General features: G+C 65.1%; 82 protein-coding genes (1 of these 82 only partly in view). 52 read left to right on the top strand and 30 right to left on the bottom strand.

Annotated elements, in window-relative coordinates; genetic code table 11:
* From recJ to HYR72_25570, 4 genes are all read left to right on the top strand, one after another.
* Positions 1-409, top strand: partial view of a single-stranded-DNA-specific exonuclease RecJ gene (gene recJ, locus HYR72_25585; protein ID MBI1818368.1) — the final stretch only. 1,310 nt of this gene lie to the left of the window's left edge; 409 of the gene's 1,719 nt are visible here — the last part of the coding sequence; its start codon lies off the left edge, out of view; the stop codon is at positions 407-409.
* A 145-nt stretch (positions 410-554) separates the two neighbouring features.
* Positions 555-1,250, top strand: coding sequence for a hypothetical protein (locus tag HYR72_25580; GenBank protein ID MBI1818367.1), 696 nt, complete (start codon positions 555-557; stop codon positions 1,248-1,250).
* Positions 1,251-1,426: 176 nt separating this feature from the next.
* Entirely contained in the window at positions 1,427-2,425 is a 999-nt protein-coding gene (locus HYR72_25575; GenBank protein MBI1818366.1) for a proline iminopeptidase-family hydrolase, read from the top strand.
* Between the two features lie 437 nt (positions 2,426-2,862).
* The gene (locus HYR72_25570; GenBank protein ID MBI1818365.1) at positions 2,863-5,886 is read left to right on the top strand and encodes a hypothetical protein; all 3,024 of its coding nucleotides are present in this window, start codon (positions 2,863-2,865) and stop codon (positions 5,884-5,886) included.
* 33 nt (positions 5,887-5,919) lie between these two features.
* Here HYR72_25570 and HYR72_25565 read toward each other — a convergent pair whose 3' ends face one another.
* Positions 5,920-6,288: a YraN family protein gene (locus HYR72_25565; protein ID MBI1818364.1), complete on the bottom strand. Its 369-nt coding sequence runs from the start codon at positions 6,286-6,288 to the stop codon at positions 5,920-5,922.
* A gap of 114 nt (positions 6,289-6,402) precedes the next feature.
* The gene (locus HYR72_25560; protein ID MBI1818363.1) at positions 6,403-6,681 is read right to left on the bottom strand and encodes a hypothetical protein; all 279 of its coding nucleotides are present in this window, start codon (positions 6,679-6,681) and stop codon (positions 6,403-6,405) included.
* Positions 6,682-6,736: 55 nt separating this feature from the next.
* On the opposite strand from HYR72_25560, the gene HYR72_25555 reads away from it, so the two are divergent.
* The 4 genes from HYR72_25555 to HYR72_25540 all read left to right on the top strand — a co-directional run bounded on the left by HYR72_25555 (position 6,737) and on the right by HYR72_25540 (position 10,288).
* A complete protein-coding gene (locus tag HYR72_25555; GenBank protein MBI1818362.1) occupies positions 6,737-7,429 on the top strand; it encodes a YdcF family protein in 693 nt (230 codons plus the stop codon).
* Between the two features lie 46 nt (positions 7,430-7,475).
* A complete protein-coding gene (locus HYR72_25550) occupies positions 7,476-8,105 on the top strand; it encodes a hypothetical protein (protein MBI1818361.1) in 630 nt (209 codons plus the stop codon).
* Positions 8,106-8,432: 327 nt separating this feature from the next.
* Positions 8,433-10,034: a PAS domain S-box protein gene (locus tag HYR72_25545; protein MBI1818360.1), complete on the top strand. Its 1,602-nt coding sequence runs from the start codon at positions 8,433-8,435 to the stop codon at positions 10,032-10,034.
* Positions 10,031-10,288, top strand: coding sequence for a DUF4911 domain-containing protein (locus tag HYR72_25540; protein ID MBI1818359.1), 258 nt, complete (start codon positions 10,031-10,033; stop codon positions 10,286-10,288). Before HYR72_25545 ends, HYR72_25540 begins: the two co-directional genes overlap by 4 nt.
* 3 nt (positions 10,289-10,291) lie before the next feature.
* Here HYR72_25540 and murA read toward each other — a convergent pair whose 3' ends face one another.
* Positions 10,292-11,566, bottom strand: coding sequence for a UDP-N-acetylglucosamine 1-carboxyvinyltransferase (murA, locus tag HYR72_25535; GenBank protein ID MBI1818358.1), 1,275 nt, complete (start codon positions 11,564-11,566; stop codon positions 10,292-10,294).
* A 119-nt stretch (positions 11,567-11,685) separates the two neighbouring features.
* On the bottom strand, positions 11,686-12,003 hold the full coding sequence (locus HYR72_25530; GenBank protein MBI1818357.1) for a hypothetical protein: 318 nt from the start codon (positions 12,001-12,003) through the stop codon (positions 11,686-11,688).
* A gap of 74 nt (positions 12,004-12,077) precedes the next feature.
* Here HYR72_25530 and HYR72_25525 point away from each other — a divergent pair, with 74 nt between their 5' ends.
* From HYR72_25525 to HYR72_25485, 9 genes are all read left to right on the top strand, one after another.
* Complete coding sequence (locus HYR72_25525) at positions 12,078-12,266, top strand: hypothetical protein (GenBank protein ID MBI1818356.1); 189 nt, start codon at positions 12,078-12,080, stop codon at positions 12,264-12,266.
* A gap of 46 nt (positions 12,267-12,312) precedes the next feature.
* A complete protein-coding gene (locus tag HYR72_25520; GenBank protein ID MBI1818355.1) occupies positions 12,313-13,500 on the top strand; it encodes a M20/M25/M40 family metallo-hydrolase in 1,188 nt (395 codons plus the stop codon).
* 1,256 nt (positions 13,501-14,756) lie between these two features.
* Positions 14,757-23,027 carry a phosphorylase gene (locus HYR72_25515; protein ID MBI1818354.1) on the top strand — a complete coding sequence of 2,757 codons (8,271 nt, stop codon included), beginning with the start codon at positions 14,757-14,759 and terminating at the stop codon, positions 23,025-23,027.
* Positions 23,028-23,868: 841 nt separating this feature from the next.
* Positions 23,869-25,389: a hypothetical protein gene (locus tag HYR72_25510; protein MBI1818353.1), complete on the top strand. Its 1,521-nt coding sequence runs from the start codon at positions 23,869-23,871 to the stop codon at positions 25,387-25,389.
* A 145-nt stretch (positions 25,390-25,534) separates the two neighbouring features.
* Positions 25,535-27,148 carry a TlpA family protein disulfide reductase gene (locus HYR72_25505; GenBank protein ID MBI1818352.1) on the top strand — a complete coding sequence of 538 codons (1,614 nt, stop codon included), beginning with the start codon at positions 25,535-25,537 and terminating at the stop codon, positions 27,146-27,148.
* 3 nt (positions 27,149-27,151) lie between these two features.
* A complete protein-coding gene (locus HYR72_25500; GenBank protein MBI1818351.1) occupies positions 27,152-27,433 on the top strand; it encodes a hypothetical protein in 282 nt (93 codons plus the stop codon).
* A gap of 21 nt (positions 27,434-27,454) precedes the next feature.
* The gene (locus HYR72_25495; protein MBI1818350.1) at positions 27,455-27,688 is read left to right on the top strand and encodes a hypothetical protein; all 234 of its coding nucleotides are present in this window, start codon (positions 27,455-27,457) and stop codon (positions 27,686-27,688) included.
* A gap of 87 nt (positions 27,689-27,775) precedes the next feature.
* Complete coding sequence (locus HYR72_25490; protein ID MBI1818349.1) at positions 27,776-28,756, top strand: nitronate monooxygenase; 981 nt, start codon at positions 27,776-27,778, stop codon at positions 28,754-28,756.
* A gap of 12 nt (positions 28,757-28,768) precedes the next feature.
* Positions 28,769-29,698, top strand: coding sequence for a TIGR03619 family F420-dependent LLM class oxidoreductase (locus tag HYR72_25485; protein ID MBI1818348.1), 930 nt, complete (start codon positions 28,769-28,771; stop codon positions 29,696-29,698).
* Positions 29,699-29,719: 21 nt separating this feature from the next.
* On the opposite strand, the gene HYR72_25480 is transcribed toward HYR72_25485, so the two are convergent.
* Together HYR72_25480 and HYR72_25475 are read right to left on the bottom strand one after the other, a co-directional pair.
* The gene (locus HYR72_25480) at positions 29,720-32,248 is read right to left on the bottom strand and encodes a hypothetical protein (protein ID MBI1818347.1); all 2,529 of its coding nucleotides are present in this window, start codon (positions 32,246-32,248) and stop codon (positions 29,720-29,722) included.
* A gap of 164 nt (positions 32,249-32,412) precedes the next feature.
* A complete protein-coding gene (locus tag HYR72_25475; GenBank protein MBI1818346.1) occupies positions 32,413-33,495 on the bottom strand; it encodes an AI-2E family transporter in 1,083 nt (360 codons plus the stop codon).
* 121 nt (positions 33,496-33,616) lie between these two features.
* Here HYR72_25475 and HYR72_25470 point away from each other — a divergent pair, with 121 nt between their 5' ends.
* Complete coding sequence (locus HYR72_25470) at positions 33,617-34,396, top strand: SDR family oxidoreductase (GenBank protein MBI1818345.1); 780 nt, start codon at positions 33,617-33,619, stop codon at positions 34,394-34,396.
* On the opposite strand, the gene HYR72_25465 is transcribed toward HYR72_25470, so the two are convergent.
* Both HYR72_25465 and HYR72_25460 read right to left on the bottom strand, forming a co-directional pair.
* Positions 34,374-35,252, bottom strand: coding sequence for a VOC family protein (locus tag HYR72_25465; GenBank protein ID MBI1818344.1), 879 nt, complete (start codon positions 35,250-35,252; stop codon positions 34,374-34,376). The genes HYR72_25470 and HYR72_25465 overlap by 23 nt on opposite strands.
* Before the next feature lie 16 nt (positions 35,253-35,268).
* Positions 35,269-36,582, bottom strand: coding sequence for an alpha-glucosidase/alpha-galactosidase (locus HYR72_25460; GenBank protein ID MBI1818343.1), 1,314 nt, complete (start codon positions 36,580-36,582; stop codon positions 35,269-35,271).
* 147 nt (positions 36,583-36,729) lie between these two features.
* On the opposite strand from HYR72_25460, the gene HYR72_25455 reads away from it, so the two are divergent.
* The 3 genes from HYR72_25455 (at position 36,730) to HYR72_25445 (ending at position 43,120) form a co-directional block, all read left to right on the top strand.
* Entirely contained in the window at positions 36,730-40,287 is a 3,558-nt protein-coding gene (locus tag HYR72_25455) for an AAA family ATPase (GenBank protein MBI1818342.1), read from the top strand.
* A gap of 137 nt (positions 40,288-40,424) precedes the next feature.
* On the top strand, positions 40,425-41,855 hold the full coding sequence (locus HYR72_25450; protein ID MBI1818341.1) for an amidohydrolase family protein: 1,431 nt from the start codon (positions 40,425-40,427) through the stop codon (positions 41,853-41,855).
* Positions 41,856-41,956: 101 nt separating this feature from the next.
* On the top strand, positions 41,957-43,120 hold the full coding sequence (locus HYR72_25445) for an amidohydrolase family protein (protein ID MBI1818340.1): 1,164 nt from the start codon (positions 41,957-41,959) through the stop codon (positions 43,118-43,120).
* A gap of 8 nt (positions 43,121-43,128) precedes the next feature.
* On the opposite strand, the gene HYR72_25440 is transcribed toward HYR72_25445, so the two are convergent.
* The 5 genes from HYR72_25440 to HYR72_25420 all read right to left on the bottom strand — a co-directional run bounded on the left by HYR72_25440 (position 43,129) and on the right by HYR72_25420 (position 48,411).
* Complete coding sequence (locus HYR72_25440; protein MBI1818339.1) at positions 43,129-44,043, bottom strand: hypothetical protein; 915 nt, start codon at positions 44,041-44,043, stop codon at positions 43,129-43,131.
* A gap of 12 nt (positions 44,044-44,055) precedes the next feature.
* On the bottom strand, positions 44,056-45,231 hold the full coding sequence (locus HYR72_25435) for a D-alanyl-D-alanine carboxypeptidase (protein MBI1818338.1): 1,176 nt from the start codon (positions 45,229-45,231) through the stop codon (positions 44,056-44,058).
* Entirely contained in the window at positions 45,228-45,464 is a 237-nt protein-coding gene (locus tag HYR72_25430; protein MBI1818337.1) for a hypothetical protein, read from the bottom strand. Before HYR72_25430 ends, HYR72_25435 begins: the two co-directional genes overlap by 4 nt.
* A gap of 116 nt (positions 45,465-45,580) precedes the next feature.
* Entirely contained in the window at positions 45,581-45,811 is a 231-nt protein-coding gene (locus tag HYR72_25425) for a hypothetical protein (GenBank protein MBI1818336.1), read from the bottom strand.
* 62 nt (positions 45,812-45,873) lie between these two features.
* Entirely contained in the window at positions 45,874-48,411 is a 2,538-nt protein-coding gene (locus HYR72_25420; protein MBI1818335.1) for a DEAD/DEAH box helicase, read from the bottom strand.
* Positions 48,412-48,765: 354 nt separating this feature from the next.
* Between HYR72_25420 and HYR72_25415 the strand changes: the two genes are divergently transcribed.
* Positions 48,766-49,143, top strand: a complete 378-nt coding sequence (locus HYR72_25415) for a nitroreductase family deazaflavin-dependent oxidoreductase (GenBank protein MBI1818334.1) — start codon at positions 48,766-48,768, stop codon at positions 49,141-49,143.
* Between the two features lie 53 nt (positions 49,144-49,196).
* Here HYR72_25415 and HYR72_25410 read toward each other — a convergent pair whose 3' ends face one another.
* On the bottom strand, positions 49,197-51,905 hold the full coding sequence (locus HYR72_25410; GenBank protein MBI1818333.1) for a GNAT family N-acetyltransferase: 2,709 nt from the start codon (positions 51,903-51,905) through the stop codon (positions 49,197-49,199).
* Between the two features lie 42 nt (positions 51,906-51,947).
* Positions 51,948-53,585 carry a hypothetical protein gene (locus tag HYR72_25405; protein ID MBI1818332.1) on the bottom strand — a complete coding sequence of 546 codons (1,638 nt, stop codon included), beginning with the start codon at positions 53,583-53,585 and terminating at the stop codon, positions 51,948-51,950.
* 148 nt (positions 53,586-53,733) lie between these two features.
* On the opposite strand from HYR72_25405, the gene HYR72_25400 reads away from it, so the two are divergent.
* Positions 53,734-55,146: a metallophosphoesterase gene (locus HYR72_25400; protein MBI1818331.1), complete on the top strand. Its 1,413-nt coding sequence runs from the start codon at positions 53,734-53,736 to the stop codon at positions 55,144-55,146.
* 6 nt (positions 55,147-55,152) lie between these two features.
* Here the strand turns inward: HYR72_25400 and HYR72_25395 are convergent, their stop codons facing one another.
* Positions 55,153-55,641: a response regulator gene (locus tag HYR72_25395; GenBank protein ID MBI1818330.1), complete on the bottom strand. Its 489-nt coding sequence runs from the start codon at positions 55,639-55,641 to the stop codon at positions 55,153-55,155.
* Between the two features lie 51 nt (positions 55,642-55,692).
* Here HYR72_25395 and HYR72_25390 point away from each other — a divergent pair, with 51 nt between their 5' ends.
* The 5 genes from HYR72_25390 (at position 55,693) to HYR72_25370 (ending at position 61,434) form a co-directional block, all read left to right on the top strand.
* Positions 55,693-56,379 (top strand): HAD family phosphatase, encoded by a 687-nt coding sequence (locus HYR72_25390; GenBank protein MBI1818329.1) that lies wholly within the window; start codon positions 55,693-55,695, stop codon positions 56,377-56,379.
* A 157-nt stretch (positions 56,380-56,536) separates the two neighbouring features.
* Complete coding sequence (locus HYR72_25385) at positions 56,537-58,399, top strand: GAF domain-containing protein (GenBank protein MBI1818328.1); 1,863 nt, start codon at positions 56,537-56,539, stop codon at positions 58,397-58,399.
* Positions 58,396-59,517, top strand: a complete 1,122-nt coding sequence (locus HYR72_25380; protein ID MBI1818327.1) for an ABC transporter permease — start codon at positions 58,396-58,398, stop codon at positions 59,515-59,517. Before HYR72_25385 ends, HYR72_25380 begins: the two co-directional genes overlap by 4 nt.
* Before the next feature lie 214 nt (positions 59,518-59,731).
* On the top strand, positions 59,732-60,352 hold the full coding sequence (locus HYR72_25375) for a cyclic nucleotide-binding domain-containing protein (GenBank protein ID MBI1818326.1): 621 nt from the start codon (positions 59,732-59,734) through the stop codon (positions 60,350-60,352).
* 80 nt (positions 60,353-60,432) lie between these two features.
* Positions 60,433-61,434: a hypothetical protein gene (locus HYR72_25370; protein MBI1818325.1), complete on the top strand. Its 1,002-nt coding sequence runs from the start codon at positions 60,433-60,435 to the stop codon at positions 61,432-61,434.
* A gap of 90 nt (positions 61,435-61,524) precedes the next feature.
* On the opposite strand, the gene HYR72_25365 is transcribed toward HYR72_25370, so the two are convergent.
* On the bottom strand, positions 61,525-62,514 hold the full coding sequence (locus HYR72_25365) for an ABC transporter ATP-binding protein (protein ID MBI1818324.1): 990 nt from the start codon (positions 62,512-62,514) through the stop codon (positions 61,525-61,527).
* A 137-nt stretch (positions 62,515-62,651) separates the two neighbouring features.
* On the opposite strand from HYR72_25365, the gene HYR72_25360 reads away from it, so the two are divergent.
* Positions 62,652-65,378 carry an MMPL family transporter gene (locus tag HYR72_25360; GenBank protein MBI1818323.1) on the top strand — a complete coding sequence of 909 codons (2,727 nt, stop codon included), beginning with the start codon at positions 62,652-62,654 and terminating at the stop codon, positions 65,376-65,378.
* A 137-nt stretch (positions 65,379-65,515) separates the two neighbouring features.
* Positions 65,516-66,280: an outer membrane lipoprotein-sorting protein gene (locus HYR72_25355; GenBank protein MBI1818322.1), complete on the top strand. Its 765-nt coding sequence runs from the start codon at positions 65,516-65,518 to the stop codon at positions 66,278-66,280.
* 10 nt (positions 66,281-66,290) lie between these two features.
* Here the strand turns inward: HYR72_25355 and HYR72_25350 are convergent, their stop codons facing one another.
* A complete protein-coding gene (locus tag HYR72_25350) occupies positions 66,291-67,037 on the bottom strand; it encodes an SDR family oxidoreductase (protein MBI1818321.1) in 747 nt (248 codons plus the stop codon).
* A 58-nt stretch (positions 67,038-67,095) separates the two neighbouring features.
* Here HYR72_25350 and HYR72_25345 point away from each other — a divergent pair, with 58 nt between their 5' ends.
* Positions 67,096-68,346, top strand: coding sequence for an FAD-dependent monooxygenase (locus HYR72_25345; protein MBI1818320.1), 1,251 nt, complete (start codon positions 67,096-67,098; stop codon positions 68,344-68,346).
* A gap of 132 nt (positions 68,347-68,478) precedes the next feature.
* On the opposite strand, the gene HYR72_25340 is transcribed toward HYR72_25345, so the two are convergent.
* A complete protein-coding gene (locus HYR72_25340; GenBank protein ID MBI1818319.1) occupies positions 68,479-69,240 on the bottom strand; it encodes a GAF domain-containing protein in 762 nt (253 codons plus the stop codon).
* Between the two features lie 168 nt (positions 69,241-69,408).
* Between HYR72_25340 and HYR72_25335 the strand changes: the two genes are divergently transcribed.
* The 6 genes from HYR72_25335 (at position 69,409) to HYR72_25310 (ending at position 77,582) form a co-directional block, all read left to right on the top strand.
* Positions 69,409-70,596 carry a beta-lactamase family protein gene (locus HYR72_25335; GenBank protein MBI1818318.1) on the top strand — a complete coding sequence of 396 codons (1,188 nt, stop codon included), beginning with the start codon at positions 69,409-69,411 and terminating at the stop codon, positions 70,594-70,596.
* A gap of 167 nt (positions 70,597-70,763) precedes the next feature.
* On the top strand, positions 70,764-71,816 hold the full coding sequence (locus HYR72_25330) for an efflux RND transporter periplasmic adaptor subunit (GenBank protein ID MBI1818317.1): 1,053 nt from the start codon (positions 70,764-70,766) through the stop codon (positions 71,814-71,816).
* A 42-nt stretch (positions 71,817-71,858) separates the two neighbouring features.
* Complete coding sequence (locus HYR72_25325) at positions 71,859-72,608, top strand: ABC transporter ATP-binding protein (protein ID MBI1818316.1); 750 nt, start codon at positions 71,859-71,861, stop codon at positions 72,606-72,608.
* A gap of 11 nt (positions 72,609-72,619) precedes the next feature.
* On the top strand, positions 72,620-73,846 hold the full coding sequence (locus tag HYR72_25320) for an ABC transporter permease (protein MBI1818315.1): 1,227 nt from the start codon (positions 72,620-72,622) through the stop codon (positions 73,844-73,846).
* Positions 73,843-75,093 (top strand): ABC transporter permease, encoded by a 1,251-nt coding sequence (locus HYR72_25315; protein MBI1818314.1) that lies wholly within the window; start codon positions 73,843-73,845, stop codon positions 75,091-75,093. Before HYR72_25320 ends, HYR72_25315 begins: the two co-directional genes overlap by 4 nt.
* An 86-nt stretch (positions 75,094-75,179) precedes the next feature.
* The gene (locus HYR72_25310; protein ID MBI1818313.1) at positions 75,180-77,582 is read left to right on the top strand and encodes an anion permease; all 2,403 of its coding nucleotides are present in this window, start codon (positions 75,180-75,182) and stop codon (positions 77,580-77,582) included.
* Here the strand turns inward: HYR72_25310 and HYR72_25305 are convergent.
* The 11 genes from HYR72_25305 to tadA form a co-directional block, all read right to left on the bottom strand.
* The gene (locus HYR72_25305; GenBank protein ID MBI1818312.1) at positions 77,522-77,947 is read right to left on the bottom strand and encodes a response regulator; all 426 of its coding nucleotides are present in this window, start codon (positions 77,945-77,947) and stop codon (positions 77,522-77,524) included. The two genes, HYR72_25310 and HYR72_25305, sit on opposite strands and share 61 nt — an antisense overlap.
* Complete coding sequence (gene cheB / locus HYR72_25300) at positions 77,922-78,995, bottom strand: chemotaxis-specific protein-glutamate methyltransferase CheB (GenBank protein ID MBI1818311.1); 1,074 nt, start codon at positions 78,993-78,995, stop codon at positions 77,922-77,924. Before cheB ends, HYR72_25305 begins: the two co-directional genes overlap by 26 nt.
* 11 nt (positions 78,996-79,006) lie before the next feature.
* The gene (locus HYR72_25295; protein ID MBI1818310.1) at positions 79,007-79,558 is read right to left on the bottom strand and encodes a chemotaxis protein CheD; all 552 of its coding nucleotides are present in this window, start codon (positions 79,556-79,558) and stop codon (positions 79,007-79,009) included.
* Entirely contained in the window at positions 79,555-80,412 is an 858-nt protein-coding gene (locus HYR72_25290) for a protein-glutamate O-methyltransferase CheR (GenBank protein ID MBI1818309.1), read from the bottom strand. The genes HYR72_25295 and HYR72_25290 overlap by 4 nt, the downstream gene beginning before the upstream one ends.
* A 16-nt stretch (positions 80,413-80,428) precedes the next feature.
* Positions 80,429-80,923 carry a purine-binding chemotaxis protein CheW gene (locus HYR72_25285; protein MBI1818308.1) on the bottom strand — a complete coding sequence of 165 codons (495 nt, stop codon included), beginning with the start codon at positions 80,921-80,923 and terminating at the stop codon, positions 80,429-80,431.
* Positions 80,924-80,939: 16 nt separating this feature from the next.
* Positions 80,940-81,422: a hypothetical protein gene (locus HYR72_25280; protein MBI1818307.1), complete on the bottom strand. Its 483-nt coding sequence runs from the start codon at positions 81,420-81,422 to the stop codon at positions 80,940-80,942.
* Between the two features lie 41 nt (positions 81,423-81,463).
* Positions 81,464-83,224, bottom strand: coding sequence for a HAMP domain-containing protein (locus HYR72_25275; GenBank protein ID MBI1818306.1), 1,761 nt, complete (start codon positions 83,222-83,224; stop codon positions 81,464-81,466).
* Complete coding sequence (locus HYR72_25270; GenBank protein ID MBI1818305.1) at positions 83,200-84,933, bottom strand: chemotaxis protein CheA; 1,734 nt, start codon at positions 84,931-84,933, stop codon at positions 83,200-83,202. Before HYR72_25270 ends, HYR72_25275 begins: the two co-directional genes overlap by 25 nt.
* A gap of 265 nt (positions 84,934-85,198) precedes the next feature.
* Positions 85,199-85,534 (bottom strand): Hpt domain-containing protein, encoded by a 336-nt coding sequence (locus HYR72_25265; protein ID MBI1818304.1) that lies wholly within the window; start codon positions 85,532-85,534, stop codon positions 85,199-85,201.
* A 56-nt stretch (positions 85,535-85,590) separates the two neighbouring features.
* Positions 85,591-85,974 carry an Hpt domain-containing protein gene (locus HYR72_25260; protein MBI1818303.1) on the bottom strand — a complete coding sequence of 128 codons (384 nt, stop codon included), beginning with the start codon at positions 85,972-85,974 and terminating at the stop codon, positions 85,591-85,593.
* The gene (tadA, locus tag HYR72_25255) at positions 85,971-88,412 is read right to left on the bottom strand and encodes a Flp pilus assembly complex ATPase component TadA (protein ID MBI1818302.1); all 2,442 of its coding nucleotides are present in this window, start codon (positions 88,410-88,412) and stop codon (positions 85,971-85,973) included. Before tadA ends, HYR72_25260 begins: the two co-directional genes overlap by 4 nt.
* A gap of 276 nt (positions 88,413-88,688) precedes the next feature.
* Between tadA and mvaD the strand changes: the two genes are divergently transcribed.
* The 15 genes from mvaD to HYR72_25180 all read left to right on the top strand — a co-directional run bounded on the left by mvaD (position 88,689) and on the right by HYR72_25180 (position 115,013).
* Positions 88,689-89,675 carry a diphosphomevalonate decarboxylase gene (mvaD, locus tag HYR72_25250; GenBank protein ID MBI1818301.1) on the top strand — a complete coding sequence of 329 codons (987 nt, stop codon included), beginning with the start codon at positions 88,689-88,691 and terminating at the stop codon, positions 89,673-89,675.
* On the top strand, positions 89,672-90,685 hold the full coding sequence (locus HYR72_25245) for a hypothetical protein (protein MBI1818300.1): 1,014 nt from the start codon (positions 89,672-89,674) through the stop codon (positions 90,683-90,685). Before mvaD ends, HYR72_25245 begins: the two co-directional genes overlap by 4 nt.
* On the top strand, positions 90,672-91,757 hold the full coding sequence (locus HYR72_25240) for a type 2 isopentenyl-diphosphate Delta-isomerase (GenBank protein MBI1818299.1): 1,086 nt from the start codon (positions 90,672-90,674) through the stop codon (positions 91,755-91,757). Before HYR72_25245 ends, HYR72_25240 begins: the two co-directional genes overlap by 14 nt.
* Positions 91,754-93,082, top strand: a complete 1,329-nt coding sequence (locus tag HYR72_25235) for a hydroxymethylglutaryl-CoA reductase, degradative (GenBank protein MBI1818298.1) — start codon at positions 91,754-91,756, stop codon at positions 93,080-93,082. Before HYR72_25240 ends, HYR72_25235 begins: the two co-directional genes overlap by 4 nt.
* A gap of 14 nt (positions 93,083-93,096) precedes the next feature.
* Positions 93,097-94,116, top strand: coding sequence for a mevalonate kinase (gene mvk, locus HYR72_25230; protein MBI1818297.1), 1,020 nt, complete (start codon positions 93,097-93,099; stop codon positions 94,114-94,116).
* Positions 94,061-96,124: a squalene--hopene cyclase gene (gene shc / locus HYR72_25225; protein MBI1818296.1), complete on the top strand. Its 2,064-nt coding sequence runs from the start codon at positions 94,061-94,063 to the stop codon at positions 96,122-96,124. Before mvk ends, shc begins: the two co-directional genes overlap by 56 nt.
* A complete protein-coding gene (locus tag HYR72_25220; protein MBI1818295.1) occupies positions 96,121-97,368 on the top strand; it encodes a hydroxymethylglutaryl-CoA synthase in 1,248 nt (415 codons plus the stop codon). The genes shc and HYR72_25220 overlap by 4 nt, the downstream gene beginning before the upstream one ends.
* Before the next feature lie 98 nt (positions 97,369-97,466).
* Positions 97,467-98,336 carry a squalene synthase HpnC gene (gene hpnC / locus HYR72_25215; GenBank protein MBI1818294.1) on the top strand — a complete coding sequence of 290 codons (870 nt, stop codon included), beginning with the start codon at positions 97,467-97,469 and terminating at the stop codon, positions 98,334-98,336.
* On the top strand, positions 98,333-99,211 hold the full coding sequence (gene hpnD / locus HYR72_25210) for a presqualene diphosphate synthase HpnD (protein ID MBI1818293.1): 879 nt from the start codon (positions 98,333-98,335) through the stop codon (positions 99,209-99,211). Before hpnC ends, hpnD begins: the two co-directional genes overlap by 4 nt.
* The gene (locus tag HYR72_25205; protein ID MBI1818292.1) at positions 99,208-100,578 is read left to right on the top strand and encodes an FAD-dependent oxidoreductase; all 1,371 of its coding nucleotides are present in this window, start codon (positions 99,208-99,210) and stop codon (positions 100,576-100,578) included. Before hpnD ends, HYR72_25205 begins: the two co-directional genes overlap by 4 nt.
* A 31-nt stretch (positions 100,579-100,609) precedes the next feature.
* Positions 100,610-101,785 carry an acyl-CoA dehydrogenase gene (locus tag HYR72_25200; GenBank protein MBI1818291.1) on the top strand — a complete coding sequence of 392 codons (1,176 nt, stop codon included), beginning with the start codon at positions 100,610-100,612 and terminating at the stop codon, positions 101,783-101,785.
* Entirely contained in the window at positions 101,785-102,369 is a 585-nt protein-coding gene (locus HYR72_25195) for a hypothetical protein (protein MBI1818290.1), read from the top strand. Before HYR72_25200 ends, HYR72_25195 begins: the two co-directional genes overlap by 1 nt.
* 66 nt (positions 102,370-102,435) lie before the next feature.
* A complete protein-coding gene (locus HYR72_25190; GenBank protein MBI1818289.1) occupies positions 102,436-111,216 on the top strand; it encodes a nuclear transport factor 2 family protein in 8,781 nt (2,926 codons plus the stop codon).
* 180 nt (positions 111,217-111,396) lie between these two features.
* Positions 111,397-112,473 carry an aromatic ring-hydroxylating dioxygenase subunit alpha gene (locus HYR72_25185; protein MBI1818288.1) on the top strand — a complete coding sequence of 359 codons (1,077 nt, stop codon included), beginning with the start codon at positions 111,397-111,399 and terminating at the stop codon, positions 112,471-112,473.
* Between the two features lie 227 nt (positions 112,474-112,700).
* The gene (locus HYR72_25180) at positions 112,701-115,013 is read left to right on the top strand and encodes a molybdopterin-dependent oxidoreductase (GenBank protein ID MBI1818287.1); all 2,313 of its coding nucleotides are present in this window, start codon (positions 112,701-112,703) and stop codon (positions 115,011-115,013) included.
* The last annotated feature ends 330 nt before the right edge of the window (positions 115,014-115,343 follow it).

Genomic DNA, 115,343 nt, shown 5'->3' with positions numbered 1-115,343 from the left:
CTTCGCCGGGTTGTTCGAGGAGGCGGTGCGCGCGCGCACCCGCGCCGAGCAGTTCGTGCCGGAGACCACCGTCGATGCCGAACTCTCGTTTCGCGATATCGATCAGCCCTTGATGGACGATCTCGATCGACTCGAACCATTCGGCATGGGCAACCCCGAGCCGATCTTTTGCACGCGCGGCGCGACGGTGGCCTCGCGCAAGATCGTCGGCGAGAACCATTTGCGGCTCTACCTCAAACACGACGGCCGCGGCATTGGTGCGATCGGTTTCGGAATGGCCGACCGCGACGTGCCAGAAGGCGCGACCGTCGATCTTCTGTACTCACCGCAGCAAGACGAGTGGAACGGCGAGACGCGCTTGCAGTTGCGACTGCGCGATATACGGCTCGCGCGGGACTCGAACGGATAGGCAGGCAAGCCGAAGCGTCGGCGCGGTGCGTAGCGGGCGCACACTTGCGAATTCCCGGAGTCCGTTCCAGGATCGGCGGTAGCGCACTGTCCCTATGCGTATTCCACAACACCTTCTGCTCGGCGCAGCTATGGTGTGCGCCTCCATGACGACTGCCCACGCGTCCACAGAACCGAAGCTTGAGTGCCCGCCAATCAGCGACGCCGACGCCTCGAATACCTCGACGACTGCTGGGCGGGCCGTGTCGGTGAACGACATCCCAGTGGCCCACACCCCGCCGAGCGGCTACGGAGACAAGTTTCCCAAGCCGGTTCTTGCCACGTGCACCGAGCCGATCGTGAAGGGCGCGCCCGATCTGCGCGGGCTCTGGCGGACGCTGCGCGCCGAGTGGGCCGACGAGACTTCCTCCAAGCCTTCCTCTAGGCTTTTTTCGATCGTACGGTTTCTCTTCTGGAAGACGCTGGGCGTCGAGCGGGTTCGCAAGCCCGTGCCAGCGGGTCACCCTATCTACGCCTACGTGGAGCGCATCGAGCAGTGTGGCAACCGAATCGTTGACATCGGGGGCGGGACGATTGCCGACGCGCGGGCCGACGGCACCGAGGAGAACGGCATCCACGATGTGTCCGCATTCGACTTCAAGACCCCGATCAACGTGGCCGCCACGTATGAGAATGGTGTGTTCGTGTTGCGACCGCCACGCTTCCCCATTGAGATCACACGCAGACTCGATGCCGACGGCCACATGCTGTGGCATCGTCCGGACCTCGGCGACCTCATGGTGACGCTTGAACGTATCGGCGGCCCCTGCGACACCCCGCCCGGCACACAATGGGCACGCTGAACTTCCGTTCAGCACTTGTCGAAGACACGAACCGGAGTGTCGAAGAACCGTGAAGGCGGCGAATCGTGCCGCCTTGCGGCACGGTCGTCCGTTGACCGAGTGCTCCGGAGGCGATCGCCCTTGAGTTGAGTTCGCGCGTGCGCGATAAGCGCTCAAGTTCTGGAAAGGAAAACCCAATGTTCAGTGAGTGCTCGCGCCCGACGACGAGAGCGCTGCTAGTGATCCTGGTGGTGAGCCTTTCCACGCTCGCAAGCATCGCCTGGGCGGAGAATTCACAATTCCCGTTCGGATGCGCGGTGCGAGAGGGCTCCGTCACTGTCACGGGCGGCAAGGTCTGGTACGAAATTGTTGGTGACGGCGATGCGACGCCGCTGATCGTACTGCATGGCGGCCCAGGATTCACGCATGACTACCTGGAACCGATTGGCGTGTTGTGCCACGAAAGACCGGTGGTCTTCTACGACCAACTCGGCTCGGGAAAATCAGATCACCCGGATGACAAGTCGCTGTGGACGATCGACCGCTTCGTCGAGGAGCTCGCAGAACTTCGCAGTGCGCTCGGATTGAAGCGCGCGCATATTCTCGGGCAGTCGTGGGGCTCGATGCTGCTGACCGACTATGCACTCACGCAGCCCGATGGTGTCGTGAGTCTGATCTTCTCCAACCCATTGTGCTCGTTCCCCGAATGGTCGCGCGACGCGGCCACCTATCGCAAGGAACTTCCCGCCGCTACGCGCGCCACCCTGGACCGTCACGAAGCGGGCGGATACACCCAGTGCCCCGAATACCAGAGCGCCGTCCTCGAGTATTACAAGCGGCATGTGTGCAGGCTTGCGGTGTGGCCCGACGCCCTCGAACGCGCGTTCGCTGGAGCCAACGAAGCGGTCTACGTCACGATGCAGGGTCCCAACGAGTTCACCTGCACCGGAAACCTGAAAGACTGGGACCAGACCGCGCGCCTGAAGGAAATCAAATCTCCTGCCCTCTACATCGCGGGGCGCTTCGACGAGACCAGCCCGCGTGCGACCGCGTTGTGCCACAACGCGCTGCCGGGGTCAGAGATGGTGATCTTCGAGAAGAGTGCCCACACGCCGTTCTTCGAAGAGTCGGACAAATACCTCAAGGTGGTACGCGATTTCATTCATCGCGCGGAACAGCGTGCGGCGGCACCTTGAGCGGTGCTCGTCGCGGAGAGATAAATCGTAAGCGTGCGAGCAACGTGAGCAATCGCATCTCGCCCAGCAAGCCGCCGATCGCACAGGATGGCGTCGGAGCTACGGATCACGATCGAGACTCACCGGTCACGGCACGCAGGCGGACCCCTCACGTCAGCCTACGTCCGTTAACCATCGAGCAGTGGCACGACGCGCTTGCGGAACACTTCCAGTTGAGCGCACTCGTCGGCGAGCGCCCACAGAACGACGCGATGCGCGCCGGCATGCGCGTACGCCTTCCGGCGCGAGTAAGAGCTGAGCCGTCTGGGCCGTCGTTGTTTCGTACTGGAAAAACGACGCTGCTTGAGGATACAAGAGCCGCGGCTGTGTCTGTACGGGGTCGTGGTGGCGCATGGGTGCGGTCGCAGTCGGTTCGAGTCGATCTGCAGGAGGAAGGAATGATTCAACTGCGCGTGGCTCTGATTGCCCTGACGCTGGCTCTCGGCACTCCGTTGCTCGCACACGGCGCGTCGGCACCCTACCTGGTCAAGGACATCAATCCGCAACCGAGCGGGATCGGCGTGGCGGATACCGGGGCGGTCGGTGACACGGTATTCTTCGCCGGCAACGACGGTGTGCACGGCGTCGAGCTGTGGAAGAGCGACGGCACCGCGCAAGGCACGGTGCTCGTCAAAGACATCAACCCCAATGGCGAATCGAGGCCTAGTGGGTTCATCAACGTGAACGGCACCCTCTTCTTCAGCGCCACGGTGGACGCAACGCACGTGGGTTTGTGGAAGAGCGACGGCACGAGCAACGGTACGGTGCTAGTGAAGACGATCATTCCGAACAGCCTCACCAACGTCAACGGGGTGCTGTACTTCAGTGGCAGCGACGGCGTGAGCGGCAACGAGTTGTGGAAGAGCGACGGCACTGAAGCCGGAACCGTTCTAGTGAAAGATATCGTGCCCGGTGGGCTAGGTTCGTTCCCTTCGGGTCTCGTCAACGTCGGCGGAGCGCTCTTGTTCGTGGCGCGTGTCGGCACCGGCTTTGGTCTGTGGAAGAGCGACGGCACCGACGCCGGTACTGTACTTCTGCAGAGCTTCCCGCCGAACCTGCTTCGAGTGGGACCAAGCGGTCTGAGTGCGGCGGGCAACTTGCTCTTTTTTCAGACGTTGGGGGCGAACGGTTCGACCTTCGACTTGTGGGTGAGCGACGGCACCACCGGCGGTACCAACGCGATTGCGAATTTCCCTCTCTTCCCAATTGCCTACGGAGCGGGCGCTGTCGGTAGTACTTTCTTCTTCAGCGCGGCGGTTGACCAGACGACATCGGGCCTGTGGAAGAGTGACGGTACGACCACCGGCACGGTGGTGGTGAAGAGCTTCGCCCAAAGCCCATTCGCGTTTACGGACGTAAACGGCACGCTGTTCTTCGCGGCGTTTAGCGCGACGGGCTCCGATTTGTGGAAGAGCGACGGGACGGAAGCCGGGACCATCCCCCTCACTAATCACGGATCCATTCAATCTAGCGCTGCCGGCTCGTTCTCGAAATTGGGCAGCACGGTATTCTTTGTGAACAGCGACAGCACGCACGGGACCGAGCTGTGGAAGAGCGATGGGACCGTGAACGGAACCGTATTGGTGAAAGACATCTATCCCGGCGCGGCGAACTCCAACCCGTCCAATCTCATCGTTGCCAATGGTCGGCTGTTCTTTGCCGCGACCGATCCGCTGAGCGCCACGGAGCTGTGGACGAGCGACGGAACGGATGCCGGCACGCATCTGGTCAAGGATGTCTATCCCGGAACGGCCGACAGTATTCCGGACTCGCTCACGAACTTCGCGGGCAAACTTTTCTTCTCGGCTAGGAACGCCGGCGACGCCAGTCAACGTGTCCCCGAGTACGATCTATGGACGAGCGACGGCAGCGATGCCGGCACGATGCAAGTCAAGGACATCCAGCCGCCGAATACCTCACCACCTGCGGGATTGACGGTATTCAACGGAGCGCTGTTTTTTTCCGCGATCGAATTCACCCACGGCCGCGAGTTGTGGAAGAGCGACGGCACGGAAGCGGGTACGACGTTGGTGAAGGATATTCGTCCCGGAACGGTCGACTCTGCACCGATCAGCTTCACCATTGCCGGGGGTTGGCTGTTCTTCTACGCCAACGATCAGGTCCACGGTTACGAACTGTGGAAGACCGATGGCACGACCGACGGCACAGTCCTGGTGAAAGATATCCATCCGGGTTCCTCCGGCAGTAACGACAATCCGTCCTTTCCGCCCGTCATGGCCGCCGTCGGCAATCTCCTCTACTTCACAGCGGATGATGGCACCACCGGCATTGAGCTCTGGAGGAGCGACGGGACGGATGCGGGAACGATTCAAGTCAAGGACATTGCTCCGGGCTCTTTGGCGTCGATTCCGAAGAATTTTGTTCCGATCGGCACGACGCTCTTCTTCACCACCGTGGCCACCTTCAACGGCGGTTTCGGCAGAGACCTGTGGAAGAGCGACGGCACGCCTGCCGGCACCGTCTTGGTGAAAGACATTCACCCGGGTGGTAGCGGCGGCGGGGTTGCCGAGCTTGTCAATTTGAACGGCACGCTGCTCTTCACGGCGAACGACGGAATCAACGGCAGCGAGCTGTGGCGCAGCAATGGGACTGACGCCGGCACGACGATGGTGAAGGATATTGCTCCGGGCGCCACTGGATCGAATCCAACGGGTTTCACGAACGTCAACGGCACGCTCTTCTTCTCGGCCAACGACGGCACCACCGGGATCGAGCTGTGGAAGAGTGACGGGACCTCTACCGGCACGGTGCTGGTGAAGGATATCAATCCAGGGGCGGGTCACTCATTTCCGTCATCTCTGACCAATGTGAGTGGCACACTCTACTTTGACGCCAACGATGGCGTGCACGGCACACAACTGTGGCGCAGCGACGGCACCGACGCTGGCACTGTGCCTATCGCGGCGATCGCCGGGTACAACTTCAGGGTGTCCGCCAATCATCTCTTCTTCGTCGTGAACGACGGGATTCACGGTATCGAGCTGTGGGCCATCGATCTGAGCGTGCCGGATGCGCCGACGGCCACACCAACCCAGACTCCTACGCCGACGCGAACTCCCACAGGCATGGTGATCGCGACGCCGACAGTAACTACGACCGGCTTGGCCTCCTTCACCTCGTCGCCGACCGCGACCACAGCCGGTGCTGGGGCAACGCCGACCGCGACGCCCACGACCCCGGGCGCCTCACCGACGCCGACCACGACTGGTGGTCCGGCGTGCGTTGGCGATTGCGGTCATGACGGCGCGGTCACGGTTGAAGAACTGGTGCTGGGCGTCAACATCGCGCTCGGAACGGTGCCACTGGAGAACTGTCCCGAGTTCGACGGGGATCAGAGCGGCGACGTGACGGTCGATGAACTAGTGGTCGGCGTCAACAACGCGCTCGGCGAGTGCGCGTGACGTGCGATGCTGATGGATGACGCCTCGGACTGCTCACTCGGGTAGGTCGAAGGCATTCTGGATCAGCTCGCAGGTGACGCGATCTCCTTCCCACCAGACGCCGACCACATCGAAGCGTGCGTCACGATCGTGCAACGCGTGCTCGCTGAGATAGTATCTGGCGGCTCGCGCCAGTTGGCCTTGCTTGCGGCGGTCGACGGCGTCGAGTGGGCTTCCAAAACCTTCTTGCGTACGGGTCTTCACCTCGACGAAGACGACGGTAGTGCCGTCGAGGGCGACGATGTCAACTTCGCCGGCGGCGCAGCGGTAGTTGCGTTGCAAGATCCGATAGCGATGCCGGCGCAGGAACTTTTCCGCCGCGCGTTCGCCCTCGGCACCGAGTATCTGGCGGTCGTCGGGCATGCAGCGAACGATACGGCACAGCGAAGTCGCGGCGCAACCACCGCAGCGTTTCGCTCAGCGCGGCCGCTGTGCCATAGAAAACGTGATGGGCGATGGCGCGCGGTGCGTTCGAGACTATTTCGTCGGCGGTAGTGGCGGCATCGGTGCGAGTGGCACCGGCTTTTCGCCGGGCTCCGTCGCGAGGCTGCGTTCGCGCTGGCGCAGCCGCAGCACCTCGCGCCGCAGCGCGCGCATTTCTTCGTTGAGCTTCTTCTGTTCCTTGCGCACGCGGTCTTGCTCGCGCTCGAGTCGTTCGTGTTCGGTTTTGATGGTCGCCTTCTCGTCGGTGGTCGACGCAGCCGTCGCGATGCCGCAACCCGCCGCCAACACTAGTGCGAGCGCCAATCGAGTCATGTGGTCACCCCCATCACGAGGGGCGCAGTAGCAGGACACGGAGAGACCGGCAACCATGCAGGCAGCGGATCCAAGCAATGTGGGTCGCATTCATCGCCGGCGTTGGCGCGGCGGTGTCGTTGCGGGCGGGATGGTGTGGCTCGCGCTCGCGGTCGCCGCGTGGTGGATGCGGCAGCCGCTGCTGACCGCGGTCGGGGCGTATCTCGTCGTCGACGAGCCGCGTGATCGCGCCGAAGCCATCGTCGTGGTGTCAGGCTCGGTGCCCGACCGGATGCTCGAAGCCGTCGAGCTGTATCGCGGCGGCTTGGCGCCAGCCATCGTGCTGACGCGTGAAGACGAGGCGCCTGGTGTGGCGGCAGCACGCGCCCGTGGCGTCGAGGTCCCCGATCGTCACGATGTGAATGTTTCCGTGGCGACCCAGTTCGGCGTGCCGGCAAGCGCGATTGTCACCGCACCGGGCCATGCGACGAGCACGCGCAGCGAAGCAGAAATCGCCGTGGCGTTCCTGCGCCACGCCGGCATTCACCGCGTGCTGCTGGTGACGTCGAAGCTGCACGCGCGCCGAGCCGGAATGATTTTTCGCTCGGTGGCCGGCAACAGTGTGCAGTTCACCGTCTGTGCGTCGCCCTTCGACACCTACGATCCCGCCACCTGGTGGCATCACCGCGCCTTCGTCCGGCGAGTGATCTTCGAGTATCAGAAGCTGCTCCTGTGGAAGGTGTGGGAGCAATGGCGCGTCGCGCCGTGAACGGCGACGTTTGATTCGGTGTTGGACGCGAAGGGGAGGAATGGAAATGCGCGAGCGGAGAGTTGGACTAGCGACAATCGGGGCGATGCTGTTGGCGGGATGTTCTGCGTCACCGCCAGTGCCACAGATAGCGCCGATACCGGACCCCGCGTTTCAGTCGGCGGGCGCAGCGGCTGAGGAGCTGGGTGGAGATTTGGGCGAGACCGTTGTGAAGGCCACGGCGATCGTCGAACACGTCGATCCCAAGACGCGTCACGTGACCCTCAAGCGGCCGGACGGCTCGACGTTCACAACAGCGGTTGGTGACGACGTGCGGAATCTCGATCAGGTCAAAAGCGGCGACGAAGTCGCCGTTACCTACTACGAATCGATCGCGTACCAGGTCAAGCCGGCGGGCGGCGCGCAGCCAGGAGCCGCATTGGGCGTGGAGGTTGACCGAGCGCAACTCGGCGACAGACCCGCCGGCGCGATTGCGCGTGTCGCGACCGTCACCGGAACGATCAAGGAAATCAACGAGCGGCTGGGGATGATTGTGTTGCAGGGTCCGGCAGGGAAGCTGATGCCCGTGAAGGTCCGCAATCCCGAGCGACTGGTTCTGCTGAGCGTCGGTGATCTGGTCGAACTCACCTACACCGAAGCGGTGGCGATTGCGGTCGAGCCCCGTGCGCGGCCGTAGCGCGGAAATGGTTAGCCCCGTCATGCCGGCGAAAGCCGGAGGGTTGTGACTCCTGGATTCCGACTTTCGAGACCGTCGATGCTCTCGCGTACACGCCCTTCGAGACGCCGCCAGAATAAGGCGGCCTCTGCTCATGAACCGGTTCGTGGAGGGCGCCGCGTCGTCGGCGCCGCCATTGGCGAAGAAGCGGTCGCGACGACGCGCGACCTTCCAGTCACTCTCTCTCTCGCCGGTATGGCGATCGGGGATATCGTTCCTCCTTCGTGCGAAGCCGCCGCTGCCTTTGACAAGTGCCGACCGCTAGCGCTAGTCGGGCACCCATGAAAGGTGAATTCGATCGCACGCCCGGCGCGCAAATCTGAACTGTCTCTGACGCACTCGCCCGTCGATCCCGCGGCCGTCGGGGCGTGGTGGCGACTGCTCAACGAAACTGGCGACGTGTTTTACGTCCACGATCTCGACGGGCGGTTGCTGGCGGTCAATCCGGCCTTCTATCGTGCTACGGGGTACACGGAAGCCGATCTGCCACGACTGAATATCAGCGACCTGCTCACACCGGAAGATTTCGCCGCCAACGGGGCGCGCATCGCGTCGTTTCTTGCCGGCGGCGAGTTACAGTTCCCGGTGGAGATGGCGATTCGTCGCAAGGACGGATCGTTGAGCTATGCCGAGTTCGTGCCGGCGGTCATCGACGGCCAAGACGGCCTGCCGTTGATCGTCGGCGTTGCGCGCGACGTGAGCGCTCGCACGATGGCTGATGCCGAGCTGCGCGAAGCCGCCGCGTTTCAGGCCACCTTGGCGGAGGTATCGCTGGCGCTGCATGCGGCGCAGACGCTGGACGAGCTATGTCTCCTGATTTGCTCCCAGGGGCGCCGCTTGCTCGGCGTCAGCGCCGCACGCCTCTTTCTCGTGCGCGAGACCGGCCTGGTTCCGGTCGCCAGCGAAGGCGCCACGGCGTTCCTGTCGCAGGAGCACTATCCGCTCGATCGTGGCGGATCGCTGGTGATCACGCTGCGCACGGGCACGACGATGGCCGTCGACAGCAACGGGGAGCCGAACGTGCCACCGACGGTGTTGCTCCTGCCGCTCAACGGACGGCGAGGGCCGCTAGGTGTGCTGGCGCTGCACGAACCGCACACGCCCGGATGCCTCGATGATCGCCTGAGCCAACGAGCGGAAATTCTCGCCATGCAAGCGGCGGTCGCGGTGGAGAACGCGCAACTGATCGAGGAACTGCGGCGCGCCGATCGGCTCAAGAGTGATTTTCTCGCGTCGGTGTCGCACGACTTGCGCACGCCGCTGAATGTCATCATCGGCTATACCGATTTGCAGATCGAGGGCGTGCTCGGACCCGTCACTGCCGAGCAGCTCGACGCCTTGCGACGCATGCGCTCGACGTCGTTGAGCTTGGCCGCATTGATCAACGCGACGCTCGACCTCAACCGATTGGAGGCGGGCCGCTCGCTGATCGAGTCGGTGCCGGTGAGTCTCGATCAGTTGTGGGCTGAGCTGCTGCTCGAGTTTGAAGAGTATCCGGATTGGGGACAGGTACCACTGCGCTGGCAGGCCGACGCGGTGCCGGGGTTTTGCAGCGATCCGGAGAAGTTGAAGCTCATCGTGCGCAATCTCGTCAGCAACGCGCTCAAGTTCACTCGCGCGGGCACGATCACCATCACGATTGGCTACGATGCGGCCGCGCGGCGGCTGGAGTTAACAGTGGCCGACAGCGGGCCCGGCATCGCCGCCGAGGACCTCCCGCAGATCTTCGGCATGTTCCGCCAAGGCGCACACGCGCGCGGCGGCGTCGGACTCGGGCTCTACTTGGTGAAGCGCGTGGTCGAGTTGCTCGGTGGTGAGATCAACGTGACCAGCCGAATCGGCGTCGGCTCGACCTTTCGCGTGGCGTTGCCCGCAGATCCCGCACGATGACCACGACCGATGTCGTTCCCATCTTCTTGCGCGTGGCGCGCCGCGACATCGCGTTCATCAAGTTCGTGTTCGAGTCCTACGAAGACGTCGCGATCGTGCGCACGGTCGATCGCAAGACCGCGGTGATCGTCGTCCTCGCGGTGCCGGACGCCGTGGAGCACACCCGCGCGATCCTCGCGTCGCTCGACTGTGTGTGGCAAGAAGTCCCGCCCCCGACCGAGAGCGACGACTGGCTGTTCACCGGCAGCGAGTAGTCGCTACTCCCTTCGAATATCCGCGCCGATCGCCGCGAGCCGTTCATCGATCCGTTCGTAGCCGCGATCGATCTGCTGCGCATGGCGGATGACGCTGCGGCCCTCGGCACACAGTGCGGCAATCAGCAACGCCATGCCGGCGCGGATGTCGGGTGAGGCGAGATCTTGCCCGTAGAGCTTCGACGGTCCGATCACCACCGCGCGATGCGGATCGCACAGGACGATGCGCGCGCCCATCTGGATGAGGCGGTCGACGAAATACAGCCGGCTCTCGAACAGCTTCTCGTGAATCAAGATCGAGCCGCGTGCCTGCGTGGCGACCACTAACGCGATGGGAATCAGATCGGCCGGAAAGCCCGGCCACGGCGCATCGTCGATTTTTGGAATCGCGTGCCCGAAGTCGTCGAGCACTTCGAGCCGCTGCCCTTCCGGAACGACGATGTCATTGTCCTCGACGCTCCACTGGATACCGAGGCGGGCATACATGATGCGCGTCATCGCGTGATCGCTGGGACGGCAGTCGACGATCCGGAGTTGGCTTCCGCTCGCTGCGGCGAGGCCGATCAAGCTGCCGGTCTCGATGTAGTCCGGACCGAGCGTGAACTCGCCGCCGCGCAAACTGGTGACACCTTCGATGGTGAGCAGGTTGGTGCCGATACCAACGATACGGGCGCCGAGGCTGACGAGGAAGTTGCAGAGGTCCTGAACGTGCGGTTCCGAGGCCGCGTTACGGATCAGGGTAGTGCCCTCAGCCAGTACCGCAGCCAGGATGGTGTTCTCGGTGGCGGTGACGCTCATCTCATCGAGAAAGATCTCGGCTCCGCGCAAGCGTGTGGCCGCCAAGCGATAACCTTCGCGCGTGACTTCGACCGACGCGCCGAGCGCCTGCAGCGCCTGCAAGTGCGTATCGACGCGCCGCCGCCCGATTACGTCGCCGCCGGGGAACGGCAACGCCACGCGCCCAAAGCGCGCCAACAGCGGCCCGGCGAGCAGCAGCGACATGCGGATCTGGCGCGCGAGGCGCCGGTCCGGGCGGCTCGAACTCACAGCGGCGGTGCTGATCTGCCAGGCCTCACCCGCAGACTCGACGGTGGCGCCGAGCGCGCGCAGCATCTCAACGAACACGCGCACGTCTTCGATGTCGGGAATGTTGCCGAGTCGGATCGGTTGATCGGTGAGCAGCGTCGCGGCCAACACCGGCGCCGCGGCATTCTTGTTCCCTGCCACGCGGATGCGCCCACGCAATCGCCGTCCGCCGGTAATGATCAGCTTACTCATACCACCCTCGCCCGCGGTACTTCATCGCAGCGTCGCCAGCGGGTCAAGGGGAGTTTTAGACATGGACCGATTTGTGAAACGGTGCGCGTTCTCCCCTCAAGAACTCACAGTCGAAGACTCTATTGTGCCTCGTACTCCGTTGGGCTCTGTCCATAGCATGGGTTTTTTCGGCGGCGGTTGTCGGCATCGAAGAGGGATTCGTTGAACACGTTCTGGCCGGCGCACAGCTCGGCCAGGCAGCGCTGGCGTGAGCCGTACCAGTCGAGGCCGATCTGCCGATCGCAGTCGTCGGGCGTGCGCGGGCGATTGACATCGACTACTGCCGGTGGGGCGCTGCGGGTTATCGCGTCCACGTGCTGGAAGAGCGGCGCGACGAGGCGCACGGGCCAGGTCAGTAGCAATGTCAGCGGCACCCACAGGCCCACCAGCACGCGCATGGCGGCAGCATGCCGAGCAGGTGGACGCATTGCAATCGTTGCAAACGCGGTGCTGCGTGCTAGGAAGTCCGCCCATGCGTGAACTGCTACTGGCCGTCGCGATCGTCGCGGCGGCCGCGATTGTCGCCGCGAGCTTTCGCTACACGCCGATCCTCGCGGGCGAAAATGTCGAGGGCGTGCTCGATCGTTGGACCGGCGCGGTGACCTACCCGTGGCCCGACAGTTGTGAAGAGTCACGCGACGACGGCGCCGCGCGGTTGTGAGCCGGTTGTTTTCTCGCCGCGGAAAACTCCGTGAGCCGCGACGCTCATGACGATCAATCAACTACTCGATGGATTGGCGACGGCGCGCGAGAACGGCAGCGCCGGTCTGACAGAGGCGGCGAGCGCGCTCGAAAAGACCTTGCGCGCCGCCGGTGCTGAGGTCTCGTTGCAGGAGTTCGTCTGTCGACCCTATGCCGCGCGGCTGGCGGGGGTGGTGTGCTTCACATTGTCGGTCGTCTTCTGTGTGCTGATGTGGCGGCGGCGCTTCGTGTGGGCGCTGCTCGTCGCCGCGCTGTTGCCCGCGTATCTGGGATTGGACTACGAGTTGCGGCTGCCGCTGCTGAGCCGCATCGGCGCCGTGCGTGAGCACAGCATCATCGCCCGCTTTCCGGTCGCGCAGCCGCAGCGCACGGTGATCTTGACTGCCCACTACGATACTAAGACGGATCTGCTCGATGATTATCAACGCGCCCCGATCCAGTTTCTCATCGTGCCGATACTGGTGATCACCCTGGCGTTGCCGCTCACGGCGCTGTGGCGCCAGGCCAGCGGTCATGACGAGCGACACGTGCGGATGTGGGCGGCGTTGGTTCCGCTGTATTTCTTCGGCTTCCTCTTGATGATGTCCGGCGGCGCGATCGTGTCTGCGCGCAGTCCCGGCGCGCTTGACGATGCGGCCGCGGTGGCGACGCTGACGAAATTGGCCGAGCAGCTCGGCGGGCGCGAGCCGCCGCTCGAACACACGGAGATCGAGATCGTGCTGTTCGCCGGCGAGGAAGTCGGGTTGCAAGGGTCGGCGGCCTACGTGGCCGAGCGATTGATGCCGCCGCTGCCGCGTCCAACCTATGTCATCAATGGCGAGCGATGGGGATACGGGCGCGGGCTGAGCTACTTCGTCAGCGAGCGGTCGGCGTGGCGCCGCTATGATGCGTCCGGCACGTTGGTGCGCACTCTCGATCACGCGCTCCGCCAGCTCGTATCTGGCGCGGGCCTGGTACCGGACATTCAACCGGTGAGCACGGATGCGCGTAGTTTCCTCGCCGCCGGAATTCCGAGTGTCGCCCTCGGCAGTCAGCGCAATGGCGATGGGCAGATTCGCGGACTGCACTCGGCTGCCGACAACCGCGACCGCATTCAAGCCGGCACATTGGAGCAGACCGTCGCCTTCCTACAAGCTGCGCTGGCAGACATCGACGCGCACGGCGTCGAGGGCGAAGGCACGACCGAGCGCTGATCCGCAGAGTACGCGCGCAACGTGTGGAGACAGTACCGAAGGTTGCAACTCTGGGTGGCGGGGACTATGGTGCAGTTCCTACTGACTGTTCGGCGCGAGGATTACCCTCGCATTTGGGCCTCCGAGAGCCTTCCTCACCCCACACTCAGGCAGACGCGGCGATGGCACATCGGTGCTGTTGGCCGTGAGGCGCACGACACAACTGTGCACGAGCCCATCGGGAGTGCCGAGTCTCCCCACACCGCGCGGGCGCAAGCCCGCCCAGACAGGAGAGCTCCAACGAAAGGTGTTGCACACATCTCGTTCGAGGGCGGTGGGCTCTTCGTTCCCGTCAGGGCGCCTTGTCGATGATCTTACCGTTACATTTCGCTGGAGCTCGTTTTTTCTTCTTCAGGCTAGTGCGAGGCAGCGCACGATTGCAGCGGTCAATTGTTCGCAGTCTCAAGGGACTGTCGATGGCTCCCCCACGAGAGCCCGAAGAGCCGATCCGCAGCGAATTGTTCAGCATCGAGCGCCTGGAGCAACACGCCGAGAGTCTCGCTGCGGCTCAACGTGTAACGCCGCGGCCTGGGGTCGGTCGACCGCTGGCAAGCCGACTGCGGGACAATGGCCGAGTGCTGCTCGCAGCGTATCGCACCATCGGCGAAGCCATCCGTGAGGAACGCGCCATCACCCCCGCAGCCGAATGGCTGGTCGACAACTTTCACGTGGTCGAGGAACAGATTCGCGAGATCCGCGACGATCTTCCCAGCGGGTTCTATCGCCAGTTGCCCAAGCTGGCGGAAGGATCTCTCGCGGGCTATCCGCGCGTGTTTGGGATCGCCTGGGCCTTCGTCGCCCACACCGACAGCTTGTTCGATCCGCAGACGCTGAGCCGGTTCGTGCGCGCCTATCAGCGGGTGCAGCCGCTCACGATCGGTGAGCTCTGGGCAGTGGCGATCACGCTGCGCATCGTACTCGTCGAGAATCTGCGCCGCGCGGCCGAGCGCATCGTGAGCAGTCGCGCCGCGCGCCAAGAGGCCGACGCCTTGGCTGACCGCCTCCTCGGAGTTGGCAACCGCGCCCCCGAGCCGGCGGCAACGGCCCTGCGAGGCTTCGACCGGACGCGCCCGGCCTTCGCGGTCCAGCTCGTCCAGCGGCTGCGCGATCAGGATCCGGCAGTGACACCCGCTCTGCGCTGGCTGGACGACCGCCTCATCGCGCAGGGCACAACCGCCGATGAGATCGTTCGCGAGGAACACCAGCGGCAGGGTGCGATGAACATCACGGTGCGTAATGTCATCACCAGCATGCGCTTGATGTCCGCCGTTGATTGGGCGGAGTTCTTCGAGAACGTCAGCCTCGTCGATGCGGAGCTTCGCGCTGGCAGCGACTTTGCCGCCATGGATTTTCCGACGCGGGATCGCTACCGCCACGCGATCGAAGTGCTGGCGCGCGGCTCGGGACACTCGGAGCTCGAAGTCGCCGGGCGCGCGTTGCGCGCGGCCCAGTGCGCGGACGGCGCGCCCTTCGAGACGCCGCCAACAGAAGCGACTCTTCAGGGTGAACGGAAGAAGTCGGTCGAACCAAGGAACAATACCGCTCGGGCTGAGGAGGCCCCATCTTTCCAGGAGCCGTCTCGAGGCCCTGCTTGCGAATTGCCCGACCGTCGCCGTGAGCAAGATCCCGGCTACTACCTCATCGCCAAGGGACGGCGGGCCTTGGAGACGGAGCTCGGATTTCGCGTGCCGATGCGCCACTGGCTCACTCGCGTCTACGCGGCCGCGGGGATCTTCGGATATCTAGGAACGGTCGCGATCCTCAGCGCCATCATCCTCGCTCTGTCTCTGCTCGGTGTCGCGGAATGCGGGGTGGGCGGATCGGCGCTCGGCCTGCTCGCGCTGCTCGCCCTCGTCCCGGCGTCGGATGTGGCGATGGCGCTGGTGAATCGCCACGTCACGAATCAGTTCGGCCCCACGGCACTGCCGGCGTTGGAGCTACGCGACGGCGTGCCGTCGAACCTGCGCACGATGGTCGTCGTGCCCACGCTCTTGACCACGCCGACGGAGATCGAAGAGCAGATCGAGCGCCTCGAGGTTCGGTATCTGGCGAGTGCGGAGGCCGGCGACCTCTACTTTGCGCTGCTCTCTGACTGGACGGACGCCGCCAGCGAGAGTGTGCCGGACGACGACGCGCTGTTGGGTGCTGCCACGGAGGGCATCGCCCGCTTGAATCAACGCTACGGACCCGCACCGGATGGCGCGCGATTCCTCTTGCTCCATCGTGGGCGGCGCTGGAATGCGGGAGAAGGAAAGTGGATCGGGTGGGAACGCAAGCGCGGCAAGCTGCACGAGCTGAATCGATTGCTGCGCGGCGCTACCGACACGACCTTCCTTGCCATCGGCGACCGCGCACCCGCGGTCCCGGCCAGCGTACGCTACGTGATCACCCTTGACGGCGATACGCGACTCCCGCGGGGAGCGGCCCGCCAACTCGTTGGGAAGATGGCGCACCCACTCAATCGCCCGCAGCTCGATCCCCATAGCCGTCGCGTCGTCGACGGCTACGCGGTGCTGCAGCCGCGCGTCACGCCGTCGTTGCCAATTGGTCGTGAGGGGTCGGTCTTCCAGCGTGTGTTCTCAGGTCCCGGGGGCATCGACCCCTACGCGTTTGCGGTCTCCGACGTGTACCAGGACCTCTTCGGCGAAGGGTCGTTCACCGGAAAGGGAATCTATGATGTCGACATCTTCGAAGCCGCCCTCAAAGGGCGGGTGCCTGAGCGCACGCTTCTGAGTCACGATCTGTTCGAGGGCATTTTCGCGCGCGCTGGACTGGCTTCCGACATCGAGGTCGTCGAGGAGTTCCCGTCGCGCTACGACGTCGCCGCGGCGCGGCAGCATCGGTGGGCGCGCGGTGATTGGCAGTTGCTTCCCTGGATTCTCGGCCGTGGACGGGGCGCAACCAGCGACCCGGTCTGCGGGGCAATTCCCTTGATCGGGCGTTGGAAGATGATCGACAACCTCCGTCGCACGGTGTCGGCGCCGGTTACTTTTCTCGCGCTCGCGGCAGGGTGGATGTTGCCGCCTATTGCTGCCGCGGTCTGGACCGGGGTCGTCCTCGCGATGATCGCGCTGCCCGCGCTGCTACCGTTTGGTGCCGGCATCCTGCCGCGACGGTTCGGGATTTCGAAGCGTAGCCACTTGCTCGCAGTAGCTTCGGATCTCGCGCTCGGTTTGTCACAGATTGGGTTCTCGCTCACGCTGCTCGCGCATCAGGCGTGGTTGATGACCGACGCCATCGTGCGCACGCTCTTCCGTCTGTTCGTTTCGCACCGACGCATGCTCGAGTGGGTGACCGCCGCGCAGGCGAAGTTCAGCCTTCCCCTCAATGTCCCCGGTTTCTACCGTCGGATGGCTGGCGGCGTCGTGTTGGCTGCAGCGGGGGCCGCCGCCGTCGCGTACGCCGGGCACGGTGCGGCGTTGATCGCGGGTCCATTCTTGATTCTGTGGACGTTGTCACCGGTCGTGGCGCAGTGGGCGAGCCGTCCACCAAGCGTGGCGGGCTCCGAGCCCGTGTCGGCCGCGAACGCGCAGGTACTGCGGCTGATCGCCCGTCGTACATGGCGGTTCTTCGAGATCTTCGTCGCGGCGGATGATCACATGCTGCCTCCCGACAACTTTCAGGAAGATCCGAAGCCGGTGGTTGCCCATCGGACCTCCCCGACGAACCTCGGATTGTACCTCCTGTCGGTGGTTGCCGCGCGCGACTTCGGCTGGTTCGGTACGCTCGATGCCACGGAAAAATTGGAGGCGACGCTCGGAACGATGAATGAGCTCGAGCGCTTTCGCGGCCACTTCTACAACTGGTACGACACGCGTGACCTTCGTTCGCTCGAGCCGAAGTACGTCTCTTCCGTGGACAGCGGAAATCTCGCGGGACACCTGATCGCTCTCTCAAACGCCTGTCGGGAACTGGTCGGCCGGGCTGTGGTGGGTCCACAATGGTTCGCGGGGATCGCCGACGCGCTCGGGCTCACTCGTGAGGCCTTGGGCGCGCTCGCGGACGACCGCCGAACACAAACGGTGACGCGGAAGCAACTGGACGACGCGCTCAACGCTCTCGCGGTTTCGCTCGATGAGTCGCGGGCGGAGACCCCGGCGGATGTCGCAGGGCTGCTCGGTGAGATCGTTCTTCACGCCGACACCGTCACTGACATCGCGCGAGCGCTGAGCGAGGAACGTGGCGACGGCAGCAGCGCCGACGTGCTGGCCTGGGCGGAAGCAGTGCGTGCCTCCATCCAGAGCCACGACCGCGATCTGCGGGAGTTGATGCCCTGGGCGCGTCTGCTTGCGCCGGAGGGCGTCGATCCTGTCCCAGACAGCCCTGCGAGACGGCCCCAAAAAAATGGGGCCTCCTCAGGGCGAGCGGAACGGTCCTTTCAAACCGACAACACAACCGTTTGCCCTGAGGAGCCGCCGTCATTTTGGCGGCGTCTCGAAGGGCCGTCTCGCAACTTGGATGCGGCGCTCCGCCCGCTCTTCGACACTATCCCCACCTTGGCTGATCTGCCGGACCGCTGCGATGCGGTACTCGTGATCCTCTTCGGTCGGCGCGCAGACCTCGCCGCGCGTGGAGACACAAATGGCGACGCAGCGGCGCAAGGCCAGGCGCTGGAAGCGCTCATCGCGGCTGTCGAGCATTCCGGTCGCACGGCGCGCGCGTTGGAGCGGCGACTTACGGCGCTGGCCGCGCTTGCCCGCAAGATGTTCGAGGCTATGGAGTTCGGCTTTCTCTTCGATCCGTCACGGCAGCTCCTGTCGATCGGATACCAGGTCGCCGAAGGCCGCCTCGATTCCAATTGCTACGACTTGCTAGCGTCCGAGGCGCGTCTGGCCAGCTTCGTCGCGATCGCCAAGGGCGACGTGCCGGTGCGGCATTGGTTCCGGCTCGGGCGCGCCTTGACGCCGGTCGACCGCGGCTCGGCGTTGATCTCGTGGTCGGGGTCGATGTTTGAGTACCTGATGCCGTCGCTGGTGATGCGCGCGCCCGTAGGCAGCTTACTCGAGCAAACGAACGGCTTGGTCGTGCGCCGGCAGATGCACTACGGCGCCGAGCGCGGCGTCCCCTGGGGGGTTTCGGAATCGGCGTACAATGCGCGCGATCTCGAGTTCACGTATCAGTACTCGAATTTCGGCGTGCCCGGTTTGGGCCTCAAGCGCGGCCTCAGCGAGGATGTCGTCGTCGCCCCGTACGCGACGGCGCTGGCGGCGATGGTGGACGCGGACGCCGCGGCGCAGAATTTCTCGCGGCTGGCCGCAGTCGGCGGTCGCGGGCGGTACGGTTGGTACGAGGCGCTCGACTATACCCCGACGCGATTGCCCGAAGGCGAGTCGGTGGCAATCGTTCGCACCTACATGGCGCACCACCAAGCGATGACTCTGCTCGCGATCGCCAACGCACTCCACGGCGGCGCGATGCGCGCCCGTTTCCACGCCGACGCGATCGTCCAAGCCACCGAACTCTTGCTACAGGAGCGCACGCCACGCGATGTCGCCGTGGCGCGCCCGCGCGCCGAGGAGGTGATGGCCGCGCCGAGTGTGCGTGAGCTGATTCCGCCGATGGTGCGCCGCTTCCACTCGCCACACGATCGCGTGCCGCGCACGCACCTGCTCTCGAACGGCCGCTATGCCGTGATGCTCACCAGCGCGGGCTCGGGATACAGTCGCTGGCGCGATCTCGCGGTCACGCGCTGGTGCGAGGACGTCACCTGCGACTCCTGGGGCGCCTACGTCTTCCTGCGCGACAGTCTGAGCGGCGACGTGTGGTCGGCTGGATATCAACCGAGCGGCGTTGAGCCGGATAGTTACGAGGTGTCGTTCTGCGAGGATCGCGCGGAAATCAGCCGCCGCGATGGCACGATCACCACGACGCTGGAGGTGGCGGTCTCACCGGAGGCCGACGCGGAGGTGCGTCGGGTGTCGCTGTCGAATCTCGGCAGCCGCGTGCGGGAGATCGAGCTGACCTCGTACGCCGAGGTCGTGTTGGCGTCTCCCGCCGCCGACGCGGCGCACCCGGCCTTCTCCAAGCTGTTCGTGCAAACGGAGTTCGTCGCCGATGTCGGCGCCGACGGCGGAACTCTCTTGGCCACGCGGCGGCCGCGGTCGCCCGGCGACCAGCAGGTGTGGGCCGCGCACCTCGCTGTCGTGGAAGGCGAGAGCGTAGGCGCGCGGCAGTTCGAAACCGACCGGGCGCGCTTTCTGGGTCGCGGCCGCGCCATCCGCACGCCGATCTCCGTGGTCGACGGCCGGCCGTTGTCCAACACGGTGGGCACCGTGCTCGATCCGATCTTCAGTCTGCGGTGCTGCGTGCGGCTGCCGCCGGGGGCTACTGTGCGCGTCGCGTTCTGGACGCTGATCGCGCCGTCGCGCAGCGAGGCGCTCGACTTGGCTGACAAGCACCACGACTCCGCTGCCTTTGAGCGCGCCGTCACGCTGGCCTGGACCCAGGCGCAAGTGCAGCTCCATCATCTCGGCATCGGTCCCGACGAGGCCCACCTCTTCCAGCGTCTCGCCAACCACGTGCTCTATTCCGACCCGACGCTGCGGCCATCGTCCGAAGTCTTGAAGCGCAACGAGCGGGCGCAGTCCGCGCTCTGGCCGCATGGCATTTCGGGCGACTTGCCAGTCGTCCTGGTGCGCATCGATGAGGTCGAAGATCTCGAAATCGTCCGGCAGCTTCTCCGCGCCCATGAGTACTGGCGGATGAAGCGACTGGAAGTCGACGTGGTGATCCTCAACGAGCGTCCTTCGTCATATACCGCGGATCTCCAGGGAGCGCTGGAGGCGATACTGCGTGCGAGCCAGTCTCGCGGGCACCCCGAGGCAGAGGACGTTCGCGGGAAGGTGTTCGTCTTGCGAACCGATCTGATTTCGGTCGAGGTGCGGAGCCTGCTGCAGAGCGTGGCTCGAGCCGTCCTCCTCAGCCGCCGCGGCAGCCTCACCGAACAGGTCAAGCGCCTGTACGAGACCGAGCTTGCGGTACCGCGACCGCAGCGGCGGATATCTCCCCTCTTTGGCTGGGGGGAGCCACGCGCAAGAGCGGCGAGCGAACGGCTTGAGACCACCGCGCCACAACTGGATATCGAGTTTTTCAATGGCCTCGGCGGCTTCGCCGACAGCGCGCGGGAATATGTGACGATCCTCGGCGAGGGACAGTGGACGCCTGCGCCCTGGATCAACGTGATCGCCAACCCATCGTTCGGCTTCCAGACGTCAGTCGACGGTGGCGGCTACACGTGGTCGATCAACAGTCGCGAGCATCAGCTCACGCCGTGGTCGAACGACCCCATCGGCGATCAGCCGGGCGAGGCGATCTACCTCCGCGACGACGATAGTGGCGCCCTCTGGTCTCCGACCGCGCTGCCCATTCGCGAGGAGGTCTCGCCGTACGTCTGCCGACACGGCCAGGGCTACAGCCGCTTCGAACACACTTCGGACGGCGTCTCACTCGAGTTGCTGCAGTACGTCCCGCTCGACGATCCCGTCAAGATCTCACGGCTGAGCGTCCGGAATGGCTCGGGCCGGTCGCGGCGTCTATCAGTCACTGCGTATGTCGAGTGGGTGCTCGGGACATCCCGTGGTGCCTCGGCGCCATGCGTCGTGACTGAGATCGATTCGGAGACCGGAGCCATGCTCGCACGCAACGCTTGGAGTAACGAGTTCGGTGGTCGCGTCGCATTCGCCGACCTGCGGGGACGGCAACTCACATGGACGGGTGACCGGACAGAGTTCCTCGGCCGCAACGGCACACTCGATCAGCCGTCGGCGCTCACCGACGGAGGATCGCTCTCCAATCGAGTCGGCGCTGGTCTCGACCCCTGCGGCGCTCTGCAAACCAAGCTGGAGATCAAGCCGAACGATTCGGCCGAGATCGTATTCTTTCTCGGCGAGGCGGCGACAAAGGCGGACGCGCTCGCGTTGATCACGCGCTACCGCACCGCCGATCTCGATGCGGTCTTCGAGGCGGTGATCCGGCAGTGGGATGACGTCCTCGGCGCGGTGCAGGTGCGCACGCCCGACCGCTCCATGGACATCCTGCTGAACCGCTGGTTGCTCTACCAGGCGCTCGCGTGCCGGGTGTGGGCGCGTTCGGCGTTCTACCAGGCGAGCGGTGCGTACGGATTCCGCGATCAGCTCCAAGATGTGATGGCGCTGTCACTGTCGCAGCCCCAGCAGACGCGCGCGCATCTGCTGCGCGCCGCGGCGCGGCAGTTCGTCGAAGGGGACATGCAGCATTGGTGGCTGCCATCGTCGGGCCAGGGAGTTCGGACGCGGATGTCCGACGACGGGGTCTGGTTACCGCATGCCGTCGCCGACTACGTCGAGGTCACGGGCGATCTGGCGGTGCTTGATGAGCCGGTGCCGTTTCTCGACGGGCCGGGTCTTCGCGACGGCGAGCCCGACGCGTACTTTCAGCCGATGGTTGCTGAGGAGCGCGCTACGCTGTTCGAGCACTGCGCGCGCGCGCTCGACCGAAGTCTATCGTTCGGTGTGCACGGCTTGCCGCTGATGGGCACGGGCGACTGGAACGATGGCATGAACCGGGTCGGCGCGGGCGGGAAGGGCGAGAGTGTCTGGCTCGGTTGGTTTCTCCACGCCACGCTCTGTGCGTTCGCTCCCCTGGCGGACGGTCGTGTTGAGCAAGCGCGGGCCACGACCTGGAGATGCTGCGCCGCCGCCCTGCGGGAATCGCTGGAGCGAGAAGCGTGGGACGGCGACTGGTACCGCCGCGGCTACTTCGATGACGGAACACCGCTCGGTTCAGCGTCGAACGACGAGTGCCGCATCGATTCGATCGCGCAGTCGTGGGCCGTGATCTCCGGCGCCGCGGATCCGGCGCGGGCTGCCCGTGCCATGGCGGCAGTGGAAGAACACCTGGTGCGCCGCAGTGACGGAGTGATGACACTCTTCACTCCGCCGTTCGATCACACTGCCCTCGACCCTGGGTACATCAAAGGGTACCCACCCGGCATCCGCGAGAATGGCGGCCAATACACCCATGCCGCCATCTGGTCGGTGATCGCCTTCGCGCTGCTCGGCGACGGAGACAAGGCCGGTGAACTATTTGCGATGTTGAATCCGATCAACCATGCGAGCACGCGCTCCGGCGTGCATCGCTACAAAGTGGAGCCCTACGTTGTCGCCGCTGACATCTACGCCACGGCGCCGCACGTCGGGCGCGGCGGCTGGACCTGGTACACCGGCTCGGCCGCGTGGATGTATCGCGCCGGCCTCGAATCGATCCTCGGGTTCCGTGTACGCGGCGCGACGCTGCTCATCGACCCGTGCATCCCCAAAGCGTGGCGCGGCTTCGAGATCGAGTTCCGCTACCACTCCGCACGCTACAACATTGCAGTGGAGAACCCGCGCGGCGTCACTCGCGGCGTCACCCGTGTGGAACTAGACGGTGCGGAGCTGGCCGAGGCTCAAGGACCGATTCCGATGGTCGACGACGGCGCGACCCATCGGGTGCAGGTCACTCTGGGGTGAGCATACGCTTTTCCACGGGATCTCAACGACTCACGATTAACTGCGCACCGCAATCGACGCAGAATGCGCTGCGGTCCCGCCGCGCCGCGGCGTGCTGGGTCTCGCTGCACGGCTGGGGCCGAACGCGCGCGTTGACGACAGCCCCACACTGTGGGCAGTGACCCACGGGCGCGTTCGACCGTCGATGGTTCATGTTGTCGCATCGGTTGGTCGTGCTGAATTGTCCCATCATGCACCGACTTCCTTATGTGCTTCCGCTTCCCGGCGTCCTTCGTCTACGCCAGCCCAGAAGCGCGCACGCGCCGCGCTGCGGCGGCTGTTTTCCTGATCCCGTTCCCGCTTCGCGGTGGTGACACTCAGCAGTGCGTGCACCCGGCTTGTCCGTTGTCGCGCCCCTTTGCCAACCCACTCAATCGCCTCACGTAGACGTTTCCACATTTTTCTTTCACGCGCCCACGTGTTGCCGTGGCACGCTATCTCCTCTCGGAGTCGGCGCCGAGCACACGTGGAGGCCCAAGGCCTTCGGAATCGATCGCGCTGCGGGGCTGTCGAACGGACTCGGTGGCACAGTAGCGCACGGCTGTCGGCGGTACAATGCATGAGGAGGCCATGCGTGAGGGAGGAGGGCAGCGAGCGCACGCTATTCCGTGGCGATATCCCGCATCTGGCCTGGGTGAGGTCCCCCAGAAAAGTCCGTCGAGGATCGTGATCAGTGTCTACGGCCAACCTCTGCGCCAAACTTCTCATGGCATGGCTCTTGAGATGTCCTCCGTTTGAACACTCGAACCGGTAGGCGGTTGGAAGTTCAAAAAAAATTCGCTCGCAGAGGAGGACAATGGATATGAAGTCAGCAAGATCGCGCCGATCGGCGCACAAACGCGGCACACTCGCTGCCCTTGCCTTCGGCGTGTTGGCGGCGCCGATTGTCGCCGCAGCCCAGTCGGCGATCATCTACGGATCGCTCGGCAACTTCGACATCGCGAACGACACCGGGCAGATCTGTCACGGTTTTCAAATCGAGCTCGATGGCATGGCCCCGAGTCAGGTGCCGTACTCGTTCTCTACGGAACGGTACGGTGCCCCCAACGTGCTACCCTCGGCGACGGGGGCAATCGTCCGATGGGACAGCCCATACGACGCCAACGCGCAGCAGTTCGTGCAGCGAACGCTTCCGCATACGGTCCCGTGGTTCCCGGGCCAGTGCTATCAATGGAACCCGGCAACCTACCAGGATTCTGGGTGCGAGCACTTCGGGACGTCGATCACTGGAAATCCGACCCGCGCGCTGGCGAACTGGTTGTGCGAAGATCCGGCAAACCCAGGAACGCTCATCCCCAACAACCCGCCGACGGCAGTGCCGATGCCGATCTACTACGTCCAGCCACCGGTGGTGGTGAACAATCCACCGGTCCTGGTGATCGAAGTTCCAGCGCCAGAGCCGGCCGAATCGCCGCAGCTCTTCGGCGACGCGCAATGGATGCGCGTCTTCAAGGTCGAACTCCAGCATCCGATCCAGATCGAAGAACTACTGGCGGACAATCCAGCCGTTGTGCCGATGGACCCAGCTCAGCTCGAATCGAATTATTCGATCGTTCAGGATGAACCGGCGGCCGGCGGGAACGGCAAACGCAAGCGCAAGCGCAACCAGGGCAACATCGACCCGACGACGCGCGCCGTCGTCCGCCGCATCGAGATGTACAACTTCACTGGTCGGTACGATCCGATCACCCACGAGGCACTCTGTGCCGACGGCACGTGCAACGCGCCGGCTGCGGACGAGATTGGTGGCCTGCTCAGCGTGCAGATGAGCGGAGCCAACGTCCAACCCGACGCCGTGCTCGTCACCAAGACCGGCAATGGCAACGTCGAGTCAGGCGACAAGCTCATCAGTTGCGGCAGCAAGTGCAATCAGTCGTACAACGCCGGAACGCGTGTCACACTCAACGCCAAGCCCGGCAGTGGTAGCTCCTTCCTCGGTTGGACCGGTGCCTGCATCGGAACCGCGGGTAGTTGTACAGTGACCGTCAACGGGGGTGTCAACGTCGGCGCTACATTCTCCACCCCGGCCGGCGGTGGTGGCGGTGGCGGCGCCGCGGGTGGCGGCACAACGCAGTTCACGTTGTCGGTCGGTCGCAGCAATCCAGGAACAGTCACCGGTACACCGGCTGGCTCTGACCGAACCCTCAGCTGCGGGAACGCCTGCTCCGCGAAGTTCGTCTCAGGTACGGCAGTGACGCTGACAGCGACGCCGCCGGCGGGCAAGCAGTTTGTCAACTGGGGAGGCGCGTGTTCCGGCACCGTCAACCCTTGTACCGTCAGCGTCAACGCGAACCTCTCGGTGCAAGCAAACTTCAGCAAGTAAGCTCTGCAGAAGGGCAGCAGCCAACACGGGGCTGGCGAGAACGCCAGCCCCGTGTTCATTGGCGCGGGCCGCAGAGCGCTAGCCGTCGGAGAGTTGAAGGCAGCCGCCTTGCCTCGGCGCGCGCCGGCGCACTACACTACCGCCCATGCCATCCGCCGCCAACGCGCCCGCAGCGCCGCACATCGCCCCGTTCGCGTTGCGTGATCAAGCCGGTCATGCGCATGCCGTGCCCGCCGATGCGCCGGCGCTTGTCGTGTTTTTCAAAGACGATTGCCCGACGTGTGACTTTGCGTTTCCGTTTCTGCAGCGACTGAGTGACGCGGTGCCGGGTACGCGAGTGATCGGTGTCTCGCAGAGCGACGCCCCGGCCACGCGCGCCTTTGCGGATCGGCACGCACTGCGATTTGCGATCGTGCGCGACAGCGATCTCGAAGTGTCGCTGGCGTGCGACATCGAATCAGTGCCGGCGCTGTTTCTCGTCGACCGGCACGGTGCTGTGCTCGATAGCAGTGTGGGATTTGTCCGTCGCGATTGGGAGCGGATTGCACGGAATGCCGCTGCCGCGAGCGGGACGGCGGCGCTGCGGTTGTTTGGCGACGGCGAAGCGATTCCCGACTGGCGCGCCGGTTGTGCCTCGCGCACCACCGACGCGGCGTTTCAGCAGGAGCTGGCGGTGCGCCGCGGGCGGGCGCGCTTACAATCGCGGCGTGTCGAGATCGGTGAGCTGGAAGATCCCGCCGAGTTCTTCTTCGAGCGCGGACTGACCGACGGCTTGCCTGTCGTTCCGCCGACCGAGGCGCGCGTTCTACGCATGCTGAGCGGTACGCGCCGCGCGCCGGACGAAGTGGTCGCCGTGGTGCCGCCCAACTGCGCGCCGACGACAGTCGAGAAGATCGCCATCAACGCGGTGATGGCGGGGTGCAAGCCGGAGTATCTGCCGGTAGTGCTGGCCGCGGTTGAGGCGGCGTGCAGCGACGCCTTCAACATGCACGGGGTGCTGGCGACGACGTACTTCGCGGCGCCGTTGCTGATCGTCAACGGCCCGATTCGCCAACGCATCGGCATGAACGCGGGGCTCAACGTGTTGGGCCAAGGCAACCGCGCCAACGCCACCATCGGTCGCGCGCTCAACCTGGTGGTGCGCAACGTCGGCGGCGGCCGCCCAGGTGAAGTCGATCGCGCCACACTCGGGCAACCGGGCAAGTACACCTACTGCATCGCGGAAAACGAAGAAGCCAATCCCTGGGAGCCGTTACACGTCGAGCGTGGCTTCGGCCGCGAGGACTCCACTGTGACGCTGTTCGCCGCCGAGGCGCCGCGCGCCCTAGTCGATCAGCTCAGCCGGACGGCGCGAGGCGTGGTGACTACGTTCGGCAAGTGCATGGAGACCGTGGCGCATCACAAGTGGTACCGCTATGCCGAGGTCGTGCTCGTCCTGTGCCCGGAGCATGTTCAGACGATCACACGCGACGGTTGGACGAAGGCCGACATCCGGCGCTGCATTCAGGAAGTCAGCGCCAAGCCGCTGCGCGACTTGCTCGCCGATATCGACGGCAGCGCGGAAGGCTTGCCCCAGCGCGTCGTCGGCGATGCGCCGTCAGAGGAGACGCTGGCGCAGCTGGTACCGAAGTTCGCCAGTGAAGAATCGATTCAGATCGTCGTCGCTGGCGGCACGGCAGGAAAGTTCTCGGCGGTGATTGGTGGCTGGGTCGGCGGGTCGATGGGATCGCAGATGGTCACCAAGAAAATAGAGGAGTGAGCGATGGGACTGATCGTGCTCGATCCGACGGATGAGCGCCAACCGGTGGAGCGCCAGCCTGTGCCGCGCCCGGCGCGGTTGACTGGAGTGGTCGCGCTGCTCGACATCATCAAGCCGCGCGGCGACGTGTTTCTCGATCGCCTGGCCGAGCTGTTGCCGCAGCGGCGGCCGGGCGTGCAGATCGTGCGTTTCCGCAAACCGACCTTCACCAAACCGGCGCCCGAGCCGTTGTTGCAGCAGATCGCGGAGCGCGCTGGCGCGGTGATCGAGGCGCTCGCCGATTGAGGGTCGTGCACCACGTGCAGTGTGCACGACTCGATCTTCTTTGAACGGCACGGCATCCCGGCCGTCTTCGTTGCTTCGGAGGAATTCACCCAGGCCGCCGACGTGCAAGCGCGCGCGCTGGGCATGCGCGAGGTGGCGCGAGTCTTCGTGGCGCATCCGATCCAAGACGCCAGCGACGACGAGATGCGCGCACGCGCCGATGCGGCGGTCGACTCGATTCTGGCGGCGCTCGAACAGTCCGCTACCCCGCGTTGACACAACGACGGCCGCCCGTAGTATCAACACGTCTGTTTCGTAATCGTTTGCGCGCCGTCCGGCATATGCCCCGGCGCTCTGGAGTGAATCATGTTGCGCACCCCGATTTGCGACCTGTTCGGCATTCGGCACCCAATCGTTCTCGCGGGTATGGGCGGCGTCTCAATGCACAAGCTGGTGGCGGCGGTGTCGAACGCGGGCGGCCTCGGCGTCATTGGCGCGGCGACCCTGGATGCCAATGGTCTGCGTCGCGAGATCCGGTTGACCCGCGAGCTGACCGACAAGCCGTTCGCGGTTGATCTGCTGGCGCCCATTCCCGATATGATTCGGCCGCAGATGCAGGTCGTCTTCGAGGAGAACATCAAGATCTTCGTCGCCGGCCTGGCGGTGCCGCAGGAGTTCATCATCGAAATGCACGAGCGCGGCATGATCGTGGTGGTGATGATTGGCAAGGTACGTCATGCCATCAAGTCGGCGCAAGCTGGTGCGGACGTGGTGGCGGCGCAAGGGACGGAAGCGGGCGGCCATACCGGTGAGATCGGTGCGCTGGCCCTGGTGCCGCAGGTCGTCGATGCGGTCAAAATTCCGGTGCTGGCGGCCGGCGGGATTGTCGATGGCCGGCAGTTGGTGGCGGCACTCGCACTGGGCGCTCAAGGTGTCGTCGTCGGGACGCGCTTCATCGCCACGCCGGAAGCGCAGGCGGCGCCCAAGTATCGCGAAGCCATCGTGCAGAGCGGCGAGGCCGATACCGTGCGCACACGCTGCTACACCGGCAAACCGGCGCGCACGATTCGCAACTCATACAATGAATCGTGGGAACGCCGCGCGAACGAGATCCAGCCGTTCCCGATGCAGGTGATGACTTCGGTGCGCGAGGGCGTGATGGACTACATGGGTAATCAGGGCGACGCCAACCCCGAGCGCTGCTTCATGCCGGCCGGGCAAGGCATGGGTCTGATTCACGAGATCAAGCCCGCCGCCGAGGTGATGGCCGACATCATTCGCGAGGCCGAGGGCGTGCTCCGGGGCCGGATGTTTGCCGCCGACCGTGCCGTCGAGGCGCGCTGAGTCAGTGGGCCGATGGCGGAACGCGAGCCGCGCCTGCGAATCGGGCTCATGCTCGGCGGGATTCGAACTGCCGGCGAGATCGGCCAACTCGCGGCGCACGCGGAAGCGCACGGCTTCGACAGTCTGTGGGCCGGCGATCACATCGCGTTTCCCGCGCCCATCCTCGATCCGCTGACGACGCTGGCGTGCTGTGCTGCGCACACGGAGCGCGTGGCGCTTGGTACCTGCGTGTATCTGCTCCCGCTGCGGCACCCGACCACGGTGGCGAAGAGTGTCGCGTCGCTCGATGTGCTGGCGAACGGCCGCTTGATATTCGGCATCGGTGTCGGTGGTGAGTTTCCCGCCGAGTTTGAAGCCTGCGGCGTCCCGCTGAGCGAGCGCGGCGCGCGGACCAACGAAGCCATCCGGGTGCTGCGCGCGTTGTGGGGCGGCAACACGGTGGGATTCGAGGGTCGCTTCGTACGCTTTGCGCCGGTGAAATTGAATCCACCGCCGATGCAGTTGGGCGGTCCGCCGATCTGGATCGGTGGGCGGTCGGAGGCGGCGCTGCGGCGCGCCGCACGCCTCGGCGATGGTTGGGTCGGCTATCTGCTTTCCCCGGATCAGTTTCGCGAACGGTTCGCGCAGGTCGAAGCGATGGCGGCCGCGCGGCAGCGACAGGTGGTGGGTGCGATGATGGTGTTCACGGCGCCGCGTCCAACTCGCGAGCAAGCTCTCCGTGACGCCGGCAATGTGCTCGGGGCGATGTATGGGCGCGCCATGCACAGCGCCGCCGAGCGCTACTGCCTGTTGGGATCGACGGCGGACATCATCGCTGGCGTCGAGCGCTACCGGGCTGCCGGCGTGCGTCACTTGATTCTGACGCCGCTCGTCTTTGATGGCGCGCAGTTGAGGGAAGAAATTACGATGTTGGGCGACGCGCTGCGCTCGGTGCGCGAGTAGTATCACGCCCGCCGCAAGCGGCTACGACCCTGGCGAACACGAAATCAGCGTCGGATCGTAGATCGACTGCGCCGCAGGGGTCACGCTGGTCAAATCCTCGATCATCAGCGTGTCGCGATATTGGAATAGGTTGCTGCCTTGCGGGTTGGTCGTGATCGCCGAGACGGCGGACACGCGGCCCTTGATGGTGAGCTGTTCGTGGGCGACCAACTGATTGGCGCCGGCCTGTTTGCCATCGGTGCGCAACACGCCGGCGTCCTCGACGGTGACGTTGCATCCTTCGGCTTGAATCACGCCGCCCATGTTGCTGCCGCTGCCGGAGCCGCGGGCGCTCACGGTCTTTCCGATCGACACGTCGCCTTTGACGGTAGTGTCTTGCGCCGAGCGCAACACAATGCTGCCGCCGGAGAACCCGGTGACATCGAGGCTGCTCGTCCCCGTCGTGGTGACGTTGACGCCGACGATGCTGATGAGTCCCGAGATGCCGCTCGCCTTCGCCTTCAACTTGCCGTTGATGATTGCCGGTCCGCCTGCCGCATGGATGTCGATCAGGCCACCCGCGCTCTGCGGGCCGGCGCCAAGCGCGTCGATGGAGGCGTCATTAGCGACGTTGAGATCCGTCCCGCACAACAGCCGCACGATGCCACCGTTGCCCGGTATGACGGTCGGCGGGTTCGCCGTGCGATCGACGGTGGATGCGCCGTTCACCTTGATCTTGCCGTTCAACACGCAGCCCGCCGGCGGTTGCCCGGTGGTGGAGCCCGAGGTGTCGACAACCACCTGACCGGCGTCAGCCCCGGCGCTGTTCGCTTGCACCAGGCTGCCGCTGTTGAGAGTGACACCGGTGCAGGTGATCTGAATCGGAATGCCGGGGCCGCGCGCGCAGTCGGACTGCAGCTTGCCGCCGATCGTGCATATCCCGACGGCGCCGATTTCGATGGCGTTGATGCCGACCTGCGCCGCGCCGTTGTTGCGCAGCACGGCGCCCTGCGCGATCTGCACTGCGCCCAACGTGGTCTGCAGCGTCAACACGCCGGATACTCCGTTGGTCGGTCCGCCGACATCGAGCGCGCCGTCACCGGTCACCGTCACATCGCCGCCACAACTGAGCACCAGCGAGCCGCCGCCACCGTTGCCCGTGACGCCACTGGCGCGTGCTTGGAGCGATCCGGCGATCTGACACGCGCCGGTAGCCGTGACGGCGATCAGCCCACCAATGCCATCTTTCACGTTGGCGAGGATGGCGGCTCCATTGCCGATGTCGAGTGCGTCGCCGGTGGTGAGAGCCACGTGCCCGCCATGTGCGCCGGTGCTGCCGCCGGCGCTGATGCCAGCGCCCGAGAGGAGTTCGAGCGGGCCACCGCAATCAAACATGACGGTGCCGCCACTGTCGCCGATACGAGTGCCGGCGACGAAGGTCTCCTTGCCGTCCACCTGTAGCTGGGCGCCGAGGCTGCAGCCGAGCGGGGCGCTGACCGTGATCGTGCCTCCGGGCACGCCGACGCCGGTCGCCTTTAGCGTGGTACTGTTATCCAGGCGCACCGTTCCGGCGGTCGCGGCGACGGTGATGGCGCCGCCGGTCCCGGTGGGCAGCGTGCCGATGGCCTCAGCGCCGCCGTGATCGATGACCACGCTACCGCAGGTCGCACTGAGGGTTCCACCGGACGCGCCGATCGGCCCCACCGAAACCGAGTTGAGCATGGCGCGCCCGGACAGCGTGCACGAATCGAGACTGCTGATCTGAATCGTTCCACCGTTGGCCGCAGTGCCGTTGACGCGTAAGCGGACGCCTTTGGTGATCGTGAGCGCACCAGCTTGAGCGTCGAGACTCAAGCCGCCGCCAATCGTCGAGGCGTCGCCGTTGTCGCCCGCCGCGTTGGCATCGAAGCTGGCGCCGTTGGCGAGCGTCAGACCGGTGCACGTGATCGCCGCGCTGCCGCCCTTGCCACCGAGGCTGCTGCCTTTCGCGGCGTTCAACTCAATCACGGTGGCTAGGGAACAGTCGGCGGCGCTGCTGATGGTCAAGGTGCCGCCGCTTGCTCCCACGCCGTTGGCGCGCAGCTTCGCGCCCTTGAGCGACGTGAGCGGAGCGAGACCGGCGGCGAGCGCAATCGTACCGCCCGGTCCGTTGACCCCGACGGCTTCGATGGCGCTGCCGTCACCGAGGTGGATGCCGTTGCAGGTGAGCGACACCGCCCCGCCCGTGCTACCCATGCCGGCAATGCGTACCGAGCTGGCGAGAATCTTCCCGCCGATGTCGCACATCCCCGCGCTGTCGATGACCAGCGTACCGCCGGCTATCCCGCGGCCGACCGCGGTGATGGCCGCCCCCTTTTCGAGGACGACGCTGCCAGCGTTGGTGATCGAGAAGCTGCCGCCGTTCTCGGCGTTGAGTGCCGCCACCGATGAAAGGTGCAGCGCCCGCCCGTCGAGATCCAACGCGCTGCCGTTCATCACAGTGATCGCGCTGCTGACGTTGCACGGATCGGGCGCGGCCCCGGGGCAAATTTCGCCGACCGAACTGGCTCGCGGCCCTGCCGCCGCCGACATTGGGGCCAGCAGGGCGATAGCGACCCCTCCCAAAACCCAGGAACGACACGATCGCCGATGCGACGCTGTCGATGAACTCACGGCGGGTTGCAACACTGCAGATTCACTCACGCACCAGTATCCACGTACATCTTTCGATCTGTCAACCGCCTATTTTCCGCGTGTCAGTCCGCCGGCGGTGCATCGCTGGCATAACGCTCCTGATAGATGCGAATGAAGGCGACCAGGATGGCGATGATGGTGGGTGCGAGGAAGATGCCCAAGAGCCCGTAGGCCTGCAGGCCGCCGAGTATACCAAAGAAGAGGAACACGGTTGGGATTTCCGTGCGGCCGCCGATCATGAGCGGGCGGACGAAGTTGTCGACGCCGCTGACGACGAGCGCCCCCCACATCAGCATGAGCAGCGCACGCAGCATGGTGTCCGCAACCGCGAGATAGATCGCCGCCCCCGCCCAGATGACCACCGCGCCCCCCGGTAGCAACGAAAGAAAGGCGGTGGCGCACCCAAGGATCACCGCGAAGGGAACGTTCAACATCGAAAACCCAAGGCCGGCCAGCACGCCCTGCACCGCCGCGGTCACCAGCGTGCCCTGCACGACGGCCGACAGGGTGTCGTAGAGCCGACTGAAAATGATTTCCTTGTCCGCCGCCGTCATCGGAAGCAGCGTCCGCAGCGAGGCGGTCAAGCGGTCGCCGTCACGAAAAAAGAAGAACAGCGCGATGGTCGTCAGAAAGAAGTTGACGACGAAGCGGACCGCGTTCTTGGCGATCCCTGTCGCTTGAGCCACGAGGAAGGAGCTGATGGCGTCGCCGAGCTTCAGCGCCGTCGCGCTCACGTTGATGTTCCACGCGGCTACGTGCGGTGCCACGTGCTCCCACAACCGCCCGAGCCACGAAGTGTGCATCCAATCCACTGCCTTGGCCGCGATCGTGGGGGCCTGTCCCTCGTTGAAGACTTGCTGCAGGTACTGGTAGACCGCTACCGACTCGGTCGCTAGCAGGATAGTGATCAGCACCGTCGGCATCATCACGACGAGAATCACCGCGGTGGTCAGCCCGAACGCCACGGTGGTATTGCGCCCACGCGAAAGGCGCACGAGCCATTGCTTGACGGGATAGAACGTCAGCGCGAGCAGCGCCGCCCAACTCAGCGGTCCGAGAAACACCGAGAAGATCGCGTAAAACTGAAACAACAAATAGAGCAGGGCAGCAAAGAAGAACGCTGCAAAGAGCTGCTGCCGAGTCATTGGTGACGCACGCTAACAAGGGGAGAGAGGTGGGGCAAACACCTTGCCGACAGCCGCCAAGACCGGATTGACCCCTCGTCTGCTCAGCAGTAGGAAGCGGCGCGAGCAGACGGAGGTCGTTATGGCGGGAAGATTCGCAGGCAAGGTCGTCGTGATCACGGGCGCAGCGTCGGGCATCGGCGCCGCCGCCGCGCGCCGCTTCGCGCGCGAAGATGCGCGGCTGGTTCTCAGCGATCTCGATGCCGAGGCGGGCGAGGCCATCGCGAAGGAGCTGCAAGCCGCCGCGTTCGTGCGGACCGACGTCGCCGATCCGGCGCAAGTTGAAGCGCTGTTGCAGACGGCGGTTGACCGCTGCGGGGCACTGGACGTGCTGTTCAACAACGCCGGCATCGGCGCCTACGGCAAAGCACCCGACCTCGACATCGACATGTGGAAGCGGGTGCTCGAAGTGGATCTCTACGCCGTCTTCTATGGCTGCAAGTTCGCTATTCCACACCTGCGGCGCAGCGGCGGTGGTGCGATCGTCAACACGGCCTCGATCTCGGGCTTGTTCGGCGACCCGGGGTTGGTGGCGTACAACGCGGCCAAGGCTGGCGTCGTCAATCTCACTCGGACGGTGGCGATCGATCACGCGCGCGAGAAGATTCGCGTCAACTGTGTCTGTCCCGGTCCGATCGAGACGCCGTTGATCGAACCCGTGCTCGCCATTCCGGCCGCGCGCGCCGAGTATTCGCAGCGCGTGCCGATGGGCCGCCTCGGCCGCCCGGACGAGGTGGCTGCCGTGGTCGCATTCCTGGCGTCGGACGACGCGTCGTTTATCACTGGCGCGGCGGTGGTCGTCGACGGTGGCCTTACCGCCGACGCGGGTGATGTGAATATCAGCCGCTTGATGGGCGAGTAGCGTCGCGCGCCAGCAGCAACGTCGCCGTGCCCTTGCGGCGGAGCGTCGCCACGCGCGTGCCTTCAGCGAGACCCGGGCGCGGGTCGTCAACCTCGAGGTTCGCGGCCCGCAGTCGTGCCACTGCGCGGTCGACATCGAATACCTGATAGGCCACGCCCCACAGTCGGTCGGCGATGGTGCCGGGGACTTGGTCGGTGCGCATGATGATCTCGATCGTAATGTCGCCGAGCAGCAAGCCGACGTTGCGCGTGCCGCGCTCCGGAAAGTCGCGCCGCCACTGTTCGGGGATGCGGAACGTATCGCTCCACAGCCGCAGGGTGGCGTTGAGATCGCTGCTGAAGATCACCACGTGATCGACGCCGAGGCAGACCGACGCGTCGTCGGCGATTGGCAACGCCCGCGGCAACAATTTTGGAGGCGAGGTATGTTGAATCAGTAGCAACCGCATGCCGCCCGCGGTGGTCGGATCCATCAGCGCATTGCGCCACGTTCGGCGCCGGCCGCTGCGTTCATCGACGCCCATTCCGTCGGACGGATTGGCGACGCGCAAGCCGCGGCCGCGCAGGATGTTGACGGCGGCGTTGATGTCGTCGACGCCGAGGGCCAACCCGAGCGGGCGCTCGTTGCGGTCTCCCAGCGCGTCGCGCACCATGTCGCTGAACGGCGTGTGCGCGCCGCGGTCGGCGGCGAGCAACTCGACGTAGGTGTTGTCGAGTCGGAAGAGCGTGTTGCGCGTGCCGTAGTCGGGATGATTGCCGCGCCACGAGGGAGCGCGGCCGAACACCGTGCGATACTCGGCCGTCGCGGTCTCGAGATCCGCGACCGCCAGCACGATGTGGTCGAGGGACTGGAACATCAGCGAAGCCGCGGGATCATTTCAGCTGTGGGATCTTGTCGCCGTGCGCGGCGATCAGATCGTCGACGAGCTGCCAGATCTCGTCGAGCGTCAGCTCTGCCGCGGTGTGCGGGTCGAGCATGGCGGCGTGGTAGACGTGTTCGCGTTTGCCGGTGAGCGCGGCTTCGACCGCGAGCGACTGCACGTTCACGTTGGTCATGATGAGGCCAGCGAGTTGCGGCGGCAAGTCGCCGATGCGCGTGGGCTGGATGCCGTTGCCGTTCACCAGACACGGCACCTCGACGCAACAGCCGTCCTGCAGGTTGGTGATCAAGCCGCGATTGGGAACGTTGCCGTAGACCACCCGCGGCTTCCCCGTCGCGATGCTGTGGATGATCAGCGCGCCGTACTCGTGGCTGCGCTCGACGTCGGCGATGGGTTCATTGCCTTCAAAAAACTCGCGCATGGTGCCCCACAACTGATCCATGAAGTCGCAGCGCGTGATGTATTCGTCGAGCGGTACGTTGAAGCGCTCGATCAAGTCGGGCCGATCGCGGCGGATGAAGTACGGCGTGTACTCGGCGAAGTGCTCGCTCGATTCGGTGACGAAGTAGCCGAGTCGCATCAGCATCTCGTAACGCACGCGATTGTTGTCGGGCACGCGGCCGTCGCGGACGACTTTGCGAATCAACGGGTAGAGATCCTCACCACGCCGCTCGAAGCGGAGATAGAAAGCCATGTGGTTGATGCCGGCGGCTTGATACGTGATCTCGCCGTACGGCACGCCGATGTCGCGCGCCAACTCCATCGCCGTACCCTGCACGCTGTGGCACAACCCGACGGTTGTGATCGGCGTCGCACGCGCCAGCGCCCAGCAGTTCATCGCCATCGGATTGGTGTAGTTCAGCAGCAACCCGTTGGGACATACCGCTTCCATGTCGCGGCAGATCTCGATCAGCACCGGGATGGTGCGCAACGCGCGCATGATGCCGCCGATGCCGAGCGTGTCGGCGATGGTCTGCCGCAGATGATGCCGCTTGGGCACTTCGAAGTCGACGACAGTCGACGGGCGATAGCCGCCGACTTGAATCGTGTTGATGACGAAGTCCGCGTTACGGAGCGCGTCGCGGCGATCGCTGTGCGCGGTGATCGTCGGCGCGACCTTCAGCGCTGCCGCAAGCTTCTGCGTCATGCGCTCAGCGGTGTGCAGCCGCGCCGCGTCGATGTCCATCAACGCGATGTGACAATTCGCCAACTCCGGGAACATGAGGATATCGCCGATCAAGTTCTTGGCGAATACAACGCTACCGGCGCCGATCAGAGCGATCTTCGGCTGCGCGCGCGAGGGCATGTTCCTTCCTATTTCCAACGACTGCATCGCGCAAGCCTGCCGAGCGCGGTTCGACAGCCGCTACAGGGATTCCGTTTGACAGCGTCGCCAGCAGTGTTCGATGCTCGGTCCCGATTGACCGGGACGGGTAGGTAGAGAGGGAAGCGCGTGGCGCGTACGGAGACACTCACCCTGTTGTTCACCGATCTCGTGAGCTCGACCGAACTGGCTGACCGCCTCGGTCACGACGCGTACGAAGCGCTGCGCGGCGCCCACTTCGAGGTCCTGCGCTCCGCCGTCGCGACCCACCGGGGGGCGGAAGTGAAGTCCACCGGCGACGGATTGATGGTGTGCTTCACCAGTGTCGGCGATGCGGTCGGCTGCGCCGTGACGATGCAGCAGGCGGTCGAGAAGCAAACTAGGCAGGTACGGAGGCCAACCGGCCCCATTCAATCACATCTCTCTCATGCTTCAGTTGGGGCAGGTGTCGCTGCCTGCCCGCCTCTGCGGATGCGCATTGGCATCTCGGTGGGCGAGGTGACGCGCGAGAGCAACGACATCTATGGCCTGTCCGCAGTCGAAGCCGCACGGCTCTGTGCCGCCGCCCAAGGGGGACAGATCCTCGCTGCTGAGGTCGTGCGGGTCTTATCGCGCGGTCTGGGGCATATGTTCACGGGCGTCGGTGAACTCATCTTGAAAGGTCTGAACGCTCCGGTAGCCGCGTGTGAGGTCGGCTGGGAGCCGCTGGCCGATGAGACGGCGATTCCTATGCCGCCGGTGCTATTGGCAGGCCGCCAATTCGCCTTCGCCGGCCGCCAGCCAGAACTGGATGCGCTCGCCGAATTGTGGAGGCAAGCCCAGGACGGTGCGCGGCCCGTGGCGCTGATCGGCGGCGAGCCGGGAATTGGCAAGACTCGCCTCGCGGCGGAGACTGCCACGACGGCTCACGCGGCGGGCGCAACGGTGCTCTACGGGCGCTGCGACGATGAGCTGGGCGTGCCCTTCCAGCCATTCGTCGAAGCGCTGCGGTACTTCGTCGAAAACTCTGTCTCCGATTCCCGTGAGGGCGACGCTCCCGCGGAGCCGCTGCTCGCGCGTGGCACGCCTCAGCAGGAGCCTCGCCCTCCCGAGGCAACACGATTGCGTGAACGCCTCGGCCGCTATCCAGGCGAACTTGTGCGCTTGCTGCCTGAGCTGGCAGATCTGATCCCCGCTCTGCCGCCGCCGCTCCAATCGGACGCGGAGACAGAGCGCTACCGCATGTTCGATGCGGTGGCGGCTTGGCTCGCCGCGGCGTCGAGCGAGCGTCCGCTCGTCCTCATCCTCGACGACCTGCACTGGGCCGCAAAGCCGACGCTCCTGCTCCTCAGGCACATTCTTCGTTTCCAACCCTCAACACCCGGCCCCCAACCTGGTAGCGCGGGCGGCTCGCCCGCGCGCTTCTTTATTCTCGCCACCTACCGCGACACCGAGCTGGACCGCACTCATCCGCTTTCGGAAACGCTCGCCGATCTGCGCAAAGACTCTACGGTGCAACGCGTTGCGTTGCGCGGACTGGATCTCGCCGGTGTGGAGGCTTTCATCGTCGGAGCCGCCGGCCACGAACTGGACAATCGCGGTCACGCGCTCGTCCGTGCCGTTCATGGGGAAACCGAAGGCAACCCGTTCTTCGTCGGCGAGGTCTTGCGCCACCTCGCAGAATCCGGTGCCCCGGTTCAGCGCGACGGCCGCTGGGTGAGTGATCAGAGCGTCGGGCAGTTCGGCATACCCGAAGGTGTCAAAGAGGTGATCGGCCGGCGACTGAGTCGACTCTCCGCGGCTGCGAATCAGGTATTGTCCATGGCGGCGGTGATCGGGCGCGACTTCGACCTGGGTGTGCTCGCGTCTCTTCTCTCTCTCCCTCTGGGAGAGGGCCGGGGTGAGGGCAATGACGGAGCGCTCGTGGACGCAATCGACGAGGCGGTTCGGGCGCGTCTGGTCAACGAGACCGGCGTCGTCGATGCCTATCGCTTCGCGCACGCGTTGGTGCACGAGACCCTGTATGCCGAGGTCAGTGCGAGCAAGCGGGTGCGCCTGCATCGCCGCATCGCTGACGCCATCAAAGTGCGCCGGCCCGATGACGTCACGGCACTCGCCCACCACTATCAGCAAGCCGCAGTCGGCGGCGATATCGACAAGGCCGTCGAGTACAGTACCCGGGCCGGCGACCAAGCCCGCACGCGACTGGCGTATGACCAGGCGGTCGTCTACTACCGACGAGCACTGGAACTGTTCGCGGAGGGCGAGGCTCCCGCCGAGCCGCTTGGTGAGCAGCCGGCTCGCCGGGAGGCTCGCCCTCCCAAGAACGCTGATAGCTCACCTCCTGACCATGATGAACAGTGCTGCGAGCTGCTGATCCGTCTCGGCGAAGCGCAACGCGACGCCGGTGACGCCTGCTTCCGCCAGACGCTGCTCGATGCGGCGCGTCTAGCGCAACGCCTCGGAGACACGGATCGACTCGCCCGCGCCGCAGTCGCGAATACGCGTGGCTGGTATAGCGGTGGAGGCGGCGTCGATGGCGACCGGGTCGCGGTACTCAACGCCGCACTTGGCGCGGTCGAGGCGGGGGACACGCCGCTGCGGGCGCATCTGCTCGCTACGCTGGTCTCAGAACTCCAATTCGCACCGGACCGTAACCGGCTCAGATCTCTCGCGGACGAGGCGCTGGCCATGGCGCGCCGGCTTGGCGACCCCCGGACCCTCGCAGGCGTTCTGAACGCGTACATCAACGCTATTCACGCCCCCGATACACTTGCCGAACGGCTCGCGGCCGGGGCCGAGCGGGTCGCTCTCGCCGAGCAGCTCGGCGATCTGCGGGAACGCTATTCCGCCCATTTTCACCTGATGTCTGCGTCGAGAGAGGCCGGTGACATCGCGGGATCAGACCGGCAGCTTGCCATCTTGGCTGAACTGAATGACGAGCTCGGTCTCCCGGTTCGGCGCTGGAGTCTCAAGCAGGACCAGGCCACTCGCGCACTGCTGGACGGGCGCGCCGCCGACGCCGAGCGCCTCATTGCAGAAGGATTCGAGATCGGCCAGGCCAGCGGGCAACCCGACGCGCTTCTCATCTACAGCGCTCAAGTTTCGGACCTTCGTCGCATGCAGGGGCGCCTCGACGAATTGGAGCCGCTCATCGAACACGCCCTCACAGACTATCCTGGGGTGTCGGGGGTTCGGGCAACGGTCGCCGCACTCTACTGTGAACTCGACCGCGATGAAGATGCTCGTCGGCTGCTCGATTCCGACGCCGCCAACGGCTTCGCCGAACTGGTTTACGGCCCGGGGTGGATAGCAGCCATGATCGATTACGCACGAGTGTGCGCCCACCTGGGGGCCCGTGATGCTGCGGTCGTTCTGTACGAGCGCCTCGCCCCCTGGCACAGTCAGTTAGGGATTCACGGAGTCGTCAACGGCTCTGTGGCGCTCTACCTCGGTCTCCTTTCCAGAACCCTCGAGCGCTACGACGACGCCGAGGCGCACTTCGCCGAAGCCCACGCCATGCACGAGCGCATCGGCGCGCCCTACTGGCTCGCGGTCACCCGCGTCGAGCGGGCGAAGATGCTGTTGCGGCGCGATGGCCCCGGCGACCGCGACCGGGCCCGCACCATGCTCGACCAGGCGCTGGCAACGGCGCGCGAGTACGGCTTCGGTGGCGTCGAGCGCCAAGCCGAGAAGATAGATTGTTAGGTTGTTACGAGTGTTAGGTTGTTAGCGAGGAGAACTCGCCCCACGACTCATGATCGCCGTGGTGCTCGATCGGTCGATTGACGTTGCGCCGCGACAGCGATCGGGGCTAGGTAATTCACCCACGCAGGAGGAACGCGATGACTCAGGCGAAGACGCCGCTGAAGAAAAACTTTCCGGTGTTCGATTGCGACGCGCATATCAACGATCCGTACGAGATCTGGAACAAGTACGTCGAACCGCAGTACCGCGACCTCGTGCGGCACAGCTACTGGCAGGACGAGAAGCAGGCGATCTTGAACGGCCGCACCGTGGCGATCGGTGGGGCCAGCTACAATTTTCCCGGCTACAATCCGATCTGCATCGCCGGCCCCGGCATGAACAAGAAGATCATGCGCAAGTTGCAGCAGACGCCGCTGACGCCCGATCAGAAAACCTATCTCGAACATCGCGGCGCTTACGATCCGCATGCGCGCCTGAAGGACATGGACCTGATGGGCATCGATCAGGTGCTCATCATTCCGACGATGATGGTTGCGAACTTCCCGTACATCGAGAACGCCGAGGGTGCGTATGCATTGACGCGCGCCTACAACAATTGGGCGACAGACTTCTGCGCCGCCGTTCCCGACCGCTTGTTTCCCGCCGGCTGGCTGCCGCTGCAAAATCCCGGGTACACGGTGCAGGAGCTGGAGCGCATCGCCAGGAAAGGCTTCCGCGTGGCCCTGGTGCGGCCGATCGATGCGCGCGGCCAATATCCCAATCGCATTTTCCCGATCCTCGGCAGCGGCACGATCCGCAACACCATGGACAAGGTCTACCGCGCCTTCGAAGAAACCGGCATCGTCGTCGGCATGCACACGTTCCCCGCGCTGCCGGCCGAGCCGTGGCCGGTGCCGGTGTCGCCGGGCGAACTCATCATGCGCACCGGCGATCAGTTCATTGGCGGGCGCATGGTCGATGGGCAGACACTCAGTTTCATCTTCGAAGCCATGACCTGGCTGGCGCAGGTGCTTCTCTCCGGCTTCCTCGACATCTATCCGAAACTGAAAATGGCGATCTTCGAATCCAATTCGAGTTGGGTGCCCGAGCTGCTCGAACACTGCGACCGATTGTTCAAGCTGTACGCCAACGAGCGGCGCGTGAAGACCGACCGCCTGCCGAGTGAAGCCTTCTATCAACAGTGCACCATCGCCTTCGAGTCGGACGAGACGTGGACGTTCCGCCAGTGGGACCGTTTCGAAAACGTCGGCATCTGGTCCTCCGATGCGTATCATCACGACGGCGCCGATTCGTGGAGCGCGATGCGTGAGATGAACGAGATCGGTGTGCCGGGTCCGGTGCAGGAAAAATTGCTCGGGGGCAATGCGCGCCGGCTCTATGGCATCGAAGGCAAGATGTTCGTGACCGAGGAGCCGAAGCAGATCCCGCGACCCGACTGGTTTCCGAAGCCGGAAGAGATCGCCGCGTTCGCCGAATCCGAAGCCGATCCGCGCGCGCACGGCAAGACCGGCTTCAGCGTCAGCAAGATGGATCCACGCTTCGTGTTGGAGATGTTGAGGAACTTCTAACCTCAACCTAGCCAAAAGCTGAAAGTAGAAAGCGACAAGTCAGAGGACGGAATCTGGCTTTGAGCTTTCAACTTTGAGCTTTGAACTTGGAGCTGTGCCCCATGCCCCACTTCCCGATCATCGATTGCGACAGTCACGTACTCGAACCCACCGCGATTTGGGAGAAGTACCTCGATCGCGAGTACCGTGTGGTGGCGCGCACGGCGTTCTGGCACGAGGTGGACGAGCTTGGCCTGGCGGTGACCATCGTGAACGGCGCGCAGGCGAAGGAGATGAACTCCAGCGGCATCAACCGGCAGGCGATCTGGAAGCCGGGGATGAAGCCGGAAGACATTGGCGCGCTTGATCCCGACATGCGCCATCCGATCAACTCCGGCGCCTACGATCCGGCCGCGCGGTTGAAGGACATGGACGCAATGGGGATCGACACCGCGGTGCTGTTCCCGACGTTGTTCGCCGAGTACTTTCCGGTGGTGCAAAACCCCGACGCTGCCGCGGCCCTCGCCCACGCCTACAACGATTGGCTGCGCGACTTCTGCAGCGCGGCGCCGAAACGGCTCATCCCAGTCGCCATCCTGCCGATGCAGGAAGTGAGCTTTGCAATCAGAGAGCTGGAACGCGTCGCCAAGCTGGGCTTTCGTGCGGTCTTCATTCGGCCGGCGTTTTTCAATCATCGCTTTCCCAACCAGGACTACTACAAACCGCTGTGGCAGCGGCTCGAAGCGCTCGGCATCGTTGCCTGCATTCATCCATCGAGCGGTCACACCAACCCCGAGTGGACGTCCGAAGGTTCGTACGTCGAGCGCGTCGCCGGTTACTTGCGCATCGGCCACAGTGTCGCCGAGTCGGTGGCGCCGACGATGGACAACGCGATCATGCTCAACGCGTTCTGCTTCTGCGGCCACATGGAAGACTTTCCCGCGCTCAAGCTCAGCTTCCTGCACTCCGGTGCGTCGTGGGTGCCGCTCGCGCTCGAAAAGGCGGAGACCTACCTGTGGCTCATGAGTTCCACCCAGGATGTCAGTCTCGAACCCGAGCGACTTTTCTTCCAGCGCCCGTACCTCGTCGGCTTTAATACTTGGGAGTCGAGCGTTGCGCGATTGCCCGACATCTTCGGCGGCATCGCTGCGTGGGGGTCACGCTACCCGCATCACGACGCCTCCGAGCCGTCGGAAGCGCTGGCGAACTTGAACACGTGGAAGGTCACCGACGAGGTCGCCGCTGCCTACATGGGCGGCAACGCCGCGCGGCAGTTCGGGCTGTGACTGACCGTCTATGGGCCGATGCGCTGCATCGCTCCCGTATCGTGGGGTTCGCACACTGCGCAGTTGGTGTTTGCGCCATAGCTCCAATTCACTAGCGCGGTGCCGATGCCGTTGATGTCGAAGGTCAGTGCGTAGTCGAAGACTTGCTGCGGTAGTACGCCGAAACACGGATCGCCGAACGTCCGCGTCAACCGGGTTACTACCGTTCCCTCGTTGCCGTTGAATACGATCGGCAATCCACGGCCGAGAGTCTCGCCCGTCACTTGATTGATCACATCGAGCTGGCTGTTCACTGCGGTCACCTTGTACGTGGTGTCGGGGACGCACAACGGACAGGGCTGGGCGATGCCGGCGAGGAAGCAGACCGATTCGATGCCGTGTCCCCAATGCACCGACCACGTGCCAGCGAACTGCTGCGCGATGCCGGTGGGGGTCCTGGTAGCGCTCGGGGTGAAGGTGCTGGTTGGTGTCACGGACGGAGTCGCCGTGCGCGTTGGCGTCGGCGGCGACGTGTTGGTGGGTGATGCGCTCGGTGTTGGCGTGAGCGATGCCGTGAGCGTGATCGTCCCGGTCTGTGAGGGCGTACGGGTCGCTGTCGCCGTCCGTGTGAGCGACGGTGTACGAGTAGTGGTCGGCGTCTTGGTTGGCGTCGGGGTCCAGGGCAGCTCAAGCCGATGAAATACGTCGTTGAGCAAGAGTTCCTGCGTCTGCGGTGTGAGCTGACCGTCGCAGAACGGATCGGCGCCGCGGCAATCGTGCAACGCGAATGTGTCTTGCGCGACGATCGAGGCGGCAACGAAATCCGCCGCCGAGCCGATGCCATCGCAGTTCGCGTCGGCGAGCAACGGGATCGCTTGCGCTGTGCCGATGCAACTCAGCGCCAGCGTCCCCAGCAACCCAGCAATCGCCGACGCGCGCCGCACCCTCGAACCTGCCTAGAAGAATCGCTCCAGCAAGCCGGTCGCTTTTTCTACCGCGTCGCCGGTGACTGCCGGCACGCGGCCGATTTCCTTGCCGTCTTCCTTCACGATCACGTCGCCGACTTTGGCGCCGACGGCGAGCGGCGCGGTGAGTTGGCCGCTGAGTGCGAGTTCGAGTTGGAAGCTGCGCTTGGCCGTCTTCTCTGCCAAGACGTTCACGCTATCGCCGGCGACGATGCGGACGAATTTCGGTTTGCCCTGCTGCACCGGCACGTCGTTAGCCACGACCTCGCCCTTCTTCACGGCCGGAATGACCTTGTAGGTCGCGAAGCCTTTGTTGAGCAGCTTGGCGGCTTCGTTGAACGAATCTTCCTTGCGTGTCGATCCGAGCACGACCGCGATCAGGCGCACATCATTGCGCGTCGCGGTGGCGGTTACGCAGAAGCCAGCCTCGCGATAGAAGCCGGTCTTCAGGCCGTCGACCCAATTGGTGTCGCGCACCAGGCGGTTGGTGTTACGCAGAATCATGGCGCCGCCGCGAAAGGTGGTTTCCTTGGTGCCGGCCCACTTCATGATCTCAGGATATTTGACCAACTCGCGCGCGAGCACGGCGAGGTCGTACGCGCTGGTCAGGTCCGCCTCCTGTCCTTTGCCGGGCGGGAGCCCGTGCGGGCTGTGGTAGGTGGTGTCCTTGAGCCCCAGCTCATGCGCGCGTTCGTTCATGAGATCGACGAACGCTTCGGATGAGCCGCCGATGTGTTCCGCCACCGCGAGTGCCGCGTCGTTGGCCGAGTGGATGATGATGGCCTGCATCATCTCATTGAGCGGGAACACCTCGCCGTCCTTCAGATAGACCTGCGACCCGCCCATCTTGCTGGCGCGGCGCGAAGTGGTGACCGGCTCGTCCCATTTGTTGGCGCCGTCGCGGACGTGTTCGGCGACGATGAGCATGAGCATCATCTTGGTCATCGACGCCGGCGGCCACTTGAGATGGGCGTTCTCCTCCGCCAACACCAGGCCCGAACCCGCGTCCATCAAGAGATAGGCGTGGTACGGCGCGGCGCTGCCGCGAGGCTTGCCGCTGCCTTCTTCGGCGTTGGGCCGGCTCGTGCGCCGCGCTGTCGCCGTTCCGGCTGAGAGCGTCAGCGCTACCAACGCAAGTGCGGCAACGCGCACAGTCGTTCGGATCATCGCTTTCCATCCTCCGCCATCAACGCCGTGATGTTCGCATCGAGCGTGGCGAGCCAGTCGTCGATCGGCACCTGGCTGTCGACGACGATCTCCAACTTTCCATTCGCCAGCATGTTCACCGTGCCGGGCGCCGCCGGCCGCAGCGGGATCACCACCGCCTCGCGTGACAGTCCGTGGCGTTCGATGACGGTGAAAATCTTCTCGATCTCGGCGAGCGTGACGGCCTTCAGCATGTGAGTGCATTTAGCAGGGCAGGGGGTGGGTTGCTACACGGATTGCGTTGCCGGTGCGACGCGGATGCTGTGTATGTGACCTTGAGGAGAGCGAGTCTATGCGGTGACCGGCTCGCTCATGGGCGGTAGAGACCACGCGAGCGCGCGAGTTGATAGAAGCCTGCCGGATCGTCACCCTCCGACGTCACGTTGGCTTCCGCACGGGAGGTGACGTACAGGGTCCAACTCCGCCGCAAGCGTTCGGCCAACGGCAGCGCGCGATGTTGCGCCGCGGCTTCGTCGTGCGACGCGCGCTTGTATTCGCCGAGCCGTTGCATGAACTCACGCTCGCTTTGCGAAAGCGGCATGGGCGTAAAGTAGCACACCATGGGCTGCGCGAGGAGGGCGGGCCCATCCTCCAAACAGATGCTCACGTTGGTTGCGCGAAGAAGTGTCGCAACGTCGTGTACACGGCCTGCCGATCGCCAATCAGCCGCCGAGCGGGCGGCAACGAATCGAGAAACACGCGGCCGTAGCGTTTGCGGACGACACGGCTGTCGAGCAGGACGACCGCGCCACGATCGGTACGGCTCCGGATCAATCGTCCGAACCCTTGCTTCAACTTGATCGCCGCTTGCGGCACGGTCTGCTCGTTGAACGCGTTGCCGCCGCGGGCGGTGATGGCTTCGACACGGGCTTGCTCGATCGGCTCGGTGGGGACACGAAACGGAAGACGGGTGATGACCACGCAGCGCAGGGCATCGCCGCGTACATCGACACCTTCCCAGAAGCTGTCAGTGGCGAATAATACCGCGCGCGGATCGGCGACGAAGCGGCTCAGCAAGAGTTGCCGGTCGGTCTCCCCCTGCGTCAGCACGGTGAACCCCTGCGCACTGAGCGTCGAGCCGAGCGCGGCGACCGCGCGGTTGAGCGCGCCATACGCGGTGAACAAGACGAACGTGCCGCCCTGCGTCGCGCGCACGATCTCGGCGATGGTTTCGTGGGTGGCCGCTTCGTAGCCGGGATCGGTCGGCTCGGGGAGGTCACGCGGGACAGCCAGGATCGCCTGCCGCGCAAAATCGAACGGCGAGTCCAACTGCAGCGTGAGCACACGATCGCGATCGGAGAGTGCGTTGAGTCCCAGTCGGTCGTGCAGGTAGTCGAAGCGCCGATCGACGGCGAGCGTCGCCGAGGTCAAGACGACCGTCGGAAACTGTTCGAACAGCGCTTTGCGCAGCAGCGGCCCGACCGCGATTGGTGCGCTGTGAAAGGCGATGGCTTTTCCAACGCGCGGTCGCTGCCGCACCTCGATCCAGCGGCAGGTGTTCTCATCCTCGCCGATAAATTCGAGTAGGGCGGCGCCGAAGCCGGCGATGCGTCCCTGCAACGCCCGCAGCTCGGTGGTGAGAAACAGCACTTGCTTGCCGGCTTCGTCGGAGAGTTGCTCGACTCGTTCGGTCACGCCGGCGAAGTCGGTCGCGTAGTCACCGAGCGCAGAGCCGAGGCGTGTGAGTGCGCGCTCCAACGTGCTCCAGTAGGGGAGGGCGCGAAACTCCGGGACGATGCGCAGCTTCTCGTCGGTGCCGGCGGCGAGCGGGCGCTCAAGCACGTCCTCCAAGCCGCTCATTAACTCGGTGAAGCACTGCTCGGCGTCGACGAGCAGGCTCTCGCGTGCGGGTATCAGCCGGTGCTCGATCCAGCGCACCGCGCCTTGCGCTGACGGCACGTCATCTGGTCCGTCAATGGATTCGAGCGCCATGATCAGCGCTGGCAACACGCCCTTGGTCGGGTGCTTCTGACTGCGCAGGCGGCCGAACGTCCGTTCTATGGCAGCGTAGCTCAGGCGGCTTCCAAAATAGTTGGTGGCGACGTCCTCCAGGTGATGCGCTTCGTCGATGATCACCCGCCGCGCCGGCGGCAGCACCGCGTTCTGCGTGTAGCTGCTGATCTCCTCGCGCAGCGCCAAGTCGGCCATCAGCAAGTGATGATTGGCGACGATGATGTCGGCTTGCGCCGCCGCCCGGCGCGCGCTGTAGAAGAAGCACGTCGAGTAGAACGGGCAGCGCGCGCGCAGACAGTTGTCGTTCTCCGACACGACGTGCTCCCATACCTCACGCCGCGGGCGCACCGCGAGATCGCTGAGGCTGCCGTCTTTGGTGCGCTTGGCCCACGCGAGCAGATCCTGCAGCTCGCGCTGCTGATCGTCCTCGATCAGTTGTGCACCCTGTGCCTCTACCTGCGCGGCTTTGCGCCGGCAGAGGTAGTTGCCCCGGCCTTTGACCAGCGCGGTGGTGCAGGCGAGTCCGTTCTGCTGTGTGAGGAGCGGGAGATCTTTGTTGATGAGTTGTTCCTGCAAGTTGATCGTGTGCGTCGAGATGACGACTCGCTCGCGGTTCTGCAGGCTCCATTCGATTGCGGGCAGCAGGTAGGCGAGCGATTTGCCGGTGCCAGTGCCGGCTTCGACGGTCAGCGTGGTGCCGTCGTTGAACGCGGTGACCACCGCTTCGAGCATGCGCAATTGTTGGGCCCGATGCTCATAGCCGGCGAGCGCGGTCGCGATGGTGCCGCCAGGCGCTAGCCGCGCACTGGTCTCGTTGATCGCGATGCGCGCGGCCACCGGCGCCCGGTGCGGTTCGACGACAACGTACAGATCGGTGGCGGCGTTGTTGACGATGTAGGCCCCGACGCCGTTGTTGCCGAGCGCCGACGCGATCGCCAGATCCTCATCGGACGGGACGAGTTCGCCGCTCGGATGGTTGTGCACCACGACCTCGCCGGGCCGAGGGACTTGCAGCAGGGCCGGTACCGCGTGCCGGTTACCGCGCGCGAGCACGCGCACCGACGCCACACGCGCGTGGTCGTCGAGCGTGGCGAGCAGGAACACCTCGTTGCCGCCGGCGTCGGCGATGGCCGCGCGCAACGCGCCGGCGGCGCTGGCGGTAAAGCGGTCATCGATGGACACGGGCACGGGGCGACGCTACCAGCCGCAGGCGTCGCTGTCAGTAGCGAGAGGCTCTGGGCGAGAAGGAGCCCCTCGATACGCTGCCCTTCGATACGAAGCCTTCGGCTTCTACTCAGTGCGGCTACTCGGGGAAGCGGCTGTGTTCTTCAGGGCTTGCCAAAATCCGCTTGCCCGAGTGTGAGCGACGCGAACGTATCGAGGGCCTTCTTGAGCACAGTCGCACCGCGGAGAACACGGTTACGCCGGTTGTGTCGGCACGGCAACCGACTAAACTGGCGCACCATGGATCACGTTCGGAATCGCGCTTGGCTGACGTTGTGCGGGGTGCTCGCTCTGGTCGCGCCCGCGTGGGGAGAACCAATGGCCGACCTGTCGACGACTCTGGCTGCTGTTGCGAACGCGAAGACTCTCAAGCTCACGACCACTGGGCGCAAGAGCGGCCAGCAACGCGTCGCCGAGATTTGGTTCGTCGTCGAGGGCGACCACCTGCTCGTGCAAGCGGGCAAGAACGCCCGCAAGGGATGGCTGGTAAATGTGAAGCATCATCCCGAGGTGGCGCTCGACATCGCCGGGACGAAGCTGCGCGGCCGCGCCATCGTCATCACCGATCCCGCCGCAGCGCAGCGCGTGATCGACCTCATGCGCCAGAAGTACTGGCGTGCGTGGCTGGCGAGCTGGGTGGGATCGCAGATCGGAGCCGGAGTGCCGGTGCGGGTGGAAGGGATTAGTAGGCAGTAGGCAGTGGGCAGTAGGCGATCAGCCATCAGCTATCTGCCATACGCGATCCGCCATCAGCCGGGTTGAATGCGCATGCGGGCATCGACGACGATCGCGCCCTGACCGGGCGGGAGCACTTTGATCGGATTGAGGTCGAGTTCGCGCAGCTCCGGTACCAGTTCCACCAGTGCTGAAATACGCTGGATCACGCCGGCAAGCGCGTCGCGATCGCCGGCCGGCGCGCCGCGGTAGCCGTCGAGCAACGGGCGCGCGCGCAGCTTGCCGATCATCTCGACGGCATCGATGTCGCTGACCGGAGTTAGGTGAAACGACACGTCGTGTAGCAGTTCCACCAACACCCCGCCCATGCCGCAGACCACCAGCGGTCCGAAAATAGGATCGGTGGTGACGCCGACCAACGCTTCGATTCCGCCGGGCACTTCGCGCTGGAGCAGTACGCCATCGAGCGGTGCGCCGATTGTGCGCATGCGCTCATCCAGCGTCCGCACCGCCACTGCGACCGCCTTGGCGGAATGTAGTCCCATGATGACGCCGCCGACGTCGCTCTTGTGTACAACGCTGGGGGCGATTGCCTTGGCGACCAGCGGATAGCCCATGCGGCTGGCGGTTGCGAGTGCGTCGGCGACCGTGGTCTGTTCGCTCGCCGCGCACTCGATACCGACCGCGCGCAGCACCGTGGCAAGGTCCTTCGGCTCCAGCCACGTGGGTCCGTCGGCCTGCACGAGCACGCGATCGACCACGGCACGGACGGCGCTTTGCGCGAACGGATCGAGGGTGAGCGGCGTTCCGCGTGGCCGCTCGCGCCAGCGTGCGTAGCGTTCAACGGCTGCTAACGCGAGCGCTGCGTTTTCCGGAAAGCTGTACGACGGCAGGCGACCGCGCGGTCCGGTGCTGAGCATCGGCGGCGCCCCTTGCGACGAGATGAATACGGTCAGAATCGGCTTCGCCGCCGGAACGGCGCCGGCCGCGCGGGCGATGGCGGTTGCCACTTCCTCCGGCTGCGTGACCATCGGTGGAATGTAGATCACGACCAGCGCATCGACCGCCGCGTCGCTGCCGATCAACTCGATCGCCCGCGCGTACTGTTCCGGCGTCGCCGACGCGGTCATGTCGATTGGGTTGGCGTAGCCCGCATGCGCGGGCAGGAACGTGCGCAGACTCATCACGGTTTCGGCCGACAACTGGGGAAGCTGCAATCCGTGCGCTTCGCAGGCATCGGCGAGTAGTATGCCGGGGCCGCCCGCGTTGGTCACCACGCCGACCCGCCGACTCGGTGGCAAAGGCTGGGTCGAAAGCAACGCCAGCACGTCGAAGAGATCTTCGAGCGTCGCCGTGCGGATGACGCCGGCTTGCTCGAACAGGGCGTCAACGGCGACATCGAGATTGGCGAGTGCGGCCGAATGGCTCGATGCCGCGCGCGTGCCGGCGGCGGAGCGGCCCGATTTCACGGCGACGATTGGTTTGTGGCGTGCGACCTCAGGAGCGACGCGCGCAAATTTGCGCGGGTTTCCGAAACTCTCCAGGTACAGCACGATGACATCGGTGCGGGGATCTTCCGCCCAGTACGCGAGCAGATCGTTGCTCGATACGTCGGCCTTGTTGCCTACCGAGACGAAGGTCGACATGCCCAAGTTGCGCGTGCGTGCGTAGTCGAGAATAGCGAGGCCGAGGGCGCCGCTCTGCGAAGACATGCCGATGTTACCGGCGGGCGGCCAGACCGGGGCGAACGTGCCGTTGAGTGAAATGGCCGGATCGGTGTTGAGTACGCCCATGCAGTTCGGGCCCACCATGCGCATGCCGGAGCCGCGGACGAATTCGGTCAAGCGCCGTTGCGCTTCGCGCCCCGCCGCCGACGCCTCGGCGAAGCCCGACGAGATTACCACCACCCCACGCGTGCCGGCGCGCGCGCAATCGGCTACCGCCGCTTCCACGGCCGCTGCGGGCACGGCGATGAGCACAAGGTCGACCGGCGCGCCGATCGCGCTGACGGTTGGATAGGTGGTGAGGCCGTCGATCTCGGCGGCGCTGGGATTCACCGGATAGATCGGTCCGGCGAACCCGTCGCGTTTGAGGTTCGCAACCAGTGCCGCACCGATCGACCCGGGGCTGCGCGAGGCGCCGACCACCGCCACGGAACGCGGCTGCAGAAATGTGCGGATGCTCTGCGCCGCCGCTCGCCGCTCGCGCTGCTGGCTGGCGGCAAGAAACTGTTCGGTCTCAGTGGTCGCAAACACGACATGGAACACGCCGGCTTCAATCGAGCGCTTCACCGTAAAGCCGCTGGCCGCGAAGACCTGCAGCATTTGGTTGTTCTCGCCGAGCACATCGGCTTCGAACTCGGTGATGCCATTGGCGCGGGCGATCGGCACGAGGTGTTCGAGCAGCAGCGTGCCGACCCCGCGACCCTGATACTTGTCCAGTACGGCGAATGCGACTTCGGCGCGGTGTGCCACCGCGCTACTCGAATAGCGGCCAACGCCGATTAGCAATTCGCATCCACCATCGCGGCGGACGGCTACCAATGCGGCATTGCGCGCGAAATCGAGCTCGGTGAAGCGCGCCAACTCGGCATCGGTGAGGCGCTTCTTCGCGCCAAAGAAGCGGAAGTACACCGAGCGCGGACTCAACTGCTGAAAGTGTTCGATCAGCAGCGCCTTGTCACTCGGCCTCAGCGCGCGAATGTGAATCGAGCTGCCGTCACGCAGAATGGCTTCGGCGCTGTACGCGCGGAAGCCGGCGGGATCGCTGGTTGGCGCGGGCATGATCGAAGCTCGCTTGATGAAGACCTGAACGACGGCCGATGGCTACAGATCGTCGCTGCCCAACCTGGTGTCGGCGTTCTTCCACGCGAGCTCAAACTCTGCGTGCACCGTGTCGGCGGCGGCCGTCTTGTGTTGCGCCTTCAAGGCTTCCGAAAGCCCCAAGAGTGAGCGCGGGTTGCGCGGGTTGCGCTCGAGGTCAGCACGAAACACCTGCTCGGCCTCAGCGTATTGTCCATCGCGCAGCAGCGCACCGCCGAGCGACTCGCGCACCGGATAGTACCAGTCGGCCGGTTCGTTGTATGCGAGGCCATCCTCGATGACGACTGCTTTCTGCCAATTGACGATCGCCGCGTTTCTATCGCCGTTCGTGGCAGCCAGACGGGCATCGAACGCCGCAGCGGCCAGGTTCAAGATATCGGCGGCAGTGCTGAAGCCGAAGCCGGCACCGTCGGGCAGGGTCTGGCGCGCGGTATCGAGTGCTGCTCGTTCTTGTTCCGCCGCGGCGGCATCGCCCATCCCCAATCGAGCCACGCCGCGGGCGAAGTGCCACATCCCGTGAGCGCCGGCGAGCTTTGCATCCGGCTCGGGCGCGCGCAGCACCTCCTTCCAGTCCCGGAACCGGAGAGGAATGAGGAAGCGGGTCGCAATTAGGGGGTCGATCAGTCCCGCTAGCTCAACAGCGTTGGGACTGATGACGGGATAGAGTTCCTTGGCGGCGGCGATCGCGTCGCTGCGGCGTCCCGCCATCGCGCTGGCGAACGCCAGGAAGTGGATGTTGTGGCTGAAGTACATCAGCGGATACATGTGAACGTCGGACGTCACGGTGCGCAGATACGCTCGGTCGGCGGCCACGGCGGCGGCGTTGCTGGCGGCGGCGTCGCGGTAGTAGCCGGTGCGCATGTAGATGTGTGACGGCATGTGGACGAGGTGGCCGGCGGCGGGCACGGCAGTTTCGAGCCGCTTGGCGCTGGGGAGGGCGCGCTCAGGGTGCGGTGATGCCTCGACCGCGTGAATGTAAAAGTGATTGGCCCCGGGATGATCTGGATCTCGGCGCAGCACCACTTCGAGCACCGCGACGATCTCCTCGGTTCCTTCGGCCGGCGTGCCATCGGGGTTCCACAGCTTGAACGGGCGCAAGATCATCGCGCTTTCCGCATAGATCGTGGCCGCGTCCAGATCATCGGGGTAGCGCTTCGCCACTTCGGCCATCGCGTTCTTGTACGCCACGTTGAGCGGCTTGAGGTCGGCGTTGGGATCGTTGGAGTAGCGCGTGGCGAGCGCTTCGATGTAGGCGCGCTCGTGCTCGGGGCCGTTCGCGGCGAGTGCGAGCGCCTTCTGCGCGGCCGCGTAGGCGGCTTGCTCGTGCTGCTTGTCGACATCCATGTTGTAGTTTGGACCCAGCGCGTAGGCGATGCCCCACTGCGGCATTGCGGCCTGTGGGTCGAGTTCGGCTGCGCGGTGGAACGAGCGGATGGCTTCCTCGTGATTGAAACCGAAGGCGAGCGTCAGACCCTGATCGAAGAACTGCTGCGCTTGCTTGCTCGTGGTGGCGATCGCGTGGTGGTGCGAGCCGAGTCCTGTGAGCAACATAGCGGGTTTGGAGGTCGCCGCGTGATGTTCCTGGGCCAGCGCGGCGTGAGCGCAGATGGTGACTGCGAGAAACGCGAGCCGAAGCTTCATGCCATCCTCCCTAGCGGAAAGTCCGTGGTTTGCAGTTCGTGGTTTGTAGTTCGTTCGCGGGCGGCTGCGCAACCGGAGAACCCCGGGTGCCCTGGGTCGCGTTGAATTGAAATCGCCCGCGACTCGGTGATACGCAAGCAGGAGTTGTATGAGCGTAGCGTTTGATTACCTGATCGTCTCCGATCTGCATCTGCGTGGCGGGTTCAACAACCCGACCGCAGGGCTGTATCACTTCGACGAAGAGTTCGCCGACTTCCTCCGCTACTATCGCCTCAACCGCGCGGCCGATCGGCGCTGGCGGTTGATCATCGGCGGCGATTTTATTGAGTTCCTGTACATCACCGATCTCCCCGATCCGAACGAGCGCTTGATGCGCGGGGTGTCGTTCCCTGAGAGCGAGCAGCGCTACGGTCCCGGTACTGAGGCGCCCAAGTCGCGCTGGAAGCTCGACCGTATCCTGCGTGCCAGTCATCCGCAGTTGCTCTTGGCCTTGGCGCGCTTCGTCGCGGAAGGCAATGAGGTGATCCTGTTGCGCGGCAACCATGATCTCGAAATGTCGTGGCCCGAGGTGCAGGACCATTTCCGCCGTCTCATCGCCGAGCATCATCCGGAAGACTTCAGCTACATGGCGATGAAGGAAGCGGTCGCGCAACGCGTGCAGTTTCCGTTGTGGTTCTGGTGCGAGCCGGGGTTGTTGTACGTCGAGCATGGCTGTCAGTACGATCCGTTCTGTGCGACCGAGCACGTGCTCAATCCGTTGGTGCCGGAATCGCCGACCCACATGCAACTGTCGATTGCGGAGTTGGCGATCCGTTACTTCACGAATCAGATGAAGACGATCGATGCCATGGCGGCCGAGAACATCATGTCGGTGAGCGAGTACATCGGCTGGGTGGTCGGCGGCAATCTCAAGATCCTGCCGCGCGTGGCCAGCTTGTATGGGGCGATGGTTCGGCGGGTCCTGGCCAAGAGTGGCCGACCCAACCCGCTGGCGGAGCGGCAGGTGCGGGAAGAAAACGATCGGCGGATTGCCGCCGTGGATGAAAAGTTCGGCTTGCCATCGGGAACCGCCGCGGCGGTGAATGCGATGCGCGCCTCGCCGGTTATGCGCGGTGTTCTGGCCACGGCGCGGTTTCTGGCCCTGGATCTGATCGTGTTTGGCGGGCTGCTGGCGGCCGCGGTCGCCGGCATCCTGATTTGGTACCCGGCGCGGACCGGGTTGCTCGCGCTGGTGGCGGCGATGACCGTGATGGGATCGATCGTGTACGTTGGCGCGCTGCGTTTCCGGCGCATCGCCGAAGCCGCACAATTGCGGCACACGGCAGAACGCATCGCCGCGTTGTTCAAAGTGCAGAACGTGGTCTTCGGTCACTCGCACGCCGCCGGCACGTGGCCGCTTCCTACGGGTGGGCAATATATCAACGTTGGAACGTGGGTGCCGATGGGCGAAGACGCGTACTTCGTATATTTCGCCGCGACCGGTGACGGTCAGAACTGGCGCGCCAATCTCTGGCGCTGGAACAAACGGAAGAAGGAACCGGAACCCTTTGAGAAACAGTGATGCGGATCACGTCGCTCCCTTGAGCCGTTGCTCGAGTTCCGCATTACGTTGCTGCAGTTGTTGTACGCGGCCCTCAAGCTCGCGGGTGCGCTCGTACAGCCGGTGGAGTTGTAACCGTTTGTCGAGGCCGGTGGTGATGATGGTCAGCAGATCGTCGTTGTCCCACGGCTTCTCGATGTAATGGAAGATGCCGACGTCGTTGATCGCGCGGATGGCGTTTTCCTTGTCTGCGTACCCGGTGAGGAGTATGAGCGTGCTCTCCGGGTAGAGGGCACGGATCTCGAGGAGAAAGCCGATGCCATCGAGTTCAGGCATGAGAAAGTCGGAGACCACTAAGTCGAGCGGCGTGACTTTAGCGAGTTGGATCGCCCGCTGCGGTGAGGTCTCGACCAGCACCTTGTACGGTGTCTCGAGTTCGAGGAGGGCGGCCAAACTTTGCCCCACGGCCGGCTCGTCGTCGACGAGCAGAATCGTCGCGGGGGTGGTGTCGGCCATGCCTTCGGATAGCCAGGCCACGTCGTCAGTGTCAAGCCAGCGAGCGAATGCGTGTCTGGCATAATCCGTGGCTCTTCGGTGCGCGCCGTGATCTTCGACTTCGATGGTGTGTTGGCTGACACCGAAGCTTTGCACTGTGCGGCGTTTCAGGCGGTGGCGCGCAGTGACGGGATGGATCTCTCGCAGGCGGACTACTTCACGCAGTTCCTCGGCTTGCCCGATCGCGCCTGCCTGGCCGCGTTGTACGCCCGTGCCGGTCGACGCCCCACCGCGACCGAACTCGACGCGCTCGTCTCCCGCAAGCGCGCACAGTTCGCTGCGTTGTCGCAGGGGGCGACGCTCTACGACGGCGTGCCCGAGTTGCTGCGGCGGTTGCATCCGCGCTTCGTACTGGCGGTCGCATCGGGGGCGTTCCGCGATGAGATCGAGGCCATTCTCGATCGCGCCGGCGTCCGCGCGCTCTTTGCCGCAGTGGTTGGGGCAGAGGATGTGATGGCCGGTAAACCCGCGCCCGATCCGTTTCTGTGCGCGCTGCGCGAGCTGAACACGCGCGCCGGGATGGCTCTGACCGGCGCGGAGTGCGTCGTGGTCGAAGATTCCCCGCTCGGCATAGCCGGTGCGCGCGCCGCTGGCATGCGCTGCATCGGCGTGACCACGCATCATCCGGCCGCCGCGTTGCCGGCCGACTTGGTGATTGCGCACGTCAGCGAGCTTCGGCTAGAGGACTTGCCATTGTGATGAAGGCCAGCGCACTGTCACTTTCCGGAACAATCCGTAGAAGCAAGCACTGATGCCATATGAAGACGTTCGAACCCCCGCTTTCCCGAGTAGCAGCATCGAGTAGCCGCCGAAGGCGGCGTATCGAGATGCTGCGTATCGAGGGACCAGCTTGAAGATGGCCCAGCCATTCTACGCATACATGTTGTTGTGTGCCGACGACTCCTACTACGTTGGACAGACCGACGCCTTGGACAAGCGTCTCCTTGAGCATCAAGAAGGCCGCGGCGCGGCGCACACTGCGACTCGCTTGCCGGTGCGATTGATCTGGTTTGAGGAGTTCTCGACCCGAGAGGAGGCCGAGAGTGCTGAGGCTCGCATCAAGAATTGGAGCCGCGCGAAAAAGGCGGCGCTGGTTCGTGGAGACCTTCAGGGACTGCAAGAGGCAGCGACGAAGGATTGGGAACGGTATCAGCAACGCCACGAGTCTGGCGCCGGCGGGTCCCTCGATACGCCGCTCCTCGATACGCGGCCTGCGGCCGCACTCGGGACGGCTACTCGGGAAAACGGGGAGACCGAGGCTGAGACCGCTGGCATCCCGTTGACCGCACAGAGCCAGACGGCAATGATCTCCGAACACGAGTCACGAACACGAGTCACGACCGGCATTCCGTTGGCCGCGCAGAGCCACACCACCATCCCTCCCGACTCGCTCTCCATCCTGGTGGAAGTCGGCGCGGCACTGTGCGGCACGCTGCACTTGCGCGATCTGCTCGGCGCGATGATGAAGCGGGTGCGTGACGTGCTCGATGCGGAAGCCTGTTCGGTGATGCTGCTCGATGAGCCGACGCAGACGCTGCGCTGGGAGGTCGCGCTCGGCGAAGGGGCGGGAAAATTGCAAACCCTCTCCGTGCCGATCGGTCAAGGCATCAGCGGGCGCGTCGCCGCCACCGGCGCGGTCATTCGCATCGAGGACGCCTATCACGATCCGCGCTGGCAGGGGCACAAGTACGATCAGGAGACCGGTATCACAACCCGCTCGATCCTGTGCGTCCCGATCCGCGCGCGCGAGCGCATCATCGGCATCATCCAAGTACTCAACCGGCGCAGCGGGCCATTCACCGATGCGGATCAGCAACTGCTCGAAGCGCTCGCCGGCATGGGTGGGGTCGCGATCGAGAACGCGCGCCTGTACGAAAACCTCGAAGAAAAGGTCCAGCAGCGCACGGTGGAACTGACGGGCGCCTTGGCAGATCTGCGCGAGGCCCAGTCGCAGCTCGTGCAGTCGGAGAAGATGGCGGCACTCGGCGACCTGGTCGCCGGGGTCGCGCACGAAATCAACACGCCGCTCGGTGCGGTGGCGAGCAACACCGATCTCGTCGTGCGCGCACTGAACAAAGTAAAGGAGTCACTCGCCGATCCGGCGCTGAGCGCCAAGGCGGGTACGTTCATCGACAAGGCCGCCAGCATGGCCGAGGTCAGTCGCGAGGCGTGTCGCCGCATCGGGGCGATCGTGAAGAGTTTGCGAAATTTTGCCCGCCTCGATGAAGCTGAGCGCAAGCCAGCCGATCTCCACGAAGGCCTGGAGTCGACCCTGACGTTGGCGGCGCACCTGATGAAGGGCCGCATCACGGTGCAACGCGACTACGGTCAGCTTCCGCAAGTGGATTGCTACGCCAATCAGCTCAATCAAGTGTTCCTCAACGTCCTGGTTAACGCGGCGCACGCGATCGAGGGAACGGGCGAGATCACCATCCGCACGCGCCAGGCAACTCCCGACTCGGTGACGATCGCGATCAGCGACACGGGTTCCGGCATTCCGCCGGAGAACCTGGCAAAGATTTTCAATCCGGGCTTTACGACCAAAGGGGTCGGAGTCGGTACCGGCTTGGGGCTTGCTATCACCTATCGCATCATCGAAAACCATCACGGCAAGATCGAAGTCGAGAGTGAAGTCGGTCGGGGCACGACCTTTCGCATCACACTGCCAGTCCGCGCGGTCGCGCCGACTGCGGAAGCGGCACAGGGGGGCGCTCTATGAAAGCACTGCGAGCCATGATCATGAAGGAGTTCCTGCACATCAGCCGCGATCCGCAGCTGATTGGCTTCGTGTTGGCGTTGCCGGTGCTGCTGGTCATTCTCTTCGGCTACGCGCTGCGGCTGAAAGTGGATCACATGCGAGTGGTCGTGCTGGACCAGGAGCAGTCCTTCTTCAGCGCCACCGTGAAGGATCGCTTGCGCGGCAACGGTCAGTTCAACGTGATCGAGGTCGATTCCGAAGCCACGATTCGGCGATGGCTGCAAACCGGCGAGGCGCGCCTCGGGTTGATCATTCCCAAGGGCTTCAGCGAACGCCTCGCCAACAATCAGCAGACCGACTTTCCGTTGTTCGTCGACGGGACGATGCCGACATTGGCACAGGCGGCACTCTACGGCGCTCGGGTGGTCGCCAGCGACGATGCGGCCGAAGAGTTGAAGTTCGACGATGCCGAGCATCCTGCGCTGCCGGTGCGGCTGCCGCCGATCAAGATCGCCGAAAATATTCTGTTCAATCCCCAATTGCGCGACTCGGATTTCTTTTTGCCCGGCACGATCGGTATCGTGATCATGCTGGTGGTGCTGACGTTGTCGGCGGGTCTGGTACGCGAGAAGGAGCAGGCGACGATCGAGCAATTGCTGGTGACGCCGATTTCCCGGCTGGCGTTGATTGCCGGCAAGATGATTCCCTACGGCCTGATCGCCGCCGTTGATTTTGTTGTCGTCTCGTTGCTGGCATCGTTCGTCTTTGCGTTGCCGTTCAACGGCGCCGCGCTGTCGGTGGGGTTGCTGGCGACGCTGTTCATCCTCGCGCTGTTGGCGCTCGGGGCATTGATCTCGACCGTGTCGGAAACGCAGTTGCAGGCCAACTTCATGGCGGTCTTCGTCATCGTGCCCTCGGTGTTGATGTCCGGCTTCGTGTTTCCAATCGAAGCGATTCCGGGGTGGCTGCAACCGGTCGCGTGGAGCCTGCCGATGACGTACTTCGTCGAGGCGATTCGCGGGCTCACGCTCAAGGGCACGACGATGGTCGATCAATGGCGCGACTTCGCGGTGCTCGGCGCGTTCGTGATCGGCTTCACGCTGTTGAGCCTGACGCGCTTCCGCAAGCAGCTCGCTTAACCTTGAAATGACAGAAACCTCACCGCCGAGACCGCAGAGATCGCAGAGAGAGACGCTACGAGCGTATTCGAGCCACTTCGGAAACCTCATCGGCAATGGCCCTTCATTTGGCTCCTTCGTTGTCTCGCGCTCTATGGCTCGGCGGTCTCGGCGCGCTCTGCGGTGAATCCGTTCATGTCACACTAGGTTCAATAGACAGTATGCAGGAGCACCCATGACGACCACAGCACAGAACCAAGAGTTGCGGCTCAAGAAGGGCGACGTGATCTTCCGCCAAGGCGATACCGGGCAGGAGATGTTCGTGATCTCGGCCGGGCGCGTGCGTCTCGTCCTCGGTTCGCAGGGACATGAAAAGGAACTACGCGTGCTCGGGCCCGGGGAGTTCTTTGGCGAGTTATCGCTGCTTGGCGACGCCCCGCGCAGCGCGACGGCGATGGCGGCCGAGGATTCGACATTGCTGCCGATCGCGCGCGACGTCTTCGCGATGATGGTACAGGACGATCTCGAGATCGTCTTTCGCATGATGAACATCCAAGGGCAGCGGTTGCGCGATACCAATCTCCCCGTGCAGGAGCTGACGCACCGCCTGGGCCAGGTGCGTATCGCCGCGCATGCGCTGCAACGAGTCGCAGGTGCGGCGCTACCGGCGACGGTTGAAGTCGCGGGGTTGGCGGCGGAGCTTGGTCTGAGCACGTCGGTTGTAGAAGGTACGGCCGCGGAGCTCGCGGCGCAGGGGGCCGGCGCCGTGCAGAACGGACGCTGGGTGTTTCAGAGCCGTGAACCGGTCGACAAGCTGATCGCCGCGATTTGCGGCTACGCCGACGGCAATCGCTGAGCGCAGCGACGGTCGAGGCTCGGGCCATTTCGAAGAGGAAAGTCTCCTTGCTGACCCTAAGGTGGCGTCCGGGGCGCCGTGTGCTCGAACTCCTCCCGAGTGGAAGCGCCTGCAGCAGGATTCCGGTGCACAAGCCGCCGCCTGAACGGCTCGTTTCTATCGCGAAAGCGGGGTGGCACATGGGTGTCCGCGGTTTGTTCGGGTTCGCTATTGTGGTTGCATGGTGTGCGTCGATGCGGCCTGTTTTCGCGGCTTGCGTAAACGGGCATCCGTCTCTTGAACAGGAATATCGTAGTAGCGCGGTCGTTTTCGCCGGCCGGGTTGGGTCTCAAGAAGTCACGCCTGAGGCGGGAGGCTACGCTGACGGAACGACATATTCGGTAAGCGTCGAGGAAGTGCTACGCGGTGCTCCTGGCAAAACGATCAACCTCTTCAGTGAGAACAGCAGCGGCCGGTTTCCCATGAGGGCGGGCACATCGTATCTGATTTTCGTGTACGAGGAGCAGGGTCGGTCGATGGTAAACTACTGCGGCAACTCCGGCGAACTGACTGAGAAGGCCAGCGCTCTCGGGTCGCTCCGCAAGATCAAAGCGCGAGATGCCTACGCAGCTTCGTCCCGGCAAGCAATCTTGGAGACGTTTCGGGAGTACGAGACCCTGAACGAGGAGTTCCTGATCTCACTGGAAAACGGAAAAGGAAAGAGTGGGAAGCCATATTCCGTATTGCGAGAGGAGGTAGAAGACTACGCGGAAGGCCCATTCGACAACGCACTGGATGCGGCTCAAACCCAGGTGTGCAAGCAAAGCGACGCTGAAGTACTCCGAGCGCTCTTCCGCGTCATTTTGGCTACGTCAAACTCCGCGGAGGAGAAGCCTGCCTGGATACTGGGCGAAGTGTTCGTGTGTCAGCCCGTTCTCGTGCAACGTCAGTTCAAGTCACTGCCAACTGCGAAGCAGTCCTCGTTGTACGGGACGTTGGTGGAGGGGTTCGACAGCGCTGTGTATGGAAGACCTCAGAGCGACGAGCACGTTGTCGATCTTCGGCGCAAGTTGCGCAAGTTGGCGCCAGAGGGGTGGCAGTAACGTATTCCCAGTTGGAGTGGAGCACCAAAAGCAGCGCCGCCGGGGTTGGTTTTCATCACACGGTTACGAATGACCCGCCGGGGGTTGTGCTTACTCAGCGGCAGCCTCTTGATCCATTTTGCGCGTGAAGCTGACGAAGATGTCTTCCAGCGTCGGGTAGACCGAGCGGATACCGAGCACTTCGATCTTCGCGGCGATCAGCCGTTTGCGCAGGACATCCATCACCACCGCGCGCCGTGCGGCGGCTTCGAACGAGGCGAACGCGTCTCCCGTCGTCGGCTCAGGGGGGACATCCTTGACTCGGATGTGCAGGGCTTGCCCAAACACACTGACGTCGTCGACGTAGGGAGCATCGCGCAGCACGCCGAGCGCCGGCATCAACGGCTGACAGATGATCTCCAAGCGGCGGTTGGTGTTGGCGATCTCGTCGCGCTTCATCGAGTTGGGGTCGCCGCTCACCAGCAACTTGCCGAAGTAGACGTACGCCGCCTTGGTGCAGCGCTCGGCTTCGTCCATGTAGTGCGTGGTGACGAACAACGTCGTACCGCTTTGGGCGAGACGGAAGAGGAGATCCCACATCTGGCGGCGCGCGACCGGATCGACGCCGGCGGTCGGTTCGTCGAGAAAGAGAATCTTCGGACCGTGGATCAGTGCGCAGGCGAGTGCCAGGCGTTGCTTCAGTCCGCCGGACAGACTGCCTGACGCCTGTCCCTCGCGGCCATCCAAGCCGCACAGGCGGATGAGATCGCGCTTGCGCGGCTCGGCGTCGCTGGCGGGGACCCCATAGACGTCGCTGAAGAAGTTGAGATTCTCACGAATGGTGAGATCCGGATACAAACTGAAACGCTGCGAAACGTAGCCGATGCTGCGCTTGATCTGTTCGGGCTCGCGCGCCACGTCGTAGCCGCCGACGGTGGCCTTGCCGGAGGTCGGTGCGAGCAAGCCGCAGAGCATGCGGATCAGCGTGGTCTTGCCCGAGCCGTTGGGGCCGAGCAGGCCAAAAATTTCACCTTCGCCGATGGAGAGCGTGAGGCCTTTGACCGCCTCGCGAGTACCGAAGCGCTTGGTCAGATTCTCGATTACGATTGCGTCAGCCATACCGTTCCGCCTTCCCGCTGAGGTCTGCCCGTGTGAGCTGTGCCTACTACGGTACGACGCTCGCCCGCAAGCCGCCGCGCCCTTGACCTCTGGCGCGATCCACCCATATGGGAAGCGCGATGAAGCGTCTGCTCAACGTGCCGTTGCGGTCGCCGCGACTGACACTGGCGGTGATGTTGGTTCTCACCGCCTTCTTCGGGGTCTTCGCCGCCCGCATCAAGGTGGATAGCTCCATCGAGAACCTGCTGCCGGCGGACGATCCCGACAAGCTGTACTACGACGACGTCAAGAAAATTTTCGGCGACGAAGAGATCGCGGTGATTGGGGTGTTCGCCGACGATGTCTTTGCGCCGCGCACCCTGGCGAAGATCGACCAGCTCTCGACTCGGTTGACGCAAATGGAGGGTGTGCACGAGGTGCTCAGTCTCACCACGGTCAAGGGCGTCGAGATGAGCGACTTCGGCCTGTCGGCTGGCCGCTTGATGCAGAAGTTGCCCGAGACCGCCGAAGAGGCCGCCGCATTTCGCGCCAAGGTGCTCGCCAATCCGCTCTATCTCAAGAACGTGGTGGCGGCCGATGGCCGTGCTGCGGGCGTGACCGTCGTGTTCGACGACATGAGCGACGACGAGTTTCTGCATCGCGGTATCGAGGACAAGCTGCGCGCCCTGATCGCTGAGCTGGGCGGCCCCGAGCAATACGCGATCACCGGCATTCCGACCATCAAAGTAAACGCCGCCCGTTTGATGGAAGGCGACACCAACAAGTTTACGCCGCTGGCGATGCTGCTCGTCGTGATCGTGCTGGCGTTTGCCTTCCGCACACCGCGCGGCGTGCTCGTCCCGTTCAGTACCGTAGTGATCGGCGTGGTGTGGACCACCGGCACGATGGTGTTGGCGGGCAGCGCGATCAATTTGGGAACCTTGGTGCTCAATCCGCTGCTGATGGTGATCGGCGTGGCGTCGGGCATCCATCTGATCAGCGAGTACTACCAGGAATTGAAACCGGGCCACTCGCAGGCTGAGACGGTGGCACACGCGATGGAGCGCGTCAGCGTGCCGATTCTGGTGGCCGCGGCCACTACCTTGATCGGCTTTGGCACGTTGATCTTCACGCCCATCCGCGCCGTGCGCGAGTTCGGCATCTACAGCGTGTTCGGCATCGTGGCGATTCTCTTGGCTGCCTTCACGGTCGTCCCGGCGCTGCTGGTCCTGCTGCCGCTGCCGAAGCGGATTCCGACCGCACAAGAGAACGCGGAGGGCTTTGTCCCGCGCACGCTGCAAGGCATCGGCACCTTCGCGGTGCGGCATCGGCGAGCGGTGTTGGTCTGCACCGCGATCGGGATGCTGCTCAGCTTCTGGGGAATCAGCAAGATCCAGGTCGAGACCGACTACATCGGATTCTTCCGGCCCGACAGTTCCATTCGCATCGAGAACACGTTGATTGCCGAGCGCCTGGCGGGGACCCAGCCGGTGTACGTCGTCATCGACGGCGACGGACCGCAGTCGGTCACCCGACTCGACGTGCTCAACGCGATGCGCGATCTGCAAGAATTCATCGACGCGCAGCCGGGCGTGGACAAGACCATATCGCTGGTCGACTACCTGCGCTTGGTGCGCCACGTCTTGCAACCCGACGAGCCGACGGCGTTACCCGACTCGCAAGCGGAGATCGGACAGATTCTCTTGCTCGTCGATCCGGCCGACATCCGCGCCGTGGTCAACGGCGATCAGTCGCGCGCCAACATCATCGTGCGGACACGGCTGTCACGTTCGGGCGAAGTCGGTGCATTTGTGCAGCGCGTGCAAGAGTTCGCCGCCAGCCACTTTCCGCACGGGATTAGCGTGCATCCGACCGGCACCACCGTGCTGTTGGGGCAATCCGCCGACTCGCTGGCCTGGGGGCAAGTGACCAGCTTGTGGCAGGAGCTGAGCGCGTTGCTGGCGCTGCTGTCGTTCATGTTTCTGTCGCTGCGGGTCGGTTTCCTCGCCCTCATCCCCAACGTGGTGCCCACGGTGGTGCTGTTCGGGATCATGGGCTGGGCCGGCATCAGCTTGAACATTTCGACGAGCATGATCGCCGCCATCGCGGTCGGCATCGCCATCGACGACACGATTCATTTGCTCGACACCTTCAACGAGGGCATGCGCAAGACCGGCAGTCAGGAGCAAGCGATCATCGCGGCGATGGGATCGGTTGGCCAGGCCGCGTTCTTCATCGCACTCGCACTGTCGGCGGGTTTCTTCATCGTTTGTCTCTCGAACTTTCAACCGGTGATGCACTTCGGCTTGTTGTCGGGCGTCACCATGCTGATCGCGCTGGTGATCGAGCTGTTTCTCACCCCCGCGCTAGTAACGACGACGAAAATCATCACCCTGTGGGACTTGATGTTTCTCAAACTCGGGCCCGAACCGCACAAACAGATCTCGCTGTTTGTCGGTCTCCGCCCGTTCCAGGCCAAACTCGTGGTGCTGATGGGCCATCTCGAAGCGGTGAAGCACGGTGCGTACATCACGCGGCGCGGCGAGATAAAGCCCGAACTGTACGTCTTGCTCAACGGCCGCGCCGAGGTGCAACGCGAAGGCGGCCTGGTGATTCGCACGATGGGGCGTGGCGATGTGATCGGCGAAATGGGGCTGTTGCGCAAGCAGCCGCGCTCGGCGGATGTGATCGCCGGCGAGGACATGGACTATCTGGTCCTCGACGAGCGCTTCCTGCAGCGCATCCAACGGCGCTACCCGCGCATAGCGGCGAAGGTGTTTCTGAATTTGACGCGCATCCTGAGTGATCGCCTAGAGAGTACGACTGATGCGTTGGCAGCGATGCCGCGTGTTGCTGCCGGATCGTAGGAGAAAGAGTACAACGGATTGAACGGATTAAACGGATTGATCGGAAAGGGGGATGGGCGAGCCCTTCTCAAGATCCGTAAAATCTGTTTAATCCGTTCAATCCGTTGTAGTCATTTGACCGTGTCCGAGGAGGAAAGATGAGAAAGCCGATTGAGTGGTTGATGTTTGCGGCGGCGCTGTTGCTGCCGTGCGGTTTTGCCTTCGCGCAAGATCTGAGTGCGCGCGACACGTTGCAGAAGGTGGTCGACTCGGTGCCGCGCGTTCCGTTCACCGCCAAGGCGAAGCTGTCGTCGAAGAGCCGCGGTTGGGTGCGCGAGCTGGACCTGATGTACAAGCACATCGAGAACGCCGACGCCAGTTACATGGAAGTCACCGCGCCGATGGACGTGAAGGACACGCGATTCCTGCTATTGGATCGCGAACCGGGTCCGGACGAACAGTGGATCTACGTGCCGGCAATCAAACGTGCCATCCAAGTCTCGGAGCAGACGCGCAAGCAGCCGTTCCTCGGCTCTGACTTTTACGTCTCCGACATGGTGCGCCCCGAGATCGACGCCTACACCTACACCTTCGTGGGGGAGGAAGACGTCAACGGCCGGCACTGCAAGTTGATCGAGAGCGTGCCGAAGAAGCCGGGCGGCGATCCCTACAGCAAGGCGATCATCGCCATCGATCCGCAGGACATGGTGATCGCCCGCAGCCAGTTCTTTGACCCCAAGGGCAAACTACTCAAGGTGTGGACGATCGAGAAGATGGAGAAGATCGACGGCAACTGGACCCCGAAGCTGCAGGTCATGCAAAACGTGCAAGACAACACCGAGTCGCAACTGGAGATCGTCGAGATCAAGTACAACGCGACCGTCTCGGACGAGACGTTCCACAAGGCGTACTTGATCCGCTGATTGGTGCTGCTTACACCACGCTCGCGCCGCCGTCGGCGGCGATGATCTGGCCGTTGATGTACGAGGCGTCGTCGCTCAGCAGGTAGCACGTGGCATTGCCGATCTCTTCGGGCGTCGCAATGCGCCGCAGCGGCACGGCGCGCGCGGCGCGCTCGTAGAGCGCGGGATTGCTCGACGCGCCGGTCATCGGCGTGTCGGTGAGGCCGGGGCAGACGCAGTTCACGCGTACTTTGTACTCGCCGTACTGAAACGCGGCGAGTCGCGTCAGCGCGATCACGCCGCCCTTGCTGGCGGTGTAGCCGGATCCAAAACCATGGCCGCGTAGCCCGGCGGTCGAAGCGATGGTGACGATGGCGCCACCGTCGCGCATTAGATGGGGCAGGGCATACTTCATCACCAAGAAGGTACCGGTGAGATTCACCGCAAGGGTGTGAGAGAACGTCTCGAGATCGACTTCGGCCAGCGGTCGGTAGTCGCCGGGTCGAAAGATGCCAGCACAAGTGACGACCCCGCGGAGGCCATCGAACTCAGTCGCGGCGCGTTCGACGGCGTCGCGCACCTCATTCTCCTGGCTTACATCTGCGACGAGGCGCAACATGCGGGCGTTCGGTATGCGTGCGACGTCGGCGAGCAGTTCGCCGTTACGATCGACCATCGCTACCGCGGCGCCTTCGGCAAGCAGTCGCTCGCAGGTGGCGCGGCCGATGCCGCTGGCCGCACCGGTGACGAGAATCGAGCGTCCGTTCAGTCCGCGCATTGGTGGCTGCCTCCTTGGCGTTGATTCTCTTCGGCGAATTCGAGTAATTGTGCAAGCTATGCCGCAAGCTGCGAATGAACATTTCGATATCGCCATCATCGGTGGTGGGATTGGTGGCGGCGCGCTCGCAACCGTGCTGGCGCGCGCGGGGCTCTCGGTCCTGGTGCTGGAGAAGTCTACGGTGTACCGCGACCACGTGCGCGGCGAGTGGATGGCCCCGTGGGGCGTCGTCGAGCTGACCAACCTCGGCCTCTACGAAACCGTGCGCGCCGCCGGCGGGCATCACTTGTCGCGGCACTGGAACTGCGATGAGGACATCCCCCCGGAGGAAGCGTTGGCGCTGGCGCTCGATCTCGCCGCGCTGATGCCCGGTATCGCGGGACCGTTGTGCATCGGCCACCCGGCGCTGTGCCAACTCTTCATCGAGACCGCGGGCAGCTCGGGTGCCACCGTGCGGCGTGGCGTGACGGATCTGCGGGTCACCCTCGGAAACTCGCCTGCGGTCGTCTATCAACACGATCAGACCGACCACCGAGCGGCATGCCGACTGATAGTCGGTGCCGACGGTCGCGGATCGCAGGTGCGGCGCGAAGCCGGCATCGAATTGCATCGCGATCCGACGCATCACTTGTTCGCCGGCATGTTGGTGGAAGGCGCCGACGGCTGGCCGGCGGACACGCAAGTGATCGGAGCCGAGAACGATGTCCACTACCTGGCGTTTCCGCAGGGCGGTGGTCGTGTGCGCCTGTATCTCGGTTATTCGAGCGATCAGCCGCGACGGCTGGCTGGGCCGGGCGGTCCGCAGGCATTCCTTGCGGCGTTTCGCTTGAACAGCGTGCCGGGCAGCGAGCACCTCGCCAACGCGCGGCCGGCGGGGCCGTGCAACTCGTACCCTAACGAAGACACGTGGACCGACACGCCCTATCGCGATGGCGTCGTGCTGATCGGCGATGCAGCGGGTTCCAACGATCCGATCATCGGGCAAGGGCTGTCGATCACCTTGCGCGATGTCCGTCAGGTGCGCGACGCGCTGCTCGGCGCACGCGACTGGTCTGCTGACGTGTTTGCTCCTTACGCCGCCGAACGCGCGGAGCGCATGCGGCGGCTACGTTTCGCGGCGGCCCTGATTTCGACGTTCGAAAACGAATTCAGCCCCGCCGCGCGGGAACGCCGCCGGCGCGCGCGCGAGCGCCAGATGCAGGACCCGTCGCTGTTGCTCCCGCTGATGGCGGCCTTCATGGGCCCCGACAACATCCCGGCGGAAACATTTGAGGAGCAGACCCGCGAGCGATTGTTCGGCCCGAGTTAGGCCGCGAGTCCACCACGAAGTGTAGGGGCGCTGCTTGCCGCGCCCCGCCGGGCCGGGCAAGCGCGGCCCCTACAGCCCCCCGGCGGGAATTTCAAAAGATTCAGGCCACGAAGGTGGGTGTCGGATCGGCGTTCAGTGCGCGCCCGGCGTGCGCGCGATGAACCAGCCACGACCGACGCCGAAGAGCGCGGCGCCGCTGAGTAGCGCGAACCCGCCGGCCAGCATCGCGGGTCGGGTAAAGAGATCGACGATGGGCAACGCGCGCGCCAGATGCCCGAAGGTCACGCCGACCGAGAACAGCCCGCCCACAACGATCAGCGCGACGCCGGCGATGCGGCAGGCTTGCCGCAAGCCGATGACTTCGCCGCGCAGGTGGGTATAGAGCTGCGCCTTCTCGTAGGCCACCGCGATGTCGCTGGCGACCGCGTCGAGAAACTCGAGATCATCCGCGCTGAGCGATTCCGACTGCGGGTTCACCACTTCGATTACGCCGATGTTGCCAGACTGCGAGCGCAGCGGCGCGCACAGCAGTGAGTGCGTCGTCATGTCGGTCTGGCGATCCACCTCGCGGTAGAAACGCGGGTCGTTCGCGGCGTCGGCCACGAGCGTCGCCTCGTTGTGCGCCAGCACCCATCCTGCAATGCCCTGGTCGGCGGGAAAACGAATCTCCGCTAGACGCGCTTGCGCGGCCTGCCGTGACTCGCTCTGACTGGCGACCGGAAAATAGAACTCGTGCCGCTCGCGATCGAGTAACAACAGCGCACAGCCCTCGGCGTTGAACAGCTCCCGCGTCCGCCGGGTCGCGTAGCGCATGAGCTCATCAAGCGCGGCGAACGTCGTCAGCCGTCGATTGATTTCGTACAGGAGGTGGAGTCGTTCGCCAGGGGAAGCCATCGTTCGGGAGTTTCCGTGAGTGTGGCGATAGCCTATGTGCCGAGGCCGATGCAATCGATTTGGAGACGGAATTCAGAAGTCAGGAATCAGGAGTCAGAAGTCAGAAACCATGAACCACGAACCAGAGACCACTGGAAACTTGTTCGGCGCTCGCGCTATGGTGCGCACATGGCAGACCTCACACATTTCGCGGAGTCTCCCGTGCAGGTTGGAATCGATCCGGAGAAACTCAAAGCCTTGTTCACCCGCGCCGAGCGCGAGGTGCGCGACGGCTTGCTGCCGTCCATGCAGCTCGCGATCGCGCGCCGCGGCCGGGTGGCAGCGATGCGGACCATCGGCGCCGTGACTCACGAAGGCCGCGCGGCGGACGCGACAAAAGATACATTGTACGTCGTCTTCTCGTGCACCAAGGCGCTGACGTCGACCGCCGGATGGCTTCTCATCCAAGAGGGCAAGCTCGATGTCACCGAGCGGGTGGCGGACATTCTTCCCGAGTTCGGTAGCAACGGAAAAGACGTCATCACCGTCGAGCAGTTGTTCACCCACACCTCCGGCTTTCCACTGGCGCCCTTCCCGATGTCCGAATGGAACGATCGCGCCAAACGGCGCGAACGCTTCGCCCGCTGGCGGTTGAATTGGGAGCCGGGATCGCGCTTCGAGTATCATCCGACTTCGAGCATGTGGGTGATCGCTGCGATCATCGAACAACGCACCGGCGTCGACTTCCGCGAATTCGTGCGCACGCGCATTGCCGAGCCGCTAGGGTTGCGCGATTTGTACGTCGGCTTGCCCCCGGCGCTGCACCGACGGCTGGCGGACATTCAGCACGTCGGCGCGCTGCCGACGGCGGACGAAATGAAGGCGCTCGGTTGGCCGGAACTTCCCGTCACCGAGGTTACCGAAGACGCGCTGCAGGGGTTCAACGATCCGCGCGCGCGCGAAGCCGGCAATCCCGGTGGCGGCGGCACGATGACCGCCGCCGATCTCGCGCTATTCTATCAAGCCTTGCTGGCCGCGCTGCGCGGCGATGACGAACGGATCTGGAAGGCCGACACGGTGCGGCAAGGGTTGCGAGTGCGCACCGGCGACCTGACCGATCCGCTGTTCGGCAAGCGAGTTCACCGGGCCCTTGGGCTGATGATTGCTGGCGACGCCGACCGCACGTATCGTGGATTTGGTCACAATGGGTCCGAATATTCGTTCGGGCACAACGGTGCCGGTGGTCAAATCGCGTGGGCCGATCCGGACAGCGGTATCTCCTTTGTGTACTGCACCAACGGCATGGATCGCCATCCGATCCGTCAAGCCCGCCGGGGTGTCGCGCTGTCCAGCCTGGCTGCGGCCTGCGCGGTTTGAGGCACCGCATCGCTCTGGCTGCACCCGTTGCAGTCGGTGGTATGCGTCGCGTGAGGTCGGCGGCGGTGCGGGAGCCGAAACCGTGGCTGGCATCCCGCCTGCATCCCACCCTTGTGTGATGCTTCTCGACGACTCCCCTCCATCCGCAGTACAGTCCCGGCAGGGTGATGCGACGTAGAGTTCTCATCGGACTGGCCGTCGTCGTCCTCGCCTTGATCGGGGCGTTGGTCGTTGCGCGTGTGCGCGGGCGTGGTCCCGAGATCGGCAAAACCGCGACCGTCGAACGCGGTACGATCGAGCGAGTGGTCGTCGCCTCCGGCACGATCGAACCCGAGCATCTGGTCGAGGTGCGGGCTAAGGTCAGCGGCATCGTCGAGCGTTTCCACGTCGACGCCGGTGATCGTGTGACGGCGGGGCAAGTGATCGCGGAGATCGACCGTGAAACCTTGGAAGCCGCCGTGCGCGAGGCACGCGCCGTCGTTCACGAAGCGCAAGTTGAACGTGATCAGGCCGGCGTCGAGCTGCGCCGCAAGGAAGATCTGTTCCATCGCGGCGTCGAGTCGGCTGATGTCACCGACCGCAGCCGTGCCGACCACGCGCGAGCCGATGCGCGTCTCGATCGCGCCGGCGCCACACTCGAACGGCTCGAGCAGGAACTCGCGTACGCGACCATCACCGCGCCCATTGATGGACTAGTGCTACGGCGCGAGCTGAATCCCGGCGCCGCCGTTGCCTCGGTGGCATCGGTCACCGGCGGCACGGTGGTGATGACGATCGCTGACACGTCGCAAATGCACCTGCTCGGCACTGTCGATGAGAACGAGATCGCGCAAGTGCGGATCGGCATGCCCGCGCGCATTCGCACCGAAACGTACCCGGAGCGCATTTTCCCTGGCCGTGTGCGCAAGATCGCGTCGCTCGGCGATCGCAAGGAGAACGTCACGTCGTTCAAAGTCGAGGTGACGGTGCTCGACGGCGTCGACGCGCTGTGGCCGCGGATGTCGGGCGATGCCGACATCGTTGCCGAGGTGCACGACAGCGCGCTGGTCGTGCCCGAGGCCGCCTTGCTCTACGAGGGCAACGATCTGGTCGTTGAGGTCGTCGAACATGCCTCGCCAGCGCGCTTGACACGGCGAACGGTGCGACTTGGAATTTCGCGCGCCGATCGCGTCGAGATCCTCGACGGCCTCGCGGAAGGCGAGGTGATCAAGTTGCAGTAGGGCAAGTTGCAGCAGGATGGTCTTGTGAGCTCTGCACGACCGCTGATCAGGCTCCGTAACGTCACCAAGATCTACGACATGGGCGAGGCTGCGGTGCGCGCGCTCACGCAAGTCGACCTCGACATCGCGCCCGGCGAGTACGTTGGGGTCATGGGTCCGTCGGGATCAGGCAAGACGACGCTAATGGACGTTCTGGGCTGCTTGTCGCGTGCAACTTCCGGGACGTATGAGTTCGCCGGTCAACGCGTCGATCAGATTGACGATGTCGGCTTGGCGACGCTGCGCGGCGAGCAGATTGGATTCATCTTCCAAGCCTTCAACCTCTTGCCGCGCCTGACCGCGCTGGAGAACGTCGAGTTGCCGCTGCTCTACCGTCGCGTCGGCCGGCACGAACGCCGCGAGCGGTCGCTGGCACTGCTCGACCGCGTCGGACTCGCCGACCGCGCCGCGCATCGACCGACCGAGCTGTCCGGGGGCGAGCGGCAACGCGTGGCGATTGCGCGCGCCTTGATCAATCGCCCGTCACTGATTCTTGCCGACGAACCGACCGGCGCGCTCGACACCGCCACCGGCGACGCCATCATGGACATCATCGAGACGCTCAATCGCGACGGCCAGACCGTGATCGTCGTGACGCACGACCCGCGCATCGGCGAACGCGTCACGCGCATTCTGCGCTTGCGTGATGGCGCTGTAGAACGCGACGAGGCCCAGTCCAAGATAGGCGAACGGATATCGGGTGGCACCGGTATCTTGCCGGTGGACACAGACAAGATGCCGGTGCCATCGTAGCGGATGGGGTGATGCTTCTCGCCATCATCAGACAAGCGCTGACCACCATGCGGTTGCACCGCCGGTGGGCGGCGTTGACGATGTTCGGCATCGTCTGGGGAACCGCCTCGGTGGTGTTGTTGGTGGGTTGGGGAGTCGGCGTCCACGGCATGGTCGATCGCGGCATGCAGAAGATTGGCAAGAACCTCGTGTACGTATTTCCCGGCCGCGTCGGCGAGGATCTCTCGCCCGCCGAAGAGCGGCGCACGCTTAACTTCAAGCTCGCCGACGTCCAAGCGGTACGCACCTCGGCACGCCATGCCGAAGTGGTGAGCGCGGAAGTGCTAGAATGGACGTACGTGCGCGGAGCGGCGGCAGGACGGTCGGTGGATGTGCGCGGGGTCGAGCCGACGACGCAAGCGCTGCGCGACTCCACGCTCGCGGCGGGACGATTCATTCTGCCTGACGATATTCGCTACCAACGCCGCGTGGCGGTGATTGGACAGACCGCGCGCGAGCGGCTGCTCGGCCCGCGGCCGGCAGTTGGCGCGCGCGTCAGCATGGATGGGCAGAGCTTTGAGATCGTCGGCCTACTCGACCGCGTCGGCACGCAGCTTAGCCGCAATCGCACCGAGATCGACGAGCAGATTTGGATTCCGATCACCACCGCGATGACGATGACCGGGCGCGAGCACGTCGATCTGCTGATGACGCGGCCGACCGAGCGTCGCCTGAACGAAGTGGTGAAGCGTGAAGTGCGCACGATTCTCGCGCGGCGGCTGCACGTGTCGCCGGCCGACGAGGAGGCGGTCTTCATCGCCAGCATGGTCGACATTCTGTCCGGCTTCGATTCGGTGTTCGCCGGACTGCAGGTGTTTCTCATCGTGTTGGCGATCGGCACGCTAGCCATCGGCGGCATTGGCGTCATGAACATGATGTTGGTGTCGGTGAACGAACGGCGGCGGGAGATCGGCCTGCGGCTCGCCGTTGGCGCGTTGCGACGGCACGTCGTCGGACAGTTTCTCATCGAGACCTTGGTCATCACGTTGCTCGGCGGCTTCACCGGGTTGGCGCTGGGGCTCGGCGGCTGTGTCCTCTTGGGGACCCTGCCGCGCGACGTGGTGCCGGTACCGGTGATCGTGCCCCAGGTAGTGGGGTTGGCGCTGGTGGTCACCACGCTGGTGGGGGTGCTTTCGGGCAGTGGTCCGGCCTGGCGCGCCGCGCGGGTGGACCCGGCCGAATCGTTGCGAGCGGAATGATGCTGCGGGATCTGTGCGCCGAGGCGCTGCGGAATATTCGCGTCCATTGGTTGCGGGTGCTGCTCACCGGTTCGGGCATCGTGTGGGGCATCGCCTTATTCGTCGCCCTGACCGCGGTCGGCAACAGCAACCGTGAACACTATCGCGAGAAGATGGAGGCGATCGGCCGCAAGGTGGTCTATGTGTTTCCCGGTGTGGTGCCAAAGCCCGGTGGCGGCAATCGCAACGCCCGCCGTGTCGAGCTCGACGTGGACGATCCGCCGCGGCTGATCGCATCGCCATTGGTCGAGCACGTGGCGCCGGAAATGTGGAGTGGCGCGCGCGTGCTCAAGGGCGGCGCCCACATCAAAGTGGTGTGGACGTACGGGGTCGGGCCGGCGGCGGCGAGCATCCGTAACTTTCAAGTCGGACGCGGCCGCTTCATTACCGAGGCCGACGTGGCGGCGCGCCGAAGGGTGCTGGTGATCGGGGCGACGGTGGAGCGGCGCCTGTTCGGCCGGCAGTCCGGTCTCGGCCGTGCCGTGCGTTTGGACGGCCATCCGTTTCGCATTGTCGGCGTGTCGGTGCCGAAAGGTGAGCAGATGGTCAACATGGGTCCGCGCGACGACGAGCAGGTGCTCATGCCGATCTCGACGGCGCAGACCCTATTCACCGGCAGCGACAAAATCGGCTACGTGATCTACGAGCCGCGCACACGGCCGGAAGGCGTGACCTCGATCGCGCGGGTACGCACGACCCTCGGGCGCCACCACTACTTCAAGGCGACCGACGAGGAGGCGCTCGGTTTCTTCAATATCGCCGACGCACTGAAGCTGACCGAAGTGATCGGCTTCGCCCTGCAGATCTTTCTCACTGCCTGTGGCGTGTTGACGCTGATCGCCGGCGGGGTGGGGGTGATGAACATCATGTTGGTGGCGGTGGCGGAGCGCACGCGCGAGTTGGGGCTGCGCAAGGCGCTAGGCGCCACGCCGCGCGCCATCATCGTGCAGATTCTCTGTGAGACCGTCCTCGTCACCGTCAGTGCAGGGACCGTGGGCATCGGTCTCGGCGGCAGCATCATCTTCGGTCTGGGTGTGTTACGCAGCCTATCGCAGCGCGCCGAGTTTCTGATGCCGAAGGTGACGCTGCCGCCGGGATTGGCGCTGCTGTCGTTCGCGATGCTCGTCGGGGTGGGCGTGATCGCTGGGATTGTTCCGGCGTTGAGAGCCGCCCGTCTCGATCCGGCGGTCGCCTTGCGCGAAGAGTGAAACCGTCAGCTCCGCTCCCCGCGTAGCCGATTCGGATCCCGCGCTTTGCTTCCTCTTTGACCGGGCTGTGGTAGATAGCCCGCGCCATGGATTCACTCGCTACCGTGCTGCGGCGGATTCCGATCTTCGCTGAGTTGCCGCCGGGCAGCTTCGCGAAGATCATCGCTGATTTGCGCGAGGAGTCGCATCCGCCCGGTACGGTGTTGTGTTACGAGGGGGACGAAGCGCGCGACTTTTACATCATCAAGTCCGGCAGCGTCGAAGTGCTCGTCAACCGCGGCGGTGATCAGCGTGAGCTGGTGGCGGTTAGCGGTCCGAGTGACTGGTTTGGCGAGCGCGCGCTGTTCTCCGATCGGCCACGCACGGCGACGGTGGTCGCGCGTGATCACGTGGTCGTGTGGCGGTTGGCCAAGGACAAGTTCGACGCGCTGATCGAAGAGAACCCGTGGTTGATCCTGCACTTCACCGAGGTGATCAGCGACCGGCTGTACCGCGGCAATCAAGAACTCTCAAAAGTGCAATCCGCGTTTGCGAGCCAGATGGAAGTCCTGTTGCGGGCGCAATCGCCAGCGCGGCGCGCGTTCCTCATGGGCACGGCGGTCCTGACTACGCTGGACCCGCCCATCATTCACGATCTGCTCGGGAGTACCGATGCCGCGGCCGAACTCAACGCGATCGAGGCGCAGGGCGGATTGGTCGCCCGCCTCGATGGTGTGGTGAGCTATCTCGAAGCGGTGCGCGAGTTCTTGCTGGCGAACGTGACGGCCGAAGTGGGTGCCGACGGCGTGCGCGAGCAGCACCGCCGCGCGGCGGCGCTGTATCGTACCGCGGGGCGTCGCGAGCCGGCGATTTCGCACCTGCTCGATGCTGGTGATTGGCGGGCGGCAGCGGAACTGTTGGCGGCTCATACCGAGGAGTTAATCGCGAGCAATCGCTTCGATCTGCTGCAGGGTTGGGTCAGTCGTTTGCCCGAGCACGTGATCGCGGAACTATTGCCGACACTGGTCGAGCGCATGGAGCGTACGCTGCGGCCCGCGGCGACGGAAGCGGTGGCTACTTCGTTTCGTCAACGAGTGGCGGATCGCTTCCAGTCGGCGCGCGCCTTGTGGTGGTTCGGGGCGGTGCTGGGTGTCGCGGCGGGCGTCGCCTTGTGGGTGGCGCCACCGCCAGCCGGGTTATCGTCCAGCGGGATGCACATGCTCGCGCTGTTGGCGTGGGCGGTGGTGTTCTGGGCGTTCGACGTGCTGCCCGACTACGTGGTCGGGCTCGGCATGATCATCGGCTGGATTCTGCTCCGGGTGGTGCCGCCCGAGGTCGCTGTGTCAGGCTTCACTACCCCGCCGTTCTTTCTCATCATCGGCGTGCTTGGCATCGCGGCATCGCTACAAAGTTCCGGCTTGTTGTTTCGCCTTGCCTTGCGCGTGTTGCAGCGCTTCCCGCTGACCTATCGCGGCCAAGCTCTTGGCTTGGCGCTGAGCGGCACGGCGATCACGTCGGCGATTCCCGATGTCACTTCCGGTGTCGCCATCGCCGGGCCGATCATTTTGGCGCAGTCGGAGTCGCTCGGGTACGGCAGGCGCAGCAGCGGCTCGGCGGGCCTGGCAATGGCTGCCGTGCTGGGCTTCGGACAAATGAGCCCGTTTTTTCTCACCGGCGCGGCGGAGAATTTGCTCGCGTGGGGTCTGCTGCCGGCCGCCATGCGCTTCCAGATCACCTGGGGCAGTTGGGCGTTGGCGGCGTTGCCGTTGGCGGTGGTGACGTTTGCCGTCGGGTTCGCCGTGACCATGTTTCTGTTCCCGCCGGAGTTCCAACCGACGATCTCACGTGGCCTGATCGAAACCCAGATCGAAGCGCTCGGCCCAGCATCACGCGCCGAGATCGTCAACGGGTTGGTGCTCATCGGCGCGATGCTCGGCTGGATCACCGGACCATACCATGGTGTCGACGCCGCGTGGGTGGCGATGACCGGCCTCGCGGTGTTGCTGACAGCGAACTTGCTCGACCGCGCCACTTTTCGCGCCGGGATCTATTGGGACTTTCTTTTCTATCTGGGGGCCGTACTCGGGCTGACGCCGGTGGTGCAGGCGGTCGGGGTCGACCGGTGGACGATCGGGCTGCTGGCGCCGCTGTTGGAGCCGATGACCCAGCATCCCACCCAGTTCTTATTGGTCATGGCGCTGGTAATTTACGCGGCGCGCTTCGTGTTGCCAAGTTTCCCGTTGGTGTCGCTGTTGACGATCACGGTGGTGCCGATCGCCGCGCATGCGGGCATCAATCCGTTGGCGATCACGCTGGTCCTCTGCACAACCGTGGCGGTGTGGTTCTTGCCGTATCAGAGTACGTACTATCTGGCGCTCTACTTCGGCACCAAAGAGCGCGCCTTTTCGCACGGGCAAGTGCGGCTGCTGGCGTGGAGCTACGGGCTGATCTACCTGCTCGCAATCCTGGCCGCGATTCCCTGCTGGCGGTTGCTGGGGTTGCTGCCGTAGGATCGCGGCGGGTCGGCGAGCGCCGCGGCGACGGCGGCGGCGACGGTTGCGGGCTCGAACGGTTTGAGCAGCAAGCGGGCGCCGCCCTGCTCGATGGCGATGCGAGTGGATTCTTCGGTATCGGCGGTCACGATGATCACGCGGACGTTGCTGTCGAGGTCGCGCAGTTGCGCGAGCACATCGAGACCCGACTCGGCCTCGAGGTTGAGATCGAGCAACACCAAGTCGGGATGCTCCGATGCGAACCCGCGCTGCGCTCCGGCACCATCGCTGGCATCGACGACCGCGTAGCCGCGCGGCTCCAGCATCCGCCGGAGCAGGCGGCGCATGAGCGCGGAGTCATCGACAATCAGAATCGTGTTCATGGGTCTCCTTGAGTGGGCGCTGCCGTGCGTGCCAGGCCGCAACTTCGGTGGCGATGCGATCGAGCGGGACGATGCGATCGACGGCACCGAGCCCGATGGCCTCCTTGGGCATGCCGAAGACGATGGAACTGGCCTCGTCTTGCGCGATGGTGAAGGCGCCAGCCTGCTTCATCGCGAGCAGGCCGGCTGCACCGTCGGCACCCATCCCAGTCATAATAATTCCCAGCGCGTTGGCGCCGGCGTGTGTCGCCACCGAGTGAAAGAGGACGTCGACCGAGGGCCGATGGTGGTTCACCGCGGGCTGGTCAACGACTCGTACGCCCAGGCTCGCACCGTCGCGCGTGATCTGCAGGTGATGATCGCCAGGAGCCACCAGAGCGACGCCGGGCTCGATCGGATCACCGTCCACGGCCTGCCGGACGCCCAGCGCGCACTCGCAATTTAGTCGTGCGGCGAGTCCGCGCGTGTAGCGTTCGGGCATGTGCTGCACGATGACGATGCCGGGGGTGTACGATGACAGCGCCGCCAACACCGTCTGTAACGCCAACGGTCCACCGGTTGACACACCGATGGCGATGACCAGGTCGTCGGCCTTCAGGTGTGGCGCGGTTGCCGCCCCGCGTGCCAGCGCACGAAAGCGGGCGCGCGTGCGTGCCGCGGCTACGATCGTCTCACGCAGGTCCGCGGTCAGGGCGCCGAGGTGAGTGCGGAGATCCTGAGGCGGTTTGCTGACGACCGCGTACGCCCCGAGCTCCAGCGCCCGCCGCGCGGTCTCTCCGTCCGGTTCGCTGCGCGCCGACACGACGACGATCGGCCGCGATGGATCGCGCGTGACTTGGGCCAAGAAGGCCAGGCCATCGCTATCCGGCATCGCGAGGTCGAGCGTGACCACGTCCGGTTTGAGCGACTGCATCTTGCGTCGCGCGAAGTCCGCGTCGGCGGCGGTCCCGACGACATCAATGCCAGGGTCTTGCGCCAGCGCGCGCGCAAGTTCCTGGCGGACGAAGGGAGAGGAGTCGACGATCAAAACGCGAACCCGCGGAGCCATGATGTGGGGCCTCAGTGCCTGTCCCCAGCCGTGTCGGGTGCGGCCAGTGCCGCTACTAGCACTCGACGCAGGCCGCCACGCGACCCAGCGCTCGTGCGCCCGCGCGTGACGACAACGACGCCGGTATCGGTGTGAAAGCGGACTTGGCGGGGGTAGTGCCCGCCGACATCCTCAGCCACGATCGCGATGCGCTCGCGCGCCAGGAATCGTCGCGCGAAATCGATGTTTCTCCGCGGCAAGTCGTTGGCGAAGTCGGGCGTCGAGAGCAAGTGCCCACCGCCGATGATGGTCGCCAGCAGGCGGTGGCGCACAGCGCCGGCCGCCATCAGCGCACCGAGGAGTTCGATCATCGCTGGCAATCCGAAGCGCGCCCGGTCGGTGTGCGTGCGCCGATCGGGTCCGTTGGGCAGGGCGAAATGATTCATGCCGCCCACGCGCGCGACCGGATCGAACAGGCACACGGCGACACACGAGCCGAGGAGCGTGCGCAGGAGGAGCGGGCTCGCACAGGCGTGGACCTGCCCGATGAAGAGAATCCGTTCCGGTCGGCGGGGCTGCGTCATGTCGTGCAACGGTGCGGATCGTTCGCCTGATAGATCGTGTGCCCGAGGTGGTGGAAACGTAAGCCGCGGCCGAGCAGACTCTCGGAGTGGCCGAGCACGAGCAGGCCATCGCGTTGCAGCGCGGTCGCCAGTCGGTTCAACACCTGCTGCTTCGTCGGCGCGTCGAAATAGATGATGACGTTGCGGCAGAAGATGCAATCAAAGCGCGACAAGACCGGCCAGGCCGCGCTGAGCAGATTAATGCGCGTGAAGGTGACCAGCTGTTGAATCCGAGGTACCACTCGTACGAGCCCTGTCGAGGCACCCGTGCCGGTTTGGAAGTAGCGCTGGCGCAACGGCTCGGGAACCGGGTCGATGCTCGCGGCGGGATAGACGCCGGCCCGCCCCGTGGCCAGTGCTTCGGTGTCGATGTCGGAAGCCAGGACGTGAATGTCCCAGCGCGGCAACGGTTGCAGCGCTTCGGTCAGCGTGATGGCAAGCGAGTACGCTTCCTCACCCGTCGAGCAGGCGCTGCTCCAGATCCGCAACGTGGGCGCGCCGCCGCGGAGCATACGGGCGCGCAAGGTCGGCAGCCACTGGTGCACGAGGTAGTCGAAGTGATGCGGCTCGCGGAAGAACGCGGTCGTGTTGGTGGTCAGCGCGTTGATGAAGCGATCGCGCTCCTGGGCGCCGGGATCGTGTTGAACGAGGTAGTCGTAGTACTCGCGGTAACTCTGCAAGCCGAGCTGTCGGAGCCGCTTCGCGAGGCGTGCCTGCAGCAGCGGCCGCTTGCACTCGTTGAGCGCGATCCCGCTGTGCATTTTGATGAGGTCGCGCAAGAGGCCGAACTCACGATCGCCGAGGGCCGCGTTCATCGGGTTCCGTTGCGCCTCACACGGCGCGCGCGATCTGCGCCGGTGGCCGGTCCATGGCGGCTAGGTCGTCGCCCACCAGACAGGAGATATCCAACAGGGTGATAACCTGGTCCTCGACACAGGCGACCCCGCGGATGAAGCGGACATCGACGTAGCCGCCGAGATCGGGCGGCGGCTGCATCTCGGTGGCCCGGAAGTCCAGAACGTCCGACACGCCGTCGACTAGCAAGCCTGTGGTGCGTGTTCCGACGGTGGCGACGATGATGACTGCATAGCGCGTCGGTGCGATGGCCGGCAGGCCGAATTTCACGCGCAGATCGATCACTGGGATGATGGTGCCGCGCAGATTCATCACGCCCTTGAGGAAGGGCGGGGTGTTCGGAATCGCCGTGAGTGCAGCCCAGCCCTTGATTTCCTGCACGTTGAGGATGTCGATCCCGTACGTCTGCTCCGCCAACGTGAATGTGAGGTGCTGGCGTGGCGCAGTGGCGGGGGGTTCTTGTACGTTCATGCGGATCTCCTGCGTGCTAGCACGTCGCCATGCCGTCATATGGTGCGGAGGCTTCGTCCTGCCCGCTGGGGCTCCGGTCGCTTCGCTTACCGCCGGGCCCGCCGGAGGCGCCGATGCCCCGCGGGAGCGCGTTCGTCGCGGCGGCGAGTCGTTGCGTCGCCGCGACGACACTACCACCGCCCTCGGCGGCATGACGCATCGGTCTCGTAGTTCCATGCGCGATGAGGGAAGCGAATCCGAAGGTGACCTGTGTGCTCGTGACGCCCAGCCCAATCAGGCCGTACGTCCGCTCGCGGATGAAACCGCCGGCGTCCCCTTCGTCAAGGCTGTTGCGCGTGGCGGCCATCTTCAGCACGTGATCGATCGCGATCCGATTGGCATCGTACGTTTGTCGGAGGACCCGCTGGCCGGCGGGTGGTCGAGGAGAAAGCCGACGGCAAAGCAGCAAACGGGCAGGCCGTCGATGCGTGATGGTGCGGGCGCGAATGGCACTGAGCACTGTGACCTCCGTAGGGTCGCCGTACCGCGCGTGCAAGCGGACTAAGTTGCTGTCCGGTGATGGAGTGTGATGGGCTTTCCGTTGCCCGCGCGCACGACGCGGACATTGTGAGCCTGGGCAGACAGCCAAACGGGGGACGGCGGTGGAGGGAGTGCCATGGGTACGCCACCCGCGGCCCTGAACGACACGTGACTGTTCACCCCAGGATCGTCGGTGGCTGTGCACACGTTGGGCGGTTCAGCCGAGACGCGGAACTGGTTGACGAGCGTTTCGACCTCGACGGCTTGGCTGGCGAGCGATTGCGCCGTCGCTGACAACTCTTCGGTCTGCGCTGCGGTGGCTTGTACGACCTGATCCATCTGCGTCACGGCGGTGTTGACTTGGGTGATGCCGGCGGCTTGCTCTTGCGCCGCGGCGGCGATGTCCGCAATCAGGTCGCTGACTTGTTGGACCGAGCTGACCAAGGCGCGCAGAGTCTGTCCCGATTGGTTCACCAGTTCCGAGCCGGTCGCGACGCGTTGCGACGAGTCGTGGATGAGGCCTTTGATTTCCTTGGCGGCCAATGAGCTGCGTTGCGCGAGGTTGCGCACTTCGGTGGCGACGACGGCGAAGCCGCGGCCGTGTTCGCCGGCCCGCGCGGCCTCGACCGCGGCATTGAGTGCGAGCAAGTTGGTCTGAAAGGCGATCTCGTCGACCACGCTGATGATCTCGGCGATGCGCGCCGCCGAGACCGCGATGTCTTTGATCGATGCCACCGCGGCGCTCACGACGTCGCCGCCGCGCTCGGCGCTCTCGCGCGCGCCCGCCGCCAGCTGCGTGACTTGCCTCGCGTTATCCGCACTCTGCTTCACGGTGCCGGTAATCTCCTCCAGCGACGCGGCGGTCTCCTCGAGACTGGAGGCCTGCTCCTGGCAGCCGCTGGAAAGATGGGCCGAGGCGCCCGCCAATTGTTGCGCGGCCTCGGCTACCGCTGTCGCGGTGTGCCGCACCTGCGCGACCAGTCCGTCGATCCGGTCAAGCGCTACATTGAACCAACGCGCGAGCTCTCCGATGTCATCGGTCGTCGTGACGTGCCAGCGCTGGGTCAGATCCCCCTCCGCAGTACGCTTCATGACGCCAATCGCTCGGTTCACCGGCCGCGAGATCGAGGCTGCGATCGCCACGCCGGAGAGCGACACGAGCAGCAAGAGTACGAGGCCGATGATTGCGAACGCTGATTCGCGCGTGCGGACAAAGTCGGCCGCCCATTGTTCGGTGGTGGCATTGATTGCGCGCCCCTGCTTGACGATGTCATCGACGGCGGCGCGCTGCTCTTCGTAGGCGGGATCGAGGGTGGTGTGGAGCACGACGGCGGCCTGCGCGATGTTGCCCCCCAGCACCGCCGGAATGAAGTCGCGGTCACGCGCATCGAAGAAGCGCATGGCCGGGACGTGCGCCTTCACGGCCAACAGGTCCTTGAGCGCCCCGTCGGGGAGTTGCGAGAGCCAGAAGTGCTGGCGGGCCTCGTACAGCTCGCGGAGTTGCTGGCCGCGCTGGACGAGATCGTCCAGCGTGGGCCGATCGGACTCGTCTAGCATCTGCAAGACGATCAGATAGGACGGGAGCAAGGTGGCGAATGGCGGCGCGACGTCCGCGATGAGTTCATGCCCCTGCACTACGCTGCGGTAGACGGGGCCGTTGACGGCGACCGTGCTCAAGACTTGGCGCCCGAACACGCCAAAGCCGGTGAAGCCGAGCAGCAAGATGCCGATCAACCCCAACAGTTTGGTGCGGATTCTCAGATTGCCGATTCCGGTGCGCATAAGGGCTCCTGCTGCAGTTTGGGTGAGTGCATCGCGATGGGAAGCCCGGCGGCCGTTTGAGCCGACCGGGTGGGGCGCCGACTGAGCGTCATCAGTCCTGCTACGTCGAGGATCAAAGCCACGCGGCCATCCCCAAGAATGGTTGCGCCGGCCATACCGTCGACGCGACCGAGGTTGGTGTCCAATCGCTTGATGACGATCTGTTGCTGCTCCAGCAAACGGTCGACGAACAATGCGACTTTGACGCGCTCGGCTTCGGCGATGACCAAGAGTCCGTCGGTCAGCTCGGTGGTGTCGGGAAGGACATCGAAGAGCTGGTGCAAGCGCAGAATCGGCAACACATGGCCGCGCACCCGTACCACTTCGCCTTCGCCGAGAAGACGTTGCAGATTCGCCCGCTGCGGCCGCAGGGACTCGGCGATGTTGCCCAGCGGGAGCACGTAGACATGTTCGCCCACCTGCAGCAATTGCCCGTCGAGCATGGCGAGCGTCAGCGGCAGGCTGATGCGGAAGCACGTTCCGTGTCCTGGCTGGGTAGTCGTGGTGATGTATCCGCCGAGCGCGGCGATGTTGCGCTTGACGACATCCATGCCGACCCCGCGCCCCGACACCGCGGTGATGGCCTCGGCGGTGGAGAGTCCGGGGTGGAAGATGAACTGGTAGACATCGTCGTCGCTGAGCACATCGCCCGCGGCCACCAGCCCGGCGGCCCGCGCGCGTGCGAGGATGCGGTCGCGATCGAGTCCGCGCCCGTCGTCCGCCACCTCGATGAAGATGCGGCCGCCTTGTTGATGGGCGCAAAGCGTGAGCCGGCCGCTGTCCGCTTTGTGCTGTTCGCGTCGAACCGCGGGCGTTTCGATGCCGTGGTCGATTGCGTTGCGCACCAGATGGATCAACGGGTCGGCTATCTTTTCGCTGAGGACTTTGTCGATCTCGGTCTCTTCGCCGGTGACCTCGAGCGTGATCTGTTTGCCGCACTGGTGTGCGAGATCGCGTACTACCCGCGGCAAGCGATCGAAGACGCCGCGCAGCGGGAGCATGCGGATGCCCATCACGCGCTCTTGGAGTTCGCGCGCGCTCTGCTCCATGGTGGTGACGGCCTGGCGGAGGAGGGGCAGCTTGTCCGTACTGAACGTGGCGACGAGTTGAGCCACCATCGATTGGGTGATGGCGAGTTCGCCCGCCAGGTTGACGAGCTGATCGACCTTGTCGGTGGCCACCCGGATCGATCCGGCTTCGGGCTCGCTGGCGATGCTGGCGGAACGTTCGGGTCCCTCGACCACGAGGCTCGCAGACGGCGCCGCGGAGGGCGTGGCGGCCGGTGTGACCAGCGCGCTGAGCCGGGCGAGCAAGGCGTCGCGGGTGGCGGGTACCGTTGCGCCGCCGCGAACGACGCCAAGCAAATTGCGCAGAACATCGAGAGAGCCCAATAATGTATCCATCGTCGCGCGGGCGTAGGGCAGCCGCCGATCCCGCAGGCAGGTCAGCACGCCTTCGACGGCGTGCGTGAAGGTGGCGATGTCTTCGAAGCCCATCATCGCGCTGTTGCCCTTGATCGTGTGCGCGGCGCGGAAGGCGGCGTTCACCGCTTCCGCGTCATCGGGTGCCGCTTCCAGCGCGAGCAGATTCCGTTCGAGCAGCCGCAGCGATTCGTCCGCTTCGTCGAGGAAGGCCTCGGTCTCCGCTGGGTCGTGTGTCAGATCATTCATCGGTCGAAGGTGTGGTCGTTGCCACACCGCAGAGCATGCGGCCTGTGTGCCAGCGTGAAGGCGGGCGCGTGGTTGGCTGCGAGACGGCTTGGCGGCGCGGGGGGAGTTGCGTTGTCGCCGAAACCCGGATGACCGACCATGTGATGCCGCCGTGCACGCCGATGGTGGTGGGCGGCGCCCGCAGCGAATTGTGTAGAGTGAGGGGTGGGGCGCACGGCGCGCAGCCGGCGTCGCAGTGCAGCGACGTTTCGATGACCGTGAGGATTCAGGCGAGATCGGTCAGAGCGTTCTTGAGCCGGTCGAGTTCCGCTTCGAGGGCCTCGTACGTTATCGGGGCTTCGCTGAGGTCGCCGTCGCGGCCCATGGCCTCCAGTTGCTTCGCCAACTCGAAGACGGCGGTGGCGGCAAAGTTCCCAGCCGAACCCTTCAGTGCGTGAGCCGCATGCTGCACCGCTTTGCCGTCGTCGCAGGCGAGCCCGGTTCGCAACCGATCGGTGAGTTGAGGCAGCTCTCCCAGAAAGATCTGCGCCAAGTCTTGCAGCAACTCCACATCGCCCTCCACTCGTGCAAGGGCAAGATCTCTGTCGATAGTCAGGTTCACGATGGACTCTCCTCTGTCGCCGGTCTCAGATGGCGATGGTGATGCGTCGCGTGGTCTTATGTGATGGCTCTCAAGGCGTCGGCGAGCCGATCGTATTCATACTTCGCGCCGGCGGCGGCCTCATCGGCGCGAGTGAGATTGCCGGAGCAGGCGATGATTTCGAGGCGCGCCGCCGCCGCGGCGGCCGCCACCGCGCAAAAATTGTAAGCCGAGCCACGCAGCGAATGAGCGACGAGTTCGAGCGCGGGCGCGTCGCGGTCCGCAAGGGCCGCGTCGAGCCGTGCGAGTCGCTCGGGGTAGGAGGCAAGGAATAGCGCGATCAGTTCGCGGAGCAGCGCAACATCGCCATCAACCTGATGCAGCAACTCATCAAGAACGACGACGTCGTCGGTGGGGGCGTCGAGGGCGAGCGGGAGGATACGTGCGGCGTTCGAGATCATGCGGACAGGCGCATCGGGTTGGCGTCTTCGCCCTCAGCGTGAGGAGCGTTCGCGGGTGTATCGGCGGCGAGGCCGTACGTGCGTTGCAGCAAGCGGCGCACCCGGGCGAGCAATTCGGCGCGCGCGAACGGTTTGCCGATGTAGTCGTCGGTGCCGGCGAGGAACCCGCGCGCGCGATTGCCGGGGTCGTCGAGCGCGGTGAGCATGAGGATGGGGATGAACGCCGTGCGTACGGTATTGCGCAAGTGCTCGCAGACCTGGAAGCCGTCCATCTCGGGCATCATGATGTCGAGCAGGATGAGATCGGGCGGGGTTTCTTGCGCGCGATCGAGCGCTTCCGCGCCACTTGCAGCAGCGACGACGCTAATGGGCAGGCCGCTGTTTTCGAGGGTGAACGTAATCAGTCGGCGCATGTCGGGCTGATCGTCGACGACGAGCGCGCGGTAGATTGTGGGGGCGGTATCGCGCGTCGTGCGGTTCGGTGGTGCGTTGGTCGGTGCTGCTGAGGTGGTTGATACCGGGGCGGCGACGATCGGAGCAGGAGCGGCGGCGATTGCTACTGCGGGCGGCTTGACGCCAGCGCCGCAGTACGGACAGATCTGCCACTCCTTTTGCAACTTCAAGCCGCAGCCACCGCAGTTCGAGTGCAGGGGCGTTCCACAGTGGGGACACACGGTGAAGGTTTGCTCCACCGTGTGGGCGCAACTCGGGCAACGCGACTCTTCGTTCGGCACATCGACGACGCGCAGTACCTCTTCCGCCGTGGTGAGCCCCTCGCACACTTTCATCGCCGCATCTTCATGGAGCGAGCGCGTTCCGTCTTCATGGGTCTGCGAACGAATCGCGCTATCGGGTGCCTTGGATTCGATCAGTTTAGCGAGCGCCGGAGTGATAGGCATGATCTGCAGAATCGCCATCCGCCCGGCGAAGCCGGACTGGCGACAGGCCGCACAGCCGCGACCGCGACGGAAGGTTTTCCCGTGCGGGTCGATCTCGAGCGCCCGCAGCGCCTGCGGATCGGGATCGTAGGGCTCGATACAGTGCGGGCAATTGCGCCGCACCAAGCGCTGCGCGACGATGAGATGGAGCGACGAGGCCACCATATACGGTTCGATGCCGAGATCGAGTACGCGTGAAACCGTCGCCACGGCGTCGTTGGTGTGCAGTGTGCTGAGCACGAGGTGACCCGTCTGCGCGGCACGCAAGGCGATCTCGGCGGTCTCGCGATCGCGGATCTCGCCGAGCAGGATCACGTCAGGATCCTGTCGCAAAATGGATCGCAGCGCACCGGCGAAGGTGAGGCCCTGCTTCTCATTGATTTCGACCTGGTTCACGCCGCGGATCTGATATTCGATCGGGTTCTCGATCGTCACGATGTTGCGTGTGGGCGAAAGGATCGCCATGACCATGCTGTAGAGTGTAGTGCTCTTGCCGCTGCCCGTCGGCCCGGTGACGAGAATGAGGCCCTCTGGGCGGGCAATCGCTTGGCTGATGCACTTGAGGTCGCGCGGCGATAGGTTGAGTTTGTCTAATCCGACCGTCGTGGCACCGCCATCAAGGATTCGCATGGTCAGCTTCTCGCCGAACTGCGTCGGCAAGCTGGAAACCCGTAGGTCGAGCATCGCGTCGTGAAAGCGCAGGCGAATGCGCCCGTCCTGCGGGACGCGGCGTTCGGTGATGTCGAGGGCGGCCATCACCTTGCAACGAGCGATGAGGGGAGCTTGTACCCACTTCGGCAGCTTGAAGGATTCTTCCAGTAGGCCGTTCGTGCGGTAGCGGACCTGCACGGCCGATACCCCCGGCTCGACGTGGATGTCGCTCGCGCCGGTGCGAACGCCCTCGAGCAGAATCAAGTTGAACAGCTTGATGATCGGCGGCAGCGTGGTGCCGTGCAGCAGACTCTTTACGTCAGTGTTTTCGTCGGATAGTTCGGCCATCGGTAACTGTTCGCTCTCGTCCGGTACCAGTTTGAGATACGCGTCGAGCGCGGTTTCGAGATGATAGGCGTGTTCGAGCGCATCGCGGATCGCGGTGGTCGTCGCGACTTCAAGCTGGGCGCGCCGCCCGGTGGCGAATTCAATGGCTCGAATCGCATCGCAGTCTAGCGGGTTCGCGGTTGCGAGGATCAGCGTGTTGCCGCCGGCGCGCAACGGGACAACGCTGTGGCGCGTCGCGAGTTCTTCCCGAACGAGTTCGAGGACGGTCGGGTCCAGCGCAACCGCCGCGAGATTGACATATGGGATGTGGAGCTTCTCGGCGAGCAGATGGGCTACGTCCTCTTCGTTGAGGATCCGGTTTTGCGCGAGCCATTCGATCACCGACTTTTTGTCGGTGGTCGCCGCCAGTTCGGCGTCGCGGGCCACTTGCGGCGTGACGAGCCCGCACTGCACCAGAAACTTCAGGAGTCTGATTTCACCGCTAGTTCTAGTTTCGCCCATTCGTCTTCCTGCCACTCAAGCCACACTGCACGTGGCATGCCCGCTCTCGGCAAGCGACGCACCGACCGATCGGAACGATCGGGCCGGTACGCCAGGTTATCGGCATGGCGGATCGAGAGAACTGACCGCGGATGTAACGCTCCGATCCGGCGACGAGTGACTTGACATCAGGGTCGGGGGTCTGTAGATGGCTGACCACTCGGTCAGGGTTGGGTGATCACATGCTGAGGCGGATGGGCTGGACTCCATTAGGCGCTTGACCGAGCGGTTAAGAACGTGAAAGAAGCCGTAGCCAGAGCAAATTCCAACGTTGCGTTGGCGAAGTACTGGGGCAAGCGAATCGAGGCCCTCAATCTTCCTTATACCGGCAGCATCTCGGTGACGCTGGCCGGGCTCTCGAGCACGGCCCGGACGTCTTTCCATCCCCGATTGCAAGCCGACCGGATTTTTGTGAACCGGGCCGCGGCGGATCAAACGCAAAGTCGGCGTATCAGTGCCTTCATTGATATCGTGCGACAGGTTACGGATTGCTCGGCCAAGGCCGAGATCGAGATCGAGAGCAACTTCCCAATTGCCGCCGGGCTGGCGTCGTCGGCGTCGACGTTTGCGGCGCTGGCGTTGTCGACCAGTCGTGCGGCGGGTCTATCGCTGAGCGATCGCGATCTGTCAGCGCTCGCCCGCCGCGGTTCCGGATCCGCCGCTCGCTCGATTCACGGTGGCTATGTTGAGTGGCTTGCTGGTGAATCGAGCGACGGACAAGACTCCTATGCGATCCAGATCGCGTCCGCGGCTGCGTGGCAGATCGGTATCGTGGTCGCGATTACCGACGAAGGTCAGAAGCGGGTGGGCTCGCGCGAAGGCATGGCCCGCGCGGTCAAGGAGTCGCCATTTTTCCCGACCTGGCTGGAATCGCACGAAGCGGACCTCGATGCGATCCGCGACGGCATCGGCAATCGCGATCTGCGTTGCGTTGGTCTGGCCGCCGAGCACAACTGTCTCAAGATGCACGGAGTGGCGATGGCCAGTATCCCGCCGCTGCTGTACTGGACGCCTGCCACGGTCGCGGTGATGCAGCGGGTTTGGCGTCTGCGCGACGAAGGCATCGAAGCGTACTTCACTATCGACGCCGGGCCGCAGGTCAAAGTGCTCTGCCCCTTCAACCAACGAGACATTGTCGGCGATGCGCTCGGACGCGTCACCGGCGTGTTACGCACTCTGCTTTCCGAACCGGGGGGCGGTGCCGAGCTGCTGGAGATGTCATGAGCCAGCGTATCGTGGCCCGCGCTCCGGGAAAACTCGTTCTGCTCGGCGAGTACGCAGTGCTCGACGGTTGCCCAGCGATTGTCAGCGCGGTGAATCGCTACGCCGAGGTGCGCGTCAGCCGCAGCCCCTCTGCCCGGGTTCGCATCGCGGCCGCTGATCTCGGGCTCACGCTCGATTTCCCTGAGGCGCAGTCACCACCAATTCGTGGACCGTTGCGCTTCGTCTTGGCGGCCTACGGTGCCGCTGCGCGTGCAGTGCCGCAGTTGTCGCGTACTGGGTTGGCGATAGATGTGATCAGTTCTCAGGCCAGTCACGCGGGCACGAAGATCGGCCTGGGCAGCAGCGCGGCGATTACCGCCGCCACTGTCGGTGCGCTGCTGGCGATTGTTGACCGCGACCCCGACCCGGCGGAGGTGTTCGCGCTCGCCTGGCGGGCGCACCGCGCTGCGCAAGCCGGGATGGGTAGCGGCGCCGACGTCGCAGCCAGTTGTTACGGCGGTACGCTCCATGTGCAACCGCAGGGCGATCAAGTGCCGCTGGTGCGCCGGTTGAAGTTGCCAGATGCCGCGATGCTGTTGGCCGGCTGGACCGGCGAGTCTGCGGCGACCACGGATCTGATTCAACGCTATCTGACCGCGCGCAATGGCCACGCGGCTCACCGGAGCGCGTTCGTGCAAGAGAGTCAGGCGTGCGTGGAACTGTTCCGCGATTCGCTCGCACTGGGCTTGCTCTCGTTGGTCGCGCTCAACTGTGCAGGCGAATCCCTCGATCGTTTGGGTGGAGAGCTAGGCCTCCCGATACTCACACCGGCTCTTCGCCAACTGGTGACGATCGCGCGCAACGAGGGCGCTGCGGCCAAAGTCTCCGGTGCGGGCGGCGGCGACTGCGGCATTGCGTTTACGCAAAGCCGCGACACGGCCGCGCGCATTCGCGCCGCCTGGCAAGCGGCTGGCATCACGCCGCTTGCACTCGATCTCGATCAGGAAGGAGTGCGCGTTGCCCGCCTCTAGAGACAAGGTCGGGGCCGTGTTGCGCGCTCGCAAGAACTCGCACCTCGAACTCTGTCAGCACGAGGACGTCGAGTATCGCGGCAAGACGACGCTGTTCGAGGACGTTGAGCTGCTGCACAACGCGCTGCCCGAGCTTGCGCTCGATGATCTCGACATCAGCGTCGAGTTTCTCGGCAAGCGGCTGCGTGCGCCGTTCGTCATCACCGGTATGACCGGCGGAACCGCCGAAGGGTTTGCCGTCAACCGTGACCTCGCCACGGTCGCCGAACGCTGCGGCATCGGTTTCGGCCTTGGCAGCCAGCGGGTGATGCAGCGAGATCCGGCTACCGCCGACACGTTTGCCGTCCGTGAGTTTGCACCGACGACCCTTTTGCTCGCCAACATCGGTATCGGGCAAGCGAGCGAACAATCGAGCGCCGAGGTGCAGCAGTTGATCACGGCCGTCAGAGCCGACGCGCTCTGCGTCCACCTCAACCCGGCGCAAGAACTCATCCAGCCCGAAGGCGATCGCGGCTTTCGCGACGGGTATCGAACGCTCGCGCGGTTATGTGCCGATCTAACTGTACCGGTGATCGCGAAGGAGACCGGGTGTGGCATCTCCCGCACCGTCGGTGAGCGGCTGCGCGGCGTTGGCGTGCGCCACGTTGATGTCTCTGGCGCGGGCGGTACATCGTGGGTACGAGTCGAAACGCTGCGGGGCAACGCCCGCAGTCGTCAGCTCGGCGAAGAATTTGCGGAGTGGGGGATTCCCACCGCCGCGTCGCTAGCGATGCTGCGTGGCTGCGGTCTCGAGTTGATCGCCAGCGGCGGAATCCGCAGCGGCTTGGAAATCGCCAAAGCCCTCGCGCTCGGCGCGCGCGTGTGCGGCGCGGCGCTGCCGCTCTACCGGGCCTATCGCGATGGCGGCATCGATGCGGCCACGCTCCGGGTGGACGAACTCATCAATGGACTCAAGACGGCGATGCTGCTGACCGGATCGCGCACGCTCGCCGACCTGAGCTGTCAGCCGCTGGTGCTCGGTGAACGCATCAAGGCGTGGTTGGCGGTGGAGAGTGGAGGTGGGAAGGGATGACCGAGCGAACGATGCAGCCGCGCGGACAGGGGTCACGAATCGCCGGCTTCTACCGCCTATCGCGTCGCGAGCGTCTGGCGCACTTGAGTGAGCGCCTAGATTTGAGCGCAGCGGACCTTGCGGAACTGGAAGCGACGACGGCGCTGCCCTTCGATGTCGCGGATCACATGGTGGAGAACGCCGTCAGCGTGCTCGGCCTCCCACTCGGCGTCGGCCTCAACTTTCTCATCAACGGGCGCGACTACATCGTGCCGATGGCGGTCGAAGAGCCGTCGGTGGTCGCCGCCGCCAGCTTCGCCGCGCGTCTGGTGCGCGATGCCGGTGGATTCACCGCCGACGCCGCCCCGTCGCTGATGATCGGCCAAATCCAATTGGTGAACGTTCCGGACCTGAACGCGTCCGTGCCACGCGTACAGCAGGCAACTTCGCGGCTGCTCGCCGCGGCCAACGCCGTGCACCCGAACATGCAACGGCGCGGCGGCGGTGCCCACGCCATCGAAGTGCGTCCGCTACCCGATACCGCGTGCGGGCCGATGCTGGTGGTCCACCTGCTCGTCGACGTCGGCGACGCGATGGGTGCGAACGCGGTCAACTCGATGGCCGAGGCGCTCGCGCCATTGCTCGAAGACGTCACCGGTGGGCAAGCGCGGATGCGGATTCTGTCCAACTTGGCCGATCAGCGCTTGGCACGCGCCTCCGCGCGCATTCCCTTCGAGCTGCTGGCCGACGGTGAGTATGGCGGGCGCGAAGTCGCCGAACGATTGATGGAAGCGTGGGCCTTCGCCGATGCCGATCCGTATCGAGCGACCACGCACAACAAGGGCATCATGAACGGGATCGACGCACTCGCGATCGCCACCGGCAATGACTGGCGCGGCATTGAAGCCGGCGCGCACGCGTATGCCGCGCGCAGCGGGCAGTATCGCCCGCTCAGTCAGTGGCGCATCGATGGCGACGCGCTCGCTGGCGCAATCGAGCTGCCGCTCGCGGTCGGCATCGTGGGCGGCAATCTCCAACTCAACCCGCGCGTGCAGCTGTCGCTCAAGTTGCTCGGAGTCAACTCGGCGCGTGAATTGGCCGCGGTGATGGCGGCCGTGGGTTTAGGTCAGAATCTCGCCGCGATTCGCGCGTTGGTCACCGACGGGATCCAGCGCGGCCACATGGCGCTGCACGCTCGCGGTGTGGCGATCGCTGCCGGAGCGCCCGAGGCGCTGGTTGGCCGGGTGATTGAACACTTGATCGCGTGCGGTGAGATCAAGATCAGCAAGGCGCGCGAGATTCTTGATTCGTTCGGCTTGAGCGACCGACTGCTGGCGAGCACTTGAAGACGAGGCGCGCCGTGTCGCCCGAGACATCAATTGCTGATCCATCGAGTACTCCGCTCGCGACTACTCCGCGCGCGTCAGCGCCCGGCAAGGTCATCCTGCTCGGCGAGCACGCCGTCGTGTACGGGCGTAGCGCGATCGCCGCAGCGATCACACCGCGTGTGGTCGTCACGCTGATTCCCTCGATCGGGCCGGCGCACTTCGAGAACGAGGACGACCCGCGCTTGGCACCCGCGCTCGCTCGCGCGCTCCAAATGACTGGCGGCGCGGATGACGGCTTTACCGTCCGCGTTGAATCGAACCTGCCGCGTGCCGCTGGACTCGGAAGTTCCGCCGCGCTGAGTGTCGCTCTCATTCGCGCACTAGCGGCGCGCATCGAGCGTCCAATCGCGATCACACAACTGAGCGCGCTGGCTTTCGAGATCGAAACGATCTTTCACGGTACGCCGTCGGGCATCGACAACTGCGTGGTGGCGTACGGCGGGTTGATCGCCTTCCGACGCCGCGGCGACATCCCGGAGGTATGGCTGCTGCGGGCGGCACGCCCACTTCCGCTCGTCGTCGCTCTTGGGCGTGCGCCGCGCGAGACGCGCCGCGCCGTGGCCGCCCTGCGCACGCGCTGGCACGCGGCGCCGCAGAGCTACGAGTCGCTGTTCGACGAGATCGACTGGCTCGTGACCGACGCGGAGCAGGCCATCGGACGTGGCGATCTCATCGAACTGGGCACGTTGATGAATACCAACCACGGCCTGCTGCACGCGCTCGAGGTCTCGACGAATGAACTCGAACAGATGGTAGCCCTGGCGCGTGCGCACGGTGCATTGGGGGCGAAGCTGACCGGCGGTGGCGGTGGTGGCGCAGTGATCTGCCTATGCCCGGACGGTCGCGAGCAATTGGTCCGGGCGTTTGCCAAGGCCGGCTGGCGCGCGTTTTCGACCGACATTACAGACGAAGCTACACGGGGAGTTGAGGGACAGCATGATGCATGTGGGAACGGAACGATCACTGAATGCGGCGCCGTTGCTCGCGCGTGAGCCGGCGCGCGGCCGGCTCGACGGCGCGATCCGGCGCAGTCGCGATTACCTTTTGCGCGAGCAACGGCCGGAAGGCTTTTGGCACGCGCCGCTCGAAGCCAACGCCAGCATGGACGCGCAGTACATCATCTTCAATCGCTTCATGGGTCGGCGCCCGGCGAGTGAGCGGCGCATCGTCGATCGTCTGCACGCGACCCAAGCGTGTGATGGTAGCTGGTCGCTCTATCGCGGCGGCCCGGGACATCTCAGCAACACCATCGAAGCGTACTTCGCGCTCAAGTTGACCGGACATTCTGCCGACGACGCGCCATTCCGGCGGGCTCGCGAGTTCATCCTGGCCCACGGCGGCTTGGCGCAGGCGGGCATCTTCACGCGCATCTTCCTCGCATACTTCGGACAGTTCCCCCGGTGGGGCCTGCCGGCGATGCCGGTCGAGCTCGTGCTGCTGCCGGCGTGGTTTCCGATCAATATCTACGCGCTGTCGAGTTGGGCCCGTGGGACGGTGGTGCCGCTCACTGTGCTGATGGCGCAGTCGCCGTCGATCGCGATCGAGCCCGACGCCGGTGTCAGCGAATTGTGGACGGCGCCGCCGACGCGCACTGCGCTCGGGTTCCCCGCCAGTGGCGACTGGTTCACTTGGCGAAATTTCTTCCTGGCCGTCGACCGCGCGCTGAAGTTTGTTGGGCGCAGTCCGTGGAAGCCGCTGCGCGCCCGCGCGCTGCAGGCGGCTGAACGCTGGATCGTGTCGCACCAAGACGTCAACGGTGGCTGGGGCGGCATCCAGCCGGCGATGATCAACTCGGTGATGGCATTGCGCGCACTCGGCTATCCAGACGATCATCCGGCAATCGCCAACGGCGTGCAGGCGATCGATGACTTCCTCGTCGAGCGAGACGGCCAGCTATTGTTTCAACCCTGCGTGTCGCCGACATGGGACACGGCGCTGGCGGCGAAGGCGTTGCTCGATTCCGGCACCGACTCGGATCATCCGGCGCTGGTGCGTGCAGCCGACTGGTTGATCGCCAATCAGATCTTCAAGCCCGGCGATTGGAGCGTTTGCAATCCGAAGCTCGACGCGGGCGGATGGGCGTTCGAGTTCGCCAACGATTGGTATCCCGACGTCGACGACTCCGCTGTGATTCTGATGGCGCTGCAGCGAATCAGTGGCATCAACGCCGCGCGCAAGCAGCGCGCGATCGCCTTTGGCCTCAACTGGACGCTCGGCATGCAGAGCCGCAACGGCGGCTTCGGCGCCTTCGATACCGACAACAACGCCGAGTTCCTCAACCAGATTCCGTTCGCCGACATGGAGGCGATGATCGATCCACCGACTGAAGACCTCACCGGTCGCCTGCTCGAACTGATGGGCAACTGCGGCTACGACCTGCGCTTCGAGCGCGCGCGTCGTGCGCATGCGTTTGTGCTGCGCACGCAGCGGCCGGACGGCTCGTGGTGGGGCCGCTGGGGCGCCAACTTCATCTACGGCACGTGGTCGGTGTTGGCGGGCTTGCGCGCCATCGGCGAGAAGCCGAACGCGCCCCACGTTCGGCGCGCCGTGGAATGGCTGAAAGCGCATCAGAACGCCGACGGCGGTTGGGGCGAGTCGCTGCACTCGTACGCAGACGAGCGCGCGGCAGGGCAGGGCGAATCGACGCCGTCGCAAACGGCGTGGGCGATGCTTGGTCTGCTCGCCGGCGAGGACGGGCTGAGCGTCGAGGTACAGCGCGGCATTGCGTACCTCGTCGAGCAGCAGCAACCCGACGGCACGTGGCCGGAAGAGCAGTTCACCGGCACCGGATTCCCGCGGCACTTCTACCTGCGCTACGACATGTATCGGAACTATTTTCCGCTGATGGCGCTCGGCCAAGCCCGCGCGCGCATGGCCGACGGCGGCAACAGCAACGGAGATCAGGTCATGCGCGATCGCCGTAGCAAGCGCGCGCGCTTGGTGCCGCGCAGCGCGATCGAAGTGGTACCCGAGGGTCCGGAAGTGTGGGGGTTGGGATGATGGCGCTAGTTGGACCAGTTGGACCAGTTGGAATTGACCAGCTCGGGGTCTACGTGCCCGAGTACGTGCTGCCACTCGATCAGCTTGCGGCGGCGCGCGGCGTACCGGTCGAAAAACTTCACATCGGCATCGGCGCGCAGCAGATGGCCGTTGCGCCGCCGTGGGAAGATGCGGTCACGCTGGGTGCCAACGCGGCGGCACGCGCTATCGCGCAAGGGCACATAAGCCCCGACGAGATCGGGCTGCTGTTGGTGGCGACTGAAACCGGCGTCGATCACGCCAAGCCGGCGAGTATCTTCTTGCACGAACTGCTCGGCGTGACGGCGAACTGCCGCACCCTCGAGCTCAAGCACGCCTGCTACAGCGGCACGGCGGGGGTGATGATCGCGGCGGATTGGATTCGCTCGGGGGCGGCGCGTGGGCGCAAGGCCTTGGTGGTGGCCACCGACATCGCGCGTTACGACCTCCATTCGAGCGCCGAGTTCACGCAAGGGGCGGGCGCGGTCGCCGTGGTGGTCAGCGAACAGCCGCGGTTGCTCGCGCTCGATCCGATCAGTGGCGTGTTCGCCAGCAACGTGTATGACTTCTGGCGGCCACTCGATCGTCGCGAGGCGTTGGTCGACGGCAAGTTCTCGGTCGACTGCTATCTCAATGCGCTCGATGGCGCCGTTGCCGATTATCGAAACGGCCACTCGACACCGAGCGGCGCGCTCTCCGAAGAATTTGCCGCGCTGCTGTACCACACACCCTTTCCGAAGATGGCGTACAAGGCGCACCTGCGTCTGATCGAAGGCGAATGGCGCGCGGCGGGGCGCAACCCGGCGGATCTCGGGCCGGCCGCCGAACAATCGTACCGCACGCTCGTCGAGCCCACGCTCGGCGCGGCGCGCGTGGTCGGCAACACCTACACCGCATCGTTGTACCTCTGCCTGGCATGGCTCGCGGAACAGCAGGGCCGCGCTCTCGAAGGCCGCTCGCTCGGTCTGTTCTCCTACGGTTCCGGATGTTGTGCGGAGTTCTTTAGCGGCCAGTGCGTCGCTGGCAGTGCAAAGGTAGCGGCCGGTATCGGCGTTGCGGATTTGCTTGCCGCGCGCCGTACGCTCACGGTTGACGAGTACGAAGCGTTCGGCCGCGACGGTGCCGGCGCTGACTTGCCCGTAGAGTCGCGCGCGAACTTCTGCCGCTTCGCCGGTGTCCGCGAGGACAAGCGGCTGTACGAACGAACCGGATCGCTCGCGCAATGACGAACGCTTCGCCACAGATTGCGACTCACGCTACCCGCCACGATGCGGCGGCGCACGATGCGGCGGCAATTAACGCGGCGTATCGTCACTGTTGGCAGATCGCGACCTCGCACTACGAGAATTTCACGGTCGGCTCGTGGTTGCTTCCCAAGCCGCTGCGGCGGCACATCGCGGCGATCTATGCGTTCGCGCGTACAGCCGACGACATCGCGGATGAGGGGACGCTCACTGCGCCCGAACGGATCGCTGCCTTGCGCGCGTGGAGTGCGGCGTTGGAGGAGTGCGCGGTCGGTCGCGCCACCGAGCATCCGGTATTCATCGCGCTGGAGCACACGATGGCGGCATTCGCGCTGCCCATTGATCCGTTCCGCGACCTGTTGCGTGCGTTCACGACGGATGTCAAATTTCATCGCTTCGACACCTTTGTTTCATTGCGCGAGTACTGCCGTTGCTCCGCCGATCCCGTTGGCCGCCTGATCCTCTACTTGTTTGGCTATCGCGATCCCGAGCGCCAGCGGCTCGCCGATCAGATTTGCACCGGGTTGCAGCTCGCGAACTTCTGGCAAGACGTGGCTGCCGACGCCGCGCGGAGTCGAGTTTACTTCCCACGCGAAGACCTCGAACGTTTCGGTTGCAGCGCGGATGATCTTCGCCGCGGTGTCGCTACCGAGAACTTCCGTAGGCTCATGCGGTTCGAAGTCGAGCGCGCCACCGACTCGCTTACGAACGGTTTGGAACTGGCGATGCGCGTCGATCGACGGCTCGCGCGTGAAGTGCGCTTGTTTGCTTGGGGTGGCCTGGCGATTCTGCGGGCGATTGCGGCGCTCGACTACGACGTGCTGCGGCAGCGACCCACCGTCGCGAAATGGACGAAGGGTGGGCTCGTGCTGCGGGCGTTCTGGTCCGGCGTAGGAGCGACACATGCGCCGCCCGCGACTCGGCCAGCCATTCGGAGTGACCCGACATGAACGACCGCCACGATCCGTCGCTGCGCGAAGCGTACGACTACTGCCAAGCCGTCACTCGGCGCAGTTCGAGCAATTTCTTCTATGCCTTCCGCTTGCTGCCGCCTGCCCGGCGCGAGGCGTTGTACGCGGTGTATGCGTTCTGCCGCTTTGTGGACGACATCGCCGATGATGCCGGTCGCCGCGATCCGGCGGCGTTGCTGGCGCGCTGGCGCGATGAAGTGGCGCGGGTCTACGACGGCGAGCCGACCCATCCGATCAGTCGCGCGCTGGCTGACAGCGTTCGGCGCTTGCCGCTGCACCGCGAGCATTTTCTCGACCTGATTCGCGGCGTCGAGATGGATCTCACCCGTCGTCGCTACGCGACCTTCGATCAATTGTATGAGTACTGCTATCTGGTCGCGTCCACTGTTGGGTTGCTGTGCATCGAAATCTTTGGCTACACGCAGCCGAGCGCGCGCGAATACGCGGTCGATCTCGGCGTGGCGTTTCAGCTCACCAACATCCTGCGCGATGTGATGGAGGACGGCCAGCGCGGGCGGATCTATCTGCCGCTGGAAGATCTGCGCCACTTTGATTGCAACGAAGCAGACTTGCTCGGCCGCCACTATTCGACGCGCGCTGGGGCCTTGATGGCCTTCGAATGCGGCCGCGCCCGCGCCTACTATCTGCGTGCGCGCGGCGCGCTCGCGCCGGAGGACCGCGGCTCGCTGGCGCCTGCCGAGGCGATGCGGTTGATCTACGAACACCTGCTCACGCGCATCGAAGCTCGCCACTTCGACGTCTTCGGTCCCAAGGTCACGTTGCCGCGCTATCAAAAGGTCACGCTTGCTTTGGCCGCATGGGGCCGCTCGCAGCTCGCCGCTCTCTCGTTGTGAAATCGGTTGCAATCATCGGCGGCGGCTTCGCCGGCTTGGCGGCCGGCGTCGAACTGGCCGCGCGCGGTGTGCCGGTTACCGTGCTCGAAGCCCGGGCTCGCCTCGGCGGTCGGGCGTATTCCTTTCGTGACGATGACAGCGGCGAGGTGGTCGACAACGGCCAGCACGCGCTGATGGGGTGTTACACACACACACTCGCGTTTCTCGATCGCATCGGCGCGCTCGACAAGGTGGTGCGCCAGCCGAATCTGCGCGTCGAGATGATCGATGCGCGCCGTGGTGCCGGCGTGATCGCCGCGACGGCGCTGCCGAGTCCGTTGCACATGCTAGGCGGAGTGTTGGGGTACGGCTTGCTGAGCCGCGCCGAGCGCCTGCGCGCATTGCTCGGCGGTATGTGGCTGATGGCGATGCGGCAGCGGCGCGATCCGCGGCTAGCTGAGCTGACTGTCGAACAGTTGTTGATCGCGCTGGGGCAATCGGCGAATGCTCGCACAAGTTTCTGGTACCCGGTAGCGATCGCGACGCTGAACGAAACGCCCGATCGTGCGGCGGCCGCGCCGTTTGCCGAAGTATTGGCCCGCGCCTTCTTCGGCTCGCGCAGCGGCTCGCAGTTCGTACTGCCGCGCGTCGGGCTGAGCGATCTCTACGTCGACGACGCGCGGCGCTTCATCGAAGCGCGCGGCGGCCGCGTTGAAGTGAGGGCGGCTATCGCCAAGCTGCGCATCGAGCAGGGTCGGGTGACGGCCGTTCGTCTGCGTGATGGGCAGGAGATCGAGGCCGACGCGGTCATCAGTACGGTGCCACCACAGGCATTGCGACTGTTCGCGCCGGGTGCGTTGCGCGACATCGCCGATTTCGAATCGTCGCCGATCGTCTCGACGCATCTGTGGTTCGATCGCGCGGTGATGCAGCGCGACTTCATCGGATTGCTCGGCACGACCACACAGTTCGTCTTCAACCGCAGCAAGCTCACCGCGTCGGGCAACGGCCATCGCAGCGGCAATGATCGGCAGTGTGTCAGCGCGGTGATCAGCGCGGGCCGCGAGGTGGCGGCATGGGAGTCGACGCGGATCGCTGACACCGTGGTCGCCGACATCGGCGCGTTGCTCCCCGGCGCGCGCGCGGCGCAGTTGCTGCGCTCGGTGGTAGTGAAGGAGAAGCACGCGACCATCTCCATCACGCCGGATGCCGAGCGCGCGCGTCCACCGATGGAGACGGCGATATCGAACTTCCTTCTTGCTGGAGATTGGACGCAGACCGGCTTACCGCCAACGATCGAAAGCGCCGTCCTCAGCGGTCAGCGCGCCGCGCAATGGATCGCGGCACACCGGCAAGATGCCGGTGCCACCACTGCCCGTCGTCCTTGACTCGCCACCACGCGCGGGCGAAATAGCGCGCATGGATCTCTCCTACTCACCGCAGGAAGAACAGTTCCGCACCGAGTTGCGGAGCTGGCTGGAAGCCAACGCGCCGGGTCCTGAACCCGAGTCGATGAGCGAGCGCGCGGCGTACGGCAAAGCCTGGCAGCGCAAACTCTACGACGCGGGTTGGTGCGGCATCGCCTGGCCCAAAGAATACGGCGGCCGCGGCGCGACGCTGATCGAACAGATCATCTTTCAAGAAGAAATGGCGCGCGCGCGCACGCCGCAGCTCGTCAATCTTGCCGGCCTCACGATGGGCGGACCGGTGCTGATGGCGCACGGCACCGACGCGCAGAAGCGTCGCTATCTCAAGCCGCTGTTGGCGGCGGATGAAATTTGGTGTCAGGGATTTTCGGAGCCCAATGCCGGCTCCGATTTGGCCGCGTTGAAAACCCGCGCCGTGCTCGACGGCGACGACTTCGTCGTCAACGGTCAGAAGGTGTGGACCAGTTGGGCGCGTTACGCCGACTGGTGCATGCTACTGGTGCGCACCGATCCCGACGCGCCCAAGCATCGCGGCATCACGTTTCTGCTCGCCGACATGCACAGCCCCGGCATCACCGTGCGCCCGCTCAAGCAGATCAACGCCGACGAAGAGTTCAATGAAGTATTCTTCGAGGATGTGCGGGTGCCGCGCGCCAACGTGATCGGGCAGATCAACGGCGGTTGGGAGATCGCGATCACGACGCTGATGCACGAGCGAGCGACGCTGACCTTCAGCCGGCAGCTCCAATCGCGCGTCGCGCTCAACGACATGTTGGCGTTCGCGCGCACCTGGCAGCGCAACGGCCGGCCGGCGCTGAGCGATCCGCTGATTCGCCAGCAGGTCGCGCAAGCGATCATCGAGAGCGACACGATCAAGTACACCGCCTATCGCAGTTTGACGAGAACCCTACGCGGCGGTGCGCCCGGTCCGGAAGGCTCGATCGAGAAACTCTTTTGGAGCGAGATGTATCAGCGTCAGTTGGAAACCGCGCTGACGATCGAAGGACCGTTCGCGCAACTGCTCAAGGGTTCGCCGCGCGCGCCGCTCGACGGCGAGTTCCCGTACTTGTTCCTCTACTCGCGCGGCCGCACGATCGCGGCCGGCAGCTCCGAGGTGCAGCGCAACATCGTCGCCGAGCGTGTGCTCGGCCTGCCGCGTGCCAAGTGATGCGCGACCTCGCCTGGTGGACACTGCCGGGACTGATCGTCGCCGCGCCGCTCGCGCTGTTCTTGCACGCCTGGCACATCGAGCCGTCGGTGGGCGTGTGGCTGCCTCTTGCGCCGGTGGTTGGTTTGTTGTTGCACCAATCGGTGCGCTGGCGTTTCGAAGGCGACGGCAATGGCTTCCGCAATCCGCAGCGGGCGTCGCTGGCGGCGATCATCGAGCGCGGCAATCTCACCGGTCGGTCGAACGCCGGTGACGTTGCCTATCAAGTCTACGAACTCGTCTTCTACGAGCAAGCCCACTGGGGAGCGATCCGCGACCATCTCCATCGCTGCTGGCACTACGTGTTCTGGTTTCGCACGATCGCGCTCGCCTGCGCCATCGGTGCGGGTTTCGCGCTGCTCGCGCTGCTCTCCGGCGGAGCCGCGCTGATGGCGATGTTACTCCTGCTCGCCTTGCCAGTGTTCGGCGTCCTCCTGCACCAGAAGGCCGAGCAGACGCTTGCGGCCTTGCATCTCTTCGATCGCGGCTTGGTGACAGCGAACTGGACACTGTACGAACAGAAGCTGGAGTCGTTGGCGAAGTAGCGGCCCGGCGTCGCGGTGGACATCGTTCGCGACCAACCGCATACTCGGCCGCGACTGAGTGTCCCGATGAACTGTGCGAGTTGCGATCACGCCAATCCCGAGGCGGCACGCTTCTGCAACGCTTGCGGCGCCGCGCTCGCGGCGCGCTGCCCTAGCTGCGCGGCCGACAACCCGCCGGGGTCGCGCTTCTGCAATGGCTGTGGCGCGGCGCTAGTAGGCAGTAGGCAGACGGCAGTAGGCAGTTCCCCTCTTCCCCTAACCCCCAATCCCATTTCCGAAGCACGCAAGGTAGTCACGATCATCTTCGCCGATCTCGTCGGCTCGACGTCGCTGCACGAACGGCTCGACGCGGAATCGGTGCGCCGCTTGATGGATCGTTACTACCGCGCGCTGCGCGGCGCCATCGAAGCCCACGGCGGTACGGTGGTGAAGTTGCTCGGCGATGGCGTCATGGCCGCCTTCGGTGTCCCGCGCGTCGCCGAGGACGATGCCATCCGCGCCGTGCGCGCCGGCGTCGCGATCGTGGAGGCGGTTAAGGGGCTAGGGGATCAGCCGCTTTCCCCAAGCCCTAACCCCCAAGCCCTAACCCCTAACCCCCTATCAGTACGCGTCGGCATCAACACCGGCGAGGTCGTCGTCAGCGCCGACAACACCGACGTCGTCGGCGATCCGGCCAACGTCGCGGCGCGCTTGCAGCAAGAAGCGCGCGCCGGCGAGGTGATCATCGGTGAAGCAACGCGACGGCTGGTTAGTGAGTTGGTGACACTGGCCCCCGCCGGGGTGTTCGCGCTCAAGGGGCGCACCGAGACGATGGCGGCGTATCGCGTGCTCTCGCTCGAACGGCCCGCGGCGGCCGCCGCCATCGCCTTCGTGGGACGCGACGACGAGCTGCGGCGCGTGTTGGCGGTCTACGACGCGGCGGTTGCGGAACGCCGCGCGCGCCTCGCTGTGGTGCTCGGCTCGCCCGGGCTGGGCAAATCGCGCTTGATCGAGGAACTCGCCCGCCGCCTGGGCGACGGCGCCACGGTGTTGACCGCGCAGTGCGAGTCCGCCGGTGGCGCGACGTTCGCGCCGATCGCGAAGGCGTTGCGCGCGAACCTGTCCGATCCGTCCGATCGGTCGGATCGGTCCGATGCGGCCATCGCCGCCGCGCTGCCCGCCAGTGACGATCGCGCCCGCATCGCCGACGGCATCGCCGCGCTGCTCGCTGGCACGCCAGGGTCACCCGAGGAAACCTTCTTCGTCGTCCGCCGCTTCCTCGCCGGGTTGACCACGACGCGGCCGGTCGTGCTTGCCATCGACGACTTACAGTGGGCGGAGCCGCTGCTGCTCGATCTCGTCGAGCACCTCGTGCAGTGGGGCAAGGAGATGCCGTTGCTGGTACTCGCCGGTGCGCGCCCAGAGTTGCGCGACGCGCGCTCGTCGCTGACGGCGACGGGCGGTCTCGTCTCCGATGTGATCACGCTCGGCGGACTCGACGCCGCGGCGGCGACGCGGCTGGCCGCGAACGTGATCGGCGCCGATGCGTTGCCCGCGGCGGTTGCTGGGCGTGTGCTCGCCACCAGCGAAGGCAACCCGCTTTTTCTCGCGGAGCTGGTGCGCATGCTGGTGACCGATGGCGCGCTCAAACAAGACGGCGATCACTGGACCGCGGCCGTCGATCTCGCCGCGCTCGACATGCCGCCGACCATTCACGCGCTGCTCGCCGCCCGCATCGAGCGGCTGCGCCCGGAGGATCGCGCGGTACTAGAGCGCGCCGCCGTCGTCGGCCGACAATTTTCGCGCAGCGCGGTCGCCCATCTGCTGCCGCGCGAGGTCAGCGACCTCGACGCGCGGCTCGAATCGCTCCGACGCAGCGAGGTGATCGAGTCCGACACCGGCTGGTTCCTCGGCGAGCCGGCGCTGCGCTTTCATCACGGGCTGATCCGCGACGCGGCGTACCGTCGCGTATTGAAGGGCACGCGCGCCGAGCTGCACGCGCGGCTCGCCGATTGGATCGAGACGAAAGTCGGGGAATCGATCGAGCACGACGAGACGCTCGGCTGGCACTTCGAGCAAGCCCATCAGCACCTGCGCGAATTGGGTCCGATCGCCGCGCACGGCCGCGCGCTCGGCGAGCGCGCGGCGCGCTATCTCGCCGCTGCGGGCCGGCGCGCGCTGGCGCGTGATGATCTCTCGCCAGCAGCCAACCTGCTCGGCCGCGCCCTTGATCGGCTCGATGAATCGGACTCGGCGCGCGCCGACCTGGCGCTCGATTGGTGCGAAGCGTTGCTCTCCGCCGGTGACGTCGGCCCGGCAACGAAAGCGATCGCAGAACTGGCTCGCTTCGTTGAAGACAAGGGGTTAGGGGGTTACGGGGCTAAGGGGTTAAGGGCCAAGTCCGATTCTTCCGTAACCCCCAACCCCCTAACCCCTAACCCCCAGCGTCTCCGCGCCTGGCACACCTGCTTCGTCGGCCAGCTCGCCGTGCTCACCGATCCGCAGGCACTGCAGGCCACCGCCGACGCGGTCGCGGCGGCGGCTGACGCGATGGTGTCTGTAGGTGACGCGGCCGGCGAGGCGAAGGCGCACTCGGTACACGCGCTGGCGCTGCAACGCCTCGGCAAGGTCGGCGCCTGCGAAGCCGCGCTCGACAAGGCGCTCGCCGCCGCTCGCCGTGCGAACGATCGGCGGCGCTCGAACGCGGTGCTCGCCGGAGCGCCGCTCGCCGCGCTGTGGGGACCGAGCCCGGTGACCCGCGCCAGCGGACGTTGCCTCGACGTCGTGCGCGTGCTGCGCATCACGCAAGGCGCGCCGGCGGTCGAGGCGGTTGCGCTGCGCTGCCAGGCGGTACTCGAAGCGTTGCGCGGACGCACCGAGGCGGCGCGGCGCATGATTGTGTCATCGCGCAAAATGGTCGAAGAGCTCGGCATCACACAGCGCGTGCTCGAAGCCGACGTGTTCGCCGGCTTGATCGATCTCCTCGAAGGCGACGCGGTCGCCGCCGAGAGTTGCCTGCGCGGCGCGTACGACGGGTTGCGCACGCATGGGCTCGGCATCGACGCGGCGCGCGCGGCGGCGTTCCTCGGCCGCGCGCTGCTCGCGCAGGGCCGGGCGGCGGAAGCCGAAGCGCTCAGCCATGAGAGCGAGTTGCTCGGCGGCGATGACTTGCAAGCCGCGATCACTTGGCGCGGCGTGCGCGCCGAAGCCCTGGCGCAACGCGGCGAACATGCGGCCGCCATCGACTTCGCGCGCGCCGCCGTCGACATCGCCGCCGCCACCGATGCGCTGCTGCATCACGCCAACGCGCGCAGCGCGCTCGCCGTGGCATTGCGCGCGGCCGGTCGCGCCGACGAAGCGAACGCCGAGGAAGCCCACGCGATCGAGTTGTGGGAAGCCAAGGGCGCGACGTTGCTCGTCGAGCGCGCGCACGGCGCGGCTCCGCGCATCGATGCGACTGTCGCACGCTCCGACGCGCGGGAGGGCGAGCCTCCCGGCGAGCCGTCCGATGGGCGGAGCGGCTCGGCAAAAGCCTCGCCCTCCCAGACAGGCAAGTCCCGGTGGCCGGGCCGCCGCGTGCGGCCGAACGCCGCGACCGCGTGGAGGGCCCGTTTCGACGCGGCTCTCGCCGCCCGCGATTTCGATGCGGTCGCGGCGGAGATGCACGAGGAGTGGCGAGAGATCGATCACCCGACAGGATCCGATTACGGGAGGGACGCGGGGATCGCTTCCCTCCAGCGCCTGTTCCGATCGCGCGCTTCGTACTACAAGGTCGAGTCGCTCGCGACGCTCGGCGAGCGCTTACTCCTGACCCGCCGCCGCACGGGCGCAAGCGGAGACACCCGAGGCCGCTACGACGTTGGCCCGTACGAGAGCGAGGCGATCGAGGTCACCGAGGTCGACGCGCACGGCCTCGTCTGCCGCCAGGAGGTCTTCGCAGCCGACAACCTCGGCGACGCCATCGTCCGCCTCTACGAACGCTACGCCGAGCTGCTGCCCGACGGCCCCGAGCGTGAGCGCGCTGCGGCGACGGCGCGCACGGTCGCCATCTTCGTGTCAGGAGCGCTTGATATCGATCGCTGCGCCACAGCGGTTGCGCCCGGCGTCGAATACGTCGACCACCGACCCATCGGCTTGGAGTCCGCGTACGGTGCCGAATCCGTGCTGCGGGTGCTCCGCTCCTTGCTCGAAGTCGCGGGCGACAGCGTGGTCTGCGTCGACGACATCATCGCCCTGCGATCCGACGCGCTCCTGATGCGCTGGACCCACTTCGGCACCGAGCGCGTCGGCGGTGGTCGGTTCGAACGCAATCTCTGCCAACTGTTTGTCTTCGACGCCGATGGTTTGCTGGCGCGCTGGGAGCAGTTCGCCGTCGATCGGGAGGACGAGGCGCTGGCGCGCGTCGACGAGCTGGTCCTGATGAGGGAGGGCGAGGCTTCCGCCGAGCCGTTTGATGCGCGAGGAGGCTCGGCGGAAGCCTTGCCCTCCCATTCACCTAGACCCTCGGGTACGCACCGGCGCGTGCGGCCGAACGCGGCGACCGCGTGGAAGGCCCGTTTCGACGCAGCTCTCGCCGCGCGCGACCTCGGTGCGGTCGCAGCGGCAATGCACGAGGAGTTCCAGGAGATCTATCACCCGACGGGATCGACGTACGGGGGCGACGCGGGGATCGCTTCGCTCCAGCGCCTGTTCCGATCGAGCGCTCCGTACTACAAGGTCGAGTCGCTCGCGACGCTCGGCGAGCGCTTACTCTTGACCCGCCGCCGCACGGGCGCAAGCGGAGACACCCGAGGCCGCTACGACGTTGGCCCGTACGAGAGCGAGGCGATCGAGGTCACCGAGGTCGACGCGCGTGGCCTCGTCTGCCGCCAGGAGATCTTCGCCGCCGATCGCCTCGGCGACGCCGTCTCGCGCCTCTACGAGCGCTACGCCGAACTCTTTCCCGAAGACCGCGAGCGCGTCCGTGCTGCGGCGGCTGCGCGGACACTGGGCTCGGTGTTGCAGCCGGCGAATCTCGACGCGTGGTGCGATACCGTCGCCGACGAGTTCGAGCTCATCGACCATCGCGTCCTTGGCATCGGCACGCTGCACGGCGGCGAGGCGATGCGCGCCAACTTCCGCGCCATGTTCGAGCTCGAAGAGCGATTCCAGGTCGCCATCCACGACGTGCTGGCGCTGCGCCCGGACGCGATCCTCTTCCTCGGTGGCAACGTCGGCGTCATCCGGGCCAGTGGCGGTGTCTACGAAAGGATATTCCTCCAGCTCTTGTCGATGCGCGACGATGGCCGCTTCGATAGCTTCGAGTACTTCGACGCCGGCTGCGAAGCCGAGGCGCTCGCTCGCTTCGACGCGTTGGTGGGTATCACGCGGGAGGACGAGCCTTCTGGCGAGCCGTGGGTGGAGAGGAGCGGCTCGGCAGAAGCCTCGCCCTCCCAGGACGAGCGCTTCGAGAACGCCGCATCGCGCGCGGATCGCAAGCTCTTCGATGTTTTCAACGCGCGCGACTGGGCTGGCGTCGAGGCCCTCGCTGCGCCGGAGCTGGTGTTCGACGAGCGGCGCCGCATGTTGCACAACACCTGCGGCCGGGAAATCTGGCTAGAGCAGTTCCGCGTCCTCTTCGATGTGCCCAAGAGCCGTTTCACGACGAAGCTCCGGGCGACGCGCGGCGAGCGTCTCGCGCTCAGCCTGCACAGCTTCGAGGGCGAAGTCGCGCATGGCGGCGGCCCGCTGGCGGTGGATGACCACCTCGTGCTCCACGAAGTCGATGGCGACGGGCGCATCGTCGCCATCGTGCTCTTCGACGAGGATGCCGCCGACGCCGCCTACGCCGAGCTCGACGCGCGTTTCGACGCCGGCGAGGGCGCGGCGCATGCCCGCAATCTCGCAGCGTGGCGCGGCAGGGAGCGCGCCATGGCGATCCGGGATTGGGACGCCCTGAGCGCGTCGAGGTCTCCCGATTTCGTCTTCCGCGATCACCGCCTCCTCGGCTGGGGCACGACGATGAGCGACTCTACGTCGGCGGACCAGATCACGAAAGCGCTCGTGGATCTCGCACCGGACGTGCGCCGCCGCCACGATCATGTCCGCCTCTGCGAGCGCGGCATCCTGGAACAGATGGCGCAGGTCGGCACGCGCGACGGCGGCGCCTTCGAGAACGTGTTCCTCGCCGTATACGAGTGCGACGCGCAGGGCCGGTGGCAAACCGTCGACAACTACGACGTCGAGCAGATCAACCAAGCGCGCGCGCGCTTCGCTGAACTGAACCCCTCTGTGTCTCCCCATGGTAAGGGGAGAATCAAAGAGGGGTCGTGGCCCGCCCGCTTCGCCAACGCCGCGACGCGCGTGGTGGAGCGCGGCGTCGCGGCGCTCGAAGCTCGCGACTGGGAGGGCTTTGGCGCCCTGTTCGCCGCCGGGTTTCGCCATGACGACCGCACCCGGATGGTACAGCTCGAAACCGATGGACGGACGTGGCTCGCCTCGTTCCGTCAGATGGCCGAGATGACGTCGTGGAACAGGGCGAGGATCCTTGCCACCCGCGGCGAGCGACTGGCGCTCTTCCGGATACTGTGGCGCGGCGCCGAGGGCGACGTCGGTCCCAGCGAGATCGAGTGGCTCGTGATCATCGAGGTCGATGACCGTGGCGACCATAGCGCGGTTGTCACCTTCGACCCCGACGACCTCGCCGCCGCTTACGCCGAGCTCGACGCGTGCTGGGCCGCTGGCGAGGCGACGGCGCACCCGCTCGCGTCGAAGTGGCTCGCCGATTATCTACGCGCCTTCGCAGCACGCGATTGGAACACCTGGTGCGCGCTCTGTGCGTCAGACATCGTCGGCTACAATCACCGCCTCGTTGGCTGGGGAACGCTGCACGGTCCGGCGGCCATGGTCTCGACCATGCAGGCGCAGATCGAGTTGGCGCCGGACACGCAGGAGAGGGTCGATCACGTCCGCACCGGCGCACACGCGGTGCTCTTTGAGTACGCCTGGCACGGCACGCGCGAGGGCGGAGCGTTCGAGAATTTGTGGATCGTGCTCATCGAGCTCGATGCGGCCGGCTTGGCGCGACGCGCCGACGTGTGGGAGGCCGAGCAGCTCGACGAAGCTCGCGTGCGTTTCGCGGCCATTGGTGGTCGGGCTAGGTGGGAGGGCGAAGCTCCTGCTGAGCCGGTGCGTGTTGCAGGAAGTGGCTCGGCGGGAGCCTCGCCCTCCCAAACCGCCCAACACCTCGCGGTGATCGCGAAGCCGAACGCGGCGAGCGAATGGTTGCATCGGTTTCAGTTGGCGTTCAACACGCGGGACTGGGATGCGCTGCGCGCCCTCTACGCATCGCAGGTTGTGTATGAAGATCGGCAGCGGCTGTCCCAGCTCTCTGGTGGCTTCGATATGATGATGTCATCCGTGCGCGAGAGGGCGGAGGCTGGGGCTCGCCAAGAGCGGATTCAGTTGCTGGGCACCGCCGGGAGTCGCGTCGCCATCCAACGGCTGCTGTGGGCTGGCGGAGGGACCGACCACCGCTTCGAGATGGAGCACCTCGTCGTGCAAGAAATCGACGAGGTCGGACGGCTCGTTGCGACGATCAATTTCGACCTCGACGACGCGCGCGCCGCGCAGCGCGAAGCGTGGGCGCGCTGGGCGGCGATCGAGCCCGACCTGGCGGCAACCGTCGGGTTGATCTCGAAACTGATGGACGCGTTCGATGCCCACGACCCCGCCGTATTCCGAACCCTTTGTACCGATGATCTCGTGTACGAGGACCATCGCCGGACCGGCATCGGTCGCCTCGATGGTTCGGAGGCGTTCGTCGAGAGTCTCGTCGCGTTGTGGAACCTCGCGCCGCTGACGCGGATCGAAGCCGGGTTCTGGCCCGCGTGCGATCGGCACGGCGCGGTCGCTGTCCTCCGTCGTTCCGGCACCTTGCCCGATGGCGGCGACTTCGAGAGCGAGTACCTGGAACTATTCGTCCAGGCACGGGGTCGTGCGACGCACCTAGAGTTGTTCGAGATCGACGACCTCGACGCGGCGCTGGCGCACTTCGAGGAGTTGCGCCCCGATCCGCTGCACGTCCCGCCGAACGCGGCTACGCGCGCGATCGATCGGCAAATTGCCCTTGCCTCGGCAGGCGATTGGGAGGCGGTGCGGGCGCTCCACGCACCCGGGCTCGTGTTCGACGACCGCCGTCGTGGCCTGCGCAGCACTACGGACGCTGAAGGCTACCTCGCCAGCATACGTTGGGCAGGTCCCAACACAGAAAGAGCGTCGACGGTACTCGCCACGGCGGGTGACCGATTGGCGCTCCAGCGCAATCGATTCACGAGAACGAAAGAGGTCCTCCTCTTCGAGATCGAGACCCTCGCTCTAACCGAACTCGACGCCGAAGGTCGCCTCGTCGCGGTCGTGCTCTTCGACCCCGACGATCGCGCTGCCGCGAGCGCGGAGCTCATCGAGCGCTACGCGGCCATCGGCGCGGATGACGTACCGGCTGCGTGGTTTGAATTCGTGCGCGCATGGAACGACCACGACCTCGTTCGACTTCGCACACTCCTGCCGAGCGACTACTTCTTCCACGACCATCGGCGCACGGGGATCGGCCAAGTGCACGGCGAGGCGTACATCGCTTCGCTGGACGCCTTGTATGAACTGAGTCCTGACGTAAAGCTCGAGCCGCTCCACTGGGTCGTCGTGGCGGATCACGGTGGCGTCGGCGTCATGCGCTGGGTCGGCACGGACGCTCAAGGTGGCGAATTCGAGGCCGTCTTCATCGGGTTGTCCGTACGCCGCGGCGATCAGATTGTCGGAGCTGAGCTCTTCGAGATCGACGATCTCGACAGCGCGCTGGCGCGCTTCGAGGAGTTGCGCACGAAAGGATGACGCGGCGGTGCACAAAGACGTGCCCCTCGATACGCGGCCCTTCGATACGAAGCCTTCGGCTTCTACTCTGTGCCGCTACTCGGGGAAACGGTTGTTTCTCACGGGATCAATATCCGTTTGCCCGAGTAGATCGCGAAGCGATCGTATGGAGCGCCGGCTTGTGCAAAACTCGATGACGCGATGACAGATACCGGAACGACCAACGCGCCGCTCACCAAGGGTCACTACTCCGTCGCGCGCGTGCTCGACGGCTGGTACGCACTCTGCCGTGGTGACGAACTGCGTGATGCTCCGCTGGCGCGGACGATCTTCGATCTGCCGGTGGTGCTCTTCCGCGACGCGAGCGGCCGCGCTGCGACGCTGCTCGATCGCTGCGCGCATCGCAATGCACCGCTTTCCCTCGGTACCATCGATGCGGCAGGACATCTCGCTTGTGGGTATCACGGCTGGCGCTTCGATAGAGGTGGCGCGTGCCGCGAGGTGCCGGGACTGCTCGACGGCAGCGACGCCAGCGGTCGCTGCGTGCCAGCCTTCGCGACGCGCGAGCAGGATGGATTCGTGTGGGTGTGGGGACGTGCCGACGGCGAGCCGACAGGCACGCCCATTCGCATTCCTCACATCGACGACCCCGAGTATCTGGTCGTCCTGCGCGAGTATGACGTCGAGTGCACGATGCACGCGGCGTTGGAGAACGCGCTCGATGTACCGCACACCGCGTTCGTGCACCGCGGCGATTTCCGCGGCAAAGGCAGCCGCGAGATCGAGGCGGTGCGGCGGCGGATTCCCGGCGGCATCGAAGTCGAGTACATCGGCGAGCCACCGCTCTCGGGCGCTACGACCGACGCTGAGGGCCGGCCGATCGTCTCACAACACTGGGATCGATTTTTCCTGCCGGGTGTCGCGCAGGTCGAGTACCGAACCAGCGCCGGCCGCCATTTGGTCAGTACGCTGCCGCACACGCCCGTGAGCGATCTGCGGACGCGCTTCTGGCTGGTGTCGTGTTGGAAAGTTCCCGTCGACAAACGCGACGAGATGCGGCCGATCATCGAAAAGCAGCTCGATACCATCCTCGCACAGGACGCCGAGATCCTGCGCCAGCAGACGCGGCGCATCCGCGAGTTCGGCGGCGAGTCGTACCGCTCCACCGCACTCGACCTGATGGGTCCGGAAATCTTGCGCATGCTGCGTCAGGCCGAGCGTGGGCTTCCCGCCGACACGGCACCGATCGATCGCCGCATCACGCTGCGGGTGTTCTGACTTTCAGGTCGGAGCCCTCACCCTAACCCTCTCCCAGAGGGAGAGGGAATTGGTTTGTCGTGAAGATGGATTCGAGTGGAGTGAAACCAACCACCGCTTCCCCGAGTAGCCACACCGAGTAGAAGCCGAAGGCTTCGTATCGAGGGGGGGCGTATCGAGGGGCACTGCGGCCATGCGCGGTGCTGCCGTCGACATCCGCTTCGCACGCTGGTACGAAACTACGCAAGATGTCTACGATCGCTGCACCGGCGCTGACTCACAGTTCGCATTGGGGGGGATTCACCGTCACTGTCCGCGACGGCGACATCGCCGCGGTTCATCCGCTGCACGACCCCGATCCGTCGCCGTTGCTGCGCAATCTCCCCGGCAGCGTTCGCCACTCTGTGCGCATTCAGCAGCCGGTGGCGCGTCGCGGTTGGCTCGATCACGGGCCCGGTCCTTCGCGTGAGCGAGGCAACGATTCGTTCGTCACGCTCTCGTGGAACGAAGCGTGGGACCGTGCCGCGGCGGAGTTCCAACGTGTCATCGCCGCGCACGGCAACGAAGCGATCTTCGGTGGCTCGTACGGCTGGGGGAGTGCCGGGATTTTTCATCAGAGCCAGCGCCAGCTCCATCGCTTTCTCAATTGCCTCGGCGGCTTCACCTCGTCGCACAACAGCTACAGCATCGGCGCCTCGCTCGTGCTGCTGCCGCACGTGGTGGGCAACGCGGGGTCGGTGTTCCGCAAGGCCACGTCGTGGACCGTGGTGGCGCAACACACCGAGCTACTCGTCGCGTTCGGCGGCATCCCGATGAAGAACACGTTCGTCGCGCCGGGCGGCATGGCTCGCCACGGCATCCGTGGCCATCTCGCCGACGCGCGCCGGCGGGGAATGCAGATCGCACTCTTCAGTCCGTTGCGCGACGACGTCGTCGCTGAGGCCGACGCGCACTGGTACCCGCTGATTCCGCTGAGTGACGTCGCCGTGATGCTGGCACTCGCGCATGTTCTGATCAGTGAGGGCCTCTACGATCAGGCGTTCCTCGATCGCTGCTGCCACGGCAGCGATCGCTTCATTGAGTACGTCCTGGGTAGGAGCGACGGCGTGGCGAAGAGCCCGGAATGGGCCGAGTCGCGCTCGGGCATCGCGTCCGACGAGTTGCGAGCGCTGGCGCGACGGATGGCGGCGTCACGCACGCTGATCACGGTTTCGTACTCGCTGCAGCGCGCTGAGCACGGCGAGCAGCCGGTGTGGGCCGCGATCGCGCTGGCCGCGCTGCTCGGCCAAATTGGCCTGCCGGGCGGTGGCTTCGGGCACGGCTACGGATCGATGGGTGATCTCGGCAGTTCGAGCGCGGCGGTCAACGTGCCGTTGCTGCCGGTGGGCCCCAACCAAGTGAAGTCGTTCATCCCGGTCGCGCGCATCGCCGATCTCTTGCTCCAACCCGGCGAATCGTTCGACTACAACGGCGCGCGCTACAGCTATCCCGACATTCGGCTGGTGCACTGGGCCGGCGGCAATCCGTTTCATCATCACCAAGATCTCAACCGCTTGCGTCGCGCGCTCACTCGACCCGACACGATCATCGTTCACGAGCCGTACTGGACCGCGATGGCTCGGCACGCCGATCTGATCTTTCCGGCGACGACGACGTTCGAACGCAACGACATTGGCTCCGGTCGCGCCGACGCGCGCATCATCGCGATGCAGCGCGTGGTCGCGCCGGTGGGTGGGGCGTTGAGCGATCACGACATCCTCGCCGGCATCGCCGAGCGGCTCGGCGTCGCCGACGCGTTCACCGAGGGCAGGGACGAGCGCGCGTGGCTCGATCATCTCTACTCCCACCTTCGCAGCATACTCATTGCCGCCGGCATCGAGGCGCCGTCGTTTAACGAGTTCTGGTCCGCAGGGTCGATCGAGATTCCCGATCTGGAAGCCGACCGCGTGCTCTTCGACGCGTTTCGCGCCGATCCCGAAGCCAACCGCCTGCGCACGCCGAGCGGCAAGATCGAAGTGTTCTCCGAACGGATCGCCGGCTTTGGCTACGACGACTGCCCTGGACACCCGACGTGGTTGGAGAGTGACGAATGGCTCGGCTCGCCGCGGGCGGCGCGCTTCCCGCTGGCGCTGGTCGCCAACAACCCGGCGACGCGCTTGCACGGCCAGCTCGACATCGGGCCCTACAGTCAGTCAGCCAAGGTGCAGGGGCGTGAGCCGGTGCGCATTCACCCGAGCGACGCCGCCGCGCGTAACGTCGTCGATGGTGACGTGGTGCGGCTGTTCAACGAGCGCGGGAGCTGCCTCGCCGGAGCGGTTGTGTCAGCCGACGTGCGAGCCGGCGTGGTGCGGCTCTCGACGGGAGCATGGTTCGATCCCGACGACGCGAGCGCCGAGATCGCGATGTGTGTCCACGGCAACCCCAACGTCTTGACGCGCGACATCGGCACGTCCCGGCTCTCGCAAGGTTGCTCCGGGCAACACGCGCTTGTCGAGTTGGAGCGCTTCACTGGCGTCGTGCCACCGGTGCGCGCCTTCGAGCCTCCGCCGATCGAGTCCTGATTCAACCACGCGTTTAGCGCGTGCTGACCCATTCGCGTAGCGCTTGGCGCAGCGCCTCGTGCAGCGTGAGACCTTTGGCCTTCGCCTTGTGATCGGACAGAATGTTCACCACGAAGAGCACGAAGGGCACGAAGAGAGCCGCCGAAGAAACGTCCTATGACTCCCAAGGTCAAGTCCATCGCCAATGAGGCAAGGGCAAGCCGCCCGAGAGCACTTCGCTCTGCCCGACCTTCGTGGTCTTCGTGACTTCGTGGTGAATTCCTATTCGGGCTGACGACGCTGCTAGCCAAGCCCTGATTGGACACCCCTCGATCGCTTGCGGTTCTTCCG

The organism is Deltaproteobacteria bacterium, from assembly GCA_016178705.1.
Lineage (GTDB): Bacteria > Desulfobacterota > Binatia > HRBIN30 > JACQVA1 > JACOST01.
Note: the sequence above shows the minus strand (reverse complement) of the source record. Positions and strands in the feature narration are given on the sequence as shown.

Bases quoted from the DNA above. Each gene is read 5' to 3' on its own strand.
- HYR72_25275 (MBI1818306.1), bottom strand. From the start codon at position 83,224: ATGCGCACCGGAATCGGCAATCTGAGAATCCGCACCAAACTGTTGGGG.
- HYR72_25415 (MBI1818334.1), top strand. From the start codon at position 48,766: ATGGCCGACCTGTCGACGACTCTGGCTGCTGTTGCGAACGCGAAGACT.
- HYR72_25335 (MBI1818318.1), top strand. From the start codon at position 69,409: ATGGCAGACCTCACACATTTCGCGGAGTCTCCCGTGCAGGTTGGAATC.
- HYR72_25410 (MBI1818333.1), bottom strand. From the start codon at position 51,905: ATGCCCGCGCCAACCAGCGATCCCGCCGGCTTCCGCGCGTACAGCGCC.
- HYR72_25560 (MBI1818363.1), bottom strand. From the start codon at position 6,681: ATGACTCGATTGGCGCTCGCACTAGTGTTGGCGGCGGGTTGCGGCATC.
- HYR72_25445 (MBI1818340.1), top strand. From the start codon at position 41,957: ATGCCCCACTTCCCGATCATCGATTGCGACAGTCACGTACTCGAACCC.
- HYR72_25380 (MBI1818327.1), top strand. From the start codon at position 58,396: ATGAAAGCACTGCGAGCCATGATCATGAAGGAGTTCCTGCACATCAGC.
- HYR72_25345 (MBI1818320.1), top strand. From the start codon at position 67,096: ATGCCGCAAGCTGCGAATGAACATTTCGATATCGCCATCATCGGTGGT.
- murA (MBI1818358.1), bottom strand. From the start codon at position 11,566: ATGAGTAAGCTGATCATTACCGGCGGACGGCGATTGCGTGGGCGCATC.
- HYR72_25530 (MBI1818357.1), bottom strand. From the start codon at position 12,003: ATGCGCGTGCTGGTGGGCCTGTGGGTGCCGCTGACATTGCTACTGACC.
- HYR72_25200 (MBI1818291.1), top strand. From the start codon at position 100,610: ATGGATCTCTCCTACTCACCGCAGGAAGAACAGTTCCGCACCGAGTTG.
- HYR72_25475 (MBI1818346.1), bottom strand. From the start codon at position 33,495: ATGACTCGGCAGCAGCTCTTTGCAGCGTTCTTCTTTGCTGCCCTGCTC.
- HYR72_25295 (MBI1818310.1), bottom strand. From the start codon at position 79,558: ATGACGCAGCCCCGCCGACCGGAACGGATTCTCTTCATCGGGCAGGTC.
- HYR72_25580 (MBI1818367.1), top strand. From the start codon at position 555: ATGACGACTGCCCACGCGTCCACAGAACCGAAGCTTGAGTGCCCGCCA.
- HYR72_25460 (MBI1818343.1), bottom strand. From the start codon at position 36,582: ATGCCCTCGCGCGCGCAGCCGAAGATCGCTCTGATCGGCGCCGGTAGC.
- HYR72_25220 (MBI1818295.1), top strand. From the start codon at position 96,121: ATGATGGCGCTAGTTGGACCAGTTGGACCAGTTGGAATTGACCAGCTC.
- HYR72_25520 (MBI1818355.1), top strand. From the start codon at position 12,313: ATGACGATCAATCAACTACTCGATGGATTGGCGACGGCGCGCGAGAAC.
- HYR72_25450 (MBI1818341.1), top strand. From the start codon at position 40,425: ATGACTCAGGCGAAGACGCCGCTGAAGAAAAACTTTCCGGTGTTCGAT.
- HYR72_25500 (MBI1818351.1), top strand. From the start codon at position 27,152: ATGGGACTGATCGTGCTCGATCCGACGGATGAGCGCCAACCGGTGGAG.
- HYR72_25285 (MBI1818308.1), bottom strand. From the start codon at position 80,923: ATGAACGTACAAGAACCCCCCGCCACTGCGCCACGCCAGCACCTCACA.
- HYR72_25320 (MBI1818315.1), top strand. From the start codon at position 72,620: ATGCTTCTCGCCATCATCAGACAAGCGCTGACCACCATGCGGTTGCAC.
- HYR72_25195 (MBI1818290.1), top strand. From the start codon at position 101,785: ATGCGCGACCTCGCCTGGTGGACACTGCCGGGACTGATCGTCGCCGCG.
- HYR72_25540 (MBI1818359.1), top strand. From the start codon at position 10,031: ATGACCACGACCGATGTCGTTCCCATCTTCTTGCGCGTGGCGCGCCGC.
- HYR72_25340 (MBI1818319.1), bottom strand. From the start codon at position 69,240: ATGGCTTCCCCTGGCGAACGACTCCACCTCCTGTACGAAATCAATCGA.
- HYR72_25305 (MBI1818312.1), bottom strand. From the start codon at position 77,947: ATGAACACGATTCTGATTGTCGATGACTCCGCGCTCATGCGCCGCCTG.
- HYR72_25310 (MBI1818313.1), top strand. From the start codon at position 75,180: ATGGATTCACTCGCTACCGTGCTGCGGCGGATTCCGATCTTCGCTGAG.
- HYR72_25395 (MBI1818330.1), bottom strand. From the start codon at position 55,641: ATGGCCGACACCACCCCCGCGACGATTCTGCTCGTCGACGACGAGCCG.
- HYR72_25190 (MBI1818289.1), top strand. From the start codon at position 102,436: ATGAACTGTGCGAGTTGCGATCACGCCAATCCCGAGGCGGCACGCTTC.
- HYR72_25435 (MBI1818338.1), bottom strand. From the start codon at position 45,231: ATGATCCGAACGACTGTGCGCGTTGCCGCACTTGCGTTGGTAGCGCTG.
- HYR72_25470 (MBI1818345.1), top strand. From the start codon at position 33,617: ATGGCGGGAAGATTCGCAGGCAAGGTCGTCGTGATCACGGGCGCAGCG.
- HYR72_25375 (MBI1818326.1), top strand. From the start codon at position 59,732: ATGACGACCACAGCACAGAACCAAGAGTTGCGGCTCAAGAAGGGCGAC.
- HYR72_25180 (MBI1818287.1), top strand. From the start codon at position 112,701: ATGTCTACGATCGCTGCACCGGCGCTGACTCACAGTTCGCATTGGGGG.
- HYR72_25330 (MBI1818317.1), top strand. From the start codon at position 70,764: ATGCGACGTAGAGTTCTCATCGGACTGGCCGTCGTCGTCCTCGCCTTG.
- HYR72_25555 (MBI1818362.1), top strand. From the start codon at position 6,737: ATGCAGGCAGCGGATCCAAGCAATGTGGGTCGCATTCATCGCCGGCGT.
- HYR72_25350 (MBI1818321.1), bottom strand. From the start codon at position 67,037: ATGCGCGGACTGAACGGACGCTCGATTCTCGTCACCGGTGCGGCCAGC.
- HYR72_25290 (MBI1818309.1), bottom strand. From the start codon at position 80,412: ATGAACGCGGCCCTCGGCGATCGTGAGTTCGGCCTCTTGCGCGACCTC.
- HYR72_25525 (MBI1818356.1), top strand. From the start codon at position 12,078: ATGCGTGAACTGCTACTGGCCGTCGCGATCGTCGCGGCGGCCGCGATT.
- HYR72_25400 (MBI1818331.1), top strand. From the start codon at position 53,734: ATGAGCGTAGCGTTTGATTACCTGATCGTCTCCGATCTGCATCTGCGT.
- HYR72_25570 (MBI1818365.1), top strand. From the start codon at position 2,863: ATGATTCAACTGCGCGTGGCTCTGATTGCCCTGACGCTGGCTCTCGGC.
- HYR72_25360 (MBI1818323.1), top strand. From the start codon at position 62,652: ATGAAGCGTCTGCTCAACGTGCCGTTGCGGTCGCCGCGACTGACACTG.
- HYR72_25510 (MBI1818353.1), top strand. From the start codon at position 23,869: ATGAAGTCAGCAAGATCGCGCCGATCGGCGCACAAACGCGGCACACTC.
- HYR72_25185 (MBI1818288.1), top strand. From the start codon at position 111,397: ATGACAGATACCGGAACGACCAACGCGCCGCTCACCAAGGGTCACTAC.
- HYR72_25355 (MBI1818322.1), top strand. From the start codon at position 65,516: ATGAGAAAGCCGATTGAGTGGTTGATGTTTGCGGCGGCGCTGTTGCTG.
- HYR72_25425 (MBI1818336.1), bottom strand. From the start codon at position 45,811: ATGCCGCTTTCGCAAAGCGAGCGTGAGTTCATGCAACGGCTCGGCGAA.
- HYR72_25430 (MBI1818337.1), bottom strand. From the start codon at position 45,464: ATGCTGAAGGCCGTCACGCTCGCCGAGATCGAGAAGATTTTCACCGTC.
- tadA (MBI1818302.1), bottom strand. From the start codon at position 88,412: ATGGGCGAAACTAGAACTAGCGGTGAAATCAGACTCCTGAAGTTTCTG.
- hpnD (MBI1818293.1), top strand. From the start codon at position 98,333: ATGAACGACCGCCACGATCCGTCGCTGCGCGAAGCGTACGACTACTGC.
- HYR72_25385 (MBI1818328.1), top strand. From the start codon at position 56,537: ATGGCCCAGCCATTCTACGCATACATGTTGTTGTGTGCCGACGACTCC.
- HYR72_25235 (MBI1818298.1), top strand. From the start codon at position 91,754: ATGACCGAGCGAACGATGCAGCCGCGCGGACAGGGGTCACGAATCGCC.
- HYR72_25515 (MBI1818354.1), top strand. From the start codon at position 14,757: ATGAACATCACGGTGCGTAATGTCATCACCAGCATGCGCTTGATGTCC.
- HYR72_25260 (MBI1818303.1), bottom strand. From the start codon at position 85,974: ATGATCTCGAACGCCGCACGTATCCTCCCGCTCGCCCTCGACGCCCCC.
- HYR72_25485 (MBI1818348.1), top strand. From the start codon at position 28,769: ATGGCGGAACGCGAGCCGCGCCTGCGAATCGGGCTCATGCTCGGCGGG.
- HYR72_25270 (MBI1818305.1), bottom strand. From the start codon at position 84,933: ATGAATGATCTGACACACGACCCAGCGGAGACCGAGGCCTTCCTCGAC.
- HYR72_25550 (MBI1818361.1), top strand. From the start codon at position 7,476: ATGCGCGAGCGGAGAGTTGGACTAGCGACAATCGGGGCGATGCTGTTG.
- HYR72_25315 (MBI1818314.1), top strand. From the start codon at position 73,843: ATGATGCTGCGGGATCTGTGCGCCGAGGCGCTGCGGAATATTCGCGTC.
- HYR72_25465 (MBI1818344.1), bottom strand. From the start codon at position 35,252: ATGTTCCAGTCCCTCGACCACATCGTGCTGGCGGTCGCGGATCTCGAG.
- HYR72_25480 (MBI1818347.1), bottom strand. From the start codon at position 32,248: ATGTCGGCGGCGGCAGGGCCGCGAGCCAGTTCGGTCGGCGAAATTTGC.
- shc (MBI1818296.1), top strand. From the start codon at position 94,061: ATGATGCATGTGGGAACGGAACGATCACTGAATGCGGCGCCGTTGCTC.
- cheB (MBI1818311.1), bottom strand. From the start codon at position 78,995: ATGGCTCCGCGGGTTCGCGTTTTGATCGTCGACTCCTCTCCCTTCGTC.
- HYR72_25245 (MBI1818300.1), top strand. From the start codon at position 89,672: ATGAGCCAGCGTATCGTGGCCCGCGCTCCGGGAAAACTCGTTCTGCTC.
- HYR72_25405 (MBI1818332.1), bottom strand. From the start codon at position 53,585: ATGAAGCTTCGGCTCGCGTTTCTCGCAGTCACCATCTGCGCTCACGCC.
- HYR72_25575 (MBI1818366.1), top strand. From the start codon at position 1,427: ATGTTCAGTGAGTGCTCGCGCCCGACGACGAGAGCGCTGCTAGTGATC.
- HYR72_25565 (MBI1818364.1), bottom strand. From the start codon at position 6,288: ATGCCCGACGACCGCCAGATACTCGGTGCCGAGGGCGAACGCGCGGCG.
- HYR72_25505 (MBI1818352.1), top strand. From the start codon at position 25,535: ATGCCATCCGCCGCCAACGCGCCCGCAGCGCCGCACATCGCCCCGTTC.